The following is a 114,156-nucleotide window of genomic DNA, read 5'->3' as shown; positions in this document are numbered from 1 at the left end:
TAGCAGACACACATTTTGTCGCTTAACCCAAATTTCCTACCACCTTCAGGGGTCAAAACAGCAAAAGCCCCGACCCACACTCCGGGGAGTATGTGTCGGGACTTGGTTTGTGCCCGGGGGGGGACTTGAACCCCCACGTTCTTGCGAACACTGGCACCTGAAGCCAGCGCGTCTGCCAATTCCGCCACCCGGGCGGGCGACTTGATAAATATAGAACGAGCCGTATGGAAATTACAAACCGCCAGCCCACACTATGTTTTAGACACGCGCACTGCGTTTTCAGATAGGTCGTGTCGGGGTGGGCACCTATACTGTCCGAGTTACTTAAATTTGCATGTGAAGAAAGGAGGTGCGTGGGAAGTGGCGGTAATGGACAAGCTGGCAAAGCTCGATAGTTCTCTGCAGCGCGGCTTGGATAACTCTATGGCTGCGCTGTTTGGCGGCAAGGTTGTGCCGGAGGAGATTGAGGTGCTGGTCAAGCAGGAGGCACAGGACTCGCTGGTGGTCACGGATCGGGACGAGTATGTCGCCCCGAATGTGTACGCCGTGGGTGTGTCTTCGAAGGACTTGGAAAACTTGTCCAAGAATCGTGACCTTCCTGCGGACCTTGCCGATCAGCTCATGCGGTACGTACGCAACAAGCAGTGGTTCTTGGATGGGCCAGTTGTTGTGCGTATTGCCGAGGAGTCGGGTTTGAGGACGGGCCAGCTCCGTGTGTCGTCGTATATCGACACGATGCCGGATGTGGTGAGTGGATTCGACGCCATTGTGGCGGAACCGAAGAAGCGTGCCCGTGCCTTGGGCTCGGAGAGTAAGGAGGATGCAATGTCCGAACCGAATACTGGCGAGTCAACTGGGCAGAATGCCACGGTGAGCCTGCTGCTGCAGGATGGCTCTTCGCGTACGTACTTGGTGCACGAGGGGTCCAACATTTTGGGCCGTTCGAATGATTCTGATTTCCGTCTGCCGGATACGGGTGTGTCGCGTCAGCACGCGGAGATCACCTGGGATGGCCAGGTTGCGGTGTTGGTGGATTTGCAGTCCACGAACGGCACGACGGTCAATGATGAGCCGGTGGATAACTGGATGCTGGCGGATGGCGACGTGATTACGCTGGGCCATTCCAACATCGAGGTTCGTATTGTTGGCGGCCAGGATGAGGTGCCGATGAATGCGAATGAGCCGGACTTCACGGATTCGGTGTCGCACCCGAGTACTGAATATTTCCAGCCGTAAAGCACCGGAAGGTTTGAGATGGATTCCACAATTATCCTCAGCGCGCGTTTTGGTTTGTTGGCGCTGTTGTGGGTCTTCATCCTGCTGGTGATGTGGACGCAGCGTAAGGATGTTGTCTCGGCGGGTGGGGCGGTTCGTCGTCAAGCGGTGGCTTCTTCGCCTGCGCCGAGGGAAAAGGCGCGCACTCTTGCGGTTGTTGCGGGCCCGTTGCAAGGCTCCCACATGGAGATTGCCAGCTTGGAGGAGTTCACTGTTGGTAGGGCTGGTGACAATGACTTCCAGCTGGGTGACGATTATGCGTCGTCACGCCATGCGCGCCTGTTCCGGCGTGGCAGTGACTGGTTTGTGGAGGACTTGGATTCGCGCAACGGCACCTTTGTCAATGGGGTGCGAATTGATCAGCCTGAGCGGGTGACCGTGGGCATGGATATGAAGATGGGACGCACGATTGTGAGGCTAATGCCGTGAAGCTCGCGCTAGATTTCGTCGCCGCGTCCGATCGCGGCCTGGTCAGGACTAATAATGAGGACTCGGCGTATGCGGGTCCGCACTTGTTGGTGCTTGCGGATGGCATGGGCGGCCACGCTGCTGGTGAGGTTGCTTCCCAGTTGATGGTGGAGCACATGGAGCACCTCGACCGCGACCCGAAAGATGCCGACATGTTGGCGTTGTTGGGTGCGGCGGCAGAGGACGCGAATGCGTCCATCGCGGAGTCTGTGGGGACTCACCCGGAGCAGGCTGGCATGGGTACGACGCTGACGGCGTTGATGTTCAATGGCCAGCAGTTCGGTCTGATTCACGTGGGTGATTCGCGCGGCTATTTGCTGCGCGACGGAAAACTTACGCAGCTCACGGTGGATGACACATTCGTGCAGTCGCTTGTCGACGAAGGCAAGCTCGCCGCCGAGGACGTGTCCAGCCACCCGCAGAAATCCCTGATTCTCAAGGCGTACACGGGCCGCGAGGTCGAGCCCCACCTGGAGCTCGTCGAGGTCAAGCCGGGCGACCGCGTGTTGTTGTGCTCCGACGGGTTGTCGGATCCGGTGACGCGCGAGACGATCGAGATCGCGCTCGGCGACGGCACGCCTGAGATGGCAGCGCAGCGCCTGATTGAGTTGGCGTTGCGTTCCGGTGGTCCGGACAACGTCACCGTAGTGGTGGCCGAGGTCGTCGAGGTTGACGACGACGCGGACGTCCCCGAAACACCCGCCGCAGTGAAGGCCGGCGCGTTGGTGCCGGCTGTGGAACAGACACACCCAGATTCCTCCGCGAGCCGGGCCGCGGCGCTGCTGCGCAAGTCGGAGACGATCACCCCGGACCACAACCGGGCGAAGACGCAGGAGTCGGATTCCACCGACTCCGACGAGGAGTCCCACTCAGCAACCGCGAAGGCTAAGCAGCCGAGCTCGGTGTGGCCGTGGGTCGTCGCCACGCTTGTACTGCTGTTGGCGCTGGTTGTTGGCGGTGCGGTGTGGTCGAAGTCCCGCATTGTGGACGAGTACGCGCTGACAGTAAACGACGACAGGCAGTTCGTCGTGGAGCACACCTCGCGCAGCAACCCATTCGCCGCAGAGAAGGTCGAGCGCATACAGCACGCCTGCCTGGGCAAGGACGGCGATCTGCGTGTGATTTCGGCGAACTCTACGCCGGAGGACTGCCACCTGTTTAGCGTCGATGACCTGCCGCAGGAAGAGCGCGAAGCAATTGTCGACGAGGGCTTTACCGGCACGTACGACGAAGTGCTTGGCCGGTTGAAGGACTTGGCGGATGATGCCTTGCCGGGTTGTGTGGATAAGCAAAAGCCCGAGGACAACAAGTGCCGGGAGGTTCAATGAGCAGGCTGACTGCACGTAGCCGCGAACTGCTGCTGCTCCTGTTCGCCACCGGCCTGCTGCTGCTCATGCTGTTCGGGCTGGAGACCAGCCAGGGGCACACCCTGTCCACCGAAATGCTGTACCTCGTGGGCGGGTTCATCGGTGTGTACGCGATCGCGCACCTGTCGCTGGCGTTTCTTGCGCCACACGCGGATCAGGTATTGCTGCCGATGGTGGCGCTGCTCAATGCGATCGGACTAGTGGTGATTTACCGGCTTGACCTCGCCGAACGCCCTGGATACGGGCCTTTGGCAGAGCGGCAGATGATGTGGTCGCTTGTCGGCGTGGGGCTGATGGTGCTCACCCTGCTCGTCGTGCGCGAGCACCAAGCGCTGTCGCGGTACTCGTACCTGCTAGGCCTGGTTGGCCTAATTTTCCTGGCGCTGCCACTGGTGTGGCCGCAGCCGGAAGGCCACGCGGATGCCCGCATCTGGCTGTGGCTTGGTCCGTTTTCTATCCAGCCGGGTGAGTTTTCCAAGATCCTGCTGCTGATCTTCTTCGCTCAACTGTTGGCGCAGAAACGCGCCCTGTTTACGGTGGCGGGTCGCAGGTTCCTGGGGTTGACGTTCCCGCGTGTGCGCGACCTCGCGCCGATTCTGATGGTGTGGGCGATTGCCATTTTGATCATGGCGGCATCCAACGACTTCGGCCCGGCGCTGCTCCTGTTCGCCACCGTGCTGGGCATGGTGTACTTCGCCACCGACCGCATCTCCTGGCTGGCCATCGGCCTGGCCCTCGTGGCCGTCGGTGGCTACGCGGTGTACCAGGTGAGCGGGAAGATTCAGGAGCGCGTGGCCAACTTCATCGACCCGTTCGCAGACTTTGAAGGCATTGGCAACCAGCCCGCCAACGCCCTGATCGGCCTGAGCTGGGGCGGTATGACCGGCACCGGTTTGGGCTACGGCCACCCAGAACTCGTGCCGGTGGCGCACTCCGACTACATCCTCGCCGCGATCGGCGAAGAGCTCGGCCTGGTCGGTATCGCTGCCGTGCTGTGTCTGTTCGCCATCTTCATCACCCGCGGATTCCGCACGGCGATGCAGGTACGCGACTCCTACGGCAAACTGCTGGCTGCGGGCCTTGCGCTGACGATTGCGATCCAGATCTTCGTCGTCGCCGGTGGTGTGTCTTCCATGATGCCGATGACAGGCCTGACCACGCCGTTTATGTCTGCCGGTGGTTCGTCGGTGATGGCGAACTACATCCTGCTCGGCCTGCTGCTGCGCATCTCTAGCAGCGCGAACCGCCCGGCGGAGTACGACGAAAGCACGCAGCGACGCCAGGTGGTGGGTGCCCGATGAACAAGTCGATCCGTTACGGCGCCGTCGTCTCCCTGCTGCTGATTACCGCGCTGCTTGTGAACTTCACCATCATCCAAACCATGCGTGAAGACGAATATGCCCAGGACCCGCGCAATTCCCGCACGGTGATGGAGCTCAAGCAGATCAACCGCGGCAACATCAAGGCCGGGGATCTGACGCTTGCAGAGTCGTTCAAGAACGAACAGACCGGCTACTTCCAGCGCACCTACCCGAACATGCCGTGGTCCTTCGCCCCGGTGGTCGGCTACGTGTCCGACCAGTACGGCACCGCCCAGCTTGAGGCGGGCCTCAATGGGGAGCTCACGGGTGAAGGTGGGTCGTCGTCACGCTTCCTGCGCACCGGGCTCGAGGATTCGAAGAAGGGCGACGATGTCGAGCTCACCATCGACCCGAACCTGCAGGCGCTCGCGTTCGACCAGCTTGCACAGCCTGGTTACAACGGTGCTGTGGTGGCGCTGCGGCCGTCGACGGGCGAGGTGCTGGCCATGGCGTCGACGCCGAGCTACGACCCGAACGAGATCGCCAACCCAGCCACCGCCGGCGACACGTGGACGCGGGTGAACAACGACCCGGGCCGCCCGCTGCTCAACCACGCAACGCAGGAGCAGCTGCCTCCGGGATCGATCTTCAAGATCATCACGACTGCCGCTGGCCTGCGCAACGGTTACACGCCAGAGTCGCCGCTGACCGGCGACGCGCAAATCATCCTGCCGGGCACCGACAACCTGCCGCTGACCAACTACGGTGGCCAAGCCTGCGCGGGCGGCGGCCAGGTGCCGCTGCGCACCGCGTTCGGCTTGTCGTGCAACACCGCGTTCGTGCAGATGGCGCTCAACCTTGGGCCCGATGCGCTTCGCGACGCCGCCGCCCGTTTCGGCGTCGGCCAACAATACGACCTCGGCCTGCCCAACGCGGCAGGTTCCCTGGGTGACCTGCCCGGCGCGGCGGAGCTTGGCCAGTCCGCGATCGGCCAGCGCGACGTCACCATGACGGCGCTGCAGGCTGCGGTGATGACGGCGGCGGTGGCGAACAAGGGCCAGCGCATGAACCCGTACGTGGTCGCCCAGGTGCGCGACGCGAACGGCAAGGTTTTACGTGAAACAAAGCCGAAGTCGCTCGGCGAGGCCGTAACGGAAGAGGAAGCCGCAACGATCACGGACTTGATGTACGGGTCTGAGCGCTGGACGTTTGGCTACGACGGCAACGGCTTCGCCTCGAAGACCGGTACCGCCGAGCACGCCGAGGGCGCCGCCCCGCACGTGTGGTACGTGGCGTTTGATCCGCAGAAGGACGTGGCGGTGGCGGTCGTCGTCAAGAATGGCGGCAACTTGGGCGAAGCCGCGACCGGCGGCCAGGTCTCCGGACCGATTGGCCGCGCCGTACTGCGCGCTGCACCAGCACCTGCACCCGTGGAAGGAGACAAGTGATGAACACCGAAAGCCGCGAGGACCTGCAGAAACTTATCGGGTCGAACTACGAGCTGCAGTGGATCATCGGCCACGGCGGCATGTCCACCGTATGGCTCGCCGACGACATCCACCACGAGCGCGAAGTGGCCATCAAGGTGCTGCGCCCGGAGTTTTCCTCCAACGAGGAATTTCTCACCCGCTTCCGCAACGAGGCGCAGTCCGCCCAGGGCATCAACTCCGACAACGTGGTGGCCACCTACGACTACCGCGAGGTGGAGACCGAGGGCGGGTTCACCGTCTGCTTCATCATCATGGAGTACATCCGCGGCGAGTCGCTGGCGGACCTCATCGCCCGCGAGGGCCAGTTGGATGAGGCGGTCGCGCTGGATGTGCTTGAGCAGGCCGCGCACGGTTTGGCGGTGATTCACCGCATGGGTCTGGTGCACCGCGACATTAAGCCGGGCAACCTGATGATCACCCAGAACGGGCAGATCAAGATCACGGACTTCGGCATTGCCAAGGCGGCAGCCGCGGTGCCGCTGACGCGTACCGGCATGGTGGTGGGTACTGCCCAGTACGTCTCCCCGGAGCAGGCTCAGGGCATGAAGGTGACGTCTGCCTCCGACGTGTATTCGCTGGGTGTGGTGGGCTACGAGATGCTCTCCGGCAAGCGCCCGTTCACCGGCGATTCTTCGGTGTCGGTGGCGCTCGCCCACGTCTCCGCCGAGCCGCCTGCGCTGCCGATTTCGGTGTCTGCCCCGGCGCGTGAACTCATCGAGATCGCCCTGCGCAAGACCCCCGGTCAGCGCTTCCGTGACGGCAACGAGTTCCAGCTCGCCATCGCCCAGGTCCGCCAAGGCCTGCGTCCCGCCCAGCCTGGTGGGAACACGCAGGTGGTGGCCATGGAGCCGTCCGCCACCGCGTCGACTCAGATGTTGGCCAACGTTGCCAGCGAACGCACTGCCCGTCCCGCCGGCGCGTACCCGCCGTCCGCAGCGCGAGCCGTTGCTTCTCGACGACCCGCCGACCCGGCACCACAACCCACCCCGGCTGCGCCGGCGCCGCAGAAGAAATCGGCGGCTGGTCCGGTCGTCGCTACGCTGCTCGGGCTCGCGCTTGTCGGTGTGATCGCAGCTTGGGCGTACACCGCAGGCGTGTTCGACCGTTTCACCGGCGGCTCCACCCCGACCACGACTCCGACCGTGGCCACCCAAACCGCAGTGGAGGAAGAGGAGCCCGAGACGGAAACCGTGGCTACCACCACGCACCACGAGCGCACCACGGTCACCGAGACGCACGCGCCCGGCACCGTGAGCTTCGTCGAGCCACCTGAGCAGCACGAACCTGCACCGGACGACGAGGCACCCGAAACAACCGTGCCGACCTCGGCAGAGCAAGCCCCCACGTCGGCACCGGCAACCAGCGTGGCACCAGCCCCGACGCAGGAGACGAATGCGCCGGCGCCTGGGATAGAATTGCCAGACCTTGAAAACTTGTTCGGAGGTGGCAGGTAAATGCTGATCGCGGACCGATATGAACTCGGCAACATCATCGGCACCGGCGGCATGTCAGACGTATATGCCGCCACTGACGTCGCGCTTGGGCGTGACGTCGCCGTGAAGATGCTGAAGATCGACATGGCGCGCGACGAGAACTTCCGCGAGCGCTTCCGCCGCGAAGCCCAAAACTCGGCGCGGCTGAACCACGAGAACATCGTGGCGGTCTACGACACCGGGTCGGTGGAAACCTCCGGTGTGGACGTGCCCTACATCGTCATGGAGCGCGTCAACGGCATGAACCTGCGCGACATCGTGCGCAACGAAGGTCCGCTTACGCCCGAGCGTGCGGCGAAGCTGCTGCTGCCGGTCACCCGCGCGCTGCAGGCCAGCCACGACGCTGGCATCATCCACCGCGACATCAAACCCGCCAACATCATGGTCACCAACACCGGCTCGGTGAAGGTGATGGACTTCGGCATCGCGCGCGCGTTGGACGATTCCACCTCCGCCATGACGCAAACCTCCGCGGTGATCGGCACCGCTCAGTACCTCTCCCCCGAGCAGGCCCGCGGCAAACCGGCCGACGCACGCAGCGACATTTACGCACTCGGCTGCGTCATGTACGAAACCGTCACCGGTGTGCCGCCGTTTGAGGGCGAATCCCCCTTCGCCGTCGCCTACCAGCACGTGCAGGAGGACCCGGTGCCGCCGTCCGAGCGGATCCCGAACCCGCTGACGGACAACGAGGCCGTCAACGTGGATTCCGTCATCCTCACCGCGATGGCAAAACACCCGGCGGATCGCTACCAGACCGCCACCGAAATGGGCGAAGACCTGCAGCTCCTTGAGCACGGCAACGTCACCACCGCTGCGCGTAATCACCTGTCCGCCGCCGAGCACGACGCGGGCGCGCACGCTGTGGACAACACGGTTGTGGTTGAGGGTGCGGTCAGTGGGCCGGCTCCGCGTCGCAGAGAAGCAATGGCTCCAGAGGCCGCACAGCACACCCGCTACGCCGACCACCGCGCCGCCAACGAGAAGACCTCCTCGAACACGCTGAAGTGGATCGCGGCGCTGCTGAGCCTGGTGCTCGTCGGCGCAGTGTCCTGGTTTGCGTACGACTACTTCTCCGAGGGCAACAAACCCGCCATCACGCAGGAAAAGATGGTGCAGATCCCCGATCTGACCGGCAAGCCGCGCAACGAAGCCGTCCAGGAACTCGAACGCCTTGGCTTCCAGGTCTCCGTCATGGACGAGCCGAGCCCGGACATCAAACGCGGCGACGTCATCGCAACCAATCCAGCAGCAGGCTCCGAACTGAAGCAGGGTGCGGTGGTGAAACTGACCGTTTCCTCCGGCAAGGAGATGACAGACGTGCCAGACGTGACCAACCTGACCACGGACGAAGCGATCGAGGAGCTGGAGAAGGCGGGCCTCGAGCTCAACCCGAACGTGCGCCGCGAATCCAGCGACAACATCGAAGAAGGCATCATCCTGGGCCAGCAACCCGCTGGCGGTACCCAGATTGCCAAGGGCTCGCGCATCGCGATCACCGTCTCCTCCGGCCCCGACATGATCCAGGTGCCGTCGCTGGTGGGGCTGAACGTGGAGCAAGCCACCGCGACCCTGTCGTCGCTGCAACTGCGCGCCACTGTGACCAAGGTGGACTCCGAGCGTCCCGAGGGTGAAGTGCTCGCCGTCGCCGGTGAAAACACCGACGTGCCCACCGGCACCACCATTGAGCTGCGCATTTCCAACGGCATGCTGATGAAGATGCCGAAGATCACGCACCTCGAGCCGTCGGACGCTGAGCGCGTGCTGCGCGACGCCGGCTGGAGCGGCCGCATGGTCGCCGGGCCCACCGTGCCCACCGGCGCGCTTGTCGACGCCGGGCAGATCGGCCACCAAGAAATCCCCGCCGGCGACCTGATCCGCAAAGACCAGGCCATCAACTACAACCTGTGGAAGTTCGACGCCGGCGCCTTGCTGCCGCAAAATAACGCAGCTGCAGGTGAGGCTGATACAGTTTCACCCCAGAACGCGGCAAACGCGGTACGCAACATGGAACGCAGGCTCGGCCTGTAACCCCAGAAAGCAACGGAGACAACGATGCCTAAAGCGAAAGTAACCAAGGACCCGGTCCGCCCGGTCAGCAGCACCTCCACCGGCGTGTCCCGTACCCCTGTCAAGGTCAACACCGGTGGCACCCCAGTGTGGTACAAGGTCATCATGTTCGGCCTCATGATCCTCGGTCTGGCGTGGCTGATCCTGTACTACCTCGCCGGTGACCAAATTCAGTTCCTCGCCGAACTCGGCCCGTGGAACTACGCCATCGGCTTTACCGGCATGATCATCGGTCTGCTGATGACCATGGGTTGGCGCTAAACCGGTTTTCCCTGTTCAAACGGGGCGTCGCGGAGTGTTTCCGCGGCGCCCCGTTTGTTTCGTTTACCCCCGGATTCGGTGAATTCTACAACAGTTTTCTGCACAAACCTGTGCACTCGATTATCACTTTATCAGTGAGAGTTAAATCTCACCTCAACGTTTTCAAAGGAAAAGTCACCGAGAAAGGACCGCCCGTGCGCGCAATCCGTTCCGCCGTTGCAGCACTCGCAGCCGTCGCCATCGCCGGCTCCGCAGTCACCGCAACCGCTCAAACCCTTGAAGAGTCCTATCCGGAGACTCCGGCAACCAACGATGCTCTGCCGATCATCCACACCTACCGTGGTTCTGACCACCTGAAGGCCAACGTCCTCAACCCACGTCCGGTCTGCAACTCCACCGAGGACTACCGCACCGTCGTGTACAAGGTGAAGGACAACTTCCTGCCGGTGGGCACCATCTCCACCACCAACCTGTCCGACAAGGCCATCCCGCTGTCCCAGGACCTGTCCCGTACCCAGTCCATCTCCGCGTCCGTCAACGGTTCTAAGACCGAGACGATCACGCTCGGTGGCTCTGGCTCCAAGGACGGCCTGCAGGGCAACATCGGCTACTCCCTGGCCAAGTCCCTCGGCTGGGACGTCTCCGGCTCGCTGAGCTGGTCCGTCGGCCAGCAAATCGGCCCGTACGAGGTGCCGGCAGGCAACACCGGCGAGGCCACCTACGGCTTCCGCACCGTCACCATGACCGGTACCCAGCAGCGCTGCCGCCCGAACGGCACCTGGGCAACCCCGACCGCCTGGATCGCCAACATGCCGGTTAAGAACGAGGTGCGTGTGAAGAACTACGCCACCCCGGCCGGCTCCTGGGCACCGAATAAGGGCGCACAGGTGACCACCCCGGTGGATAACCCGAACCCGGCGTACAACGAGGATGTCAAGAAGATCGAGACCGGCGCGAACCTCGATGACATTGACAAGGTTGAGGACGACAAGGCAGCAGACGTCACCAACAACGACATCACCGACGAGGGCACCAACATCATCAACGAGGTCGAAGAGACCAACACCGGTGAGGTTGAAGAGGTCATCGAAGCAGAAGAGAACGCTGTGCGCGAGCTCGACCTGCAGCCGCACTTCACCACCTCCACCTGGAAGGCTTCCGGCTTCGCAGGCTCCGTCGCGCTGCGCGTGAAGAACGTTGGCGACAAGCGCTACTGGGGCGAGTTCCCGGCCGTCACCTTCCGCGTTGAGGTCGGCACCTTCGCCGGCCCGGAGGGCGTCGACCGTCTCATCACCACCACTCGCTACAACGGCTCCCACGTCCGTGACCTTGGCTACGACTTCGACCGCAACGTCCGCGTCTTCGAGGTCACCCTGTCCAACCCGGTCAACGCTGGCGACGACATGCTGCTCGCCAGCTTCTCCTTCGGCGACGGCAACACCAAGGAAGGCCGTCTCCACAACACCCTGACCGTCACCCAGACCGGCCGCCTCGCAGGCGACACCTCCCTGTACAACGACCAGAAGGTGTCCTCCCTCGACGCAACCACCTCTGACTTCGGTCGCCAGGTCCGCGGTACCTTCTAAACCCTTCTAAAACCGCGAAGCTGAAAAAGACCGTTGAGTCTGTTGACTCAACGGTCTTTACCTTGCGCTAGTTGTTCTGTGCCGCACGCTTCTTCGCCAGCGACTCACGAACCCTGGTCTCAAGGTCAGCATCGACCTTGCCCCAGTACTCGTAAACGCGCTCCTCGACGTCCTTGTTCTTAATCGCCATCATCTTGTTGGTGATGTTGTGAACGAAGCGCTCCTTCTCCCCGTCGTCGAACACGTCGCGGTAGAGCGTGCCAGCCTGGCCGAAGTCGTCGTCCTCCGCGTGCTTGACGTACGCAGCACGCACAAGGTCAGTACCCTCCGGATCCGGGTTGACGTAGAGGTTCTCCGCCTGGCCGTAATCGGTGAAGTTGGAGGAGGAATCCTCGCCGTTGTCCAAGTAGCCGGCGCCCTTGTCGGTGCGGTTCGGCGAGTAGTTCGGCTCATTCTCCTCGTTGAAGAAGTACGCCATGGAACCACGCTCCGCGTAGGTGTTCACCTCGTTGATCGGGCGGTTGACCGGCAGGTCCTTGTAGTTCGTACCGATGCGGTAACGCTGCTGATCCGAGTAGGCAAACACACGCGCCTGCAGCATACGGTCCGGCGACAGACCCACACCCGGCACCAGGTTCGCCGGATCAAGCGCGAGCTGCTCGATCTGTGCGTGGAAGTTCTTCGGGTTGCGGTTCAGCACAAAGTAGCCGACCGGGATCAGCGGGTAATCCTTCTGCGACCAGGTCTTGGTCAGGTCGAAGGGGTTAAAGCGGTAATCCTTCGCCTCCTCGAACGGCATGATCTGCACCTTGACGTCCCAGATCGGGTAGTCGCCCTCTGCAATCGCGTTGAACAGGTCCGCACGCTGGAAATCCGGATCGGTACCGGCCTTCTCCGTGGCCTCCTCGTCGGTGAAGCACTCCCAACCCTGACGAGTCTTGAAGTGGTACTTCACCCACACCGGCGTGCCTTTTTCGTTGATCCACTGGAAGGTGTGGGAGCCGAAACCATCCTGGTGGCGCGACGTCTTCGGGGTGCCGCGGTCGCCCAGGAGGTAGGTCACCTGGTGTGCGGACTCCGGGGTGCGGGTCCAGAAGTCCCACTGCATCTCGTCGTCACGCAAGCCCGAGTTCGGCTGGCGCTTCTGCGAGTGAATAAAATCCGGGAACTTCATGCCGTCGCGCAGGAAGAACGTCGGGGTGTTGTTACCCACAATGTCGTAGTTGCCGTCCTCCGTGTAAAAACGCAGCGCGAAACCGTGCACGTCACGCCAGGTATCCGGCGAGCCAGCCTCGCCCGCAACCGTGGAAAAACGCGCCGCCATCGGCGTGACGGTGCCGGGCTGGAACAGCTTCGCCTTCGTGTACTGCGACACGTCCTCCGTGATGTGCAGCTCGCCAAACGCGCCATGACCCTTCGCGTGCGGAATACGCTCCGGGACGTTTTCCCTGTTGAAGTGGGCTAACTTCTCGATCAGGTGGACGTCGTTAAGCACATTCGCCCCCTGACGACCCTGCGTCACCGAAATGTTCTCCGACGCAACCGGCTGACCACTCAACTCAGTGGTACGGCCCTTGCCCGCAGGACGCTCGCCCTTAGCGACGATCTCCTCCGCCTTGCTCTTGTCAGTCACGACTTGCTCCTTACTTCACTGTTGTTGACATGTACCCCTCCCAGGGTAGGTACTTCCGCATGAACCGGTTGCCGAAACATTCGTAAGCAGCCTCGACGGTGGCTACCAAGTACGTTTTCTACGCTTCTCTACGTCGCCACCAGAAGGTGGCTCCACGTTGTAACCAAGTTCTCGAAGCGCCTCCGCCGCTTCCGCAGGATGATCCCGGACCGCAGCGCGGAGCTGCTTATCCAGCCATTCTTCCCGAGACTGCAGCAGCCTACCCTCCCAGCCTGGCCTTCCCCGGAAGCCACATTCGCGGATAACGAAATACAGGAAGTCCTCCAAGGAAGGACGGAAACGTCTCCCCCCTACGGGAAAATGCAGGGCTTGCAGATCACCTCTGCGTTTGTCCTTCGCCTTTGTCCCCTCGAAGTTCGCCATAAGGGCAACACTTAACAACCCGGAGATCCCCGAAGAGTGAATGTGCGCCGTGGGGGCAGAGGTATATCCGCGTTCATACTCGAATCTGATACCAGGTGAAGTGCGGACGCGGATCTCGAACTTGCTTCGATCGACGGCCAGATACTGTTCGCCTGAACCGATCGCGAGCTCATATTCGATAAAAACCTGATAGATCGCACTGTAATCAGATCTCGAAATCCCCTGGTCAGACTGTCCAGATCCGTAAACAAGTGGCAGTTGAAAACTACCGACAACGCGATCTTCATCCGTATTGGATTCGGCGTTGCACCGAACGTCGCGAATGGACGCGACTGGCAATACATCAAGCGCCAAGTCGAGCGCCTGCTGCAGGAACTCTACAGCCTCTTTCTCCACGCTTAACGCTCCCCGAGAAGTGACTCCACCCTGCGCAACTCGTCGTAGATGTCTCGCTGCTCGTAGGTGAACCCGCCTGACCAGGCAAGCTCCTTCAGCACGTCATCAGATGGCACCGCCGTCCCCAACGATTCAGTTAACTTCGCGCGCAAATCGCGTTGGCGTGCTCGCAGCTCTGCATTGGTAAAGCGGCGCACTTTCAGCTTCATGAGAATCACCTTCTTCCTATTGGCTTTGATCCTAACCAACGGCAGCGACATTGCTCTCCCGTTATTCGAACACTAACTATCCACACCTGTGGATAACTCTGTGCACAACTCCACAGGCACCGTGGATGTGCTGGGGATTATTCGAAAACACCAGGTAATTTCGGCGTGTCATTTTCACTGTTCGACGTGTCGTTCGAGGAACAACACGCGTGTAGTTCTCCACATTGTGGATAACGTTTGTGGATAACTCCGGTTAGTACACAGGGATCGTCGACGGCAACGTCAACACCCACACCACCGGCACCGCAGCCACCAACGCCGAACACGCCGCCACCCACCGCGTGCGCACATTCGGCGAGGTCAGCCACCACCCCATCACCGCACCCGCGACCAGACCCCCGAGATGCCCCCACAACGACACCGTCGGCGACATCAGCGAATACACCACGTTCACCGCCACCAGGGTGAGTGGGGCGCGCAGGTCAGTTGATCGTCGATAAGCAACTGCGATGAGCACCGCCATCAGCATGTACAACGCCCCCGACGCACCCGCCGTCGGCGTTGTGAAATTAAACGCAAGCACGCTAATCGACGACCACAGCACCCCCGCGCAATACGCCACCACAAACGGACCCGACCCCACAAAGCGCTCCACCTCCGCGCCAATGAACACCAACATGAACATGTTCAACGCAAGATGCGTAATGTCCAGGTGCAGAAAACCCGCGCTCAACGTGCGCAAATAGCCCCAGTCGTACACCAACGGGCCAAACAGAATCATCTGCTCCCCCACCGGCGAATCCCAAATCACGTCCATCACACTTCTCGACTGCACCGCCGTCACCACAAACACCAACGTGCACAACGCAGCAATAACGGAGGTGGCCGGAGCATTCTTCAACGTGTTCTTCATGGCATTGGGGAACATGGCCCTCAGCGTACTTTGGGCACGAAAAAGCCCCCGCCAACTGGCAGGGGCTGATCGAGACGTGTTACTTGACCTCGACCGAGTTGATCACAACATCCTCAACCGGACGGTCCATGCGGCCGGTCTTGACGTTCGCGATCTCGTCGACAACCTTCTTCGACGCCTCATCCGTGACCTCACCGAAAATGGTGTGGCGGTTGTTCAACCACGGGGTAGCGTCCACGGTGATGAAGAACTGGGAACCGTTCGTGCCCGGGCCCGCATTCGCCATAGCCAGCAGATACGGACGATCAAACTGCAGCTCCGGATGGAACTCATCCGCGAACTGGAAACCCGGGCCGCCCGTGCCGGTGCCGGTCGGGTCGCCGCCCTGGATCATGAACCCCGGAATGATGCGGTGGAAAATCGCACCGTCGTAGAACGGGCCCTCGGTCGTGCCCTGGGCGTTCTTGGTGGCGTACTCCTGCTCGCCCGTCGCCAGGCCAGTGATTACCTCAACCGTCTTCGGCGCGTGGTTGCCAAACAGGTCAATCACGATATCGCCGTGGTTCGTGTGCAACGTCATCGTTTGTGTCTTCTGAGTCATGCCGACCAGACTACGCGGAATCGTCCGAGGGCGTTCGCCGGGTCGGCGGTTGAGCGTCCTGGGCTGTCTTGGTGTCCTGGGCTGTCCTGGGCGGTCCAGGGCGGTCCAGGACTTTGATCGCAAACCCAGCGAACCAGTCCCAGCGAATCGTCGAAAATTGCCGATTCGCTGGGACTGGTTCGCTGGAAACTCGATCGGAGGCCTCGGCTAGCACGTTGCTCTTGTGCATCGGCTCCCCAGCGGATACTTTTAATCCAGCATCATAAACCGGGGGGTCATATGGTTGGGGAAAAGTTGACGCAATTGCTCGTCGGCCAGGCGGTCGCCGAGGCGGAAGCATGCGTAAAAGTTGCATCGCGTCGATACGTGCGCCTCGAAGCGTGGAACGCGCTGCGGCCGTACGAGCGCGAGTACTTACGCTGCTACGCAGCAGGTTCATCGGCCCATCGCTCGGTGTTGGTGAGTCGCTCGGCCGCCCGCCTACTGAACATGTGGACCATCCCGGACGGCAAGGAAGTCATCGAGCTCGCCCAAACGCACGGTACGCCACCATCCACGAAAGACTGGCCCGACGGTCTGCGTTACCGTCACATGCGGATCCCTGAATCGGACGTCTACTGCATCCACCGGACCGACTGCATCGGTGCGGACCGAAAAATACAGGTGACAAGCCCAGAGCGCACCGCGATCGACATCGCGCGGTTTCACGGCGTGCGTCAGGGCGCGGTCGCGATGGACTGGCTTCTAAGCTTCGGCACCCTCCAAGAAAAGCGGAGACGATGGGAGACCATCCAAGCCAAAATTGCCCGTCTCAAGGGAAAACGAGGGATTGCGAACGCACGGCGGGCACTCGAACTTGCGTCTCCTTGGTCAGAGTCACCGTACGAGACCCTCCTGCGTGTGATTCTCCACGAAAACGGTATTGAGGTGGAGATGCAACTGTGGATCGGACCAGATTTCCGAGTCGACCTGATCTGGGGAAACCTCGTTATTGAGATCGATGGCCTCGATAAGTTCGAGAACAAGCCTCACGATGCCGTCCTCTCTCAACTCAAGCGCGAAACTTGGATTCGTGAGCAGGGATACGAGGTCATCCGATTTTTCACACGGGAGATACTCCGGAATCCGGAGGAATGCGTCCGCCGGATACGGGAGGCGAAAGCACGGGCAGACAAGCGTGGTGAGCCGCAAGTCGCCGCGACCCGGCAACGTCCAAGGCAACGCCAATCCCGATTCCCGTAAAGCGCGCCGCGCCGCACCCCTGAAACGAAAGAAACCAGCGAACTACACCCAGCGAATCGCGGTTTTCGGGCGGTTCGCTACAACTAGTTCGCTGGAAACTCGAAGCGGGGGCGGGGGCGGGGGCACCGGGGCACCGGCGCACCGGGGCACCGGCGCACCGGCGCGGCAGAGCACGCCCCGGCGCGACCGGAACCTACAGGCCGGCGACGACCTCGTCGCGGGCGGCGACCAGGTTACGCAGGGACGGGTCGACTTCGGCGTAGCCGCGGGTCTTCAGGCCGCAGTCCGGGTTGACCCAGAGGCGCTCGGTCGGCACATTCTCGAGCGCGGCACGCAGCAGGCCTGCGATTTCCTCGGTGGACGGCACGCGCGGGGAGTGGATGTCCCACACGCCGGGGCCGATTTCGGAGTGGAAGGTCTCGTCGATATCTTCCAGCAGTTCCATCTTGGAGCGGGCTGCCTCGATGGAGGTGACGTCGGCGTCGAGGCCGGCGACGGCGTCGATGATCTGGCCGAACTCCGAGTAGCAGAGGTGGGTGTGGATCTGGGTCGACGGCTTCGCGTTCAAGGACACGAGGCGGAAGGCGCGGACGGCCCAGTCGAGGTAGGAGGCGCGGTCGTCGGCACGAAGTGGCAGCAGTTCGCGCAGGGCCGGCTCGTCGATCTGGATGACGTTGATGCCGGCTTCCTCGAGGTCGGCGACTTCGTCGGCAAGGGCGACGCCGATCTGGTCAGCGGAGACGGACAGCGGCACGTCGTCGCGCTTGAAGGACCAGGCCAGGATGGTCACCGGGCCGGTGAGCATGCCCTTGACCGGCTTGTCGGAGAGGGACTGGGCGTATGCGGACCAGTCGACGGACAGGGCGTTGGGGCGGGAGACGTCGCCGACGACGATTGGCGGACGGGTGCAGCGGGAGCCGTAGGACTGGACCCAGCCGTTTTCCGTGACGACGAAGCCGTCGAGGAGTTCGGCGAAGTACTGGACCATGTCGTTGCGCTCGGCTTCGCCGTGGACGAGGACGTCGAGACCGATCTCTTCTTGCAGTTCGATGACCTGCTTGATTTCGGCCTTGAGGGCTTCCTTGTAGTCGGCGTCGGAAAGGGTGCCTTCGCGGTGGTCGGCGCGGGCCTTGCGGATTTCCTGGGTCTGCGGGAAGGAGCCGATCGTGGTGATTGGCAGGGTGGGCAGCTTCAGTTCTTCGCGCTGGACCTTGATGCGCTCTTCGAAGGCCGGCTCGCGCTTGACTTCGCCTTCCGGCAGCTTTGCGACGCGGTCCACAACCGCCTGGTTGTGAATCGTCGTCGATTCTGCACGGGTGCGCACAGCGCGGTCGGACTGGGCGAACGCCTCGGCTGCGGCCTCCGGGCCGGCGACGAGCGCCTGGATCTCGGCGAGCTTCTCGTCAGCAAACGACAGCCACGGTGCGACCTCGACCGGCAGGTTGCGCTCGGCCTTGAGGGTGTGCGGCACGTGCTGCAGCGAGGTGGAGGTGGAGACGGATACCGGGCGGCCGAGGGACTCGAGGACCTCGGTGCGTTCGCGCAGGTTGGCGGCCCAGACGTTGCGGCCGTCGATGATGCCGGCGACGAGGTGGGTGGTCTCCGGGATGGTGGTGCGGATGCGCTCCGGGTAGCCGGCGTCGGCGTCGAGGGTCCACGGGGCAAGGTCGACGTGCAGCGCTTCTACGCCGAGTTCGCCGAGGACCGGCAGTGCCTCGCGGGCGGAGCCGTACGGGGTGGTCAGGTAGACGTTCGGGCGGTCCTCGCGGCCGAGCAGATCAGACCATGCCTCACGCAGGTACTTGGCAATCTCGGCGTCCGGGGTGGACAGGTCTGCGACCACGGCCGGTTCGGCGATCTGGATCCACTCCACGCCGGCATCCTTGAGGGCCCTAAATACCTCAGCGTAGGCGTCGACAAGCGCTGGCAGCAGCGACCACTCGGCAGGCTTGGACAGCGCAATGAGGGTGACCGGACCGACGAGGAACGGGCGAACCTTGTGGCCGGCCTCGGCGGCTTCCTCGACGATGCGCAGGATGCGCTCCGGCACGGCCTTAATCTCCTGACCAGCCTCGATCTCCGGCACGAGGTAGTGGTAGTTGGTGTCGAACCACTTGGTCATCTCCAGCGGCACGCGGGTGGCGTTGCCGCGGGCGAGCGCGAACTCCTCGTCCAGATCCACCCCGCCAGCCACGAGGCCCACGGTCAGGGCGGTCTCGAGCACCTGGTCGTAGAGGGCGACGTCGGCGGGGATGGCGTAATCCTCGGTGAGGCCGAGGTCGCGCAGATGGTTGTAGTTGTTCACGCGGAGGGCGCGGGCGGTGGAGCGGAACGTGTCGGCGTCGATACGCCCTGCCCAGTAGCTCTCAAGCGCGTGCTTCAGCTCGCGGTTCGCGCCGATGCGCGGGTAACCCTCGATGGTTGCCTTGGGGAAGGTGGTCATGGTTTGTCCTTTATCTATTGGATGCCGATGCGGTCCAAGAAGCCCCGCGTGACGGCCAGGTTGTTGTGGGTGTACACGTGGAGTCCGCCGGTGCCGGCGTCCAAAATCTCCCGCGCAAGCTTGGCGGTGAGTTGCATGCCGGTTTCGTATTCGTCGTCAGCTTCGAGCAATTGCTTCTCGACGACCTCAGGCACCTCCAACCCCGACAACTCACCCATCCGGCGCACACGCTTCAGGGAAGTCATCGGCATAATCCCCGGAATCAACGGGATACGCACACCAGCCAGGCGTGCTACCTCGACAAAGTCCAGGTAATCCTGCGCCTCGAAGAAGAGCTGTGTAATCGCGAAATCGGCACCCAGGCGCTGCTTAGTCAGCAGCACATCCAGGTCATGGTCGAAATTTCGCGACTCCTCGTGCCCCTTCGGGTAGCACGCAACCGACAGCGCGAGCTTGCCGGCGGCGAGGCGAAACGCCTCCTCTTCCTGCACTTCCTCGATGAGGTTGAGCAGGTCGGTGGCGTACTGCAGGTAGTGCTCCGGCATGCCCGTTTCGGGCAGGTCGCCGCGGAGTGCGAGGAAGCCGCGCACGCCGGCGTCGATAAGCGTGCGGATCCACTCGGTGAGCTCCTCGCGCGTACCCGCCGTGCAGGCCAGGTGTGCGATCGGGCGCAGGTCGGTGGTTTCCGCAATCCGGGAGATCACCGCGGCAGTGCCTTCGAGCCACTCGCTGCGACGCGAGCTGGTCACGGAGACGTAATCCGGGTTGTAGGCGGCCAGGCCGGCAATGAGTTCGTCCATCTTGGCCACGCTGTCGGAGGGGCGCGGCGGAATGATCTCAAAACTCAACGCAGTGCGCTGGCGCTTCGGGCGGGGGCGGCGGATCACCGGAGCGCCCTCGCGGTCGATGGGTGCCGAGGCGGAAAGCCGGGTCGAAGGGGAGGCTTCGAACATGGCGGACCTTTCTCTCGGCTGGCTGTCATCGGGACTTGTTGCACCGTGGTTAAACGGTGACTTGAAACTTATGTTGCCCGTTTCCGCGTCACAATCAAGGTTGTCTATTTTGCTCGTTTACGCAGGTCATGCGGCTGGTTTTCGTGAATGTAAATACCGCAAACTGAACCGCTTGGTTCATTTTTGCGTAACGCTTGGTACGGAGCCGTTCTGCGGGGGCTTCGCTACGCTAGACACCGAACCAATCGAACAAAGGAGCACCCATGAACCTCAGGACCATCGGCATGGCCTACGCCCTCGCAAACCAAGGCCTGAAGTACTTCCGCGACCAAAACGACAAACGCGAGCGCGACATTTACCAGTCCCTCATCGACACGCTTAAAGACGGCGACCTCTCCGACCTCACCGACAAATTCGACCGCGACCAACTCCAGGAGCTCTACGGCGCCGCCCGCGCCGAAGCCGGTGAAATCACCCGCAAGGCCCACGAGCGCCTCGACCGCCGCCGCGCCGCCTTCGACGCCGACGCTCCCCTGCGCGCCGCCCAACTCGCCTTCCTTAAAGACCACGCCAAGGAGAAGAAGGACGAAGGCCGCAGCGTGCTCGGCACCATCGGCTCCGTGATCAAGTGGTCGACGCTCAGCGCCGTCGCCGCAGGTAGCGCATGGGCTGCGTGGGAGTTCTTCCTCAAGGACAAAATCGCCGAACTTCGCGACGACTCCCCCGCCGACCTCGACCTCGTCTCGGTCGCCGAGGGCGGCGCCGGTCGTGCTGGCGGTGCTGGCGCTGGCGGGACCTCCACGCTGGTCTACTCCACCACTACCGAAGACGACCGCGAAGCACGTTCGGCCGACGATTCCGACGATTCCGCAGGCCGCCACCGCCTGGAGGCCTAGCGCCACGTCCCTTCCGGGCCCAGCCCCGTTCCCGAACGCCTATACGTTCGCGCGCCAGCCGGCCATGAGGTGGCGGACGAGGCGATCGCGCACGTCGGGGAGCAGATCGGCCAGGGGTGAGGCAAGCGGTCGGGTGGCCACGATCAGTTCGGTGGCGAGCTGCAGCGCGGTTTGGCCGGGGGCGACGATGTTGTGGGGCACGGCTTCGTCGATAAGCAATTGCACGTTGTGCATGAAGGTCTCGCGGCGTTCGACGATGATGCGGGGGCCGTCAGCGGAGGGTTCGGCGGCAAGGGCGGTGGCGAGCATGCCGACGCCGGAGTCGACGATGGCCCAGACGAAGCGTTCGAAGCTGCCTTGGGGGTCGCGGTGGAAGTCGGCGAGGGTGTCGTCGAGGAGGGTTTGGAGGTCGTCGATGTAGACGATGGCGCAGGCGTCGTAAAGCGATGCGCGCGATGGGAAGTGGCGGTAGAGGGTGGCGATGCCTACTCCAGCGTCGGCGGCGATGCCTTCGAGTGTGATTTCGGAGTTGGGGCGGGTTTGGATCTGTTGGAGGGCGGCCGTGATGATTTGGTCGCGTTTTTTGCGGGCGTCTGCGCGCATGGGCCCCACTCTCGGTTTGACAGTGATTGAATTGGGAAGCACCATATCACGAGTTAAGTGATAGTCCACCCTACGGTTAGGGGACCGAATGTCTGCAATCCTGTCTGCACAGGACCTTGTTCTGCGCAGTGGCGACGACCCGGAGTCGTTCGACATCGGCCGCGGTTTGACCCTGCTCAACACGGCGCGCGAGTCCGATTCGACGCTGCTCAGCCTTGCGCTGGCGGGTCGCTTCCGTCCTGCAGAGGGCACCATTCTGCTTGATAGCGAACCCACCACCCACCACGACCGCTTCCGCGATGTCGCCTTGGCGGGCGTACCGGAGATCGACTCGATCGATCGCCTGGTGCGCGTGCGGGATGCGGTGCGGGAGCAGATTGCGTGGTCGCAGAGTTTCTTCAAGCGCACCCCGCGCAGCCCGGAGGCGATCAAGGCGCATCCGCATGTGGAGAAGTGGTTAGAGCCGTTGCAGTTGGAGGAGCTAGATCTGCTGGCCAAGGTCGGCGACATTTCTCCGTTGGAGCGTTTCCGTCTGCGTGTGTTGCTTGCGTTGATTTCGCGTCCTGAGGCGAAGTTGCTCATTGTCGACGACATCGATCAGGTCCGTGACATGAAGTTGCGCAAGTTGCTTCTTAGCGACCTCCGCGGCGTCGCGGTCCACCTTCCCGTGCTAGTGAATACGGTCAATGAGGAGGGGCTATGAGCGGCCTGCATATCGGAACCGATTTCCGGAAGTTTTTGAACGGCAAGCTCCCACCGCTTGCCCTTGTTGCCATCATGTTGCTGCCGTTGCTGTTCGGTGGCTTGTTTGTGTGGTCGTATTGGGATCCGCTGGGCAATTTGTACAAGTTGCCGGTTGCGTTGGTGAACTCGGATGAGGGTGAGAACGGCGACCAGGTGGTTGACGAGCTGTTGGAGCAGCGTCCGTTGGATTTCCAGTTGGTCAGTGCCGAGGAGGCCAAGGAGGGCATTGCTAACGGCACGTATTACCTGGGTATGGAGATTCCGACGAACTTCTCTGAGGCTGTGACCAGCGTGAAGTCAGAGGATCCACATTCGGCGAAGATCAACATCACCTTGAATGAGACGAACGGTTTCATCCCGACGGTGTTGGGCGATAAGGCCGGTGAGGCGGTCGCGGTTGCGGTGTCGAACTCGGTTGGTGAGAAGGTGGTGGACCAGCTGTTCGTCGGCATTAATACGTTGTCGCAGGGCGTGCAGGACGCCGCGGATGGCGCGGGCAAGCTCGACGACGGTGCGAATAAGGCCAAGGACGGCTCGCAGAAGCTCAACGACGGCGGCACGAAGCTCAACGACGGTATCCAGCAGCTCAATGACAAGGTGCAGCAGATGCCGGGTGCGGTGGGCAAGCTCGACGGCGGTGTGGCCAAGTTGCAGGACGGTGCGGCGCAGCTTAATGACGGCATCACCACCGCATCCGGCGGCGCCTCCAAGCTCTCTAACGGCCTGGATCAGTTGCAGGCGGGTACCCAGCAGTTGGGTGCCGGTGCGACGAAGATCGCCGGTGGCGTGGATAAGCTCACCGGCTTTGCTGGCACGTTGAACCAGGCGCAGGCGGCATTGGCTGACGTCAATGCGAACCTGGACCGCGTGATCGCGGATCTGGACCGCTCCCCTATCCCGGGCTCGAACGAGTTGGCCGCGCAAGCCCGTGGCGTGAAGGCACAGTTGAACGCTGGTCCGCTGCAGGCGGTGCCGGGCAACGACCTGGTTGGCCAGTTGATGCAGTTGCAGGCTGGCGCGCACGAGTTGGCCACGCAGTTGTCTGATCCGACCGCGCAGTACCGCGGCGGCGTGGATAGCGCCGTAGCGGGTGCCCGCACTCTTGCGGAGGGTCTGGCCCGCCTGCAGGACGGTTCGGGCACGCTGCTGGCCGGCATTACGACGCTGAAGGACGGTACGTCGAAGTTGGTCGTCGCTGCGAATACGGCGACGGATGCGACCTCGAAGTTGGCGGCCGGCTCGAACCAGTTGGTGGTGGGCCTGAGCGATTTGAACGACGGCCTGGTGAAACTTTCTGACGGCACCGGCGAACTCTCCATGAAACTTGCGGACGGCGCCAAGGAAGCCCCGAAGTGGGAAGGCGAACGCCTGGACAAGGCGATCCACGCCGCCGCGGATCCGGTGACCCCGCAGCACACGGGCGACAGCGTGACTTACTTTGGTAAGGGTTTGAGCCCGTTCTTCCTGGCCCTGTCGCAATGGTTCGGTGTGCTGATCACCTACATGATCATGAAGCCGTTTAGCCGCCGCGCCATCGACTCGGGTGTGAGCGCGTTCCGCGTGATGCTGTACACGATGATCCCTTCCGTGATCATTGGCTCTGCTCAGTCTGTGGCGCTGTGGGTGGTGCAGGTTGGTGTGCTGAAGGTGGAGCCGCAGCACCCGGTGGCGCTGTTCGGCGTGCTGGTGTTCGTGTCTTGGGTGTTTATCTCCGCGATTATGGCGTTGAACACCACGTTGGGCCCGGCGCCTGGCCGTTTGGCCACGATGGCATTGATGTCGCTGCAGTTGGTGGCGTCGAACGGCCTGTATCCGCCGGAGGTGCAGCCTGGGTTTATCCAGTGGGTGCACACGTGGGATCCGATGCGCTATTCGGTGGATTTGGTGCGCTACGCCCTGTTCGGTGCGCCGTCGTATGACCCGCGTCTGTGGACTGCGCTTACGGTCCTGTTGTTCGTGGCGGCCCTGTCCATCGCCATTACGTGTTTCGCGCTGCGGAAGCGTCGCACGATGGCGTTCAAGGACCTGCACCCCGAGTTGACGGTGTGAGACGCCCCCTAGCCATCCTGCTGTCCGCCGCGCTTGTGCCGCTCGCGGTGCCACAGGCGCAGGCGTTGCAGTTGCGGTGCCACCCCGTGCATGTGATTCAGGCGGCGGGGTCCGGGTTTTCGCATTCGTGGCATCCGTCCGCGCGCGAGTCGCTTTTCGACGACACCTCCTCCCCCGCCGACGACCTCCAAACCCGCTTCGGCGCCCGGACGGTGTCCACGTTTCAGGTGAAGTACCCGGCCTCGCTGGGCCGCTTCAGCGTGTTCGGTACCTCGGGCAACGTCCCGGAAGGCACCGAGGCGGCCACGTATGGGGAGTCGGTGCGCTACGGCCGGGACGTGGCCACCTTGGAGATGGAGACCGTGGCCCGGCATTGCCCCGGCACCCGGTTCATTTTGATCGGCTACTCCCAGGGCGCCCACCTGGTCGGTGATGCAGCGGCGGAGGTTGCCGCCGGCCGCGTGCGGGGTGTGGGTGCGGATGACATCGCCGCCGTCCTGCTCTTCGCCGACCCCGCCCGCGCGCCGCTGGGTGACCCGGCGCCGCAGCAACCTTCGCGCCTCTACGCCGAACCACCTGCGGGCGTGCGCGGCCGCAACGGGGAGACGGTCCAGACCGGTGGCACGACCCTCAACCCCGCGTTCGAGGGCCTCGCCGGCACCCGCACCACGCCGTTTACCGGCCTGGAGGGCAAGGTGCTCTCCCTGTGCAACGGCGCGGACATGGCGTGCGCGACCGATCCCACGAGCCCGCTGCGCACACTTGCGGATGTGGCCATGCGCGATGTCACACCCGGCCCTTTCAACGCCATCACCGGCATCCGCGTCGCCCGCTTCCGCGACTTACGCGCGCAGGGGCTGCCGGTGCGCGAGGCGTTTGAGCAGTCGGGCCTCTCACTTATCGACGCCACCCTCATCCCCCAAATCGTCATCGAAGCCACCACCGCCACCACCGCCCTTGGGCAGCACGCGGCGCGCACCAGCACCACTCCCCCAGCCGAACAAGCCGCCATCGCGCTGCTCGCCGCACTGCCGGAGTTGGCCAAGGAGGGCGTGACCTGGCCGTGGTTGTTCCAGGCGCTTGAGCCTCTGCGCGATCAGGCGGCGCAATTGCTTGACGACGACACCACCGCCTGGCTCGATCTCACCCTCGAAGTGTTTCGCACCGTCCATGCCGTGGAGCAGTTCAGTTGGCAGCTGCATCGCCTCGGCGTGATCCCCCGCACCCCAACCGGCACCGAGGGCCGCCAGGCCTGGGCGCATAGCACCGTGACGGCGTTGTGCGGGCAGGTGCTGGATGTGACCGGCCTACGCGCCGCTTACGAGGATCCCCAGAACGCAGTGCTGGTGTCGTCGGCGCAGCGTGCTGGCGATTTCGGGCCGCGGCACATGTCGTATTACAAGTTGGGCTTCACCGACATCCCCGGTGGGTTCAAGGTGGGCGGTCAGACGGGTTATGACTATGCGTTGGGGTGGCTGGACCGGGTGGTTCGTGGGGTCGTCGCAAAGTAAATGCGCAAGAGAAAACCCGCCGGGCTTTCGCCTAGCGGGTTAGCTCACTGCGGGTTTACTTGTCCTCAGCGGGCTTGTTCTCTTCGGTGCCCTTGTCCTTGGACTCCGGCATCTTGTCGGAGGAGCCCTTCATCAGGGTCTCGTTGCCGGTCGCCTTGCCCACCATGTAGGAGGAGGTGTACTCACCTGCACCACATGCGCGCATGACGCCGTCGACTGCCAGGAGGCCGAGGGTGATCGCACCCAGAGCGCCGGCTGCGAGGCCGATCATCTGCGGGTTCTCGATAGCGAACGCACCCTGGATGCCAGCCGCGCGACGTGCACGGTCATCGTCGTGGATGCCCAGACCGCGCTGGATCTGGTCGTTCGCTTGACGGATCGCGGCGTTGACCTGGGCGGAGATGCCCTCTAGGCCCGGAATCTGAACCTGCGACAGGATACCCAGCGGGATAGCCAGCAGCAGCGGCGCGGTCATGCCGACGATGCCGGCGATGCACTTGCCGTCGAGCTCAGAGGAGCCCTTGGTGGTCTGGTTGTTCGTCTCACCCGTCACCTTGACATTGAGCTTCAGGTTACGGACGTAGGACTGGTTGCCGTTCTTGTCAACCAGAACGTACTTCAGGCTGTCGCCAGGTGCGCCCAGATCGGTCTCGACAACGACCTTGCCGTCCTTTTCCTTGACGCTCTTGACCTTGCCGCCGTTCTCAACCGGAACGAAGCTCTTCACGCCATCCGGCAGGGTGATGGTGATCGTGCCGGTGGTCGGGTTGTTCGTGTATTTGATCTCCGGCAGATCCTTGTTCGTACCAGTGGACTTGCCGTTGGAGACCAGCACACCAGAGTCTGCAGTGTCCACCGGAACAATGTCCAGCAGGATCGTGCGCAGAACGGTGCCTTCGCCGTCACGCTCTTCAACGCGGATGACCTGGCCGACGGTATCCGGCTTCGCAGTGACGCGGAAGTTGCCGTCCACCGTGCTGGTGGTCACGTACTCGCTGCCCGAGGTGATGAAGAACTTACCGCCATTCTTCATCGGCGGGATGTCGGTGTAGCCGGTAACCGGGATCACCGAACGCTGCTGACGGTTGGTAGAGACGCGGCCCTGGACGACGTTCACCGTGTAGCGGTTCAGCACAGAACCGTTGGAGTCGCGCTCTTCAACGACGCCAGTCTTGCCTGCGGCGTCAGCCTTCGGCTTTAGGATCCACTCGCCATCGGTGGTCTTCGGCTCCTGGAAGAACTCGCCGCCCTCAACGAGCAGGAAGCTGTTCTTGCCGTTGACAAGGGTCGCACGGAACTCGGAGTTCGTGGAGACGGTGTAGGTGGACTCGCCCGACTTCGGAGCGACCATGTTCAGGTGGTACTCGGCCCAAACGCCACGGGCGTCCTTCACCTGGATCTTGGCCAGGCCAGTCTTGTCTGGCATACCCGTGATGATGAACTGGTCGTTCTTCTCATCGCGCTCGATCTTGACAAGGTCCTTGCCCTCGGTGATGACAGGCTCGTCATCCTTCGCGCCCGGAATGCGTGCGGTTGCGTTCCAAGCCATCTCACGCTCGAGCGGCTTGACCTTAGCGTCGCGGCCCGGGGTGACGTTGATGGTGTAGCGCTCGAAGACGAAGCCCTCGTCCGTGAGGTTCTCCAGAACGATCTTGCCGTCGGCGTTGCGGTTGAACTCGATCTTCACCGACTTGGTATCACCGGTCGGCAGCGAGTTCTCGTCAACAACGAGCTTCTTGGCCTCGTCCTTGTTGTCCTCGACAACACGAAGGTTCGTGCCTTCCAGCTCGAGCACGTTGTCGGAAGTGACATCGTATTCGAGGTTGCGGACCGGAGCCGGGGAGACGTTGTAGGTGAACTTGGTGATCTTCTCGTACTTGCCGTTGGCGTCGTCCTTGAAGTTGAGCGCGGTCTCGAGAACCTGGACCTGGCCCTTTGCGCCCGGCAGGAACACAAGCTTCCAGTGGCCGTCCTCGGTAATCTTCGACTTCTCGAAGTCGATGATGCCGTCGTATTCCTTCTTGTAGTGCTCGAGCATCTTGTCGAAGGAGTCGAACTTCTGGTCAACATCGAAGGTGAAGCGGTTCGAAACCCGTCCATCGCTATTTACTTCGTTGTAGCCCAGGGTGAGATCCACAACCGCGCGGTCGACGATGTTGCGAGGCTCAAGCTCCTTGAAGTCGAAGCCATCAGAGTCCTGAGCAGGGTTGACCTGGATCTTCCAAACACCGATCAGGGTGCCGGTCTTCTTGTCGACGATGTGGATGATCGCCTCACCCGTGAAGCCATCGCGCGGCTTAACAGTCCAGACGTCATGGTCGGCGCCGTCGTCGCCAAGCTTGCCACGGCCTTCGGTGACCTCGACATCGCCGGAGATGATCTTGTAGTCCCACTCGATGCTTCGCTCGATGTTGACCGAGCCGTTGCTCTGAATCTCGTAGTTACGGATGCGCGGGCCAGAGTTGACATCCTTCTTGATGTCAATCGTGTACTTGTATTCGACACCGTTCTTGTCGGTGAAGACAACGACGACCTTGCCCTCGCGGTCCTTATCCTTCGGCGTGATGACCCAGGTATCGTTGTCACCCACCTTGATGTCCACCAAATCGTTGCCTTCGACGATCTTGTAGGTGCCGCCACGACGCTCCACGATCGCCGTGGAGGTGCTCAGGATCTCGCGAACAACATCAAACTTCGAGGTGGTGTTCTCGATGGTGACGATGTTCTCGCGCTCGTTGCCGCTCTCGTCGACCGTGGTGACGACGACCTGGCCGCGCAGGTTGGTGTCGGTGACCTCAACCTTCACGCCCTGCTCGTCCTTAACAACATCGATGCTGCCCGGCATAACCTTGTGCTCCACACCGTTTTCATCGATGTAGACGCGCTTCTTAATCTTGTCGCCCGGGTTCAGCGGGATGACCTTGACGCGGTTCTCGCCGTTCGGGTTGAGGGTGTAGAAGAAGTTGTTGACCGTGACGTTGGTCTGGGTCTTCACCGTGATGGTGTCGGACACCTTCACGCGGTAGATGTACTGGTTGCCGCGCTCATCGGTGATGAGGATCTCGACGTCGCCCTCGCCCTCGAAGCCCGGCTTCGGGGTGATGATCAGCTTGCCATCCTCGGTGCGCTCCACGATGACGATGTCGCGGCCCTTGGTGACCTCGAAGGTCCAGGAGCCCTTGATGCCACCCGGCAGCTCGATCTCCTTGGACTTGTCCTTCTTGGTAAAGCCAGCGAAGTAGTAGTACTCGTGAATTTCCTTAACGGACTCGTAAATCTTCTCGGTGTAGTAGTTCTCCGTGAGGGTGACCGTGTTGGTGGTCGTGACCGGCTTCGGAGTCTCGGTCTTCGTGGTGGTAACCGTCGTACCCGGAACGTCCACAACGGTGGTACGCGTCGGGGTGGACCAGTGGGTTGCGGTAACCGTGGTAGCCGGCTTGGTCACGACGACCGGGGTGTCGCTGATCGTCTCGGTGACAGTGGTCGGCTCACCCTCAACGGTGGAGGTGACAGTCTTCGGAGCCGGGGTCTCGGTAACCGTCTTGGTGACGGTCTCGCCGCCAACGACCTCGGTCGTCGTCGTGACAACCGGGGTGGCCTTAACAGTTTCGGTAACCGTCTGACGCGGACGGGTCGTACGAACCGTCGTGTACGCGGTCGGGAGCTCCTTACGCTCCGTCACCGTCACCTCAGGGTGGGTGTAGGTAGCGGTTACCGTACGCGGGGTATCCGTGACCGTCGTGGTGGTCTTGTGCGCCGGAAGCGTCTCGGTGGTGGTGACGGTCGACGGATCCTGCGGGATCGTCGTCGTCTCCTCGATGATTTCCTTCTGCGGTGGCGGCTTCGGGCCCGGCAGGCCCGGCTGCACGATCGTGATGATGCGCTGGAAGGTCCAGTGCTTCTTCGGGTTCAGGTTGAGGTTGTAGTTCTTCGGAACCAGAACGGTGACGTACTCGCCCTCGGTGTAGTTCTCCTTCACCGTCTGGAAGTTCGCGTTCTTCACCAGAACGTAGTTCGGGGTGCCGTCGCCCTGAACGTCCTGACGCTTCCAGATGATGTCGAAGCCGGTCAGGGAGGAGAAGAGGTACTTGTTCAGGCGGTTCTGGTGGAAGTAGCCACGGATCTCGTTCAGCGAGCCGAGATTGTTGGAGAGCAGTGCCTGGAGGATGCGGTTCTTCGTCTGAATCTGGTAGACGAGGTTCGAAGACGGGTTCTTCTGGTACTGCTCGTAGTCCTTGATCAAGGACTTGGTGACGTTGATCGCTGCGAGACGTACGTCGTCGTTAATACCCAGGCCATCGCCGAAACGGCCGGAGGCACCGGTGAGCTTACGGACCTCGTAGCCACCGATCTCATTGTTCCAAGGGTTGTCGATACCCCAGTCGATGCACCAACCCGACGCAACCTCGTTCGGCAAGACAAACGTGTTGACGTCGAACGGCTGGTTACGGAGGTCTTTGTAACCATCAGAGTAGAACTGGCGCAGTTCCTGCTCGCTGAGCGACTGGTAAGCACCGACGATCTGTGCGCTGGAACCGGTGTAGGTAAGTGCCAACGCGTCAGGCGCAACACTCACTGCGGTACCGGCAATCAGGGTGCTCGAAATGAGCGCAGCCATAGCGCGCTTCTTCAGATGTGCGTTCTTCAACGGCTTCATTCCTTACAACTCGGAGGAGATATTCGAAGCAGCCTTGAGATCACCTGAACACGGATCTCCAAACTGATAACTACATATTTAAGCGCAATATCGGCTTGGAGAATAGTCAGAAACCCCCTACAGAAAGCCAAAACGCCAGATCAACACCAAAAACTTAGAAACCTGACCCTCTGAACTGGACGTTTAGACAGTACTCAGGAAGAAAACCACAAGGTGATTTTCACCACAATCCGAGCAATTGTTCAACAAATCCCATTTCAGGCGCTGAGAGGGCCTGGGCTTTTGTCGCCGCGCAGGCGCTTCAGCACATTTTCAGCGGAAATCAAGCACATCGGCACGCCCACCCCAGGAACGGTCGTGGCTCCGGCGTAGTACAGCGCTCCCAGCTTCTTCGAAGCATTCGCGCCGCGCAAAAACGCCGACTGCTTCAGCGTGTGCGCCGGCCCGATCGCCCCACCCGACCACGCGTGGTAGCGGTCGCGGAAGTCTGCAGGACCGAGCGTCTGCTTAACGACGACCCTCTCGCCCAGGCCCTCAACCCCACACCACTGCTCAATCTGCGCAATGGCGGCGTTGGCAATCAGGTCCACCTGCGGGGAGGCCTCATCGCGGTACATGTTGCCGTGGCCGATCGTCTCCTCGGCGGCGACGGGCACGAGTACGAACAGGTTCTCGTCGCCTTCGGGCGCCACGCCGGGGTCGGTCGCGCTCGGCTTGGACACGTAGATCGACCGCGACGCACCCAACGGCCGCGCAGCCGGTTTGCCCTCGAAGACGGTGGCAAAGTCATCGTCCCAGTCCTCGCTGAACAACAGGTTATGGTGGGCCAACTCGGGGATCTCACCCTTCACGCCCAGCATGACCAGCACGGTGCCCAGGCCCGGATCGCGGCGGGAGAACCACGACTCGTCATACGTGCGCAGCTTCGGCGGCAGCAGCCGGGTTTCGGTGTGGTGCAAGTCGGCACACGAGATGGTGAGGTCGGCGGGGATGAGGGTGTCGTCGATAAGCGAAATGCCCGTGGCACGCCCACCGCCGTACGTGATGGAGGCAACGTCCGCGCCGAATCGGAACTGCACGCCCTGCTCGAGCGCCAACTCGTACAGCGCGTCCATCACCGCCGCGAACCCACCCTGCGGATACAGCACGCCCTGGGTGAGGTCCGTGTGGCTCATCAGGTGGTACATCGACGGCGTGCGCGCGGGATGCGACGACAAAAACACCGCAGGGTACGTCAGCATCTGGCGCAGGCGCATGTCCTTGAACTGGCCTGCGACGAAGCGATCCAGCGGCTCGACCAGGTAACGCAGCAACTTGCCGTACTGGCCGCGGATCTTGGCAAAGGGCTTCAGCGTGGAAAAGGTGGTGTAGAGGAAGTAGCGCAGCGCCAAGTCGTAGGTCTCGGCGGCGCGGTCGAGGTAACTGGCCAGTTGGGCGCCGGCGCCGGGCTCGATGCTGTTGAAAAGCCGGATCGCGTTGTCGCGGCCCGACTCCACATCGATCGGGTCGTGGTTCTCGGGGAAGAGACGGTAGGCAGGCGTGAGCGGCTTGAGATCCAGCACGTCCTCGGTGCGCTTGCCAAACAGTGCGAAGAAGTGGTCGAAGGCATCCGGCATGAGGTACCAGCTCGGGCCGGTGTCGAAACGGAAACCTTGGACGGTTTCGTTGCCGGCGCGGCCGCCATGCGAGCCGAGGCGCTCGACCACCGTGACCTCGTAACCCTCCCGCGCCAGCAGCGCCGAGGTAGCCAAACCGGCCGCACCTGCGCCGATCACCACCGCAGTTGTCATAGCCCTGTCCTCGCAATCGCCTTCGCCGTCAGCGCAACCTTGCGGCGCTGCGGCACACTGATGCGCTGCTGGGTCAACTGCGCGGCCGGGGTGCGCTCCGCGATCTCCGTGAGTTCACGAAACAGCGCCTCCGCGGCCGCCACTCCCCCACGCACCCCGCGAGGCAGCAACGGGATCGTCTCTAAGGCCTGGTCAAGTTCGGTGTGGATGGTGGTGGTGATGGCGTGCTTGGTGTCGTCGTCAAGCATGCGCCCAAAGTACGCCCGCCCGAGACTGCCCTGATCCTCCCCGAAATCGCGCAGGAAGTTGATGCGCTGGAACGCCGCACCAAGCGCGCGGGCGCCACGCTGAAGTTTCTCCGGATGGGGTGTCTGGCGCTCTGGGAAGAAAATGTCCAAACACATCAAGCCAATCACCTCGGCCGACCCATATATATAGGTCTCCAACTCCGCCGGGGAAAAAGCGTGCGGGTTGAGGTCCGCGCGCATCGACGCGAAAAACGCCTCGAGGTGCTCCGCGTTGAGGCGACAACGCCGATACGTATTCGCCCACGCGTGCAACACCGGATCCGTGTGAAAGCGCTGGTTAGGGGCCTGGAGTACCTGCTCCTCGTAGGCGTTAAGCAGGGTCTCGGGGTCTGCGTAGGCCTGCTGCGCGGCACCGTCGACGATCTCATCTGCGATACGCACCACCGCGTAGAAATTACGAATATCGCGGCGCACCCCCGGCGCCAACACCTTCGTAGCCAACGAAAAACTCGTCGAATACTGCGCAATCACCTGAGCAGCCGCACGATCCGCCATCGTGTCGTAACGGGAAAGGTAAGAGTTCACGCAGGCGCTTTCTATTTGCAGACTTTTCCGGGAGCTTACCGCGCAGCAACCGCTGCCTGGGCCCCTGGTGACCACCAACGCCAAAGGCCAGGTCCCCGGGAGGACCTGGCCTTTGTGTTCCTGTGGAGCATAGGAGAATCGAACTCCTGACATCCTGCTTGCAAAGCAGGTGCTCTACCAACTGAGCTAATGCCCCGTGCCCTTTTCGGGCTGTGGGCCTAGCAAGAATCGAACTTGCGACCTCATCGTTATCAGCGATGCGCTCTAACCGACTGAGCTATAGGCCCTGGGAACGAATAGGAATATTACAGAGCACTGCTATAACCGCCAAATCGCCAGGTTGTTGCGGGTTTTTATGCTTATCGTCTAGCTCGTTGTGCATTGCTACTAGACGACCCGCCTGCACCCTCCACATATCCCCAGGTGATGTTGGCGGTGGTTTTCAGTATCAGCGTGATCGTCTGGTTCGTCGGAACGGGAGCTAGACGATCAGGGCACAACAACCGCACCTCAACGACACCTCAACGACACCCTCGCGGAACGGGGGTATTTTTCGGGGGTAGGAGGCCTGCGCAAATTGGTGAACAATCCGCCCAACCTGGCCTTTTCGCCATGCAGCAGCGCCCCAAGACGGCGCCAAAACCTGTTTTTATACGAGCGTGACAGGCAAAACTCCTGGTGAGGGCCAGATCCCAAGTTGTATACCCATCCGTATGCAAATCAACGCATAGTATGCTGCTGCTCCGGATTGTTGAACGAACCGAACCGGAGCGCAAAAGATCGTTCAACAACCCGGCGCGACAGCCCTAAAATTAGCTCGGATTGATGAACAATCCGCACGATAAACGGGGTGAAAACGTTGAACAATCCAAAATAAACGTTGAACAATCCGGCCTCGAAAGGGCCGAAAATTCGGCGGGTTTACCAGCGCATACTTGGTGCATAAACTCGAGGGCAGCAAAGGAAATGCGGTGTTTACCGCAAACACCGCAGATAAGTAAGGAGCAGGAAAATGCGCGCAGCACTTCGTACCGGTCTCGCAGCAGCCCTCGCCGCCACCGTCGCCTTCGGTGGAGTTGTTCCGGCTAAGGCTGCAGAGCCTGCTGACGTTGTCGTCGATAATCAAGCGATCTCCGCGGAGCTCATCGACTCCGACGGCGACGGCATCCCCGACATCTGGGAGCGCAACGGCGTTGTCCTCGAGGACGGCACCGTGCTTAACCTGCCTGCTTACGGTGCGGACCCGAGCCGCCCGGACCTGTTCCTCCAGCTCAACTGGATGGAGTCCGAGTACAAGACCCTCGGCTGCGACGTCGAGCCTTCCGAGGCTTGCGCCAACGCCAACACCAAGGAATACGGCGTGAAGGCCGAGTCCCTGCAGGAAATGGTTGATCTTTTCGACGACCACGGCATCAACCTCCACGTCGACGCCGGCGAAACCTTCAACAACATCCCCGGCTACGAGGCTCGCGGCGGTGAGACCCTGAAGTACGTCAAGAACTACTTCGAGAACGAAAGCCAGGGTTCGAAGCTGCTGAACAACATCGACGAGATGCTCGGTGAGCGCCAGAACATCTTCCGCATCGGTGTTATCGGCGACCAGATCGACGCCTACAACCTGTCGTCCGGCGCCTCGCTGGTCAACGACACCTCGTTCTTCGTGGCTAACCACCGCTTCATGAACTCGGAAGAGATGCTGCGCAACACCATCCTGCACGAGCTAGGCCACACCCTCGGCCTGCGCCACCAGGGTGCGCACGCGGTGGTCAAGGACATCCAGGGCATGCGTCTGGATACCTCGGCCTACAAGTCGGTGATGAACTACGACTACCAGTTCGACTACTTCAACTACTCGGAGAAGCCATACCTGCTCGACACCCCGTTCGGTGTGCGCGAGGTTCCGGCGGACTGGGAAGCACTGGCCATCAACGCTTGGCGCATCGGTGCCCGTGGTGTTGCCTCGGCTCCGTCGCAGGAAGGGGCAGTTAACGACCCGGCTCCGAAGGAGCAGCCTGAGGAGGAGAAGCCAGCAGAGCAGCCAGCACCTGAGGCCGAGAAGCCCGCTGAGAACCAGCCGGAGAAGCCCGCCGAAAAGCCAGCCGAGCACGAGCAGCAGGCTGAGCAGAAGGACAAGCCGGCTCCGGTTGTTGAGAAGGACGTCAACGTCGCGGCGATCGTCGCCCCGATCGTGGCAATCCTGGCCTTGATCGGCATCGGCTTCGCGGTGATGAACATGATGCCGGGCCTGGGGTTCTAACCCAGCGCAGGCCAGCACAGAAAAGACTTAACGCGCCCCGGGAGGTACGACCCGGGACGCGTTTTGGTGTCGTCGATAAGCGCTATTTTGCCCTGTTAGACATGGTGTAGCGCACACCACCGACGAGGTCCGCGACGGCGTTGTACATGATCGCGGTCAGTGGCGCCATGATGGACATGAACACCACGCCGGCCAGGCCGAATAGGGCCGCGGCCATCATGGCGAGTTTCATGTCCACGACCTGGTCGCCGCCCACGCCGCCGATGAGCGAGTTGATGGACTCGACCACCCCGGCGCGGTCCAGCGCGAGGTACACCAGCACTGCGGCGAGCATCCAGGCGATGAACCCGAACAAGGCAAGCAGCGTCGCAACCTTAAAGACGGATCCGGCGCTGACGTTCCGGATTGTCACTTTGCGAGCGGCCATGGGCTACTCCTTCGCATCGTCGAGGGTCTTCTGGCCGGTTGCCACGGCAGTGGCTTCCTCTTCGCCCTCGTCTTCGACGTTGCGGTCGATGGCGAGCAGGTCCACGCCGTCGTTGAGGTCCACCAGGCGCACGCCCATGGTTGCGCGTGACGACGGGCGGATCTGGTTGACCTCAGTACGGATCACGCCACCCGCGGAGGTGATGGCGAAGATCTGGTCCTCCTCGGTCACGGCCAGGGCGCCGATGAGCTTGCCGCGCTTCGGGGTGTACTTGAAGGTCATCACACCCATGCCGCCGCGGCCCTGGGTGTTGTACTCCTCGATGGCGGTGCGCTTGCCGTAGCCGCCGGAGGTGGCCACGAGCAGGAACTGGCCGTCTTGGACGACGGTCATGGCGAGCAGTTGGTCGTCGCCACGGAAGCGCATGCCCTTCACGCCGGCGGTTGCGCGGCCCATCGGGCGCAGCTGCTCGTCGTCGGCGGAGAAGCGGATCGCCTGGCCCTGTTCGGAGACGAGCAGGATGTCGTCGTCCTCACCAACGAGGGACGCGCCGATGAGGGCGTCGCCTTCGTTGAGGTTCAGGGCGATCAGGCCGGAGGAACGTGCGGATTCGTAGTCGGTCAGGCGCGACTTCTTCACACGACCATCGCGGGTGGCCAGGACCAGGTAGGGGGCGTCCTCGTAGGACTGGATCTGGATGACCTGGGCGATCTTCTCTTCCGGCTGGAACTCCAGCAGGTTAGCCACGTGCTGGCCGCGGGCCGTGCGGCCTGCTTCCGGCAGTTCGTAGGCCTTGAGGCGGTAGACGCGGCCGAAGTTGGTGAAGAACAGGATCCAGTCGTGGGTGGAGCAGATGAAGAAGTTCTTCACCACGTCGTCCTGCTTGAGCTCAGCGCCACGTACGCCCTTGCCGCCGCGCTTCTGGGACTTGTAGGCGTCGACCTTGGTGCGCTTGGCGTAGCCCGTGGAGGTGATTGTGACCACGACGTTCTCGCGGGCGATGAGGTCCTCTTCGGTCACATCGCCGGTTGCGGCGACGATCTGGGTGCGGCGCTCGTCGCCATACTTGTCGACGATCTCACCCAGCTCCTCGCCAACAATCTGACGCTGACGCTCCGGCTTGGCCAAGATGTCCTTGTAGTCGGCGATTTGTTCCTCGATGGCGGCAAGGTCGTCGACAATCTTCTGACGCTCCAGCGCTGCCAGGCGGCGCAGCTGCATGGCCAGGATTTCGTTGGCCTGGATCTCGTCGACATCGAGAAGTTTCATCAGGCCCTGGCGGGCGTCGTCGACAGTCGGCGAGTTGCGGATCAGGGCAATGACCTCATCCAACGCATCCAGCGCCTTGACCAAACCACGCAGGATGTGGGCGCGCTTCTCGGCCTCGTCCAGGCGGTACTGGGTACGGCGGACGATGACTTCGATCTGGTGCTTGACGTAGTAACGCAGCATCTGATCCAGGCGCAGGGTGCGCGGCACACCGTCGACGATGGACAGCATGTTGGCGGAGAAGTTCGTCTCCAGCTGGGAGTGCTTGTACAGGTTGTTCAGCACCACACGCGGCACAGCGTCGCGCTTGAGGGTGACCACGATGCGCATGCCCACACGGTCGGAGGACTCGTCCTCGATCTTGGAGATGCCCACCATCTTGCCGTTGGTGACCTGCTCCGCAATATTATGGATGAAGTTATCCGGGTTGACCTGGTACGGCAGCTCGGTGATCGTGATGACCTGGCGGTTGCCAATCTCCTCGATTTCCGTCACACCGCGCATGCGGATGGAGCCGCGGCCGGTGGTGTAGGCGTCCTTAATACCCTGATCGCCCACGATGAGGCCGGCAGTTGGGAAGTCCGGGCCCTTCACGCGCTCCATGACGGCGTCGAGCGTGGTCTGCTCGTCCGCGTCGTGGTTGTCCAGGATCCACTGGATCGCGGCCGCCAGCTCGTTGAGGTTGTGCGGCGGGATGTTGGTGGCCATACCCACGGCGATGCCGTTGGAGCCGTTCATCAGAAGGTTCGGCACACGGGACGGCAGCACGGCTGGCTCTTGGGTCTTGCCGTCGTAGTTCGGGTTGAAGTCGACGGCGTTTTCGCGGATGTCGCGCACCATCTCCATGGCCAGCGGAGTCATCTTGCACTCCGTGTAACGCATAGCAGCTGGGCCGTCGTTGCCCGGCGAGCCGAAGTTACCCTGGCCATCCACCAGCGGGTAGCGCATCGCCCACGGCTGCGCCATACGCACGAGGGTGTCGTAGATAGCGCTGTCACCGTGCGGGTGGAAGTTACCCATGGTGTCTGCCACCGGCTTTGCACTCTTCACGTAGGAGCGCTCGGGGCGGTAGCCGTTGTCATACATTGCGTAGATGATGCGGCGGTGGACCGGCTTCATGCCGTCGCGCACATCTGGGAGTGCACGACCGACGATCACGCTCATGGCGTAATCGATGTAGCTGGTCTGCATCTCCTCGTTGATGTCGATTGGTTGAATGCGGTCCAAGCCGCCAGTGGTGTCATCAGCCATGTGATTGAGTCTAGCGGGCTTCTGTGGCTTTTTCCGCCACGACCATGGAGCGCCGTGGTATCAAAGTGGTATGGCTATGACGCTCCGGTTGACCGCAGACGAAGACAAAGCGCTCGTTTTACTCGCATCCGCATGGGGGTGCTCCAAGCAGGAAGCCGCGCGTCGTGCGGTGGTCTCCTCCGCAACGCGTTTGCTTGACGACGCCACCGTCACCGACCTCGCACGCTCCCTCATCCCCGGCTACACCGCCATGGAATCACGCATCCGGCAGGCCCGCTCGTGATGGGCTTGAGTGCAGAGCAGTTGCTGGCCATCGCCGACGAGTACTGCGACTTCCACGGATGCCACATCACGTCCTTCGGGTTCCTGGCAGCATGTGCTGCCGTGCCAGGCTCCCGGTTCCACGGCGTGCCGGTCTTCGACTCGGTGGACGCCGCAGCCGAGGCCTTGTCCTCTTCTATTACTGCGCTCGCACCGCTGTCGTCTGGCAACGAGGGATTCGCCGTGGTTGCCGCAGAGGTGTATCGGCGCTGGGCGGGATAAACGGGATAAATCCGAAAACTCGCATTACAGGTGTCTAGGGGTATAGTCGAAAAGTTCTTATAACTTATTGGAGGCAGCCATGAAGTTCAGTCGCACCGCAATTGCGGTCGCCACCACCGCCGCGTTGTTGGGCGGCGGTGTTGCCCTGCCCCACTCCCCCGCAACCGCCGCCACCTCACAAGCCTTCCTGTCCGGGCTGACTTGGCCGGTCAAGCAGGTTACGCCCGGCGGTACCGTGGAGATCGCCCCGCAGGGCTCCATCCCCAGCAACGTGCGCTTCGAGGGTTCCGACGACTACCTGGGCTACCGGTTCAGCACCAACCCACGCACCGGCGTGGTCACCATGCACGTCGCCGAAGACGTGATCCCGAACCAGCGCACCCAGTTCATGATCACCGGCAGCGACGGCGTGCGCGCACGCAGTTTCCCCATCATGATCCACGTCGTCGACACCATCGGCGAGATGGCAAAGAAGTATCCCCTGTCGTACTACCCAGCGTTCACCGTCGAAGACAGCTCCGATGCGGTGCTCTCCGTAGCGCAACTGCAGGGTGACTTCCCCGAAGGCACCCGATTCGAAGTCACCGCTCCCGACCATTTCAAGGTCACCGCTGCCGCCAACGGCGATCTGTCTGTCACGCAGCTCGATCCGGTCAAGCCAGGCTCCAAGAGCGCAGCCAGCGTGAAGGTGATGTACCCCGACGGCTCGTTCCGCAACGTGCGTGCAGATATCTACGCCTACTCCAAGAAGTCCAGCGAGTCCCTTGGCAGCGGTGCGTCTATCGAGGACTTCTTCAACAACATCTACGACAACGCCTTCACCCCGAAGTGGCACGACAAGACAATGAGCGGCAGCGAGCAAGCCTCCACCGCGTTGGCGGACGCCCTGCCCGAAGGCACCACCTTCAAGGCACGACCCGATCTCAACCCGAGCATCTTCCGCTTTATTGATGTCGATGTTGACGAGGCCAGCGGGGTTGTCGTCGTCAAGCCAAAGCGCCCACTGACAGCACCTTGGACCTTCCAAATCCCAGTCGAGGTCACCACCCCGGACAACCTCGTCGGCATCGGATGGGCAACCTTCACCGTCACCGAGGACGGCAAGTGGAACTCCGAAACCTTCACCGTGAAATACCCCGCCGCGAGCGCCACCACCACGGAAATCGCCACAGCCAAACCGGTCGGCGACTTCCCCGAAGGCACCACGTTTGAGATCAACCAAACGCCCCCGGCCGGCTGGCAGGTGAAGATCGACCGCCACACCGGCGAAATCAACCTGACCCCGCCGCAGCGCACCAGGGCCGGCACCACCGTGACCATGCCGGTAACCGCTCGCTTCCCCGACGGGTCGCGCACGTACCTTGAGACCAACTTCACCTTCACCAAACCCGAGGTGGAACAGGCATCCGTGACCACCGTGCGCTACCCCACCGCAAGACTCCTTCCCGGGGAAAGCGTGACCGTGAAGCCAAACAACTGGCCGGACGGCGCCGTAGTGAGCATCACTAACTTGGTCGTCCGTGACCTCACGTTTACGGCCGACACCTCCACGGGTGCCATCACCATCACAGCAGGTAAGAACGCGGACGTTGCGCAAATTGCGGCGAATGTGGTGGTGACCTACAAGGACGGCTCGCAAAACACGGCCCGCCTGCCAATCGCCATCCGCAGCAACACCACGACCGCAACGCAGCCTTCTGATGCGCCTGGTCCTGGTTCGCCCGCACCTGCGCCTGCGCCGAAGCCGGGGAAGCCGTCCACCGCCAATCCGGCACCCGCTCCTGCGCCTGCACCGACTCCTGGCGGTACGGACAAGGAGGGGTCCAGCACCGGCGGCATCATCGCCATCGTGCTCGGCGTCCTGGCCCTGCTCGGCGCCGCAGGGTTCGCAGTGACACAGATGGGTTCATTGCCCTTCTAACGATCCCGAGCGCTTAACATGTCTGCCATGAAGAAAATCGCCACCGCCGCCACTGCGATTGCCGTGGCCGCTGCCGTCGTCACCACGGTCGCACGAGCTCACGCCGAACCCGCCGTCACACAGCTCTCCACTACGAGCTCCGGTGGTTCCTCCAAGCCGAACTACCGTCCGGACTACGACAAGGACCTCGACGTGCCAGAAAAGCGCCCGCTTGAGGGCTCCTACACCGGCTCGGCTCCGATCTCGTTGACCATCGCGTTGGTGACCACGCTGGTTGCCATCCAGGCCATCGTCGATTTCGTGCCGCCAGTGCGCCAAGCTGTCGACGACGTAGCCAAGCAGTTCAACCTCACCCACGTCGTGGGCTCCTCCGAGAGCAACCGAATCTTCCCGGCACAGTTCATTACGTCCCAGGTCACGCAGGCGATTGACCAATTCCAGAAAAATCCCCCGTCGTTTAAGTAACGCCCCGCAACCGCGTATGTTACGGTTGTGAACTGTTGTGGTTGCAGTGACTTATGGGGCTGCGGAGGAAGAACTGCAACCAAAAAGACCGCGTCCATTCCTGGACGCGGTCTTGTCGTTTACCTCCGGTTCTAGCCCCAGTAATAGAAGTTGTACTGACTCAGGTACTCAAGCACAGGGCCGATTGCGGCAGCACCGATTTGGGTAGCATTCACCTTCGGTCCGAAGGACAGGACACCTGCGGCGTAGCGGCCATTCGGCCCCTCAACCCACACTGGGCCGCCGGAATCGCCGTGGTCCGAAATGTTCCGGAACCGGAACACCAGCGGACTTGGAGTATCGATGTAGTAGCCACACGACAAGCCGCTGCGCCAACCTAGACGGCAAAGCTTCGGCTCAGTCCTATCGATTGCCGGCAAACCAGCAACACCCTGCACACGGCCAACACCTGGAACGGTCGGGTCAATCTGCACGTTGGGGTTATCAAGGAAAATGACTGCGAAATCAGCATCGACCCCAATCCGATTCGGCATGCCGGTCGAAGAGATAAACCGACCCGCATACATGAGCTGGTTATTGGGAAGCATCACAAACGCACGGTCCCCTGTCACACCGCAGTGACCGGCGGTCAGGTTGAACACACGGTTAGTGTTCTGCTGGCGCAGCATCCACCCAAAACTGCATTCGCCTTTAGGACGACCCGCCTGGTCAAACACCGTATATTTGGCGCCCGGCGCCACCTTGCCCAGATTGACAAGCCGTTCGAAGCCCTGGGACTGGCGGTACACCTCGGTGTTGCGCATACCAGCGGTTACACGCGGTGCAGGCTTCTGCGGCTGCTGCGAAGGCCGAGGCTGCGGCGCAGGGTTGGGCCTCTCCCTGTCCGGTTGCGTAATGTTCTGCTGCCCTGGGTTTTCTGAACTCAACTCCCCCGATGACAATCCGCCGATGAGTCCGAGAACCGTCAGAATCGCGATGACCATACCTGCGATCTCAGGAAGCCGAGAAGCGAGGTCTTTAAAATCAGGCATAACGTTTCCTGTCAATTAGTGCCGAAGATACTGAAGACTATATCCCTGCTCCCTGACAGCTGCTTGTTTTCCCGCAAACAAAAATCCTGTCGTACGGCAAGTACACTGCCCACTATGAGTGATCTATCCAAGCTTCTCGACGCCTCCACCCGGTCCAAGCTCGTCGAGGACCTGACCCAACTGACGGAAACCACCGTGGCCAACCAGTCCGGCCTGACCGGCATGGCCCTCAAGTCCGCCATCGCTGCAGGTAAGAAGGCTGATGTAGACGCCGTGAGCAAGGGGCTGAACAAGTTCCTGCCGGACCTCGTCGAGTCGCTGAACCCGCACTGGAACGCCTTCAAGGCAAGCGGCCAGCAGGACTTCGGTGGGTTCCTCGCCGCGAACGAGGACTCCGTGATTGATTCCGTTCTCAAGGCTGGCGATACCGCCATCGAGTCCATGCCCAGCGCGCTGAAGAAGGTCTACTCCACGCTGCGCGGCAAGGCGAAGAAGATTGTGAGTCCGGCGTTGCCGGACCTGGGGCGTGTCGTCGAAAAGTACGCGTAGCGCAAAGCACCCGCAGCACCTCACAACCACCAACGCCCCGGCACTTCCACCAAGGGAAGTGCCGGGGCGTTGCTGTACGCGCCTACAGCCTAGACGTCGAGGAAGCGGACGTCCTTCGCGCGGCGGGTGATGAAGCTGCGGCGTGCCGCGACGTCGTCGCCCATCAGGATGGAGAACAACTCGTCGGCGCGCTGCGCGTCCTCGAGCTCCACACGGCGCAGGATGCGGGTCTCCGGGTCCAGGGTGGTCTCCCACAGCTCCTTGGCGTTCATCTCGCCCAGACCCTTGTAACGCTGGATGCCGTCATCGGTGTTGATCTTGCGGCCGGCCTCCAGGCCCTCCGCCAGCAGCTCGTCGCGCTCGCGGTCGGAGAAGGCGTAGCCCGGCTCGCCCTTGCCCCACTTGAGCTTGTACAACGGCGGGTTAGCCAGGTACACGTGGCCGTTCTCCACCAGTTCCGGCATGAAGCGGAATAGCAAGGTCAGCAGCAGGGTGGCGATGTGCTGGCCGTCCACGTCAGCATCGGCCATGAGCACGATCTTGTGGTAGCGCAGTTTCGCAATGTCGAACTCTTCGTGGATACCCGTGCCCAGGGCGGTGATGATGGCCTGGACCTCGGCGTTCTTGAGCACGCGGTCCATGCGGGCCTTCTCCACGTTCAGGATCTTGCCTCGCAGCGGCAGGATCGCCTGGTACTTGGAGTCGCGGCCGCCCTTTGCGGAACCGCCTGCGGAGTCACCCTCCACGATGAACAGTTCGGACTTTGCAGGGTCCTTGGAACGGCAGTCCGCCAGCTTGCCCGGCAGGCCACCCAGGTCCGTCGCAGACTTACGACGAACCAGGTCACGCGCCTTACGCGCCGCCTGACGAGCCTGCGAGGACGCCACCGCCTTGTTCACGATGACCTTCGCCTCAGCCGGGTTCGCGTCGAACCAATCGGACAGGTTCTCGTTGATGGCGCGCTGGACAAAGCCCTTGACTTCAGTGTTGCCCAGCTTCGTCTTCGTCTGGCCCTCGAACTGCGGGTCAGCCACGCGTACGGAGACGACAGCGGCGAGGCCCTCACGGCAGTCGTCGCCAGTAAGATTCGGCTCCTTGTCCTTGAGCAGCTTGTGCTCGCGGGCGTAGCGGTTCATCAACGTGGTCAGCGCGGCGCGGAAACCTTCCTCGTGCGTACCGCCCTCATGCGTGTTGATGGTGTTGGCAAAGGTGTGGACAGACTCCTTAAACGAGCTGTTCCACTGCATCGCCACCTCAGCCTCGAGGCCGTCACCCTTCTGGTCGAAACCGACGATGGTCGGGTGGATGGCGGTCTTCGACTTGTTCAGGTAGTTGACGTAGTCAATCAGGCCGTCTGGGTAGTGGTAGACAACCTTCTTCTCGCGCTTCTTCTTGACGTCCGGCGCAACCTCATCGCCAGCCTCAACCGGGTTGCCGTCGCCGTCCTTATCCACCTCGGACGCGTCGACGGTTTCGGTGTTGTCGTCGAACGAGTCGCCGCCGATAAGCGCCGCAGTGTCGCCCTCTTCCGCAATCGCCTCGAGCTCGAGCTCCTCATCGGTGACGCGCTGGTCCGTCAGCGTAATCGTCAGACCCTTGTTCAGGAACGCCATCTCCTGCAGACGGCGCGCAATGGTGTCGTAATTGAACTCGACCGTCTCGAAGATCTCCGGGTCCGGCCAGAACCGAATCGTCGTACCGGTACCGCGGGCGTTGCCGCCCTCCTCCAGCTTGTCCGGCACAGCCATCTTGAAGTTCTGCAGCCAGTGCTTGCCGTCGCGCTTAATGTCCGCCTCAACACGAGTCGACAGCGCGTTCACCACGGAAATACCAACACCGTGCAAACCACCAGACACCGCGTAGGAATCCGAGTCGAACTTACCGCCGGCGTGCAGCTGCGTCATGACAACCTGCACCGTCGGTGCACCAGACGGGTGCATCTCCACCGGAATACCGCGACCATTATCGACGACCTCAACGCCGCCATCTGCCAACAACGTCACATCGACCTGGTCGGCGTAACCCGCCATCGCCTCGTCGACAGAGTTGTCCACGACCTCCCACACCAAGTGGTGCAGACCACGCACACCAGTGGAACCGATGTACATACCTGGGCGCTTACGCACCGCCTCAAGGCCCTCGAGAATAGTAATCGACGACGCGTCGTAATGGGGTTGCTGTTCAGCCACTGCGGGACGCTCCTCCATGCGTGAAATATGGGCCCTAAGCCCGTTGAACTCGTTTCATCTTACACGCCGAGGGGGACATAACGGGCACTCGTCCAACCCGCGAGCGGGCGTTTCACGCCCCAATTTCACGTTTTCGGGTTTTAAAGGACAGTCAATCCGTCAAGGAAATCTTGTTGCTGGGCGATCACAGAACGAAAGCGGTTGTTTTGTCGGATAACCTCCGCAACGTCCTCGTCGATATAGCTCGCGATACTAACGAGGTTATCCGCATCACTATTAAAGTTGTGCCGTCCGAGAAGATGTTCATGATGAGCGATCCGGTTCCGTAACTTGGCAAACTGGTTTAATTCGTTCCTCAGCTGGGAACGCTTGCCTTGATAGTTCGGAAAAGCCTCAACCAAACACGGCTCCCATAGCGTCTGTTCGTAGTTGAGATAGCCGCGCCCTGGACCCGAGTCTCCGTTATTCAACAAGCTAAGCCACATTCCTAGAGAAACTTTTCCTACAAAATAGTCCCCCGAAATAGCAGAACTGGGACGCTTCCGTTTAATCTCACTCAGTTTCTGTTCAAATGCACGGTAGTCTTTTCGCGTCAGAAGGATGTACTTGCTCTTGAGCTGATTCCCTTCTTCGGAAGACGATATGGAGTCTTCTCCATTCATCACTAACGTATGCCAACCGTCTTCGTGGTCTATATCGAAGTAGTCGCACAGTTCGTCGTTCATAGCGTTGCGGACGAGAACCTCCACCAGCGCCACTGCGGGCCAAAAAGACCCCGCGATTTGTGAGTCCCAGAAATACAGTCGACTTGCAGCCCGGTTAATTCTTTCAGAAAGTTCGAGGTGTTGTTCCGCCCTTGGTAAGCGATCAACTGGCGCTTCCTGTCCATTCTTTCCTGGCGTTAAAACATAATCCCGAAACGTTGACATTCTCGGCGAAGAAGCGATGAGATTCATATTCAGATCGCTGAAATTCATTTCCACCCCCAGAGATTTCAAATGCCCCGAGCGTCCTGAAAACTCAGAACCTTCGCCGTTACTGGCTCAATCTGCGGGGCTTACATGGAAAACAATAAGCGACACTTTTCCCCAACGCAAGCTCTAACTGCGTGAGGGTATTGACATTCAAATCAGTAATCCCTACCCGTAGGTGTCCCGCGGGCCGCGGCCTTTGACGTGCAGCGGCCCGTAGCGCCAACTTTTCGTCTTCGGTCCGTAGATGTGCAGTTTGGTCACCACGTCCGGCCCGACTTTCTCGGCGATGGCGCGCAGCACTTCGCGCTGCATGTACTTCATCTGGGTCGCCCACGCGGTGGAATCACAACTCACGTGCACTTCGTCGCCCTTGATCATCTCCACGTGCGTGTGCTGTGCGATCTTCTCCCCGACCAGGTCCTCCCAGTGCCCCATCACCCAGCCATGCGCCATCTTTTCGGTCCAGTCGCGTTTGCGCACTTCTTTGCCCAGCAGGTTGGCAAAAGAGGAGACTTTGTAACTCCTCGGCAGCGCGCGTCCGTCCAGGCCGGTGGGAATCCCCCGAACATCTGCTTGTCGACGACCCCCTTCCGGCAAGTCCAACCCCGGCACCGTGATGGTGCGGTGGTCGTCGATAAGCGTTGGCTTGTTGCGCCTTGGAATCACACTTCTGCCCTGCCGGGAGAGGTCCGGCAGGCGGCCGCCGCGTTTGCGGGCGGTGGCGCGCAGGTTGTCGAAGGGGGTTTTAATGAGATCGCTCAATCGAACTCACCCCATCCTCCATGGTCACGGCGTAGCGGGCGGTGACGGCGTCGTCGAGGTTGCCGGGCAGATCGTCGCCAACCGCGGCGGTGATCAGGACCTGCTCGGTCTCTTCCGCCACGTGAACGAGGCGCTCGCGGCGTTTGGCGTCGAGTTCGGCGAAGACGTCGTCGAGAATCAGCACCGGATCCTTGCCGTCGCTGGACAACAATTGGTATTCGGCCAGGTGCAGTGACAACGCATACGACCAGGTCTCCCCGTGCGAGGCGTAACCTTTCGCAGGGTTGTCGCCGAGCATGAGCGCCAGGTCGTCGCGGTGCGGGCCGACCAGCGTGATGCCCCGGTCGATCTCCTCCTTGCGGCGCCGCCCCAACTCCGTGAGCATCGCCGCCTCAAACACGGCAGGGTCCCGCGAGGGCCCGCCGGCGAGCTCCGTGACAGCTTTGTCCAGCGTAGAGCGGTATTCCACCGACGCCGGCCGCGACTCCGGCGCCACCGAGTGGTACGCCTCCGCGATCAGGGGCCCAAGCGTATCGACGAGCCCATGCCGCCCCGCCACCACCTGCGCCCCAAAATGTGCAAGCTGGCCGTCCCACACGTCGAGGGTGCTCAAGGCGCTGGCGCCGTCGTCGTCACCATAGCCCCTGCGAAGCGCCATGTTTGAGTGCTTGAGCAGTGCGTTTCGTTGGCGCAGCACCCGCTCATAATCCGCGCGGGCCCCGCCAAGACGCGGCGTGCGCAGCGCCGCCAGGTCGTCCAGGAAGCGACGCCGCTCCGCCGGCTCACCATTGATCAGCCGCAGGTCCTCCGGTGAAAACATCACCGTGCTCAACACGCCCAGGATCTCCCGGGCGGACTTCAGTTTCGTGCGGTTGATCTGCGCCTGGTTCGCCCCATGTGGCTTGATCAGCAGGTGTGTTGTGAGTTCCCGGCTGTCGTTGACCGTGGTGACCGAGACGCGCGCGTTCGGTTTGTTGCTGGCTACGAGGGGTGCGTCCGTCGATACGCGATGGCTCGACAACGTGGACGTGTAATGCACAGCCTCCACAATGTTGGTCTTGCCATGGCCGTTGCGCCCGGCGATCACCGTCACCCCCGGCTCGAGCTTGAGATTCAACTCGGGCCACGAGCGGAAATCACGCAGATCAAGCTCGCGGACGTGCATACAGACCGCCCGCGACTAGCCCGGCAGGCGAACCGGCATCAGCAGGTACGTGAAGTACGTATCCGGGGTGGGGAACGTGCCGTTCTCGTCCGCCTCCGGCAGCTCCTCCGGCTCCGGGATCATGATCGCCGGACGCGACGGCTCCGTGAAGCCGAACACCACGCGGTTCGTGCCAATCACCGACAGGCCCTCGCGCAGGTAGCCGGCGTTGAAGGCGATGAGCAGTTCGTCGGCACCGGTGAAAGCAGCGTCGATGGTCTCCTCAGCCGCACCCGAATCCGCGCCGGAGGAAAACAGCGTGACCTGGCCTTCCTTGAAGTGCAGACGCAGCTGCGCGTTGCGGTCCGCGACCAGGCTGACACGACGGATCGACTCCATCAGCGGCGCAACCTCAACCGACGCGATCGACGTGTGCTCCTTCGGCAACAGCGGCTCCACATTCGGGAACTCCGCATCCAACATGCGAGTTGTGGTTTCGCGGTTTCCGGTGTGCAGGCCAAACAGGCCCTCGCCGCCAATGTTGTCCTCGGAACCGACAGCGATCTCCACCGGCTCGTCGATACTCGTGTCCAGCGTACGAGCGTTATCCAACAGCGTCTTCGCCGGAACCAGCAGATCCGCCTTCACGTTCGCGCTCGCCGGCTCCCACGTCAGGTGACGCTGCGCCAGACGGAAACGGTCCGTGGCGGTAAGGGTGACACTCTCGCCGTCGATCTCCACGTGAATACCCGTGAGCATCGGCAGCGTGTCATCGCGGCCCGCCGCCGCAGCGACCTGCGTGACAGCACCCGTGAGCGACGCCGGCGAAATGCTACCCGTGACCTGCGGCAAGTGAGGCAACTGCGGGTAATCATCCAAGGACATAATCGGCAGCTCAAAGCGTGCCGCAGCACCCTGCAGCACCAGCTTCTGACCATCCGTGGTCACCTCAACCGGCTTGTTCGGCATGTTCGCCACAATGTCCGCCAGAAGCTTGCCTGCAACAGCGACGCGACCCGGGTTAGACACCTCGGCGCCGATACGCACACGCGTGGACACCTCGTAGTCAAAGCCCGCGAATTCCAAACCATTGTCATCCGCAGTGATCACCACCGCGCGAAGCACCGGCTGCGTGTTCTTCGTCGGCAAACTGCGTGCAACCCACGCCGCGGCGTCAGAAAGGTCGTCCCGTTCGACGCGGAACGACACGTTGTTGTCACCGTTGATGTCAACCATGGCGGCGCAGACTCCTTGCACGTGGGTAGGGGCCGGATGTAATTACGCAACCACTCTAGGCGGGCACCCCGACACACGCCATTTCCGGGTGCCAGTTTTGTCATTCGCTCTTTGCCTCTCGACGCCTATCGACGAAGCCCCGGCGAGTTCTGCACACCGTCTCTTTCTCTTAGAAGAATTACAAGTAAATAGATGGGAACAACAGTAAGTCCTGGGGAATCTGTGGATTACACCTTATCTGCGCCGGTCATCTCGGCGATCCGTCTTGTGATTCAGGGTGTGGATAACTTGTGGATAACTGCCCTTGCCTGTGGATAGATTTCTGCGCTTTTTGGAATTACACAATCTGTCCCGAGCTATCCACCGTTTGTACACATCTCGCTCCCCAGCCGGTCAAAGGCGTTTTGTGACCAAGATCGCCTAATTACAACGGTGTAATTACACAGGTGTGGATAGGTCTGTGGATAGATCTAGGTTGGGTGGGGTTTGGCGTGGTTTTGGTGTGTTGTTGAGGCTCCCTGGCTGACACATTCCGCCAGAATCTGTCAGCCGTCGGCATCGCTGCTGGTCAGAAATGAACCCTGACAAATTTTGTGAAGTTTGTCAGGAAACGCCGTGCGGGAGGCGCGACAACCACAAAAAAGGGAGCCCACCGAAGTGGACTCCCCTATGAACTCAACCGCCTACCGCGCGCGGGCCCGGTTCTTCACCAGTTGCGTGAGCTCCTGGATCTCGTCGTAGGTGCCACGGTTTTCTGTCATTTCCTTGCGGATCTTGCGGTCGGCATACATGACGGTGGTGTGGTCTTTGCCGCCGAACTCGTCGCCGATCTTGGGCAGTGACAGGTCGGTGAGTTCGCGGCAGAGGTACATGGCGATCTGGCGGGCGTGCGCTACCTGACGGGTTTTACCTGCGCCGACGAGCTGCTCCATGGTGACTTCAAAGTATTCCGCGGCGGCTTCTTTGATGGTGGCGGCGTTGATGTTCACGTCGCCTTCGTCGGGAAGAATGTCGCGCAGTGCTACCTGCGCAACTTCCATGGTGATTGGCTCGTTGATCAGCGAAGAGTAGGCGGAGACGCGGATTAACGCGCCTTCGAGTTCGCGGATCGACGACTCAAACTGCGACGCGATGAGTTCGAGCACGGCGTGGTCGACTTGGGTGCCGTCGGCGGCAGCCTTCTTCATCAGAATGGCGATGCGGGTTTCTAGGTCTGGTGGCTGAACGTCGGTGATCAGGCCGCCTTCGAAGCGGGTCCGCAGGCGATCTTCCAGCGTGGTCAGTTGCTTCGGCGGGCGGTCGGACGACAGGATGATCTGCTTGTTTGCCTGGTGGAGGGCGTTGAAGGTGTGGAAGAACTCTTCCTGGGTGCCTTCTTTGCCTTCGAGGAATTGGATGTCGTCGACCATCAGAATGTCGAGGTTGCGGTAGCGCCGTTTGAAGGATTCTTGGCGGTCGTCGCGCACGGAGTTGATGTAGTCGTTGGTGAATTCCTCGGACGACACATATTTAATACGCAGCCCTGGCTGTAGGACGCGCGCGTAGTTGCCGGCGGCGTGCAGCAGGTGGGTTTTGCCGAGGCCGGAGCCGCCCCAGATGAAGAGGGGGTTGTAGGCCTTGGCGGGGTTTTCGGCGACGGCGACGGCGGCGCCGTTGGCGAAGCGGTTTGAGGAGCCGATGACGAAGTTTTCAAAGGTGTATTTCGGGTTGAGGCTGGCTTCGCGGTCGGGGTCGTGAGCTGGCTTTTCGCGCGGGATGCGGCGGTCCACTGTTGGATGAGCAGCTGCTTCTCGACGACGCCCCTCAACCTGAGCGGCATGCATCCGCGCCAGCTCATCGAGGCCCATTGGGATTTGTTCGCCGGCGGCGGGTTGTTCTGCTTCGTACTCCCCCGCCACGGTTTGGGATTGGCCCCAGGAGTGCTGCTGGACCGGCGGCGTGGGCGGCTGCACCGGTTCGGGTTCCGGCTGTGGTTCAGGCTCGGGCTCGGGTGCGGCGACGGAAACGGCCAGGTTGTAGGGCAGTCCGGTGTGGGAGGTCAGCAGCGCGGTGATGTGCGGGGAAAGGGAGTCTTCGACCACGTTTTTGGCGGCTTGGTGTGGTGCGGAGAGGAGGGCGTAGCCGTCGACAAGCACGACTGGCTTCATGAGCCGCAGGTAGGCGCGCTGCTGCGGGGTGAGTGTGGGGACCGTGGACGAGGGTTGCTCGGAGAGTCTGAGGAGTTCGTCGACGATGCCACGCCAAAGATCCTCGAGGTGTTGATCCGCCAAGGTCCGCTCCAGTCTGTCAATTTCCTGTAATTCCAAATTCACCGCTTGATCCACAAGCGCTGAGGATGATCGGCTTGGCTCTCACCTGCCGATCCACAATGTTATCCACAGGTGTGGACAGCTTCGCATTCGGGAGTTGTCCACAGGTGCATTTTCCTCTGTGGATAACTGTGTGAATTACAGAAACCTGACCTGCCCTGCGGAAATGACCGCCGAACCGGGAAAGTCTCAACCATTACTTCACAGTTATCCACAGGGCTGTGCATGAACAGCCTGTGTGATTGTGGTGTTGAAACATTGTTACCCCGCCCGACCTCGCAGTGTCTAACGTTTTGTCATTCACCAAACTGTGGACAACTTCTGTTGTCGAACATGTGTCCCCCTATTCACAGTTACCCTGCAGGAAACTTCGGCGATTCGTTGCCCGACCTGCGAAAAAACACAAGCTTGTAATTACGGGGGCACCCGTTCGGGAGAGATAGGAAACCCGGAGTGTTGATTTGGCCGCGGGCGCAAATCTCGCGTAGTCTTAACCCCGTCTTCACGCCAGTTACCCCTGGCGTGCTTCACGAGAGCACCGCCCCCGCCGGGCACCGGGCCGCTTTACAAGGCGAGCCGGCGAAGGCGCTGCACGCGACTGCGCACCAATCCACTGGTGCCGAACCGCAATCTCGACGCACTCGTTTCAATTTTGGAACGGCCACTACCCCGGGAGGCTTTCACGAGCCGTCGGCCGTTCATGACCGCACAAGGAGTCCACCGTGTCTAAGCGGACTTTCCAGCCGAATAACCGTCGCCGCGCACGCAAGCACGGCTTCCGCGCTCGCATGCAGACCCGCGCCGGCCGCGCAATCGTTTCCGCGCGCCGCAAGAAGGGCCGCGCGAACCTTTCCGCGTAGTCTTACGCAACCATCGTGCTACCCCGCCCGCACAAACTCACTTCATCCGCCGACTTCAAAACGGCGATGAAGCAGGGAGTGCGCGCGGGGTCTCGCACATTAATGGTCCATGTCTACCCACGCCCGGACGAGGTCATCACAGGTGGCCCACGTTTCGGGCTTGTGGTGTCTAAGCAGGTCGGCAACGCCGTGACCCGCCATGCGGTGTCGCGGAGGTTGAGGCATGTGGTGGTGCAACGTGGGGTCGTCGATAAGCTGCCGCGCAATTACGACGTCGTCATTCGCGCCCTGCCGAAATCAGCCACCGCAACCAGTGATGACCTCGCGCGCGACATGGAACGCGCCATCACCAAAGCGCTGAACCGCTGATGGCGTACTACAACTTCGCCGGCGGCGAAATTCCCGCCGCCCGCGGACCGGCCGCCAAAGCGCTGGTCGGGCTGATTCGCGGCTACCAAAAATACCTCTCACCCCTTAAAATGGGCGGGACCTGTCGTTTTCTGCCGGTATGCAGCGCGTATGGGCTCGAAGCCGTGTCTCGGCACGGCGCTCTACGTGGTGGGATGCTGGCGGCGGCCCGGATCTGCAAATGCGGACCCTGGCACCCGGGGGGCTACGACCCTGTCCCGGGCAGCATCGAATTGAGTGAGGAGTAACACCGAAACGTGCTGAATTTCATTTATTGGCCGATTTCCTGGGTGCTGAAGTTCTGGCACGAGGTTCTCGGCTTCATCCTTCCGAAGGATTCAGGTATTTCCTGGATCCTCGCCATCGTGCTGCTGACATGCACGGTGCGTCTGCTGCTGCTGAAGCCGATGGTGAACCAGATGCGGTCCACCCGCAAGATGCAGGAGATGCAACCGCGGATGCAGGAAATCCGCGAGAAGTACAAGGGCGACCAGCAGAAGATCGCGGAGGAGACGCAGAAGCTCTACCGCGAGATGGGTACCAACCCGCTGGCATCCTGCATCGTGCCGCTGGTGCAGATGCCAATTTTTATTGGCCTGCTGCACGTGCTGCGTTCCTTCAACCGCACCGGTGACGGCGGCGTTGGTCTTGGTTTTACGGTTGAGCAGAACCGCAACACCGCCAACTACGCCTTCCCGCCGTCGGACGTGCAGTCCTTCCTGGACGCGGACTTCCTCGGTGTGCCGCTGTCGGCGTACATGTCGATGCCGGAGGAGATGTTCGCAGCCTTCGGTAACGCTGACCTGACGCGCGCGAACATCATTGCCGTCTGCGCCCCGCTGGTTGTGCTGTGTGCTGCGTTTACGCACTTCAACGCCCGCATCATGATCAACCGCCAGGCCGCCCGCAAGGCTGCCGGCAAGACCGCGAAGCCGCAGGGCGAGATGGCCGCGATGATGGAATCCCAGATGGGCATGATGAACAAGATGATGCTCTGGTTCTTCCCCATCATGATTCTGGCCACCGGTGTCATCTGGCACATCGGCCTGCTGTTCTACATGCTGACCAACAACGTGTGGACCTTCTTCCAGACCCGTTTCCTGAACAACAAGATGGACGCCGAGGAGGCTGCCGAGGAGGCCCGCAAGGTGGAGATGAAGCGCACCACCGCGCCTGCCCCGGGTGCCCGCAAGGTGGATCGCCGCACGAAGAAGCAGCGCAAGCAAGGCAAGTAAGCATTTGCTTATCGACGACGCCCCGGCTTCACCCGGGGCATTTTTCATGCCCATATATATGGTGTGGGGCCGTGTCGTGGAGCCGACTACAGTGTTGTGCATGTCGGATACGTCCCCTGCAGCCGCAGCCCAAGTTTTCGGAGATCGCCTCGCATTAGCCGAGGCCTACCACCAGTCGCTGGCCACCACAGCCGCCGAGCGTGGCTTTATTGGCCCCAAGGAAGTCGCGCGCCTGTGGGAGCGCCACATCCTGAACTGCGCGGTGATCTCGGAGGCCTTCCAAGAGGGGCTGAAGGTGGCGGACATCGGCTCCGGCGCCGGCCTGCCGGGAATCCCGCTGGCGATCGCTCGGCCGGACCTGAAGATCACGCTCATCGAGCCGCTGCTGAAGCGCTCCACCTACCTGCGCGAGATCACCGAGGAGCTCGGCCTGGACAACGTCACCGTCATCCGTGGCCGCGCCGAGGAGCAGCCGAAGGCATCCTTCGACGCCGTGACCTCCCGCGCCGTGGCACCCTTGGGCAAACTTGCCGGCTGGTCGCTTCCGCTGCTGCAGGGCGGTGGGGCCATGATCGCCATGAAGGGCGAATCCGTCGCCGAGGAGCTGGAGCGCGACGCCAAGCTCATCGCCAAGGCTGGCGGTAAGGATCCCGAGATTCTCACCGTGGGTGCGACTACGCTTGAACAGCCAACCACCCTAATCCGCATCACCCGCAAGAAGAAGGGGGAATAAGTGGATCACTACGATGACACGCCTTTGATGGAGGAGGCGATGCGGGCGGCGAGGGTGTCGTCGAGAAGCGAAACGCTCCCGCGACCCGACCAACCCCGCGTGATCACCGTTGCCAACCAAAAAGGCGGCGTCGGCAAAACCACAACCAGCGTCAACCTCGCAGCGTCACTGAGCCGCCAGGGCATGAAAGTGCTGGTGATCGACCTGGATCCGCAAGGCAACGCCTCAACCGCCCTCGGCGCCGAACACACCTCCGGCACCACCTCTAGCTACGAAGTGCTCATCGGTGAGGCCGACGCCGCCGATGCCGTGCAGGCGCACGCAGACAACGAGAACCTGTTCTGCATCCCCGCCACCATCGACCTCGCCGGCGCGGAAATCGAGCTGGTGTCCATGGTGCGCCGCGAATACCGCCTCCACGACGCCATCCGTCGCGGTTTCATGCAAGACCACGGCTTCGACTACGTGTTCATCGACTGCCCACCCTCGCTCGGGCTGCTGACCATCAACGCGATGACCGCCGTCGACGAAGTACTCATCCCCATCCAATGCGAGTACTACGCACTCGAAGGCGTGGGGCAGCTGCTGGGCAACATCGGCATGATCCGCGAACACCTCAACCACAACCTGCACATCTCCGCGATCCTGCTGACCATGTACGACGCCCGCACCCGCCTCGCGGCCGACGTCGCCGACGAGGTCCGCGGCCAATTCGGCCAAGTCGTGCTGAACAACGTCATCCCCCGCTCCGTGAAGGTCTCCGAAGCGCCGGGCTACGGCCAGACCGTCATCGACTACGACCCCGGCTCCCGCGGAGCACTCGCCTACTTCGACGCAGCCAAAGAACTCGCGCTGCGCGGCGACTACCAACCCCACCCCACCACCGGCCCAATTGGCGTGAGCCCGGAAGTCTCCGCCCAACTCGACAGCTCTTCCGAGGAGGACTAAACCATGGCAGAACGCAAAGGCGGCCTCGGCCGCGGACTGGCAGCACTGATCCCGTCGGCACCCGCAGACATTGACAAGAACGGCAAAACCCCCGGCATCGGCGGCAACGCCTCCGACGTGATCTTCGGCAAGCAGGACAAGGGTTCTGGTGCTGGTTCTGGTGCTGCGAAGAAGGGAGCGCCGAAGGGTGCGCCGCGGGCTGTGAAGGGCGCGCCGACCGTTACTGCGAAGCAGGACAACGTCATGCAGCCGGTGCCGGTGGGCGCCCGATACCAGGAAATCCCGATCGGCCAGATCATCCCGAACCCGAAGCAGCCACGCCAGGTCTTCGACGAGGATGAGCTCGCCGAACTGGTCCACTCCATCCGCGAGTTCGGCCTCCTCCAACCCATCGTCGTCCGCGACACCCCCGAGGGCTTCGAACTCATCATGGGCGAGCGCCGTTGGCGCGCCTCCTCCAAGGCAGGCCTCAAGCACATCCCGGCGATCGTGCGCGAAACCTCCGACGAGGACATGCTCCGCGACGCACTGCTGGAAAACATCCACCGCGTGCAGTTGAATCCACTCGAAGAAGCTGCCGCCTACCAGCAACTTCTCGACGAGTTCGGCGTCACCCAAGAACAACTCGCCGACCGGCTCGGCCGCTCCCGCCCCGTGATCACCAACGCGATCCGCCTGCTCAAGCTGCCGGTTCCGGTGCAGCGCCGCGTCGCCGCCGGTGTGCTGTCCGCCGGCCACGCCCGTGCGCTTTTGGGCATCAAACTTGGCGACGACACCACCGACGCCCAGGCCCAACTCGCCGACCGCATCGTCGCCGAAGGCCTGTCCGTACGCGCCACCGAAGAGGCCGTATCCATGATCAACGCAGGCGGCAAGGTGCCCGACAAGCCGAAGCGCCAACCTCTCCCCCAGCCGGAGTACCTCAGCCAGGCCGCCGACTCGCTTGCCGACATCTGGGACACCAAAGTCTCCGTCACCATGGGCAAGCGCAAGGGCAAGATCGTCGTCGAGTTCGGCGACAAGGACGACTTCGAGCGCATCATGGGGCTCATCCAAGGCACCGACTAGGGGTTTTAGGCGGCTGGTTTGGGCGGTTGGTTTGGGTCGCCTGTGCGCCCGCGGTGTCCGCATGCCCGCTGTCTGCCCGCCACGCTGCCTAGCGGTGTCCGCTCCTGACACATTTTGCCGAATTTGTCAGTGCTCCCTTCTGACCTGCGACGATGCCGGCGGCTGACAGATTCTGCCGCAATGTGTCAGTGACTGGGTGCCGGCCGACGGGCGACGGGCGACTGCTGCCGCGATAGAGGTCGCGATCGAGGCCGTTGCCGCTCCCCTCACCAAAAAAGTTCCACGGAAATCGGCAGATCGCGTTAGGTCCGGGAACTATTTTCGGCCCGCGACGGCGCGACCTGGGTGAATTGAACTATTTGGGCCCGGAATGCCGAAATAGTTCCCAGGCCGCGAACTATTTGGGTAAAAGAGGGCTGGGAGGGCGGTTAGGCCTGCTCTTCGCGCAGGAGCTCCTTGAAGGAGTAGGTGCCTGTCGGGCGGGTGTCGTGGTCCAGCAGGTAGAGGCGCTTCACGGCGACGACGACGGCTTCGGCGATGGCATCGCGCTGGGCGGGGTCGGTAAGTACGGCCAGGTCGCCCGGGTTGGTGAGGTAGCCGGCCACGAGCTCCACCGACGGCATGCGGGTCATCCGCAGCATCTCCCAGGTGCGGGCGTGGTTGCGGCAATTCTGCAGGTCAGTGCGGGCAGCGATCTCGCGCTGGATGTAACCGGACAGGGTTTCGCCGGTCATCGAGGAGCTGCCGTGCTCGGAGCCGAAGTAGAAGGTGGCAACGCCGTTGGCCTTCTCGTTTGGGTAGGAATCCAGACGCAGTGAGATCAGCAGGTCGGCGTTGAACCCGTTGGCCAGGTCGGCGCGGTGCTTGTTCGTAGGGTTGTCGCCACGTGGGCGGGACAGGATGGTTTCCATGCCGGTGGCGACCATGCGGCCCTCGATGCGCTGGGCGAGGTCCCAGAGGATCTCCTCCTCCGTGATGGGACCATACGGGCCCTCCACAACCAGGCCCTTGTCGGAACCACCGAGGTCAGGGTCGATGACTACGCGCTTACCGGCGAGGTTCGGTCCGGCCTGGCGGACGGTTTCGCGCTCACGGATCGCCTGGGCGGAACCTCCGGTGATGCGGCGGCCAAGCAGGGACAATGCATGCAACGTGTCGGGGCCGCAGACACCGTCGTCCTCCAAACCGGAGTTCAACTGGTAGTTCATCAACGCTTCGTAGGTCGCGGGGCCGAAGCGGCCGTCGATGCGGTTGGAGTAAAAGCCGAGCTCGTGAAGCTGTGTCTGCAGCTGGCCCACGTCGTCGCCGACCATTTCCTGGCCCGGCTGGTAGCTCAGCACGCGCGCGCCCAACGTGTAGGAGGCTTCGCGCAGCTCGCGGAGCGTCAGGTCGTCGATGGAGCCAGACGGCAAAATGCCGCGAGATTGTTGGAAGGCTTTGAGGGCTTCGGCGAGGGTGTCGTCGAAAAGCATCTCGCTTTCGGTGAAGCGACGCGTGCTATCGATTTCGCCTTCGTATCCGTCGAGGAGACCGAGGCGGGCCAGCGACAACCGAACCTCGGCAACCCGCGAGCTGGAGTCGCCAACGTGCAGCAAGTCTTGCACTAAGCACCTAACTTTCCCGGTCGAAAAAACAAAACCAACTACAACAGCTTACGCGTCGAGCTGCGCCTGGATCTTAGCGACGATCTCCGACTTCGGACGCAGACCCACAAACTCATCGACGCGCTTACCGTCCTTGAACAGCAGCACGGTCGGAATGGACATGACCTGGAACATTGCGCCCAGGGTGCGCTCGTTGTCCACGTTGACCTTGGCTACCTTAACCTGGCCTGCCATCTCCGACGCGATCTCATCGAGCAACGGGGAGAGTTTGCGGCACGGGCCGCACCACTCTGCCCAGAAGTCCACGAGAACCGGGGTGTCGGACTCGATGACCTCGTTCTTGAAGGTGGCCTGGGTGACATCTACTGGTGCGCTCATGGCCGTTAGTTTACAGCTCCGCGAGATAGTGCTGTGCGTCCAACGCGGCACGGCAGCCCGAACCAGCCGCCGTGATGGCCTGACGGTATGTCTTGTCCACCAGGTCACCGCAGGCGAACACGCCGGCGACGCTGGTGCGTGTCGACGGATCCTCTATCGAAACGTAACCGCCCTCGTCCACAGCAACCTGGCCCTCGAGGAACCCGGAGCGCGGATCGTGGCCAATAGCAACGAACAACGCGGTGGCATCCAGGACGGACTCTTCGCCGGTTTCCACGTTGCGTACGTTCAGTCCGCCAACCTTGCCGTCTGCCTCAACGACGGACTCGACGACGGTGTTGGTGACAAACTCGATCTTCTCGTTCTGTCGCGCGCGCTCCAGCATGATGGCGGAGGCACGGAAGTTCTCCGAACGGTGGATCAGCGAAACCTTGTAGCCAAACTTGGTCAGGAAGGTTGCTTCCTCCATTGCGGAGTCGCCACCACCGACGACGGCGATGTGCTGGTCTTTGAAGAAGAAACCGTCGCAGGTGGCGCAGGTGGACACGCCACGGCCGGTCAGTTCGGCCTCGCCCGGGATGCCCAGGTGGCGTGGGGCTGCACCGGTGGCAAGGATGACGGCGCGGGCGTGGAACTCCTCGTCGTCCACGAACACCTTCTTAATCTCGCCGGAGAAGTCCACGCGGTCTACCAGTTCAGGGCGCAGGTCTGCACCAAACTTTTCGGCCTGCTCGCGCATGTTGCCCATCAGGTCTGGGCCGAGCACGCCCTCGGGGAAGCCGGGGAAGTTCTCCACGTCGGTGGTGTTCATGAGTTCGCCGCCGAACTCGTAACCCTCGAATACGAGGGGCTTGAGCTCGGCGCGAGCGGCGTAGAGCGCGGCGGTGTAGCCGGCCGGTCCGGAGCCGATGATGATCACATCGTGGATGGTGTCTACATCGGTGCGGGCGGTGGCGGGTTCCGTTGCGGAATCGCCGCTTTCGTCGGTCTGCGGGGTAACGAAATTGAATCCGGAGAAGTTCATATCGGTGAGTCTAGCTGCTTGTTAACCTCTCCCCGATTGCTGCAGCTACTGCCTCCCGGGCACGGTATCTCCGGGACTTCACGGTGCCCGGTTTCACGCCTAGTTCGTGGGCGGCGTGCTCGACGGACATGCCTGCGACATCGATCAGCCATAGTGCCTTACGCTGCCCCGACGGCAACACGTTGAGCGCCTGGCGCATCGCGATGGTGCGTTCCATGGCCTCCATGGGGTTGTAGGCGAGGTATTTGTTCATGTCGCTGCTGACGGCCACGGCGTCGTCGTCAAGACTTGCCTGTGCGCCCGCGCGTGTGAACTTGCGTTGGTGGTCGATGGCGGCGTTGATGGTCATGCGGTGCAGCCACGTGGATAGCTTCGCTTCCCCGCGGTAGGTGTGCAGGCTGCGTGCCGCCTTGAAGAACGCGTCCTGGACGATGTCCTGCGCGTCTTGGTCGTTGCGCGTGTAGTTGCGGGCCACGTAGTACATGGCTTTGTGGTGGCGTTTGACGATCTGCCTGAACGCTCGTCGGTCCCCGTCGAGGTATTGGGCGACTAGAGCCCGGTCATTGCGGTAATCCATGATTCCCCCCAGAAAAGTGTTGACCCCCAGTGTGCACGACCCCTCCCCGGAAGGGAAGGGGTCAATTGCACAATCTATTGGACATCCACATGCCCTGCCAACGAAACTTCCGAAATTTCGAGCGGTTTCTGTTCCGCCGGGGTGAAGGAGATGATGACCTCGGTCAGCGCGCCGGTGTAGTCCACATCGGCACTGATCTGGCCGGTGCGCACCGTGCCCTCCGACAGCACCACAGGCGCTTGACCACCCGCGGGCACGCCGGAGATGGTGAAGGTTGCGCCGGTTGCGCCGGAGGCGTCGATAAGCACTTGCTCGAGGTCGAACGGCTGACCGTTGCTTTGCTTGACGACGAGATCCCCTCCGACCTCCCACTTCGTGGCCCGATCACCGTCAACGGCGGCGTGAGCATCAGAGCCGGAAGAGCCAGCAGAGTCAGCAACAGCCTCCAGCGGTGCGATGAGCACGGGTACGCGTGGGGCGGGCGCCACGGAGGATGTCGCGACGGCTTCCTCTTCTTCCTCCCCGGAGACGATGTCCACCAGGTAGGTCGTCAGCACACCGATCGCCACTGCGGCAGCCACGGCCACCAGGGTGACCAGCGCGATTGTCAACGGCTTGGTGCGGCCGCTGCCGAAGCCACCGTGGATCACGTCCGGGTCCTCCACGTGCTCGGGCACGGGCTCGACGGACTCGGGCACCTCGACGACGGGGATGGTGTCGGTCGGGGTGTCGTCTTCCTCGCTGTGGCGGCGCGAGCCCGGCAGGTTGGCTGCTTCCTTCAGGGCGGTGGCGATTTCGCGGAAGGCGGCTTGGTCGACGGCGTCGGCGTCGACAAGCGCTCGCGTGCGTGCGGTGATCTCGGCAAGGTCGTCGGAGGTGACGTTGGAGGTCAGCAACTCCAGGGCGGCGGCGAACGCCTCGGCGTCGGTCGGCTTTGTCGCATCCGGCAGGACGGCCGGGAATGCGAGGCGCACGATGCCGTCTGTATCAATGCGCAACTGCTGGCGGTTGTCCAGACCCAGCGGCACGCCGGCCTCGTGCGCGGTGGCCAGCGCAGCAGCCAGCGGCACGAGTGCATTGGCGACGGCCTCCGTGTGCAGCGTCTGGCCCGACTCCGCAACAGCCTTCACCGAGGAGCCCTCGATCCAGTCGGACACCACAACGGCGCCGGAGCGGAACGACAGGATCTCCACGTGGTCCGGCAGCGCCGGCAGGTGCATGTTGACCAGCTGGCGGGTACGGCGCGCGATACCGGCGGCCTGGAGGGCGGCCTCGCGCGGGGTGGCGGGCGCCATCGGGGCGGCACCGGTGGTGTCCACGAACGTCAGCGCGACGTCGCGGCCAGTGGCAATCTCGCGCGCCTGCCAGAAGCGGGCGCTGGAGGACGCGCCGTGGTCACGGATGAGGCGGAACCGGCCGTCGGACACGGACGCACCGGGCACGAGGCGCGGGCCGCGGACGACACCGGCGGACATCGGCGGCGGTACCGGGGAGGCGTTGAAGGTGTCGGCGGCGAGGAACTGGTTGGACATTTCGCGCGGGTCGACCTGGCCCACTTCGAGGCCGCGGTCGGCGTCGGCGGTGATGAACCGGCCCAGGCCCGGGATGCGGCCCACAGCGGAGCCCAGGTTCTGCACCTCCGGCAGGCCGGAGCGCGACAGCACGACGCCGGTGACGATGAGGAACAGCACGCCGAGCAGCGCGATCTCGATCAGCGAACCCAGCGATGGTGCGCCGATCATGCGGCCGAGGGCTTCGGGGAGGTGGAGGCCGGCGACGTCGCGAAGCAACCAGCGCACGCCGAACACCGCGGCAACACCGACGGCGGACGCACCGATGGCCCACAGGGACGTGCGTAGCACCTCACGGAACTGCAGGGTGCCAAGCTTGCGGCGCAGTAGCAGCGCACCGATGATCGCGCCGGCGACAAAGCCGAAGCCGTTTGCCGCACCGAGCAGGATGACCACGTGGCCCGGCTCGCTCGCGATGGTCGGCGCCAGCATGGACAGCGCAATTTTGGTGCCGGTGATGCCAGCGATGATGAAGGTTGGCGTCCAGGCTTCCTCGCGCGCGTAGAACACACGCAGGTGCAGCATGACCAGTGCGTACGGGATGAGTGTGAACGCGGCGGCGCTGATGGTCAGGCCGAGGGTGTAGGCGGCTTCGTCGCTAAATGAGCCGTAGGCGAACAGGGCGCTGGCGATGTCAGGGCCGAGCGCGGTCATGAACACGATGATCGGCAGCAGGGCGATAAACGTCAGTTTGGTGCCCATGGTCAGGTCGTGCACAACGGCCTTGTCGTCGCCGTCGGCGGCGTTGCGCGACAGGCGCGGCATGATCGCGGTCAGCAGGGTCACGCCGATGATGCCGTATGGCATCTGCAGCAGCATCCAGTGCTGTTGGTAGATGAACTGTGCCGCCGGGTCCGCCGCGAACGCGATGCGGGTGGTGATCACGTAGCCCAGCTGGCTGATCGCCACGTAAGTGATGATCGCCAGGGCCATGCCGCCGAACTGCTTGAGGCGTTCGTCGATACCCCACAGCGGCCGCAGGTCGATGCCCAGTTTGCGCAGCGCGGGCAGCATGATCAGGCACTGCACCACCACGCCCGCGGTGGTGCCCAGGCCAAGCAGCATGACGTGCGGATTGCTTATCGACGACGGCGCCGCCGGATTCAACGTCCCCGGCAACGCCATATACGCCACCAGCACGGCGATGGAGACGACGTTGTTCGCCACCGGCGCCCACGCGCCCGGCCGGAAGTGTTCCTTCGTGTTCAGGATTGCCATGAACAGGGAGAACATGCCGTAGAAGAAGATCTGCGGCAGCAGCAGGTAGGCAAAGGATGTGGTTTGGACGAGGTTGCCTGTGGAGTCCTCGTCCAGCATCATCTCGGTCAGCCACGGCGCGCCGACGACGGCGAGCAGCGTGACCACCGTCATCAGTGTCAGCGTGAGCGTGAACAGGCGACGGATGAACGCGGCACCGTGGTCGGCGTCCTCTTTCTCCGCGCGGACCAGCACCGGCACGACCAGTGCGGTGAGCACCGATCCGAGCACGATCTCGGTGATCAGGTTCGGCAGCGTGTTGGCGGTGTTGAACGCGGAGGCGACAACCTCGCCGAGCGCCGCGCCGATGAGCACGGTGCGGATGAAGCCGGTGATGCGCGAGATCAGCGTGGCAATTGCCATCGAGCCGGTGGCGCGGACGACTTTTTCGCCCTCGCTCGGTTTGGTGTCCTCGGCAGGCTCGGCGGGCTCGGCGACCGCAACGCTTGTCGCGACTGTGGCGACAGCGGCGGCGTCGTCAGCCGTCGGCGGCGGGGCGATGGTCTCGCCCTTGGGGCTGGTGGTCAGCAGGGACTTGTCCGGCAGGCCAGTCTCCGCCGGGGTGGGCGGCTTCGGCTCGCGCGGGGCCGGTACTGGCGCCGGGGGTGCCGGGGCGACGATGCGGCGGCGCAGGCCAGCCTCGGGCTGGCTGTTGTCCTGTGCTGTCACGGCTGTCTCCGTTCACGTGGGTTGCTGGGTGGTGGGCGTTTGGTCGGGCGCCTGTTCGGTGGCGCTTTCCTGCGGGTGATCAGCAGGAGCGCCAGCATCGCGGCGATCAGCGCGCCGGCGAGCGCCCACCCGCCGAGTTGGAGCCCGGCGGTGCGCACGGAGATGTCCACCGGGCGCGAGATCGGTTGGGCCGAGGCACCCGCGAGGTAAAGCTGCAGGTCGGTGCCGCGGTTGTTGTCGGGCAGGTCGGCGGTCATCTGGACGGTGACGGAGCCGCGTGCGGGGATTTTCAGCGTCCCCGGCACGTTCAGTTTCGCGCCGTCGGGCCCCCAGTAGCGGATCTGGGTTTGCACCGGCAGCGGCATTCCGTTTTGGGCGACGATGAGCAGTGGGCTTGACGACGACGCCCTGGTGTACACGTTCCCCGGCGGGATCAACGTCACGGAATCGCGCAGATCGTTCAGCGTTGCCCGGCTGGCGGCGAGGCGGTCGCCGGTGGCGCGCACGGCGTCGTCGTAAAGCGAAAGTGCCCTGCGTCTGTTGGTGCTGAGCGCGACGAGCATGTCGCGGCGCAGCGGCAGGGTGAAGCCGTAGCGGGTCAGCGCGATGGCGGGGTCGTTTGCCATGAGCGCGGTGATGTCGTTGATGAAGCTGTTTTGTTGCGTGACCTGCAGGATTTCCGCGTCGGTGAAGGCGGCGGGGTCCGAGAATGTCGCCGTGGTGTCGGCGGGTGGGACCTCCGGCGGGGCGGCGAGGTAGTCGCCGAACGAGATCGGGCGGGAGGTTCCGTCGGCGATCAGGCCCGCGACCGTGCCCAGGAGCACCGCGGCGGTTTTTGCGTCCCACGTTGCCGGCGGGTTGATCATCACGGGTTGGGTCGGTGCGTCGCCCTCACCCGTGGTGGCGCTCTGGGCGGCAAGCCGCATTGCTGCTGCGGCGTTCACATCGCGCGCGGTATTGGAATCCCGGGTGTAGTCGAAACGCAGGCCCGGGTTGGAATACCCCGGCGTGTCCGGGTGCTCCCCCGTCGCCGCTAGCACCGCGGCCAGCGAATCCTGGTACCCGACCTCCATCACGCCGGCAGTGTTCCACGTGAAACGTTGCGCATCCGCAGGCTTTGCGACGAGCACCTGCACCGGCACCTCCGGCACCGGCGCCGCCGCGCCCGAGAAGTCTGCGAGCTCCGCGCGTTCGAGCGCGCTCTGGTGGGAGTTGGCTTCGGCGTCGGGCGCGCTGTCAGCTTGGGCCGCCTCCCACGCGGCGTGCATCCCGCCGTCGAACACCGTGGAGCGGGTGTGGTCCGCCCAGCCAAGCGCCGGCCCGGCGCCCGCCTCGATGTAGCCGGTGCCGGCGACCACCGTATTGATCGTGCCTGCCGTGCCCAGCACCCGCTGCAGCACAAACGGGCCGCGCTCGACGGCCTCGCGCATCAGCCACGGATCACCCGTACGCGCCACCGCGTTGAGGTCCGCGTTCGCCCACGGCAGCGCCACGGTGCAGCCGGTCGCGGCGATCTCGCGCACTTTGTCCAGCCACGCCTTCGCGTCCTCGGCCCCGGAACCTGGGGTGCGGTGCGTGTCGTCGTTCGAACCCCAGCTGTCGCGCAGACGCTTCGGTTCCTCCACCACGGCGGGGCGCGAATCACTGACGGTGTAGCCGCCGGTCATGCGGTCCACTGTGTCCACCAGCGCCGGGTCGAGCGCCATGCAGGTGGCGTAGCCAACCTCAGGGGTTTCCACCGCCTTGCGGTACTGCTCCACCAGGGTGTCCAAGCGCCCGCCGGGCGCGAGTTGTTCCGCCAGTGCGTCGCTCTGCAGCACCAGCGGCGGGTCCTCGGGGGCCTCGCCGGTCTCTCCCGGCACGATATTCACCGGAGCGGAGACCGGGTACAGGGCGGTCAGCCCGCCCGGTTCGACGTCGTCGGCCGACCCGCGCACAGCCAGGTGGAAGCGGTCGGTGTCCAGGGTGGTGCTGGTGTCGTCGATAAGTTGCAGCATCATCGGGTACACGCCGATGCCGCCGGGCGCGGTCATCTGCAGCGACAGCTCGGCGCTTTCGCCGGGGCGCAGCCGGGTATCCACGACCACCTCGTCGCCCACAACGCTGTACTCCCCCACCCCGGCGACGGCGGCCACGCGCTGCTCGGAGACGGAGCCCACCGGCGCGGCGCGACGCGTGAGCACTTTGAGGCCCTCGAGGGTTGTGTCGGTCTGATTGGTCACGCGAAGTTTCACGTGAAACGGATCGTGCGCGGAGACGACCGCGGGGGCGTCGATAAGCGACACGCGCGCGAGCTGGCCCTCACCCGGGCGCACCGCCGGGTTGACCCACTGCTCCGCAACCTCAGGGTTCTTCGGGCTCACCGGCACCGCGGGCACCGCGCGAGCCGGGGTCGCTGACGGGACCGCCAGCGCCACCGCAACCGCGGCCGCAGCTAGACGGGAAATCGGCCGAATCATCGCGGGGTAGACCTTCCGGCGGCGACTTCCTTCCGAGCCAGCTCAGGCATCCGGTCAAACGCGATACGCGCCAGTTTGCGCTCGTCGGCGTACGCGAGGTGCTCCATCAACTCGCTCATGGGCACCCAGGCCACTTCGGTGACCTCCGGGTCTTCGTCGTTAAACACGCCGTCCACAAACCGCAGCAGGTTGTGGTGCACCGTCTTGTGGATCCGTACTCCGTCGGACACAAACCAGTAATCAATGGTGCCCAGGGTGTCGAAGGCCTCGCCGGTAATACCGGTCTCCTCCCAGACCTCACGCTCTGCGGTGCGCCACTGGTGCTCGCCATCCTCGACGTGGCCCTTCGGCATCGACCACAACAACCGCCCACGGCGATCCAGCCGGCCAATCAGCGCGACGTAGATGCGGCTCATGTCTACCTTGCCGTCCGGGCCGACAGCCTCCGCCATACCGGAGACCACCAGACCACCGGCCGAGGTCTCGTCGCGCACCTCCATCGAAGAGTCGTGCTGGCGGTTGTACTGCGAATGACGGCGATGCTGGTTGCGGTTTCGGTTCCGCTGATTCCCGCGCCCGCCCCTCCGGCGGTTGTTCGGGTTACGGCGACGGTGTTGCTTCTTCTTCGGCTTGTCGCCGCCTTCTGATTGGTTCTTGTCTTGGCCCTGCTGGTTTTTATTCTGGCCGCCGCGGCGCTTCCGCGGACGACGCCGCCCGCCGGATCCCCCCTTACCGCTGGGGGGACCCGGTACAGGCCGCGTGTTGTCACTCATTCGTGCCATGCTATCCGGCTTCAGGCCGGTTGTGGTACTCCACGCGCGGGGGTGGCGGGTATCGTGTCCAAGGTGACAAAGCTTTTCGACATGCCCGATCCGAACGACCCACTTGCCCCCGCCGCGTTGATGGCCCGAGCGCAGGGGGTCGTCGAGAAGCAATCTGCCCTGCTGGAGCCGCTTGCCCGACTCTTCGCCGAGCGCGGCGAGTCCTTATATATTGTTGGCGGTTCCGTCCGCGACGCCATGCTGGGCCGCGGGGTGCACGATTTGGACTTCACTACCTCCGCCCGACCTGCGGTTATCCAGGAAATTCTCGCGGAGTGGGGCGAGAAAGTGTGGGACACCGGCATCGAGTTCGGCACCGTCTCCGCGATCCGGCACGGCGAAACCGTGGAAATTACGACGTTCCGCTCCGATCTTTACGACGGCGTCACCCGCAACCCCGAAGTCACCTTCGGCGACACCCTCGAAGGCGACCTCGTGCGCCGCGACTTCGCCTGCAACGCGATGGCCATCGAGCTCTCGCTTGTCGACGACCACCTCGCCCCCACCTTCCACGACCCCGTCAACGGCCTGTCTGACCTGGTCGTGGGCGTGCTTGACACCCCGCAGGAGCCGGAGGTGTCGTTCCGCGACGACCCGCTGCGCATGCTGCGCGCCGCCCGCTTCGTCTCCCAACTGGGCTTTACGGTGGCCGACCGCGTCTTCGATGCGATGCGCGACATGGCCGGTGAGATCCAGCGCATCACCGTCGAGCGCGTCCAGGCCGAACTGGACAAACTCATGTGCGGCTCGCGCCCCTGGGAGGGCATCGACCTGCTCGTGGCCACCGGTGTTGCCGAGTACATCCTGCCCGAGATCCCTGCCCTGCAACTCGAGACCGACGAGCACATGCAGCACAAGGACGTCTACCGCCACTCCCTGACCGTGCTGCGCCAGGCCACCGAACTTGAAGACGCGGACGAAGGCCCTGACCTGAAGCTGCGCTGGGCGGCGCTCATGCATGACATCGGCAAACCCGCCACTCGCGCGCCGAAGGAAGGCGGCGGCGTGACCTTCTACCACCACGAAGTGGTCGGCGCGAAGATGACCCGCAAGCGCCTCAAGGCCCTGAAGTACCCGAAGCACGTCATTTCCGACGTGGGCCAGCTCGTGTTCTTGCACATGCGCTTCCACGGCTTCGGCGAGGGGCAGTGGACCGATTCGGCCGTGCGACGCTACGTCACCGACGCCGGCGAATTGCTGCCTAAGCTGCACAAACTCGTTCGTGCGGATTGCACCACCCGCAACCCCAGGAAGGCGGCGCGCCTCCAGCGCACCTACGACCACCTGGAGGAGCGCATCGCCGACATCGCCGCCAAGGAGGACCTCGCTCGCGTGCGCCCGGACCTCGACGGCAACGAGATCATGGAGATCCTCGGCCTCAAACCGGGCCCGGAGGTTGGCAAGGCGTGGAAGTATCTGAAGGAACTGCGCCTCGAGCGTGGCGAGCTCGACCACGACGAGGCCGTCGCCGAACTCAAAACCTGGTGGGAGAACGAGAATGCCTGAGTACTTCTACGCCGATCGCCTCTTCAACGCCCTCGAGCGCACTGACCCCGAGCCGGGCATGTTGCTCGTCGCCGCTCCCGGCATGTACTCCCCCGAGTTCGCCCGCACCGTGGTGCTCATCATCGAGCAGAGCGCGGATCGCACCCTCGGCGTCGTGTTGAACCGACGCAGCGAAACAGCGCTTGCCAACGTGATCCCCGCGTGGGCCGACCTCGCTGCCAAGCCCCAGGCCGTGCACATTGGCGGTCCCGTCCGCCCCGAGGCCGCAGTCTGCCTCGGCGTCACCTCCCCCGGCGTGGACATCGACGCCAACCCTTACTTCCAGCGCATGGCCAACCGCCTCGTGCTGCTCAACCTCAACGTTGAACCGGAGCTTGTCTCCGCCGACATCGACGGCGTCCGCATCTTCGCCGGCTACGCCGAGTGGGAGCCGGGCCAACTCGACGACGAGATCCTCCGCGGCGACTGGTTTGTCGCCCCCGCACTGCCCTCCGACGTGATCGCTCCGGCGGGTGCGGATTTGTGGGGGGACGTGATGCGTCGCCAAGCAATGCCCTTGCCTCTGTTCGCCACCTTCCCGGCGAATCTGGAGGACAACTAATTGGGTGTTTCACGTGAAACAAAGCGGCAGATCCGCCTCGGCCTGAAGGACTCGTGGCTCGTCGGCCTCGGTCTCGTGCCGCTCGGCCTGGCGTTCGGCCTGCTGGTGACGCAAGCTGGTTTCGCATGGTGGTGGGCCCCGATCTTCTCCAGCATCATCTACTCCGGCTCGATGGAATTCCTCGCCATCGGCATGGTGACCAGCGGGTTCGGCGTGTTTTCCTCCGCGCTGACCGCGTTCATGGTGAACTTCCGCCATATCTTCTACGGCCTCACCTTTCCCCGCGATGTCGCGCGCCCGGGCTTCCCGCGCCTGTACCTCACCTACGGCGTGACCGATGAGCTCTACGCTCTGACGTCCACGCTCGTCGCTAATGGCGCGCGCCTGACGCATGCCCGCTTGATGACCAGCGCGATGCTGATCAACGCGTCGTGGATTCTGCCGGGCATCATCGGCGCGCTCGTGGGCAACCTCATCCCGGAGAACATCGAAGGCTTCGAATTCGCCCTCACCGCCCTGTTCGCCGTCCTCGCCTACGAGGCATTCCAAAGCAGCAAGGACCTCTCCGCGCCCCTCATCGCCGGCGCGCTGGCCGTGGTCGCTGCGTTCATCTTCCCCGACCAGATGATCATCCTCGGCCTGCTCGCCTACTTCGGCGTGCTGTTGCTGCGGTTCTGGGCACCGCGTATCGACGACCTCCTCACCTGGCAGGTGAAATAAATGAGCCCCCTCGGACTCCCCGACGGCGTCACCCTCGGCATGGCCGCCGCCGTGATCATCCCGGCCGGCATCGTGACCTTCCTGCTTCGCGCCCTGCCCTTCACCTTGGCGCGCTACCTCAAGGGCAGCCCGTTCATCGACTTCCTCGCCGTCCTCATGCCCGTCGGGGTGATGACGGTCCTGGTCGTGTACACCATCGCGGGCGAAGCCGGAAACCCCGGCCGCTTCTGGTCCGCCCTCGCGGCTTTGGTGATTACGTTCGTGCTCCACGCCTGGCGACGCCGCGCCGACCTCTCCATCTTCGCCGGCACCGCCGTGTACATGCTGCTGGTGAATCTGGTGGTGTAGAGCGCTTATATCGCCAGGCAACCCGATAACGTTACGGTTAAATTACGTTTGGTCACAGGTTGTTGGCTGTGCTTTAATTGCGGTTGTCAAGTTACTTGGCTCACTTTTATCCGCTCTACTTCAGGAGTTTCCCATGAAGCGCACCGCCGCAGCCGTCCTGGCAGCAACCACCGCCCTGTCCCTCGCCACTGTCCCGGCTCACGCTGCTGATGATGTCGTCTACCTCCGCGGCCTGAATAAGCCTGGTGGATCCTCGGCAGTTTCGGACAAAGAGCTTGGCGAATACTTTTTTGGTGCTGGCTTTGTCGAGGGAGCAAACGAGAAGGGCTTGACGAACAACGAGGGTCTGACCTCCTCGGTTCGCAGCATGTACCAGCGCGATCAGGAAAACAAGACGCATAAGTTCACGGATGCTGCCAATGGACCGCTGAAGAGCTCGTTTAAGAACGACGCCAATAACGGTTACAAGGTCGGCACCACGTTCGAGATTCTTCTCGGCACTGGCATCGCTGCTCTGGTTCTCGCTGTCCTCGGTGGCGCTGCTTACGCAGGCGTCATCCCGGGTGTCCAGCTCCCGTTCTAAGTCTTCTCGGCTTTAACGCTTGACTCCTCTCCCGCGCGGAGGGGAGTTTTTCTCTGCTTTGGTTGCGCTTAGTCATCGAATCCGCCCCCGCTTTCTGCCCAGGTTTCGGCGTTGTCGCGGCGGCGTGGGAGTGAATAGTTCTCCGAGACGTAGCGGGTACCGTCTTGGTAGATGAAGTGCACGTCGCTGCCGTCCTTGACGGTTTCGAGGTAGCCATCGGTAACCAAGGAGTGGCAGGCGGAACAGAGTGGCAGCAGGTTTTCTAGATCGGTCATACCGCCCTCGGACCATTCCTTGATGTGGTGGATTTCGATGAAGCGGGAGTGCGTGCAACCGGGAGCGGCACATTGCCCGCCCCACATCGTGAGCAGGGCGTTGACCTGTCCCGGCGTCGCGAAGCGGGAAGAGCGGCCGGTGTTGATGATCAGGCCGTCGTCGTCGACAGTAGAAACGCGCAGGTCAGCGTTCGCGATCAACCCAACCAGTGCCTCGGAGCGTGCGCCGACGTTGTTGGGCATGTAGGCGCGGCCGTCCTTGGTCACCAGAACGTTGACGTGCGCGCCTGGCGTTGTCAGTGTGCTCTTGGGCTGGCTGCGGGTCATGTGCACCATGCCCATGAAGGCCTGCAGCAGCATTCGGCCGATCGGCATGCCATAGCCCGAGGCGGTCTTGCGTGCCTTCTTTGCGGGTTCGACGGCGTCGGCTTTCTGCAGCATGTCCCTGATGGAGAGCTCGGCGACCCGACCGTCTTCGTGGCGCAATGCATCCTCGAGCATTTCCTCCATCTCGTAGTAGGCGATCTCCCCGAGTTTCAGCGCGGCGATGAACGCGGCGCCATCCGAGGCGTTGAGCACCCCGTGGAGGGCAATCTCGCCGTTATCGCGGGTGTGTACGCGCAGGTAGTGGTCCGGCTTCTCGCTATCACCATTCCCTGGTTTGTCGTATCCACTGAGTGCGATTTCGAGTTCGTGGTAGCCGAGTTCCAGGGCCATGTCGACAAGTTGGCGCTCTACCGCCGGGGTTAGGTAGCGAAGCAGCAAGCGCACCACCGAGTAGCTGATCTTGCCCGCAGAGAACTGCTGCTGAAGGTACAGAAACTCGCCGAGGCGGCAGCCGACGTGGACATATTCGTGCGCTGTGGAGATCGAGATCCCCAGGCGACGCGTCAGAAACTGCGCCGTGGTCCGTGCCCCCATCTGCGGTGCGAAACCGCCCTCCTCAAACGCGCGTATCGACGTCAACAGCTCCGCCTTACAACGCGTCATGCTTCTGTGCGACTGCTCGATTGCATCCGTAAGCAACTCCGCAAACGCACTAGGTTCAGTGCACTTCTCCTCCACTGCCGTTGTCATTGTGGTCCCCCTTAAGGCCGTATGTATGTTCGATAAAGCAAAGCATACAACCCGCCACGACACGGCTGTGACCTGCACAAACAATGTTTTATATGAGTGCTATAAAACGCACTAAAACCGAACGGAACAACTCCGCATTGCGGACAATCCCGGCCGCGCCAATCGTTGGGGAGGCCCAACGAATTCGGGCGCGTGGGGTCGTCGTCAAGCATCCGCAACTCCGCATTGCGGACAAGTGGGGACGCACCAACTAATTCACCACGCGGTACCAGAGGCGCTTGCCTTCCTTCTTCGGCGGGACGAGTTTCACGCGGACCGGCTGCGGCAGGGTGAAGTCGTAGCCGCCACTCTGGATCTGGCGGCGGATCTCGCGGGCTTTGAGCGTGTCGCCGACGTCGATCCGATGCGAGCGCTGGCGTAGGGGGCGCTTGAAAATCTGCCGACGAACCGCGCTGGGGAGGGCACCGGGACTGGCGGGGATGTCCTTGTACTTCACTACCCCATTGGGCGTGGTGGCCTCGATCGTCGCAACGGACATGTATCTGACGGTCGAGTCCACACCCGGGATGTGCGGGGTGATGTGGATGGTGCGGATGACGCCGTCGATAAGGTCGCGGCGAAATCCGATGGGTGCGCGGCCTGGGAAGATCATCCGGGCGATGAAGAACAGCACCAGGATCGGGAGGAAAATCTTGCCGTAGAACCCGATGATTTCAAGCGGGCCAGGCAGGAAGGGGCCTATGGTGTCGAAAAAGCTACCCATAGGCGAAGAATAAAGCTGGTGCGGGAACTTCGCTCGGGCTTCGCTCCAGAAGCCTTCGAGTTCGTCGGCGGTGAGGTGGCGGGCGGTGATGCCTTCCATCGCGTCGTAGGTGCGCGGGTGTGGCACGGTGCCCATGGGTTGGTTGGCCTGTCCGATGACGCGGCCGTCGACGTAGATGCCGGTGATGGTCTCGGCGGGAGGAGTTGTAGGGCGATGCCGGTGAACACGGTGGCGTCGATGTGCACGCCGCCGCCCGCGCCCATCAGCCACATCACGAGCAAAGGCGTGACGCTGACACCCACTAACGACGACACTGCAAGCGGTTAAGAAGAGCCCCAACACTTAGGCGTTAGAACGTGGTGGACAAGATGGCTGGCAGCGTATCCCTTGACTCAATTTTGCTTGACCGCTCAGAGGTGTAAAAACTCGGTAACACCTTCCTGTAGGGGGTGGTTGTCGGTAGCGCACAGCTATTACGATTTGCTATGGCTGGTTGTTTACAGACGTCCAACTGTCAGAATTTGAAAAAGGAATACCCACTATGGGAAACACAGTCATTTCAAACTGATGGTCCTTGCAGGTGTGGCACCTCTATTCGTCTCGTGCCACGCGCGCATAACTGTTAAGGAGGAGGTGCCTGATCATGGAGAAGGCTCACCGCAGCGCATGGATCTACCCGCTTTTTGTCTCGGTTTGGATCGCAACACCGTTTATGGGTGACCGTGTTCCCATGTGGGGCCAATGGCTTTATTGGGCTGGCTTGATCGCGGTATCTGTTCTGGGGTTTGCTATCGCAGTGCGGGATAAGCGCCCCTTGCTAGGGATATTGTCTGTTCTTACCCTGTTTGCTTGGCCGATCACACTCGGGGTGGCGTTGGCGTTTGCCCCCTTTGCCTGATGAGTGTGCTGCGAGGTGGCGGGTTCCGCTTGCGGATCCATCCCGGTGATTCCCTGCCGTCGCGAGTCTTGGTGCACCCTCCGATGGGCAGGCCCTGTCCCCCACAGCTCCGCATTGCGGACAAGTGGGGGCGCACCAACTAATTCGCAACTGGGTGGATTAGTGCGGGAACTTCGCTCGGGCTTCGGACCAGAGGCCTTCGAATTCGTCGGCGGTGAGGTGTCGGGCGGTGATGCCTTCCATCGCGTCGTAGGTGCGCGGGTGTGGCACGGTGCCCATGGGTTGGTTGGCCTGTCCGATGACGCGGCCGTCGACGTAGATGCCGGTGATGGTCTCGGCGGGGTCGAGTTCGATCATGCGGAGCATGGTGCAGCTTTGCGACGACACCTCCTCCAGCTCAGCGATATTCAGCAGCTCTCCGCCGAGTTCGGGGACGTTGTAGTGGATGCGGACGTAATGTTTCACGTGAAACTCTTTCTGGAGACATATGCGGAACAGATCATCAACTGTGCCATGTGATAGATCATTAGCGGAATAATAAGCACGCCGAGTTGGGCGCCGCCGAAGATGACGGTAGCCATCGGCAGGCCGGTCGCAAGAGATTTCTGCGTGCCACACATCTGCACGGCGACGACGTCCTCGCGCGGGAACCGCAGCGCCTGCGGCACGATGCGGGTCAGCCACAGCATGGCGAAGACCAGCACCACGGAGAACACAATCAGCAGCACGATCTCAAGCGCGGTCACGTTCGACCACACGCCGGAGACGACACCCTTGGAAAAGGCGGAATAGACGACCATCCAGATGGAGCCGCGGTCGACGATCTTGGTGGCCTTGGATTTAGCCAACTCCCCCAGCCGTTTGTGTGCCAGCTGGCCGAGCATGAACGGCAGGAGGAGTTGGAGGGCGATGTCGGTGAACACGGTGGTGTCGATGTGCACGCCGTCGCCTGCGCCCATCAGCCACATCACGAGCAATGGCGTAGCGACGACACCCACCAACGACGACACCGACGCCGCCACAACAGCACCGGACACGTTGCCGCGTGCGATGCCGGTCAGCGCCACGGAGGACTGGACGGTGGACGGAACGAGGGTCATGAAGAGTAGGCCCTGGTAGAGGTCCTCGGAGATGAACCCGGTGGTGGGCCGCGCGAGCAGACCGATCAGCGGGTATGCCACGAAGGTAAACGCGAGGATGAGGGCATGGAGGCGCCAGTTGGTGAGGCCCCGGAGGGCTTCTTGCGTCGATAGGCGTGCGCCGTAGAGGAAAAAGAGCAGCGCGATCGCGAGTTTGACGGCCACCCCAAAGCCGTCCGCGAACGCGCCGCGCGCCGGCACGACGAAGGCGAGGATCGCAGCAACAACGATGCCGACGAGGAGAGGATCGAGCTTCTTCATGTGGCCGAGTCTACGGCCAGCAGGTTAGCTCGCCGGGTTTTGAGCTTCGACCTTGTCGCCGGCTTCGATGACCTCAACTTCGCGCAGGCCGGTCACGGCCGGGCCGGAGACACGCGCGCCGGTGGCGATGTTGAAAACGGAACCGTGGGCGACACACTTGACGGTTTCGCCCTCCACCTTGGTGATCTTCTTCTGCTGGTGCGGGCACACCGCCGAGTATGCGACGAACTGGCCGGCGGACGGCTGGGCGATGATGAACTTGTCCAGGATCACCGCGGAGCCGACCGGCACGTCGGTCTTCGCAATTTCTTCGGGGGCCTCTTCCCCGCAGGCGGCCAGGAAGGCACCGGCGAAGGTAGTGGCGGTGCCGAGCAGGAACATGCGACGTGAACAGGTCATGATGCGATCGTAGCTTGCTTCATGGCGCCCACGTAGTCGGAAAGTTCCCGCTTCAGCCCGTCCATGTTTTCCACGCGATTATCGACGACATACTTATCAATAATGTTCGTAATCGCCGACCCGGTGATCGCGCCAGCGGCCCCAGCGGCGATCGCGTCGCGCACGTGCTCGGGACGGGAGATGCCGAAGCCGAGCAGCACCGGTGCGCCGCCGAAGGACTGCACATTATCGACGACCTCACGCAGGCCCTCCACCGTCGCCTCATTCTCCGCGCCGGTGACGCCGTCGCGAGAAATGGCGTAAATGTAGCCACGGGAGTTAGCGGCCACGCCCTCGAGGACCTCGCGGGAGGCCTTTGCCGGGGCGATGAAGATCGGGTCGATGCCGGCGCGCTCGGCGGCGGCGGTGAAGGGGTCAGACTCGCGCACGGGGACGTCGGGAAGCAACACGCTATCGGCGCCGGCCTCCTTGAACTCGGTGTAGAAGCGGTCGAGGCCGCGCGTGTGGGCGACGTTGGCGTAGATCAGCATGCCGATCGGCAGGTCCGGGTAGCGCTCGCGGATGGTACGCACCTGGTCGAGGGACTGCTGCACGGTCGCTCCCCCACGCAGAGCGCGGACATGAGCGCCCTGGATGGCGGGGCCGTCGGCGACTGGGTCGGAGAACGGCACGCCGAGCTCGAGTGCGTCGGCGCCTGCTTCGACGATGGCGGAGATGATCTCCACCGCGTCGTCCGGGTTCGGGTCGGACAGCATGATGAAGGGGACGAACGCGCCCTCCCCCTTGGCAAAGAGTTGCTCGTAGCGCGACATTTACTTGTTCTCCTTCTGCTCGAGGGTTGCTCGCACGTGTGCGATGTCCTTGTCGCCGCGGCCAGACAGGGCGACGAGAATGTTCAGCGGCTCGGCGTCGGCCGGGTGCTCGGCGGCACGCTTCAGCGCGTAGGCAAGGGCGTGCGAGGACTCGAGCGCCGGGATGATGCCTTCGTGGCGGGATAGGGCCTGGAAGGCGTCGAGGGCCTCTTCGTCGGTGACGGGCACGTACTTCGCACGGCCGGACTGGGCGAGGTAGGCGTGCTCCGGGCCGACGGCCGGGTAGTCCAGGCCGGCGGAGATGGAGTAGGACTCTTCAACCTGGCCGTCGTCGTCACGCATGAGGTACGAGCGGGTGCCGTGCAGGATGCCGATGGTGCCCTGGGCGATGGCGGCGCCGTGCTTGCCTTGGCCGAAGCCTTCGCCGCCGGGTTCGGCGCCGACCAGTTCGACGGTGTCGTCGTCAATGAAGTCGGCGAACATGCCGATGGCGTTGGAGCCGCCGCCGACGCAGGCGACGACCACGTCCGGCAGGGCGCCGGTGCGCTCGAGGATCTGGGCGCGGGCCTCGGTGGAGATCACGCGGTGGAATTCCTTGACGATCTTCGGGAACGGGTGCGGGCCAGCAGCCGTGCCGAGGAGGTAGTGGGATTCGTGGAAGGTGGCGGTCCAGTCACGAAGCGCCTCGTTCACCGCGTCCTTGAGGGTGCCCGCGCCGGATTCCACGCCGACGACCTTCGCGCCCATCAGGCGCATGCGGTAGACGTTCGGTGCCTGGCGCTGCATGTCGGTCTTGCCCATGTAGATCACGCAGTCGAGCCCGAGGAGCGCACAGGCAAGCGCGGTTGCAGTGCCGTGTTGGCCGGCGCCGGTCTCCGCGATGATGCGGGTCTTGCCCATCTTCTTCGCCAGCAGCGCCTGACCGATCACCTGGTTCGTTTTGTGGGCGCCGCCGTGCACGAGGTCCTCACGCTTGAGGAAGATGCGCGCATTGCCGTCGATCGGCAGGTTGCGGCATTCGGTCAGCGGGGTTGGGCGGCCGAGGTAGTCGCGCAGGAGGGAACGGTATTCGGCCATGAAGGCCTCGTCGTTAAACGCGTCGACGAAGGCTTGCTCGAGTTGGTCGAGTGCTGGCAGGAGGGATTCGGGGACGAACTGTCCGCCGAATTCGCCGTAGTACGCAGGGAGGAGAGTCATGGGGTGTCCTTTAGTCGTGGTAATTGCCAATTGTGTCGAAGCCGCGTCGCAGCGCGCCCGCGTCTTTGTGGCCGTTGGGGTCTTCGAAGCCGGAGTTCAGGTCGAGGCCGGCGCAGCCGACGTGCAGCGCATCAGTGAGGTTGTTGGGGTTGAGGCCGCCCGCGAGGAACGCCTTCTGCTTCACGGCGTCCGGCACGCGCGTCCAGTCGAAGCGCTCCCCCGAGCCGCCGTCGTGGGCGTCGAGCACAAGCTTGTCGACGACCCCAGCAACCGCCTCGGCCACCTTTTCGCTATCCGGCTGCGTCATGGAGACCGCACGCCAGACCTCGACGTCGACCTCTTTGCGCACGGATTCGATGAGCGCCAGTTCCGCCTCCACGGAGCCCTGGTACGGCGCGTGGATCTGGACAGCGGCGATGCCGGGCTGGACGAGCTCGCCGTAACCCGAGGTGCGGCGGGACACCGCGACGTAGTCCAGGCCTGGCTCGGCGGCGATGATGTCGGTGGCTGTTTCACGTGAAACATTGCGCGGGGAGGCGTCGTCGAAAATGAGCCCGCCGTAGACCGCGCCGCACGCCTTGGCGGCCTGGGCGGCGGAGCCGGTGCGCAGTCCGCAGACCTTGTTCGGGCCGTAGACGAGCTCGCGGCAGGCGCGGTCGATGTCCGGCTGGGAGGTTAGTTGGCTGCCAACCAGGAACGCATCGGAGTGACCGCCGAGGCGACGCACGGTTGCGGAGTCGCGGATGCCGGACTCGGAGACCACCACTGCCCCATCGGGAGCGAGCTCGGCGAGGCGTGCGGAGCGGTCGAGGTCGATGGAGAGATCGTGAAGATTGCGGTGGTTCACGCCGAAGATCTTCGCGCCGAGCTTGATGGCGCGGTGAGCTTCGTCCTCGTTGATCACTTCGGTGAGCACGTCCATATTGAGCGATTCGGCGACGGAAGCCAGGTGCGCGTACTCCTCGTCGTTCAGCACGGAGAGCATGAGCAGGATCGCGTCGGCGCTGAAGTAGCGCGCGGCGTAGATCTGGACCTCGTCGATGATGAAGTCCTTGCACAGTACCGGCAGATGCGTCGTGGCGGCGACGGTGGCCAGGTGGTCGTAGTCGCCGTTGAAGTAGTCCGGCTCGCACAACACGGAGATGCCAGCGGCGTAGCGGGAATAGACCGACGCGATCTCCCCCGGCTTGTAGTCGTCGCGAATTGGCCCGAGCGAGGGTGATGCGGACTTGCATTCCATGATGAATGCGGTGCCGGGGCGCGCGAGGGAGTCGTAGAGAGAGCGCTCCGAATTGCGTAACGTGTCGAAATCAACGTGGGCGACGCGTGCGCGAATATCGTCAAGGTGACGTTTTCGGTTCTCAACGATATTGGTCAAAATCTTAGCCACTGTAATCGGCCTCCTCGTGGGTGGCGAGCCAATCGGCCACCGTGCCGTCTGCAATCAACTGCTTCGCGTGCTCGGTACCCGCGGCAAGCGAATCCGCAATGCCGTAGAGGTAGAACATCGCACCCGCAGTCACGGCGACGGCGTCGCGGTGCGCGGCCGGACCCTCCCCTGCGAACGTGGCGCGCATGAAGGCTGCGTTCTCGGCACCGTTGCCGCCACGCAGGTCCTCCAGACTGTGGCGCTCGACGCCGAGCTCCTCGGGCGTGACCGTGTAGTGGGTAATCTCGCCGTCCTTGAGCTCCCAGACCTCGGTATCGCCGTGGACCGCGATCTCGTCAGTGCCCGCGCCATGGACGACGAGCGCACGGTTCCGGTCCAGCTCACGCATCGTTTCCGCAATCACCTGGCCCAACTTCGGGTTAGCGATGCCCATGATCTGGAACTCCGGGCGTGCCGGGCTGAGCAGCGGACCCATCGTGTTAAACAGCGTGGACACGCCAAGTGCCTTGCGGACCTGCTGCACGAACGCGATCGCCGGGTTGTACGCCGGGGCGAACAGGAACGTGAAGTTGGAGGACTCGAACTGGCGCACAGCACGGTCCGGGTCGAGGTCCAGCGGGATGTTCAGCGCCTCGAGCACGTCCGCCGAACCGGACTTGGAGGACACGGAGCGGTTGCCGCACTTGATCATCTTCACGCCCCCGGCAGCTGCGGTAAGCGAAGCGGCTGTGGTGATGTTGATGGTGTTCGCGCCGTCGCCACCCGTACCGGCGGTGTCCATGATCCCCTCCCCCGTCACCGGGAACGGACGCCCGGCGGCAAGGAACGCGCGGGCCGCACCGGCGATGTCGGCAAAAGTTTCGCCGCGCGTGCGGATCATGGCCAACAGTGCGGCGATGTGTACGTCGTCGTAGTCGCCGACGGTCAGCGGGGTAAATGCCTCGATGGCTTCCTCGAGGGTGGGCTCGGGGTTGTCCATGAAGCGGCGGAAGATCTCGAGTTGGCTAGTCATTGTCGTGGCCTTTCTGTAGTAATTTCGTCACACAGTGGTCCAGGATTTGCGGGCCAGAGGGGGTAAGGATGGATTCGGGGTGGAACTGCAGTCCGATGGACATGCCGTCGTCGGTTTCGGCGGCCATGATCACGTCGCCGATCTCCGTGCCGGTCCACGCCAGCGGCGTAATACCGGGTGGCGCGGTGGTGGCGCCGAGGGAGTGGTAGCGGGCGACGGGGACGTGGCGGCCGTCTGTAAGCACCATGCTTTGCGACGACCCATGCACCGGCCCGCACGGCTCAACCCGCCCACCAAAGTGCTCCACCAGAGCCTGAAAGCCCAGGCAGATGCCCAGAATCGGGACCCGTCCCTGGGCGCGTTCGATGACCTCCATCATGCAGCCGGCGTCGGCCGGGTAGCCCGGGCCGGGCGAAAGCACGATGAGGTCCGGGTTGGCGTTCAGCACCGTGTCGGCGGTAACGGTATTGCGGTAAACCACGGTGTCGTAGTCCGCGAACGCGTCCACCAGGTTGTAAACGAAGGAGTCTTGGTTATCCAGCAGGACGATCATTTCTTCACCTCCAGGTCGCGGCCACCGGCGAGTGCATGCAGGACTGCGTAGGCCTTGTGCAGAGTTTCGTCAGCCTCGGACTGAGGCACGGAGTCGCGCACAACGCCCGCGCCGGCCTGCACGATGGCCTTGCCGTTGGCCACGAATGCGGAGCGGATGACGATGCAGGTGTCGAATTCGCCGTCGCCACGCAAGTAGCCCACCGCCCCGCCGTAGGAGCCGCGGCGCTTGCGCTCCACGGAGCGCAGCAGTTCGGTCGCACGCAGCTTCGGTGCGCCGGTGAGCGTGCCCATGTTCATGCACGCGCGGTAGGCGTCAAGCGCGTCGAGGTCCGCAGCCAGCGTGGCGGTGACCCGGCTGACCAGGTGCATCACACGCGAGTAGCGATCCACCTGCAGCAGGTCTTGCACCTTGCGGGTGCGCGGCTCGGCCACGCGCGCCATGTCGTTGCGGGCCAGGTCCACCAGCATGGTGTGCTCGGCAACCTCTTTGGCGTCGGTGCGCAACTGCAGTTCCATGCGCGTGTCCAGTTCGTGATTGACCGTGCCGTCCGGGTTCAGCCCGCGCGGGCGCGTGCCGGCAATGGGATACAGCTGCACCTGGCGGGTGGTCGGCGAGAACTTCAGGTTCGACTCCGGCGATGCGCCGAACAGTTCGTAGCCCTCGCCGCGGATGTAGAACATGTACGGCGAGGGGTTCGCGGCACGCAGGCGGCGGTACGCACCGAAGGCGTCGTCGCAGTCGGCGGTGAAGCTGCGCGCCGGCACGACTTGGTAGATGTCGCCGTTGTAAATGTTGCCCTGCAGCTGCTCCACTACCCCGCGGAACTCCTCGTCCGGCATGTCCGCCTCGGCGACTAGGGTGCCGGTGAGGGTGGTTGGGTCGGTGGGTGCGGGGGCGTCGTCGATAAGTGCTGCGATCTCGGTGAGATCAATGCCGTCACCTGCAGCATCAACCCCGGCGAGGTACGCCGTGCCGGTCTCGTGGTTGACGCGCAGCACGACCTCCGCGAGCACGAACTCGTAATCCGGGTAGGTGTTGTCGCCGTCCGCGACCTCGGGCAGGCGCTCGAACGTCTCCAGGTAATCGAACGCAAAACCGCCCGCGAGCAGTGGAAAGTCCTCATTGCCCTCGGTAGCGGTCAGTTTGCGCAGTACATCCATCGTGGACGCGGCGGTGAGGCGCTCGCGCTCGTCCTCCACATCAACGCGCGGAAACTCGTGCTCCAGCCCGATCTCGTTCGCAATGACCTCGCCCGACGGCGTCAGCGGTGTGAGCGTCACGTGGTTGCCGGAGCAAGTAATGCGTATCGACGACCTCAGCACCGCCAACGACTGCAACCCCGAACGTGTCGTGATGTCAGCGGACTCGAGCAGCACCGTATCGGTTGCGTCGAGGCCGCCGATGTGGGCGAAGAGGCTTGCCACATCCTCGTGGTAGCGCACCTCTTGACGGGTGAATTTCATGTGATCCTCGGTTCTGTTCTTGCTTGCACCGAGGGATAAAAAAGGGCCCGCGGCGCTTGGGGGACAAGCTGGCGGGCCGTGACTTCGCTAGGTGGCGCGCCAGTTAGGCGAGCCACCACCATGTTTGGGAAGTCATGTACGTCACAAAAAGGAAGTGTAGCCGAGGATCCGGCTTCGCGGGCTCATTTTATTCGTTGTTGTCGGCGTGGTCGGCGGCTCGTCGCAAAGCATCAAGGTTCACCGCGGGCTTCTCCTCTTCTTGCGCAGGCGCCTGCTCACGCGCGTGCTCCACCAACGTTGCGGCGCGCGCACCGAAGTTGCCGCCCACGGACGCCGAAATCACCGCCGCCACCGCCGCGATCGCCGGCATGACCCACATCCAGCCGGAAGCGATGAACGAAAATGCCGCGCCGAACGCGAGCGCCAACGCGGCCAGCACCCAGAACGGACCCGCTACCTTATGCGCCTGGTTCCAAATGCCTTCGTCCTTGCGTACGGCCGGCACGTGGAGGCCGATCCACTTGTTGCCGGGCAACTTGCCCGCGGAGGCGAGCGCACCGGGGATGAACAGCGCAAGCGTTAGCAACGAGAAGATAATGCCGAGGACAACGTTAAGGGAGCTCATGTTCGCGAACGGACTCATAGCCACTAAGCATACGACCGGACGCTCACCTGCAAAAAAATATGATCAAAATACAGTAGATTGCATAAATACGGGCTACGCTAGGCCCATGCAAAAGAAAATCCTCCACTCATTGCTGTTCTGGGTGGTTGTAGCGATTGCCTTGGGCTTCGCCTGCAGCTTCTTCTTCCCGGACTGGCTTGCCCGCGTCTTTGTCACGTTCAACGGGCTGTTCTCTAACTTCCTCGGCTTCTTCGTCCCGGTCCTTATCTTCGCCCTCATCGCACCCGCCATCGCGGGTCTGGGCCAGGGCGCCGGCAAGTGGCTCGGCGTCACCGCCGGTGTCGCATACGGCTCCACGTTCATCTCCGGCCTGATCGCGTGGTTCACCGCGTCCACGCTGTACCCGAGGCTTCTGGACGGCAAGACCCTCATCACCGATGTCGCCGACCCCGATGCCGGCGGCCTCTCCCCTTACTTCAGCGTTGAAATGCCGCCACCACTGGAAGTCATGTCCGCGCTGCTCCTCGCCTTCGTCGTCGGCCTGTCCATGACGGCAGTGAAGTCCGACAACCTGTTCAAGGTGCTCGGCGAGCTCAACGACATCGTGCTCAAGGTCGTGGTCACCTTCGTCATCCCGCTGCTGCCGCTGTTCATCTTCGGCACCTTCCTCAACCTGGGCATGAACGAGAACTTCGGCGACACCATGGCGGCCATGGGCGTGGTCCTCCTGCTCTCCGTCGTGATGACTGTTGTGATCGTCCTGCTGCAGTACCTGGTCGCAGGCACCGTCGCTGGCGTGAACCCGTTCAAGGCGCTGAAGAACATGCTGCCGGCATACTTCACCGCACTGGGCACCTCGTCCTCCGCCGCGACCATCCCGGTCACCTACAAGTCCACCCTGAAGAACAAGGTTGACGAGGACGTCGCCGGCTTCGTGGTCCCGCTCTGCGCGACGATTCACCTGTCCGGCTCGATGATGAAGATCACCCTCTACGCGCTCTCCATCGTGTTCATGGCCAACCTGGATATTTCCGCCGGCCAGGTCATCGGATTCATCCTCCTGCTGGGCATCATGATGATCGCCGCGCCGGGCGTGCCGGGTGGCGCCATCATGGCCGCTGTCGGTCTGCTGCAGTCCAACCTCGGTTTCGACGAGTCCATGGTCTCGCTCATGATCGCGTCCTACATCGTCGTCGACTCCTTCGGCACCGCCGCCAACGTCACCGGCGACGGCGCGATCGCCCTGATCGTGAACAAGTTCGCTGCGGGCAAGATCAAGAACGATTCGCTTGACGACGACACCGTCACCACCCCGGAGGAAGCCACCCGCTAGTCCCCTTCTGTTGAGACGACCGCCCTTCGGGGCGGTTTTCTTTTGCCTTGTTGCTCTTCGAGGTGTTTCACGTGAAACATCAGGTGCTCACTGTATCGAGATGGCTCCTCACTGTATGAAGTGACGCCCTCACTGTAAAAAGAGAGGTGAAAATGGGTCCTCACTGTATTGAGTGATGCCCTCACTGTAAAAAGTGAGTACAGTGAGAGCATGAGTGAGCGGATGGATGACATCATGGCCAGGCTGCGGCGCCAGCGGAATGATGATCACTGGATTGAGGCGAAATCCGGTACGGGGAAGTTGGATACAGCCTTTTGGAAAGCAGTGAGCGCCTTTGCAAATACGAAGGGTGGCCTGATCGTCCTTGGCATTGAGGAAGATCAGTCGACCGGTACGTTCCAGCCAGCCACTGATTTTGACTCTCGTGCGATGAATGATCGACTCATCAGTGCTTTGAGGGTCGACCAACAGAAGCCTCCGGTGACGCCGATACCCGAGACTGTCGTCGAACTCGATGAATACCAGGGTTCGCCGGTGATCTTGGTTGAGGTGCGGCCGATGCGTACCGATGAGCGCCTCGGAAAGCAGATGCCGTGTTACGTGACCTCGCAAGGACTCCGGGATGGCGCGTACAAGCGAGTACTGGATGGCGATCAGAGGCTTTCCAGCTACGAGATCTTCCAGCTCATGAATCTCTACACGCCAGATTCCTCGGAGTTGCTGCCTGTTCCTGGGGCGAACCTCGATGACCTGGATGGCCAGACGTGGAACGGGCTGATCCAATCTTTGGAGAAGAGGGGATCCCGGATCCGGGTGGGAACAAGAACCGATGCAGAGGTTCTGGAGCGACTGCATGTGCTTGATGCAGAGGGCGTGCCAACCCTTGCGGGCGCGTTGGCATTGGGCAGCTATCCGCAGCAGTTCTTCCCGCAGCTCTTCATCGATGTCGCAGTGCACCCGACGACGGAGAAGTCGACGTCTGAGACACGCTTCCTTGATCGGGCTCACTGCGACGGTCCGCTTCCACTGGCGGTCGAGGATGCGATTAAAGCTGTCGTGCGCAATCTCCGGGTTCGTACTGTGGAAGTTGGGTCGAATATGGTCGACGAACCTGAGATTCCAGAGATTGCTCTGCGTGAAGCGATTGTGAATGCCGCGATGCACCGTGACTACAGTCCGCAGGTTCAGGGGCGGCAAGTGCAGGTTGATGTGTACCCGGACCGGGTCGAGGTAAACAGTCCCGGCGGACTGTGGGGAGATCGCACCGAAGACAATATCGACGAGAACAGGTCGGTAAGCAGGAACCCTTCGCTCGCGAACTTGCTGAGCAACCTTCCAACGCCTTCAGGCTCGATGCGCGTGGCTGAAAACCAGGGAAGCGGCATTCAACGAATGAAGCAAGGGATGGAAGGCTATGGCCTGCCCCAGCCGGTATTCGATGCCCGGATTGGGGAGTTCACCGTCATCCTCTACAGGTTCGGGATCCTCGATCCTGAAATGTCGGCATGGCTGAAGTCGGTCGCGCCCGACAGCACTCGAGAGGAACAGATCGCGCTGGCGATTGCCAAGGGTTTGGGTGCTGTGTCCGTGAAGGAGCTCCGTAAGCACATTGGGCTTGATAGTGACGATGCACGCAGTCTGTTGAGTGATCTCGTCACACGCGGGCTGCTCGGTCCGGGCCACACGCGGGATTCGTTTGTTCTTTCAAGCAGCGGCATCGAACTCGATGAAACGGACAACAAACTTATCGCCTACCTGTCCCAAGTTGGAGAGGCAGCAGCACGCGACATCGCGGAGCACCTTGACGTGAGTGTCAATACCCTGCGCCCAAGACTCCGCAACATGGTGGATGTGGGTGAAATTGTTCCCACTGCCCCACCCACAAGCCGCAAGCGAAAGTATCGCCTCCCCAACTAAGCACACCGTTTCACGTGAAACATCGCCCGACACCCCCAATGGCGTAGTGTCATTCGCATGTCCTTCGAGATCGTCACCACTCATTTCGTGGCGCACGAGCCGGACCTCGACGGCGCGTATCAGCTCTATCTGAACCGCATCCGGGCCAGCGGCGTCGAGATTGCGGCGGTGTCGCCGCACCCCCACCCCATCGAGGACGAGTACGTGCTTTGGGATCTCCGCTGCCAAGCCGCGTACGACAACCTCGCCGCGCCGGAGGACCTCCAGCTCTACGAGCTCAACGCGCTCGTGGACTTCTCCACCACGAACCGCGACGAGGCGCTTGACTACTTCTTTTTCGAGGATATGGGCGGCCCCACGCGGTTCGCGGCGGCACTCGGCGGCCTGTCGGACCTCACGCTTCGCGACGAGCCCACCGGCCCCCTCTCCCTCACCACCATCGTCTATCTCGGTGCCTCGCAACACATGGCGGTGGCGCAGCAGCTTTTCGACGACACCCTTGCCGCCCTCAACGCCGTCGCCTACCAACCCTTCGTCGCCCCACTCGAGGGAACCGAACATGCTGATCTTGTCGGCCCGCTCTGGCTTCGCGACGCCACCCTGAACATCATCGGCAAAGGCGACGGCATCTTCTCCCCCGGCAAGGACGCCTGGGCGGGGTGGGTGCTCACCTCAGACAGCAACAACACCGCCGAGCTCCAACTGCGTGAGCGGATCGAGCCTGACGCAGTAGTGATTAGCCGGGCGGTGTCTGAACCGTTCTAGCGGGACTTACCCGCTGCCGGTATTGGCTTAGTTGGTCGGTGCGGTGGCTGCGCTGCCAGCTGCATCGTCGGCAGCGCCACCTGCTGCACCGTCAGCTGGGATGGAGTTGGTCACTACCTCGTCGGAAATGACCGCGTCGCTCGGCGCCAGCGGGTCCTTGGAGACAACAGCCGTATCGGAGACGACCGCATCGCCGGTGGCGTCCGTGCCACCCGTGCTGCCCGTGTCACCTGCGGTGGCGCCACCGGTGGTGACGGCGTCGCTGACGTCGGAGACCACACCGTCGGTTGGGGTGGTCACGGAGTCAGTGGTGTCCTCGGAGTCGTTGCAGGCGGCCAGTCCGGTTGCGCCGAGAACAAGAGCGGTAGCGGCGGCTGCAATACGAGTGTTGGTCATGATTACTCCTTCGCTAATTGATTCGCACGAGTTGATTCGCTCGGGCGTCGTGCCCGTCGCCATTCACTTGTACGGGCCGAATCTGTGTTGCGAGTTGGAGAAATCACACAGGTTTCGTGTTCTTCACTGACGTTTGCGTCCCCACTCCGTCACGCGACGGTGAAAACGGCTGTTCTCGGGAACTTTCTTCCCCCACCGCACCCAAATAATTCACTTTCCCCAGGAGACCACGACGGCACACCGAAGAAAGTTCCACATGGCAACACAAAACCCGGCCCCCCATCTAGGGACCGGGTTGAATTTGTAGCGCCTAAGCGCGCCGACTTAGAACGGCAGTGCTGGGAGCTGAACGCCCGGGATGGCACCGGAGAAGGCAGCGGCTGCGCCGAGCAGTGCGACGAGAGCGACTGGAACGCCGATCAGGACACCAAGGAAACCAGCCTTGTAGTCGTCATCCTGAACTCCTGCCTTGATGCAGACGCCAGACGGGGTGGAGCTGTTGATCTTTTCCTTCTTGAGGCTGTCCTCAACCGCTTTCTTGCGCTCTGCCTTCTCAGCTGCGGTTGGAGCATCTTCAACCCACTTCCAGGCCTGCTCAATACCTTCGACGCACTTCTGGTATGCCTTGGAAGAGCCAAGCTTCTCTTCAGCGGCGATGGCTGGGGTTGCGACTGCGGTCAGGGACAGGGTTGCCGCGACAGCGGCGGTAGCGATGCGCTTCATGTTTTTCTCCTTGAGATTTGGTGTGTAGAAGGTATTAAACGTGTGTCAAGGGCATTCCGCAGGCAAATCGACAAAAAACTTTCACGACGTTAAAAAGACCCAGCCCCAACTGGGGGAACTGGGTCTTAAACTCTGCGTCTAAGCGCGCCGACTTAGAACGGCAGTGCCGGGAGCTGGACACCCGGGATGGCGCCGGAGAAGGCCGCGGCTGCGCCGAGCAGTGCGACGAGGGCGACCGGGACGCCGATCAGGAGGGCGAGAGCTCCGGACTTGTACTCGTCGTTATTAACGAGCTTCTTTACGCAGACACCGGTAGCGGTGGAGCTGTTGTTCTCGCCGAACTTAGCCTTTTGGATCTCATCCATTCCACCCTTGACGATTCCGTTGTCCGTCTTGTCCTCGATCTTGCCCTTGTTGTTGAAGAACCGGTCGGCATCCACCTTGCAGTCCTTGTAGTACTGAGAGGAACCCGTTTCAGCGGCGATGGCTGGGGTTGCGATTGCGGTCAGGGACACAGTTGCTGCGACAGCGGCAGTTGCGATGCGCTTCATAGCCTTCTCCTTCGATCGTTGGTTCTGCGTTGCGGAAGCTAACGCTTGGTTGGGAGATCGCGCAACGCGGTCTGGTCGTTACATTCAGTGCATCGCCAAAACAACAAAAGACCCGGTCTCCCACCAGGGGAGCCGGGTCAAAGTACCGCGTCTAAGTGTGACTTAGAACGGGAGAGCCGGGAGCTGCAGGCCCGGGATAGCGCCGGAGAAGGCAGCAGCTGCGCCGAGCAGTGCGACGAGGGCAACCGGGACGCCGATCAGGAGGCCGAGGATGTCGGCCTTGTAGTTGTCGTCCTTGATGAGCTCCTGGATGCAGTCGCCGGTGGACTTGGTTTCCTTAGCCTTGGTGTCCTCAGCCTTAGCGTTGCTGTCCTTGACCTCGACGGGCTTCTCGTCCTTCTTGCACTGCTTGAAGCGCTCGGAGGAGCCGACCTTGGTCTCGCCGGCCTTGTCGCCGTCCTGCTGGGTGATGGAGGAACCGTCCTTGCCCGGGTTCTGAGCCGGAGCGTCGGCAGCGAAAGCCGGGCCGGCAACGAGGGACAGGGACAGGGTTGCAGCGGCTGCTGCGGTAGCGATGCGCTTCATGGGGTTCTCCTCAATGTGATCGGTTAAACATGCCAGGGCTCTGACACGTGTAAACCTAACATCGCTCGCCAAGCGATGTGTGTTACTTCGTCGCTAAAATTTTTTCCATGGCGAATTTGAGTGAGACTGCAGCGGTTCTTGGCGTCACGGCGTTGGTGGGTTTCGGTGGCGCCGCCGTCGGCTACAACATGGTGGATGTGCCGGAGATTTCGCAGGTCATGATGCAAACGCATGGCGCGCCGAATGCGATTATCGACGACCCGCAGCAGGTCCTCTCCCCCGACGACCGCGCCCGTCTCGAGCGTGACACTGCGCGCATTGATGCGCCTGAGGTGGTCACGGATTTCCACTACATGGTGTTCAAAACGAACCACGACAACGTCCTCGACGACGTTGAGGAAATCCTGCGCACCCAGTACCCGGACCTTGTCGATCAGTCGAAGCGCGAGAACGGCCACCTTGCGGACGGCGCGCTCATCGTCGGCGTAGGCCTCGACCCGCGGCGGGCATTTGTGTACGGCGGCGAGGATGTGACTCGCGAGCTCATGCTTGACGACAAATCCCACCTCGCCGATCTCCTCGACGCCATGAAACCCGGCGTGAAGGACGGCAACATCCCGGCCGGGCTGTTCCGTACCGCGAACCAGGCCATGAACGCCGAGGCACTCGCCCAGAAGCAGGTGGACGACGCGACTGATGACCAGATCGGCGCGACCATCGGGCTTGGCGTTCTTGGTACCGGTGTGGCAGGCGCTAGTGGGGGTGGGTTGTTGGCGGTGCGGGGGCGTCGTCGAAAAGCAGTCGCCCAGGCGCGCAAGGACTACGACACCGTGACCAGCGAATACACCCGCCTGGCAGGACGGTTGGACGAGGTGGACGTGCGGGCGAACTCGCTGACGTCTGCGTTTGCCGACGAAACCCTGCGCCGCCAGTGGGCGGAAGTCCGCGACCGCTTCCTGAGCATGAACGAGTTGGTGCACGGCGCGGCGGGGCTGAACGCGATCAACATGGCCGACGACAAGGACGTGTACGAGCACCGCAGGCAGTTGGCGGACGCGGCCGAATCCGTCAAGCACGTGTCTAAGGCGGAGGAAAACATCGACAGGCTTTTCGCCGTCGAGCATGGCGACGCCGCAGCGCGCCGGGCTGACCTGACCAAGATCCGCGAGGACGTGCTGCGGGCGCGCAGTGAGGTGAAGGGCAAGGAGCTGAAGCGGGAACTCGACCTGCTGATGGGGCGGATCGAGGCGCTTGACGCAAACCCGAACTCCCCCACCTTCCTCGATGACTTCGTGCGCGTGCTCGGCGATTACCGCGTGATCTTGGACCAGGTGAAGAAGAAGCAGTTCAGCGACGTGAAGGAGAAGCAAAAGCTGCGGGCACCGGCGGTGTACGAGACTGGGTTCTGGTACGGCGGGTACGTCCCATACGTGCACATGCACTCGTGGCACGCGGCGAACGTACAGGCGGCGGAGGCGGCGTCGTCGTCCTCCTCGAGTGGCTTTAGTGGCGGCGTGTCCTCGTCGGGCTTTTCCGCTGGTGGCGGTAGTTCGTCATTCTAAGAAATTTTGAGGTGACAGTCGTCACAAAACACAGTTAGGGCTTTTCCTTTATTAGGTCCGTGTTTATGCTTAGGCGCGGAGAAATTCGAAGCGCAAACCCGCCACTGAGAACACGCAGTGGCGGGTTTCCTTATGCCACGACCTAGTAGGTAGGTAGGCGTACCGTGAAGGTATGTCTGTCGAAATTGGCAAGGTCAAGAAGATTTTGGGTGACCTCATGTCAACCGGAACCGAACGCGAAGCGCTGTACAAGCACTTCCACCAACACCCCGAGCTGTCCATGCAGGAGCATGCGACCGCGGAGCGGATCGTAAAGGAACTGGAATCCTCAGGTATCCGGGTAACCCGGGTGGGGGAAACAGGGGTGGTGGCGGTCGTCGATAATGGCGAGGGCCCAGTCGTGGCCATGCGCGCAGACATTGATGCGCTGCCGGTCAAGGAAGCCTCTGGCAAGGACTATGCCTCCACGGCCACGCAGGTTGACGTTAAGACCGGCGCGGAGGTCCCCGTCGCCCACTCATGTGGTCACGATTTCCACCTGATGTCGCTGCTCACCGCGCTGCAGGCGTTCAACGCTCACAAGGACCAGTGGTCCGGCACCTTTATCGGCGTCTTCCAGCCCGCTGAGGAGACCGCTGAAGGTGCCCGTGCGATGCTCGAGGCCGGAGTGGAACAGGCAATGCCACGGCCCGACGTGTACCTCGGCCAGCACGTGCTAGCCAGCCTGCCCGGTGGACACGTGGGCACGCGACGCGGACCGGTGCTGTCGTCTGCGTTCTCGGTGAAGGTCACGGTGCACGGCAAAGGCTCCCACGGGTCGATGCCGGAATTGGGCGTGGACCCGGTCGTGCTTGCCTCCAGCATCGTGATGCGACTGCAAACCATCGTCTCGCGCGAAGTGGCGGCCAAGGAAACCGCGGTGGTGACCGTCGGTGCGATCCACGCGGGCACGAAGTCCAACATCATAACGGACTCCGCCGAACTGCTCATCAACACCCGCGCATACAGCAGCGAGGTCAGCGAGCACCTCAAGGAAGCCATCGAGCGCATTGTGCGCGCCGAATGCGTCGCCGCCCGCAGCCCAAAGGAACCCGAGTTCACCTACTACGACCGCTACCCACTCACCGACAACGACGGGGACGCCACCGACACCGTCCGCGAAGCCTTCGACGCATACTTTGGCGACGAATCCTGCGACCTCGACCCCGTCCCCGCCTCCGAGGACTTCTCCATCATCCCCGACGCGCTCGGTGTCCCCTACACCTACTGGGGCCTGGGCGGCTTCGCGGACATGAGCAAGGCTGTGGGCAACCACAACCCGGCGTTCGCACCTGATCTCCAGCCCACACTCGACCGCGGCACCGAAGCAGTCGTCGTTGCTGCTTCCGCCTGGTTGACCGTGCCGGTCTCGGCGGATTAGTGGAGTTTAAAAATTTATGCAGCGGCCAATGGGGGGCATGGGCCGCTGCAAAGGACCCGAAGGCCCTGGGTGGGGACTATGTCCCCCAAAGGGAGCCCGCGCCTCTCGCACTCTAAATGGGGGGGGTGGGTGAGTGCTCAGCCGGTTCTCGGGGGGGTGTAACCGTGGGCGGGGCTCCGGCTCAAATATAGATCATGTGTAAATGGCTTGTCTAGTCTTAGTGCAAAATACTGCTAAACATGCAGGTAGATAGCGTGGTTTTGCGGTTGTGAGGTGCGGTTACGGCAGTTCCACGCCACACTGCTTGAGGATCGTTTTGGGCAGGCGGAAGCGAGCGGCCATGCGAACAGGTGTGCTAATTTTGTGCTGAAGATTCTCGGCACCTATTAAACTGTCGGTTAATAAAACTGCTGGTTACGAAAGAAGCAGACGGAGGCGAGAAAGTTGCCATTGGAAATCACTGTCACCAATAGTGAAGAGCTTCTTGAAAGGAAGCGAGAGTGTTTGGCATCTCTAAGGGCCACCACTCGCCTTCCCCATGCTGAATTTCAAGACCTCAAGGTGCTGGCGAATGCCGGCATGTTGAGCGAGGATGAGCGGACCGTGTACGACGAGCTGCAGACAGTTCTCTTACTGCTCGGTGAGGGTCGTTTTGGGAGTGCATGATGCGGCAGGGCGGTTTCTCGGCGACGTAAGAGACACGTTACTTGAGGCGTTGCCGCTGGCATGCAGAGCGGATTTACAGGCGAAAGCCAAGCTAAACATCGACAAGAATATCGTGGTGGGTGATTTCAAGGCTCCTCTCGTTCACGGTGCTGGACAACCTGAGGGCTCAGTGCGCAGGGAAGACTACAGTCAACTCTTTCACGTGATTATCAATTACGAACTGTCAACCGATTCGTCGGAGAAGTTCCTAGCCGTAAAGAGCAGCAAATTCGAACTGCGGGTTGCTACGTCGCCGGGCATACGTTTCGAGTTTGAGCGTGACTACACCAGCGCGCCCTGTGCGCATATCCACTACTCAGGGGTCGCAGGGTTGCTCAGTCCAGCGTTAATGCAGAACTTTCAGGACAAATCAGGCAACCCGAGGAAGAAGGGCCGCCTAGATGAATTGCACTTACCTGTGGGAGGAAAGCGTTTTCGTCCGTCGCTTGAGGACTTCCTCTATTTTGTGATCAGCGAATGTGGATTCCGCGGGAGGCCAGGATGGGAACCTGCACTACAGGAACGACGCCGAGTATGGCTTTCTAAACAGGCTTCTGCGGCAACCCGAGATCATCCCGAAGCTGCTGCAGAGGCGCTCAGGAACCTCGGGTTTACCGTCACTCCCCCGAAGGGGTTCACTACGCCTAAAGCAGATGCGCAATGGTGAATTGCCCGTTAGCTACGGCAGTTCCACACCGCACTGCTTGAGGATCGTTTTGGGCAGGCGGAAGCGAGCGGTCATGCGGGGGTCGACGATCTGGCTGATCTGGGTGTCGCCAACCAGGGACAGCAACATGAGGGCGTCGGTGGCGTCGAGGCTGGATGCGTTCACGAGCCAATCGCGCATCATGCGGGTGGACTCCTTGACGGCGTCCATCAGTTCGATCTCGGAGGAGATGGCGTAGACCGCGTCGCCGGAATCCAAGAACGGCAGCGGCAGCGGGCGGCCTTCGAGCACCGTGACGCGGATCTTCACCTCGGCCTCGATCTCGGCGCCACAGACTGCGACTTCGCCATCGCCCATGACGGCGTGGACGTCGCCAAGGCTAAGGTTCGCGCCGTCGACCTCCACTGGCAGGTACAGGGTGGAGCCGGCGACGATCTCCTTCGTGTCCATGTTGCCGCCGTGCTGGCGCGGCTCACCGGTGGGTACCGACTCGGATGCCGGTGCGGTGCCGATGACGCCGATCATTGGGCGGATGGGGATGGTGATGTCGTCAGAAAACTGCGCCTTGCCATCGCGGATCGGGACGATGCGGGTGCGCTCCTCCACCGTGCCGGGCAATGCACCGAAATCAGGGTGGGTAGTCATGGTGGCCTGCTCGCCGACCTCGATGCTGAGGATCTCCACCTTCAGTGTGTCGCCAGGGCGTGCTCCCTTGACCGCGATTGGGCCGGTGGCTGGGTTGACCTTGTCCCAGCCGACGGTGCTGAACAACTGGGACTCGTCGGTAATCGTGTTGGAGAAGCAGTCAAGGGTACGAACCGTAACCTCGTCGCCGCTTTCCACATGAAGGCGCGGCTCTTGGTCCGGAGACAGGGCCAATACACACGCGTTGGAATCGATGGAGTGCATCCTTTTACCTCTCTTCGAAGGAACAACCAGCGGATACCTCTGACCATAGTTGGAAACAGAAATTCGCAGGTGAAGTATGGGAAAAGGGCGAGTATGTTCAGGCTGCCAGAGGCCTTTAGGGGCCTTCAGCGACATTCAGGGGCCTGGAGCATTCAGTGTCGACGAGGCCCGCGAACGTTTGGCGCGTGAACCCCTCGACCGGTGCTGCCGAATGTTTCACGTGAAACCCGGCTGTTGTAGGGCGCTGGCGGCTGTGGCGGTGGCGATAACGAAGTCGCGACTTGCCCCCCGAGTTTCCCGGTACCAAATACGCGGAACACGGGAGCACCGGCTCTGCGAAACACTGAGACCAAAAACCTGCACTGGTACTTCGGGCATTTGGTGTCGATTCAATGGTTGCTCAGTAGATCATGTATGTTTGGGTTTACGCACACCACGTCCTCTCCGGTTCGCCGTGACGGCGTGGTTTTCTCAATTCTTAGGGGGTAATGGATGGGTTAAGGGTGGGTTAAGGGTCAAAAGGGGACGCGGACATTTTGACCCTTAACCCTAGGCGCCTAAAAACGCTTGAGAATAGCGGAATCCCCTCCGCCTACTCGCACTCTAAATGGGGGTCGGTGAGTGCTCAACCGGTCTCGGGGGGGATGGACCGTGGACGGAGGGGCCCAAAAGCGGATATAGACGATCGCCCTGAGTGTGTCTACACCTAGAGCAAAAAAGTTTTTCGGTTCAGGTGGGAGGGTGCTATGGGATAATAGCCGGCATGACCATTCAGGCCCGGGCGCTGACATATAAGCGTGAAAAGGAGCAGTCGGCCGCGATCCGTTTGTTGCACGCGGACAACGCCCCGGTGCTACTCGCGGTCGTGGCGGAGCACTTCCCGCGAGGCGCAGAGGTCCGACCTGCGGAGCAGCTCTATCAGCTCATGGCTGAGGACTTCGCGGTGTTGCGCGGTATCTTCGAGCTCCCGAAAACACCCCAGGCGTACTGCAACGACTGGGTGAAAGCCGGGTGGCTGGTGCGCAAGTCCGGCACCAAGGAAACGGGTGAGACGCTTGAACCAAGCGAGCAAACGCTCACCGCGCTGCAGGTGATGGACCGTGTCAGTGCACCGCGATCGGCGGTGACGGCGAGCCGGGTGGCGTCGATAAGCAATGCCCTGCAGGCGCTCGCGCGGGACACGGACCCGAACATCGACTCCCGCCTGAGGCACCTCGAGGCCGAACGCGCCCGCATCGAGGCAGAGATCGAGCAGGTCGAGCGCGGGGAATTCGAGCTGCCCTCCCCCGCCACCGTGCACGAACGGGTGGGCGACATTCTGGAGCAGGCGAATGCGATCCCTGGCGATTTCGCGCGCGTGCGGCACGAGCTGGAAACGCTCAATACGCAGCTGCGCCGCCAACTGCTGGATCCGGAGGGCTCGCGCGGCGACGTGCTGGACGAGATCTTCGCCGGCGTGGACTTGATCGGGGAATCCGATGCTGGCAGAAGCTTCAACGCGTTCTACTCGCTGGTGGTCGACCCGGAACGCGGCGCGTGGTTGGACACGTGGATTGGGCAGGTGCTCGAGCGCGCCGACAACACCGCGATGACACACGAAGAGCGGGCGAAATTCCGCAGGCTGTTCCGTGACATGGAAGACGCCGGCTACGAGGTTAACCGCATGATGACGCGTCTGGCCCGCAACCTACGCAACTACGTGGCCAGCGAACAGTTCGCCGAGGACCGCCGAATGATCGAGCTTTTACGCGACACTCGCAAGCTCGCCGCCGACGCCGCGGAGCGCGAGGAGCTTGCAGCCACCCACAAGATGGACACGCCCTTGCAGCGCATCGGGATGCAGATCACCTCGGTGGCGCAGATCAAGCTGGCGGACCCGGGCGCGGAGGTCATCACCACTGCGGTGGAGGCGTTTGAACCCGGCGAGGGCGACGCGGAGGCGCTCTACCAGGCGGTACGTGAAAGCGAGGTCGACTTGGAAGAGCTTATCGCGGCAGTTGGGGAGACGGTTGGGATGGCCGGAGGGGCGTCGATAGGCAAGGTGCTCGAGCGCCATCCCGCCTCCCAGGGGCTGGGGTCGGTGGTGGGCCTTGTGTACCTGGCCCTGAAGCATGGGGTGCGGCAGGACGGCAGCGAAGAGGTGCGCTTCGAGGAAGACGATGGGAGCATTCGCTTGGCGACGGTCCCGCGGTGGCATTTCGACGCCGCAGCAGTAAAGGAGATGCAATGACGGAACCGCTGTGGACGGGCGACACGGGCACCCTGTCCGAGGAAACCCGGCGCGCACTGGTGGACCTGCTCAAAGGTCCGCTCATCACCGCCGACCGGAAGAAGGAAACCTGGCACGCCATCACCACCGACACGGAGACGCTGCGCTCTCGGCTGCACGATGTGTTTTTGGAGCTGGTTGTGGACGAGGACGCCGGCATCGCGTTCACTCGCCACGTCCGCCCGGACAACGAGGACGTGAAAGTGCCGCCGGTGTTGCGCACGGAGGCGCTGACGCACTTGCAAACCGCGATCCTGCTGCAGCTGCGCCACGAGCTGGGCATGTCTACCCCAGGCGAGCGCGTCGTGGTGGGCGAAGATGAGTTGTATAGCGCCATCAGCTACGTCCGTGCGGTGGACAACCGTGACGAGTCCGGGTTTAAGAAGCGCTTCACCGCGGCGGTGAACACCATCCGCAAGTACAGCCTGCTCACCGACACGGAGACCGAGGGGCGCTGGGAGGTCTCCCCTGTGCTGCGCCACATCTTCGACGCTGACACGGTCCACGCGCTGCGCGAGGAGTATCTGCGCCTGGCACAGGAAGGGGAAGAACAGTGACAGAGCAGTTCCGTCTTGCGCGCGTGCAGCTGGTCAACTGGGGCACGTTCGACGGCTACTACGACATCCCCGTCGGCGAGCGTGGGTTTTTGATCACCGGCGCGTCCGGCTCGGGCAAGTCCACGCTTATCGACGCCTTCTCCGCCGTACTAGTCCCGCCTGGCAAACTGCGGTTCAACGCCGCCGCCCAGCAGGAAACCGGCCGTGACAAGGGGCGCAGCCGCGTGTCCTATATCCGCGGTGCGTGGCGCCGCAGCGAGGACCCGGCCACCGGCGAGATCCGCAGCCAGTACCTGCGCTCCGGAGCGACAGCCAGCATTGTCGCGCTGACCTACCGCGCCGGGAAGGAGGCGTTCACGCTCGCCGCAATCTACCGCCTCAATGCGGGACAGCAGCAGGAAGCGCAGGTGAAAACGCTCTACGGCATTTTTCCCAGCGAGGTGGACGTGGACGGGTTCGTGCCGTTGCTGCAGAACTCCCTGGATAAGCGCAAGTTGGAGGCGAAATACAAAACTGTCGGCGTGACGTTCACGGACCAGTACTCCGTGTTTGCCAACCGCTTCCGCTCCAAGCTGGGTATCGGCAGCGAGGAAGCGCAGATGCTGCTGCACCGCACGCAGTCCGCGAAGTCCCTGTCCAGCATGGACGAGCTGTTCCGCAACTACATGCTGGACGTACCGGACACGTTCCAGGTCGCGGAGGACGCCGTGGCCACGCACGAGGACCTGCGCCAGGCGTACGAGCGGCTCGAAGACGTGCACCAGCAGATTGAGACGCTCGCTCCCCTGCCGGGGCTGAACACCAAGCTCAAGGATGCGCAGGCGACGCAGGAGAACAATGCCGCGTTGTCTGCCGCCCTGCCCAACGTGCGACGTGCGATTGAGGCGAAGCAGCTGCGCGAGCGTATGGACGTCAGCTCCGCCCAACTCGCCGCCCTCGAAGTGCAGGCGCAATCCCTCGAGGCCCGCAAGGAAGCGCAGCAGGAGGCGGTGCAGCGCGCCGTGGTGCAGAGAGAGCAGGTTGCCGGGCAGAGCCTGGGCGAGATTGAGCGCAACATCGCCCGCGAGGAGCACGAGCTTGTTGCGCGCAAGGCGAAAGTGCGCGACCTGGCGGCTCTGGTGCAGTTAGACGGGGCGTTGGACACCGAGCGCTTCGCGGAGCTGAAAGCACAGGCGTCGGCGGAGCTGGCGGCCGCGCCGGAGCAGGAAGAACGCCTGCGTGAAGCGTGGTTCAAGGCCCGAAGCGAGCACGAGAGGCTTGCCGGCGCGGAGGCGTCGGTGGAGACGGAGTTGGCGTCGTTAGGCAACCGCACCTCCAACCTTGACCGGCGGTACGTGGAGAAGCGCGCGCAGCTGTGTGCGGATACCGGGCTGACGGTGCGCGAGCTGCCGTACGTGGGCGAGCTCATCGACGTGCTACCGGAGCAAGCCGAGTGGGAACCGGTGATCCAGCGCCTGCTCGGCGGTTTTGCCGCGACTCTTTTGGTGCCAGCGGAGCGGGAGCGCGAGGTGAGCAGCTGGGTCAATGGCCGCCACTTGGGGATGCGGCTTGAGTACCGCACCGTGCCCGAGGGCGTGGACATGCCGCGCGGACCGAAGAACCCGCTCAGCCTGTTTCATAAGGTGCGCGTGGTGGAGCACCCGATGCGCCCCTGGCTGATGCGCATGCTGGCCACCACCTTCGACTACGCCTTAGTGCGCACCGTGGACGAGCTGGAACGGCAAGACAAGCGCGCGGCCACCATCGACGGCTTGGAGCGCAACCCGGCCGATAGGACTGGCTCCGCCCGGTACGTGAAAAACGACAGGCAGCGCCTGGGCGAACGGCGCAACTACCGCCTCGGCTCCTCCAACCATGCCAAGGTGGAGGCGCTGCGCGCGGAGCTGGCGGAGGCGAAACGCGCGACAACGGCGGCGGGCAACCGCCTAACAGAGGTTGAGCGTAAGCAAAAGGCGCTGGCCAGCGACGTGGAGAAGGCTCGAGCTATCGACGCTATGGAGTGGGTCAGCGTGGACGTCATCAGCGTCGAGGAGCAGTTGGCGAGCCTGCGCGCTGAGCTTGATCGGCTCACCTCCTCCCCCGAAGCCAAGGAGCTGGAGCGGGCGTGGCGCGAGGCCGTCGATACGTTGAAGGCCACCGAGCAGGAGTTGCGCAGCGTGCACGACGAGCTCGCCGTGGCCACGCGGGCACTGCAGGACGATCAGGCGCGGCTGAAGCGGATCGAGTCGGAGCACGTGGAGGTGGACCCGGCGCTGGCGGAGCAGCTGGATGCGATGCTCGCGGCCACCACGCGCCGTCTGACCCCGGAGAACTTAAGCGACAGCGCCTTCAAGGTCACCGCGCAGCTGGACGCGCAGGCGAAGCAGGCGGCGAAGACGATCACGGAATCCAGCAACGCCATCGTGAACATTCTGTCCAACTACAAGTCCCGGTGGTCCGCAGAGTCTGCGGAGCTGCAGGCCGCGGCCGAGTTTGCGGGCGAGGCTATTGCGAGGTTGGAGATGCTGCGCTCGGACCGCCTGCCGGAGTTCCGCGGCCGCTTCCTGGACCTGCTCAACGGCCAGTCCGTGATGCACCTGAACACGATTTACAAGGAGCTGCAGCGCGCGAAGGGCGACATTGAGACCAACCTGGGCCCCATCAACGCGTCGCTGCGCCGCTCCCCGTACACCGAGGGGCGCTACCTGCAGATTGAAGTCCGTGACAACCGAGACCGCGTCGTGCGTGACTTCCTGCAGGACCTGCGCGAAGCGACCGCCGGAAGCCTGAGCGAGGCGGACGAGAAGACCGCCATCGAGCGCTACCACCGCCTGGCCAAGATCATGGACCGCCTCGGCTCCTCCGAGCGTGCCGACCGCAGTTGGCGCAACGTCGTGCTAGACACCCGTAGGCATGTGAAGTTCGTGGGCAACGAGGTGGACGCCGAGGGCACGGTGCACAACACCCACGTGGATTCCGCGTCGTTGTCCGGCGGTCAGGCGCAGAAGCTCGTGTTCTTCTGCCTCGCCGCGGCACTGCGTTACCGCCTTGCGGGCGTGGACGCGGACGTGCCCCGCTACGCCACCGTGGTGTTGGACGAGGCCTTCGACCGCGCCGACCCCGTGTTCACCCGCACCGCCATGGACGTGTTTGAAAGCTTCGGCTTCCACATGGTGCTGGCCACGCCGATGAAGCTGATCAAGACCCTCTCCCCTTACGTCGACGGCACCATCGTGGTCCACTACACCGAGGACCCCGTTGCGCGTTCCACCTTCGAGCTCATTGATACCCATGCGCCTGCCTGACCAGTTGCCCGTCAAGTTCAACATGGAGCATTTGCTTCTCGACGAACCTTCGGCCGTCTCCGTTCCTTTGCATCCCCCAACACGCGCGCAGGTGCTTGCCGACGAGGCCGGTGCCCGCGAGTTCGTCCGCGCCTGGCAAGTCTGGCAACCCGCCGAGGAAGTGGAGTGGGCCACCCGCTCCTGGGCGGGTCTGGGCAAACAGGACGTGCCTGTGCGCGTGACCTTGTCCGGGTGGGACCGCGTGGCCGAGGTGGCGGGGCGCGCCGGGGAGGTGGCGCTGGCCCGCGAGCGGTTCGCGGTGTTGGTTGGGTTGTTCCCGGATTGGCCGGAGTTTCGGGAGCGGGCGGCGCACTTGTGGTCGTCGTGGCTTGGGCTGTCGGACGATGACTTCACCCGCCTATGCCTGGCTCTGCGATGGTTTCACGTGAAACCTTCGTCGGGTTTACGCGCCCGGGCCGTGCCGATCGAAGGTCTGGACACCAAGTGGATCGCCGCCCACCGCGGCCTGCTGCAGCGCCTGCTCGGGGTGTCTGACCTGGGATTGGCCGAGGGTGACCGGCTGATGCGGGTGCGGTTTCTGGATGGTGGGCTGGCGCCCGCGCCCGGGTTGCTCGATGTGGCCGTGCCGTTCGGGTCGTTGGACTTGCCGGACGGTTTGCTTGTGATCGTCGTGGAGAACAAGGAGACGTTCCTTGCGTTGCCCCAGGCCCCCGTTGGTTCGGGCGCGGTCCTGGTGTGGGGCTCCGGCTACACCGCTGGCGCGCTGCCGGAGCTGCCGTGGGTGCGCGCGGCGCGCCGGGTGCTGTACTGGGGCGATGCGGACGCGGACGGCTACGCCATCCTGAACACTGTGCGTACCCGTTTGTCTGCCGACGGGTGCTCCGTTTCGGTAGTCAGCGCAGCGATGGACATTGACACCGTGCAGAGGTTCCTCCACCTCGCAGTCGCTGACCCAGGGGATACTGCACGCGTGCTCCCCCGCCTCACCGAGGAGGAGGAACGTGCACGGCGGTTCTTGATCGCATCAGGGAACAAACGGCTCGAACAGGAGCGTGTATCCCTGGACTGGGCGCTCTCACTGCCACAGTTAGCTCCGTTGTGGGATCGGCCATCCCGAGATGGAGCCGTGTAACTCCCCTACACTGGCCGCCATGCGCTACGTGGACTACGACGAAGCAATGGCCACCCTCTCCCCCGCCGCCGCGGTCCAGGCCGTGCGCGACGCGCTGCTCAGCGGCTTCGACCCCGCGACTGACTCGCAGCGCCAAAAGGTCGGCCTCCCCCACGGCGAGATGCACCTGCTTCCGTCGGCGCTCGACGGTGCGGTCGGCGTGAAGGTGCTCGGCATCCAGCCGCCGGGCTCGACCGTGGATGTCCCGTTGATCCAGGGCTCGTACCTGCTCATGGGCGGCGAAACGCTCACGCCGGAGTGGCTTATCGACGCCGCCGCGCTCACCACCCTCCGCACCCCCGCCGTCGCCGTCGCTGGGGTGCTTTCGTTTCTCGACGACCCCGTAAACGCCGTCATCTTCGGCACCGGCGCCCAGGGCCTTGGCCACGCCGCCACGCTCGAGGACGTCCTCGACGTCTCCTGCACGTTCGTCTCCCGGACTCGCCCGGACGGTTTTGCCTATCCCTGGGCTGAGGCGGGCACGTCCGCTGCCGACGAGGCGGTGGCCGGCGCTGAACTCGTGGTCACCGCAACCTCCTCCCCTTCTCCGATCCTGAGCGCCGAGCATCTTCGCGACGGCGCCATCGTCCTCGCCGTCGGCGCCCACACCACCGACACGCGCGAGCTTGATACTGACGTCCTTGCAGGCGCGCAGGTGATCGTCGAAGACGTCGGCGCCGCCAAGGGCGAGGCCGGCGACGTTGCCATCGCGGTCGAGGAAGGCGCACTCTCGTGGGACGACGTCGTGTCCATGGCCGACGTGGTCCGTGGCGATGTTGCGCTGGACACCAGCCGACGCATCGTGTTTAAGACGGTCGGCATGCCGTGGGAGGACTTGGCGGTGGCGCGGGCGCTGGCCGCAGCGGCATCGTGATGTTCCACGTGAAACATTCGGGGGCTGAAAAAGCCTCTTAGATTCTTAGCGTCCAAGAGTTGGGAACGTTTAGGCGAGAGGTGGCCCGGGGGTAATGGGTTGTGGAAGAGGGGGACGAACACTATTCTCTATCCCATCACGACTAGCCGACCTCTCCGTACGGGGAGGCGGCTAGTTTTATTTATATGGATGATGAAGTGCTGAACGCCTACCGGCAAAGCAAGTACGCGAAGCCATATTTTTCATTGATGATCAGCTTGCAAAGCTCCGGACCCATGGCTTGGTAATTCAAAACAGCGAAGCAGCCAGATCGATGCTGAGGGAATGTGGCTACTTTCGATTTACGGGGTACGCCTACTATTTCAAACAGGATGACGATTTCCCGCCCGGAACAACGTTCGGTCAGATCGTTGACCTTTACAAGTTTGACGAGTCGGTGAGGAAAAAATTCGTAGAGGGCCTCGAAATGATTGAGGTGTGGCTGAGGAGTCAGCTGAGCAATCGCCTCGGGTTCTACCATCCATTTGCGCACCGAATTCCCGCCTATCTTCGTAAAGATTCATCCATTTGGACAGCGGGCTCGCTATCGATCAAACAGTCGAAACATATTGGGTGGATCGCTGACTACTCCCGCGAAGAACGGCGCAGCCAAAGTGACTTTGTTCAGCACTTCCGTCGCAAATATGGTCCTCACCTTCCTGTTTGGGCAGCAACGTATGTGCACACTATGGGCGAGTCTGGAATAAGGTCTTCGATACCTCACTGGCCGAACCGAGAGATCATATCCAGGAGCTTTCCCATTTGAAAGGTCTTCCTCATAAGCCCTATAAGACTATTGCTGCTATGAGGTTCCTCTTCGCGCGAATCTACCCGGGTTCTTCCTGGTCGGAAGAAATGGTTAACCTGTTGCAGAGCTTTGTGCGGAGATCCGGCATCCCCCTAGTTGCGATGGGGTTTCCCGAGGGTTGGGATGAGGAGCTGATCTGGCGCAGAAATTATGAGCCCGACCTGCACGATTATAAGGTGATTGACCACATTAACCAGATTGAGTGCATAACCCAACCAAAGCTCTTGGAAACTTTTCACCCTGAACGCGACGAGCGAGGAAGAAAAGCTCTTCTTAGGTATCTAGTTAAAAACGAGGGGATATTTCTCCACGAGACTGGAGAAACGAAATACTATCCGACCTTTCAGTTCAATACGGATCTCAGCGATGTTGACCCCAATATGGGGAATGTAAATGAGGTGCTCATCGATAAGTTCGCGGGACGGGAACCTGTCGCCCAAGCGGTTCAGCAATGGTGGGTAACCGGAGATCTCGGACCGAGCACAGAATGCGCTCCGATAACGGAGGTGAAGAGACGCCCGGATCTTGTACTTCAAAGAGCGAAGCGCCTAACCCCCTTCGAATCCGGTTCATAGGCAATTGCGTTGTAAGGGGGAGCAGGCCACGCGCCTTCATCGAACACCCGCACGCCCAACCTCCCCCTGTCTCGCGCGGGCCGGATACGCTGCTACGTATGTCTTCGCCCGCACAGGACACCACCGAATCCCAGCGCAACGACCAGACCTTCGCGCCCGGCCTCATGGTCAAGGTTCGCGATGAGTTGTGGCTGATTACCAACGTCGCTCAGTCCGTGGACGGTTATCTACTCAAGGTCCGTGGCCTGTCGGATTACGTTCGCGACACCACGGCGAGTTTCTACACCGCGCTCGACGACGTGGAGGTGTTCGACCCCGCCAAGGTAGAGGTCGTCGCCGATCACTCCCCCGGTTACCGCACGACGCGCCTGTGGCTCGAGACCACGCTGCGTCAGACGCCGGTACCGCTCTACCAAGATCGCCTCTCGGTGGCGGAGGGCATGCTGATGGATCCACTCGACTATCAGCTTTCTGCAGTGCGCAAGGCGCTTAGCGACGACAACCTGCGCCCCCGTATCCTCATCGCCGATGCTGTCGGCCTGGGTAAGACTCTGGAGATCGGCATGATCCTCGCGGAGCTGATCCGCCGCGGGCGTGGTGAGCGCATCCTCGTGGTCACGCCGAAACACATCATGGAGCAGTTCCAGCAGGAGATGTGGTCGCGCTTCGCGATTCCCCTGGTCAGGCTCGACAGCGCAGGCATCCAGCGGGTGCAGCGCATCCTGCCAGCGAGTAGGAACCCGTTCACGTATTTCCCGCGCGTGATCGTCTCGATGGACACGCTGAAGAGCGGTAAGTATCGCGCGATGTTGGAGAAGGTGCGTTGGGATGCGGTGGTGATCGACGAGATCCATAACGCCACCAACGTGGGCACGCAGAACAACGAGCTCGCTCGCACGCTCGCGCCGACGACGGAGGCGCTCCTGCTGGCCTCGGCAACACCGCACAATGGTGACCCGGAGAGTTTCAAGGAGATTCTGCGTCTGCTGGATCCGACCTCCGTTATGCCCGACGGCACGATCGATGCCGAGGCTGTCTCCCGTCTCCTCATCCGCCGCCACCGCCACAGCGAGGAGGTTGCAAGCGTCGTTGGCGAGAAATGGGCGGAGCGCAAAGACCCGGTCAATGTGCCAGTAGAGGCGTCCGCCGAAGAAAATGCCGTGGCAGCCGAGCTCGACGCGACCTGGATCCAGGCGAAGCAGAATCCAGCGCAGGATCGTCTTTTCCCGTGGACGTTGGTCAAGGCGTTCCTCTCCTCCCCTGCCGCGCTGGGCGAGACGATTGAGAACCGTCTCAAGCGCGTTCCCGAGTCGGACACGAACCAGCGCCAGGCCCTCGAGCGCCTCCAAGCACTTAACGCGAAGATCACGCGTCAGAACTCCAACAAGTACGCCGCGCTGGTGAACTACCTGCAGGACATTGGCGTGGGCAAAGGCAAGAAGACCCGCGCGGTGGTGTTCTCCGAGCGTGTGGCCACGCTGCATTGGCTCAAAGAGAATCTGACCAAGGACCTAAAGATGCCGGCTGGCGCCGTGGAGGTCATGCACGGCGGTCTGTCGGATGAGGAGCAGATGCGGCTTGTCGACGAATTCAAGCGCACCGATTCCAAACTCCGCATCCTGGTCACGGGTGATGTGGCGTCGGAGGGCGTGAACCTGCACACGCTGTGTCATGACTTGATCCATTACGACATTCCGTGGTCGCTGATCCGTATTCAGCAGCGCAACGGCCGCATCGATCGCTACGGCCAGACGGACCCGCCACAGATTGCAGCTCTCCTGCTGGATACGAAGCAGGGCGGCTACGTCGGCGAATTGCACGTGCTGTCCAAGTTGATCAATCGTGAGAACGAGGCGCATGCGTTGCTTGGCGACGTCGGATCGCTCATCGGCAAGCACACTATCTCCGGCGAGGAGGACGAGATCCGCCGGGTGATCCAGAACCAGGTGCAGTTCGATGACGTGGTGAAGACCCCGGAGGAGATTGCCAGCGCGCAGGCGCAGACCGAGGCCGACCTCATCGACTTCTGGATGTCGGGCTTCGAGCCGGAGATTGACGACGAACCCGCTGCTACCGCCCCGGCAACCACCGCTACTCCGACCGATAACAAAGGCCTCTACCCCTCCGAGATCGCGTACCTGGAGGACGCGTTGAACGAGGCGTTCCACGCCGCCCCGGAGAAGTCGCTTGCAGCAGGCGGCGTGCAGTTCCAGCTCCACCCCAACGGCGTAGCCGAGCTCGAGCCGCCAGAGGACCTGCGCCGACGCTTGGAAGTGCTGCCACAGGATTATCTTGCGGATCGCAAGGTGCGTGAGCACTTCCAGCTGGCCACTAACCACGCGGTGGGTGACGAGATCCTCCGCAAGGCCCGCACCGGCGACGACGGATCCACCTGGCCCAAGGCCCACTTCTTGGGTCCCCTGCACCCGGTGACGGACTGGGCGGCGGACCGCGCGCTGGCGTCGCTTTCCGCAGGGCAGATCACCGCTATCGAGGGCAGCGTGTCCATGCCGACTGTCCTGCTTATGGCCACACTGACCAATAAACGCGGCCAGGTGGTCTCCCGAGCCTTCGTCACCGTTGCCGGCGGCATGATTCCGCAGACCATTGAGGACCCTATCGAGTGGCTCCGCAGCATTGGGCTGACCGAAAACGCCATTAACCCGGGCACGCTTAGCCTGCCGGAGGACACACAAGACCTCGTCGCCCAGTCGGTCCGGGCCGCGAGCGACCAGCTTCAGCCGATGATGGCCGCCGCCCGCAGACATGCGCACGAGCGCATCGACTATTGGATTGACCGCGCCGACCGCTGGCAGCACGCCAAGGACGACAGCCAACTCGTCTTGCGCGCCGGGCGTCCAGAGAAGCTGATCCAGGAAGAGAAGTCGCTCATCACCTCTCTCGAACCGGACCGCGAACTCGTCCGCCCCCTCGTCCTTGTCTTACCCCAGAACCAGGAGCGCTAACCATGGCTACCTACGACTCAATCATCAATGTCGACGAGTGGATCAGCGACCACTACTTCACCACCGATGAAACCAAAGGCGAGTCCTTTACTAAACGTGTGAAGGCCCGCACGAAGGAGTGGGCGGCGCTGGAGAAGGAGACCGGCACCCTCTCCCCCATCAAGCGCCTCCAGCAGCACCGCGGAGAGCTGCAGACCGCGTTCGCCACCGACGCCGACCGAGATACGACCGTCCGCCTCATCCGCCAGGCCTTCGGCTATGGAAACCCAACCGAGCAGCACTACACCCGCGCCGGGGACACCTTCCACTACACCGGCTGGCTGGGCAACGCCGGCACCTTCGCCGTCATCGCAGCGGACGAGCCGGCGGAGACCGAGGACGACCTCACCTCGCTGTCTGTCACCGTCGCTCAACAGGGCAAGGACCCGCAGACCACTAAGGTGTCCAAACTCGTTGGTGATCTGTTCTTGGCGGCTGAGCCACCGGAGTTCATCGTCACGCTTGCTGGCCCCTGGGTCATGCTCGCAGAGCGCGAGTCTTGGCCGCTGGGCCGTTACCTGGCCATCAATCTGCAGCTCGTTGCCGAGCGCAACGACACGAAGAAGGCCGGCGAGCTCGAGCGCGTCGCCGTCATCCTGGCGCGGGAAAACCTGGAGCGCGCCGCCGACGGCACCACGTGGTGGGCAAAGACCCGCGAGGAATCCCAGCAGCACGCGGTGAAGGTCTCCGGCGACCTGCGAGATGCAGTACGCGAATCCATCGAGATCATCGGCAACGACGTGCTGGATCGCCGCCGCGAGCAACACCTGCCCATCGATGGCGTGGACGGCAACGAGTTGGCGCATCAGTCCCTGCGCTACCTCTACCGCATCCTGTTCCTGTTGTTCGCGGAGGCTTCATCGGAGTTGGCCATCCTGCCTACTGGCGCGCCCGAGTACGTGGAGGGCTACGGCCTGGATCGCCTGCGCGACCAGATCCTCAACCCGCCTGTCACCGACAAGGCTCGCCACGGCACGCATCTTTACGACTCCCTGCAGTTGCTGTTCACCCAGGTCAACGAGGGTCACGACCCGCTGGACTCCCCCGCCGCCGACCGGGACGCGCAAAACGAGGGCCTCACCTTCCGCAACCTCGAGGCCGACCTGTTCAAGCGCGAGAGCACGCAGCTTATCGACGAAGTCAAGCTCTCCAACGAAGCCCTCACCCAAATTCTTCAGAACCTGCTCCTGTCCAAAGTCTCTGCTGGCAGGGACCGCGGGTTCATCTCCTACGCCACCCTCGGCGTGACCGAACTCGGCCAGGTTTACGAGGGCCTGATGTCTTACCACGGCTTCATCGCCCAAGAGAACCTGTACGAGGTCGCACCGAAGGGTGACGCCTCCAAGGGCTCCTGGGTCCTACCCACCCACGCCGCAGACACGGTCCCGCAAGACAGCTTCGTTATGGAGACGAAGCAGATGGAGGAAGGCGGTACCGCGAAAACTCGCCGCCTGCACGCGGCCGGCTCCTTCGTGTTCCGCCAGTCCAGCCGCGACCGAGAGCGTTCCGCGTCGTTCTACACCCCGCAAGTGCTGACTGAGTTCACCGTCGGCCAGGCCATCGAGGTACTGCAGGAGGAAGGCCGTATCCAGACCGCTGCCGACGTACTCAGCCTCACGATTTGCGAGCCCGCCATGGGCTCCGGTGCCTTCGCTGTGGAGGCCGTGCGCCAGCTGGCGGAGCTCTACCTCAAGCTGCGTGAAGACGAACTCGACCAGCAGGTTGAGCCCGAGCAACGCACCGTCGAACTACAGAAAATCAAGGCGCACATCGCATTGCACCAGGTCTACGGCGTGGACTTAAACCCCACCGCGGTGGAGCTCGCCGAGATTTCTCTGTGGCTGGACACCATGACCAGCCAACTCAAGGCACCGTGGTTCGGCCTGCACCTGCGCCGCGGTAACTCGCTTATCGGGGCGTTGCGCTCCACATACTCCACGGCGCAGTTGAAGAAGCGCGAGTGGCTCAAGGCAGTGCCGCGCCGGGAACCGGTGCAGAATTTGGCCCAGGCTATCGACGTCGGCGAGACACGGGACGTAAACGCCGCCGGCCGCATCCACCAGTTCCTCCTGCCCTCTGCTACCTGGGGTGCTGCTGCAGACGCCAAGGACTTGAAGAAACTCGCCGCCGACGAGGTCAAGGCCATGAAAGCATGGAAGAGGTCCGTCACCGGTAAGGCGCCCACCAAGGAACAGGCGAAGAAACTGACCAACCTCGCGGCACGCGTGGAATCCCTGTGGGCGATCACGCTGTCCAAGATGCGTATCGCGGAGGAGCAGGTCCGCCGCGACATCGACATCTGGGGCCGTGACACCGAACACACCGCCAAGAACGTGCGCCGTGAGCAGATCGAGCGGGAGCTGCTTCACGACACCGAAGGTGCCTACCTTCGCCTCCGCCTCATCATGGACGCGTGGAACGCGCTGACGTTCTGGCCGCTCACCGAGGTGGACGCACTCCCCGACCTTGACGAGTGGCTTGCCACGCTTACCGACATCATCGGCACCGAAATCACCTCCCGCGACGCGTCCCAAACCCAACTTGGCCGCGCCACGGACTGGGACGAGTTGGTGCAACTTGAGCGCACCGAACTTGGTCTCTCCGGCGCCCGCGCCATGGAGACCGTGCTTGGGCACCACCCGTGGCTGAAAGTTGCCCAGCAGGTTGCCGCCGAACAGGGCTTCTTCCACTGGGACCTTGACTTCGCCGCCGTCTTCGCACGCGGCGGCTTCGACCTCCAGGTGGGCAACCCGCCGTGGGTACGGCCTGATGTGAAGATGGACGATCTGTACGCGGAGTTGGATCCTTGGTTCACGCTCGCGCACAAACCGACGCAACCTGAAAAGAATGCGCGCCGAGAAGGATTGAATACCGATTCGCGTATCCGGCAGCAGGTGTTCTCGGGTGCCAGCGAAACAGTTGCAACCGCAGCCGTGTTAGGAAATGTCCCCGATTTCCCTCATCTGAAGAACCAGCGCCCCGATCTGTATCGCGGATTCATGGAACGCACGTGGGGTAACACGTCGGCGGATGGCGTCACCTCACTCATCCACCCCGAGTCCCACTTCACCGAGAAGAAGGCTGCGCCTCTGCGTCGCGGTGCGTACTTGCGATTGCGGCGCCACTGGCAGTTCATCAACGAACTGGCTCTGTTCGACGTTCACCATCTAGTTGCGTACGGCGTACACGTTTACGGGTCACAGCAAGGTATGGTGAGCTTTGACCACGCCGCCTCGTTGTACCACCCCTCCACCGTCCAAGAGTCTCTCCTCCACGATGGGTCTGGAAATCTACCTGGTCTGAAAGACGACAACGGTAACTGGGATTTACGACCACACCGCGACCGCATCCAAACGGTAGATCTCAAGGCGCTCGAGGTGTGGCACTCCATTCTTGAGGACGAATCGGTCCCCGCCATCGAATCCCGCATGGTCTACACGGTCAACAGTGAAGCCGCGGCAGTGCTCGAGAAGCTTGCAGCCGCTCCTCGCATTCGTGACCTCGGTCTACAATTCTCCGGTGGTTGGAACGAAACCACCGATAAGAAAGCAGGCTACTTCGACACAGGGTGGGCGCACCCAGATTCATGGGACGATGTCATTCTCCAGGGACCGCACCTCGGCGTAGCGACACCGATGATTAAACAACCTAACCCCACTCTGAAACACAATCAAGACTGGTCCGAGGTCGACCTCGAGGCGATGCCTGCCGACTTTATCCCGGCGACGGCGTATCAGCCGGATCGCGAAATTAGGCCAACGTATGACAGCGACTATGGAACTTGGAATGAGGTGTCCGCGAAGCAGCCATTTCGAATTGCATGGCGGGTAATGGCAGCGATAACCGGTTACAGAACAACATATCCGTCTCTAATCCCTCCCGGGGCCACACACGTTGACGCTGTTGGTTCCGCAGCTAGCATCCAGGACGATGCGGATACCGTTTTGTTGGGCGCGACGCTTTCCAGCTTCGTCGTGGATTTCCTCGTTCGTGCCTCAGGTGTGAGCCACCTCCGGCCAGCCGCAGTGGAAGGGTTGGTATTCGGAAAAGGATCCTTAGACTGCGCGCACTTGCTACGCAACTACCTCCGTCTTAACTGCCTCACTGAGGCGTACGCACCTCTGTGGGAGGAGATTATGGGTGAGGAGTGGGACGTCGATACGCCTTTGCGTAAGGATGAGGAGCGTCGGGCGGCGCAGGTGGAGATTGATGCGATTGTGGCGTTGTCGTTGGGTGTGACGGTGGATGAGTTGTGCATGATTTATCGGACGCAGTTTCCGGTGATGCGGCGTTATGACCAGGAGGATCGGTTTGATGCGAATGGTCGGAAGGTGCCGAAGGATGTGATGAAGTTGCAGGCGAAGTTGCGCGAGAGTGAGGAGTTGCCGGTGGCGGATCGGACGTGGGTGCATCCGCAGTCGGGTGTGGCGTACGTCTTTGAGTACCCGCTTAGACAGTTGGACCGGGAGGCGGATATGCGGGAGGCGTACTCGCGGTTTGAGGGGATGCAGCAAGAGTGAGCACGTTCGAGGTGAGTAATCGGCGGTTGACTGGAAAGCGACCATATTCGAAGACCGCAGTAGACACGGCGGGGAGCCGGTGGCGTGACGGAGGACCGTACGATCCTGTACCGATTGAAGACTTTCTCGAATTCAACGCGACTTTCCTGTCGGACCTTTTGGAGATTGCAGAGGAGACAGCTCGTAGCCTTATTCTTCCTCTACAGCTAGGAAGAGAGCCCAAGGTTTTACCGGGTTCAAACACATACATTATTTCGGGCCGAGTGAAGACCGAATCAACTTTGCTGCAAAAGCTGCGGAGAATGGGAACCACACCCATCTCGAATATTCATGATGTCGCAGGCTTGCGCTTCGACAGCTCACTCACTCTGTCCGAGCAAATCAAGGTCGCTGAAGTCTTCAAAAATGCATTCCTAGTTGAAGGCGCAAAACGGGTAGACATCCGTGACCTTCGGGAGGAGTCCCATTCGGGCTATCGCGCGATTCACCTTCACATTCGTTCTGGACTAGGTAGAGCAGAAATGCAGATTCGCACAGCGTTGCAGTCCAAGTGGGCGAACCTTTACGAGGAAGCGGCCGACATCTACGGTCGTGACATTCGGTATCTACACGAAAAGGGGGTCTCTATGCCCCCAGGAGCCGAAGATGTCGTCGGACAGCTTCACGAACTTTCGTCGCTGGTCAAGAGAGTCGAGGAACTCTCCGACACAAGAAACCCGAATCTCCAACCCAGGATTGATGCATTACAGCGCGAGGTGTATGGCATGCTAGATGACATTCACGCGAGCACAAGAGTTGCGCGCCCGAAGAGGAGGCCCTGATGACTGCTTATCTGATTAAATATCAGCGTCGAACGGGCGTTATGGACCTCGAACAGTTCGATTCTCTAAGAGACGCGACCCGGGAGCGGTTGAAGCTTGATCGCTTCAACACCGATCCGGATCTTGAAATTGTTGCGGTGGCCAGCGCAAGCGAAGAGCATCTTCGAGTGTCGCATTCCCGGTACTTCTCAGCGGTGTAGTTAGCCGCATTCTTTCAACCTGATGCCGTTGTGGGAGGAGGTTGTGGGGGAGCCTTTGGGCGTCGATAAGCCTTTGCGAAAGGACGAGGAGCGCCGTGCTGCGCAGGTGGAGATTGATGCGATTGTGGCGTTGTCGTTGGGTGTGACGGTGGATGAGTTGTGCATGATTTATCGGACGCAGTTTCCGGTGATGCGGCGTTATGACCAGGAGGATCGGTTTGATGCGAATGGTCGGAAGGTGCCGAAGGATGTGATGAAGTTGCAGGCGAAGTTGCGCGAGAGTGAGGAGTTGCCGGTGGCGGATCGGACGTGGGTGCATCCGCAGTCGGGTGTGGAGTACGTCTTTGAGTATCCGTTTAGGCAGCTGGACCGGGAAGCGGATATGCGGGAGGCGTATAAGAGGTTTGAGGAGATGGTCTAAACGCCCACCAGGGAGAAAAGCAGGAGCGTATCTGTCTCGTCAAGATCAGTGCTCTGTGCGAGCGGTTAAGATCTAATGGAACAAACGTTCTATATCGAAAGATGTTAGTGGCGGGCTCTTGGCTATTATTCGGGCTAGAACCAATACCAGCGAGCTGAGGTGATTGACATGGCAGTTGAAATTAAGACCACCAACAACAAGGAACTCTGGGAGAAGAAGCGGGACTATCTCGCTACTCTCCGCAAGTCCACACGCCAGCCTTCTGCGAGCATTGAAGAACTACGTACGCTCGCCCACTCGGGCATGCTAGATAAGTCCGAGCGGGCCTTGTACGACGATTTAAGCGTCGTACTGATGCTGTTGGGCGAGGGACAACTTGAATCTGCTTGACGAGGCTGAGCTGTTTCTCGACGAGGTGAGAAGCACACTTATTGATGCTCTCCCACTCGCATCTGAAGGGGATATCGAAACGGAGGCGTGGCTCAACTCCGATACGAACATCGTTGTAGGTGAATTTGATGCCCCGGTTATCCACGGTGCCGGTCAGCTCCAAAGCGAAGTGGATAGCCATGACTACAGCCAGCTATTCCGGGTCATCGTCCGCTACGAATTAACTTCCGATTCCGCCGGCAGGTTCCTCGCCGTGGAACGAAGCAAATTCGAGCTGCGGGTAGCTACGTCCCCGGGTATTCGGTTTGAATATGAACGGGGATACACCAGCGCTCCATGCGCCCACATTCATTATTCGGGAGTCACTGGTTTGCTGAGCCCGGCTCTGATGCAAAACTTCCAAGGGAAGTCAGGAAACCCGAGGAAGAAAGGACGGCTGGAAGAATTGCACTTGCCGGTGGGTGGCAAGCGGTTTCGCCCATCGCTCGAAGAATTCCTCTACTTTGTTATCGCTGAGTGCGGGTTTCGGGGCAAACCGGGCTGGGAGCCCATTCTGCTGCGACGGCGGCAAGAATGGTTGTTCAAGCAAACGGCTGCCACAGTACGGGACTACCCGGAAGCAGCGGCAAAATCTCTAAGGGAGCTCGGGTTCTCAGTCACCCCTCCCGCAGGGTTCTCTCCACGGGTGACTGACACAAAATGGTAGCGAAGAACTTGGTCTGTAAAGAGCAAATGGTGACGGAGGAGGTTGTGGGGGGAACCTTGGGACATCGATGCGCCTCAACGTAGGAATGAGGAGCGGCGTGCTGCGCAGGTGGAGATTGATGCGATTGTGGCGTTGTCGTTGGGTGTGACGGCGGATGAGTTGCGCATGATTTATCGGACGCAGTTGTGTCTGATCTGATGTAGGTGGTCCAG

General features: G+C 62.3%; 98 protein-coding genes and 3 tRNA genes. 54 read left to right on the top strand and 47 right to left on the bottom strand.

Features of this window, described 5'->3' with window-relative positions:
- Positions 1-110: 110 nt before the first annotated feature.
- Positions 111-194: transfer RNA gene (locus HMPREF3171_RS04975), tRNA-Leu, on the bottom strand.
- A gap of 166 nt (positions 195-360) precedes the next feature.
- On the opposite strand from HMPREF3171_RS04975, the gene HMPREF3171_RS04970 reads away from it, so the two are divergent.
- The 9 genes from HMPREF3171_RS04970 (at position 361) to HMPREF3171_RS04930 (ending at position 11,311) form a co-directional block, all read left to right on the top strand.
- Positions 361-1,236: a DUF3662 and FHA domain-containing protein gene (locus tag HMPREF3171_RS04970; protein WP_070483376.1), complete on the top strand. Its 876-nt coding sequence runs from the start codon at positions 361-363 to the stop codon at positions 1,234-1,236.
- A gap of 18 nt (positions 1,237-1,254) precedes the next feature.
- Complete coding sequence (locus HMPREF3171_RS04965) at positions 1,255-1,704, top strand: FHA domain-containing protein FhaB/FipA (RefSeq protein ID WP_070421956.1); 450 nt, start codon at positions 1,255-1,257, stop codon at positions 1,702-1,704.
- The gene (locus HMPREF3171_RS04960) at positions 1,701-3,071 is read left to right on the top strand and encodes a PP2C family protein-serine/threonine phosphatase (protein ID WP_070483373.1); all 1,371 of its coding nucleotides are present in this window, start codon (positions 1,701-1,703) and stop codon (positions 3,069-3,071) included. The genes HMPREF3171_RS04965 and HMPREF3171_RS04960 overlap by 4 nt, the downstream gene beginning before the upstream one ends.
- Positions 3,068-4,411 (top strand): FtsW/RodA/SpoVE family cell cycle protein, encoded by a 1,344-nt coding sequence (locus HMPREF3171_RS04955; protein ID WP_070449915.1) that lies wholly within the window; start codon positions 3,068-3,070, stop codon positions 4,409-4,411. Before HMPREF3171_RS04960 ends, HMPREF3171_RS04955 begins: the two co-directional genes overlap by 4 nt.
- Entirely contained in the window at positions 4,408-5,859 is a 1,452-nt protein-coding gene (locus HMPREF3171_RS04950; RefSeq protein ID WP_070483371.1) for a penicillin-binding transpeptidase domain-containing protein, read from the top strand. Before HMPREF3171_RS04955 ends, HMPREF3171_RS04950 begins: the two co-directional genes overlap by 4 nt.
- On the top strand, positions 5,859-7,355 hold the full coding sequence (locus HMPREF3171_RS04945) for a serine/threonine-protein kinase (RefSeq protein ID WP_070483369.1): 1,497 nt from the start codon (positions 5,859-5,861) through the stop codon (positions 7,353-7,355). The genes HMPREF3171_RS04950 and HMPREF3171_RS04945 overlap by 1 nt, the downstream gene beginning before the upstream one ends.
- Complete coding sequence (gene pknB, locus HMPREF3171_RS04940; RefSeq protein ID WP_070483367.1) at positions 7,356-9,425, top strand: Stk1 family PASTA domain-containing Ser/Thr kinase; 2,070 nt, start codon at positions 7,356-7,358, stop codon at positions 9,423-9,425.
- A 24-nt stretch (positions 9,426-9,449) separates the two neighbouring features.
- Positions 9,450-9,725 (top strand): cell division protein CrgA, encoded by a 276-nt coding sequence (gene crgA / locus HMPREF3171_RS04935; RefSeq protein ID WP_070483365.1) that lies wholly within the window; start codon positions 9,450-9,452, stop codon positions 9,723-9,725.
- A 194-nt stretch (positions 9,726-9,919) separates the two neighbouring features.
- Complete coding sequence (locus HMPREF3171_RS04930) at positions 9,920-11,311, top strand: hypothetical protein (protein WP_070483363.1); 1,392 nt, start codon at positions 9,920-9,922, stop codon at positions 11,309-11,311.
- Between the two features lie 67 nt (positions 11,312-11,378).
- Here the strand turns inward: HMPREF3171_RS04930 and HMPREF3171_RS04925 are convergent, their stop codons facing one another.
- The 5 genes from HMPREF3171_RS04925 to HMPREF3171_RS04905 all read right to left on the bottom strand — a co-directional run bounded on the left by HMPREF3171_RS04925 (position 11,379) and on the right by HMPREF3171_RS04905 (position 15,486).
- Complete coding sequence (locus tag HMPREF3171_RS04925; protein WP_070483361.1) at positions 11,379-12,944, bottom strand: catalase; 1,566 nt, start codon at positions 12,942-12,944, stop codon at positions 11,379-11,381.
- Positions 12,945-13,046: 102 nt separating this feature from the next.
- Entirely contained in the window at positions 13,047-13,763 is a 717-nt protein-coding gene (locus HMPREF3171_RS04920; RefSeq protein WP_070483359.1) for a hypothetical protein, read from the bottom strand.
- 2 nt (positions 13,764-13,765) lie between these two features.
- Positions 13,766-13,972 carry a hypothetical protein gene (locus HMPREF3171_RS04915; RefSeq protein ID WP_141743356.1) on the bottom strand — a complete coding sequence of 69 codons (207 nt, stop codon included), beginning with the start codon at positions 13,970-13,972 and terminating at the stop codon, positions 13,766-13,768.
- A gap of 253 nt (positions 13,973-14,225) precedes the next feature.
- Positions 14,226-14,900: a rhomboid family intramembrane serine protease gene (locus HMPREF3171_RS04910; protein ID WP_141743355.1), complete on the bottom strand. Its 675-nt coding sequence runs from the start codon at positions 14,898-14,900 to the stop codon at positions 14,226-14,228.
- Between the two features lie 64 nt (positions 14,901-14,964).
- Positions 14,965-15,486: a peptidylprolyl isomerase gene (locus HMPREF3171_RS04905; RefSeq protein WP_070483356.1), complete on the bottom strand. Its 522-nt coding sequence runs from the start codon at positions 15,484-15,486 to the stop codon at positions 14,965-14,967.
- Between the two features lie 279 nt (positions 15,487-15,765).
- Between HMPREF3171_RS04905 and HMPREF3171_RS04900 the strand changes: the two genes are divergently transcribed.
- On the top strand, positions 15,766-16,728 hold the full coding sequence (locus HMPREF3171_RS04900) for an endonuclease domain-containing protein (RefSeq protein WP_070421944.1): 963 nt from the start codon (positions 15,766-15,768) through the stop codon (positions 16,726-16,728).
- A 193-nt stretch (positions 16,729-16,921) separates the two neighbouring features.
- Here HMPREF3171_RS04900 and metE read toward each other — a convergent pair whose 3' ends face one another.
- The gene (gene metE / locus HMPREF3171_RS04895) at positions 16,922-19,171 is read right to left on the bottom strand and encodes a 5-methyltetrahydropteroyltriglutamate--homocysteine S-methyltransferase (protein ID WP_070483354.1); all 2,250 of its coding nucleotides are present in this window, start codon (positions 19,169-19,171) and stop codon (positions 16,922-16,924) included.
- A gap of 14 nt (positions 19,172-19,185) precedes the next feature.
- Complete coding sequence (locus tag HMPREF3171_RS04890; protein ID WP_070483352.1) at positions 19,186-20,124, bottom strand: methylenetetrahydrofolate reductase; 939 nt, start codon at positions 20,122-20,124, stop codon at positions 19,186-19,188.
- A gap of 263 nt (positions 20,125-20,387) precedes the next feature.
- Between HMPREF3171_RS04890 and HMPREF3171_RS04885 the strand changes: the two genes are divergently transcribed.
- On the top strand, positions 20,388-21,020 hold the full coding sequence (locus HMPREF3171_RS04885; protein WP_070483350.1) for a hypothetical protein: 633 nt from the start codon (positions 20,388-20,390) through the stop codon (positions 21,018-21,020).
- Between the two features lie 39 nt (positions 21,021-21,059).
- Here the strand turns inward: HMPREF3171_RS04885 and HMPREF3171_RS04880 are convergent, their stop codons facing one another.
- Positions 21,060-21,623 carry a TetR/AcrR family transcriptional regulator gene (locus HMPREF3171_RS04880; RefSeq protein ID WP_070483348.1) on the bottom strand — a complete coding sequence of 188 codons (564 nt, stop codon included), beginning with the start codon at positions 21,621-21,623 and terminating at the stop codon, positions 21,060-21,062.
- Positions 21,624-21,711: 88 nt separating this feature from the next.
- Between HMPREF3171_RS04880 and HMPREF3171_RS04875 the strand changes: the two genes are divergently transcribed.
- The 3 genes from HMPREF3171_RS04875 to HMPREF3171_RS04865 are packed head-to-tail and all read left to right on the top strand — an operon-like array spanning position 21,712 to position 25,927.
- Positions 21,712-22,326 carry an ATP-binding cassette domain-containing protein gene (locus HMPREF3171_RS04875; protein WP_070483346.1) on the top strand — a complete coding sequence of 205 codons (615 nt, stop codon included), beginning with the start codon at positions 21,712-21,714 and terminating at the stop codon, positions 22,324-22,326.
- A complete protein-coding gene (locus HMPREF3171_RS04870) occupies positions 22,323-24,416 on the top strand; it encodes a YhgE/Pip domain-containing protein (RefSeq protein ID WP_070483344.1) in 2,094 nt (697 codons plus the stop codon). The genes HMPREF3171_RS04875 and HMPREF3171_RS04870 overlap by 4 nt, the downstream gene beginning before the upstream one ends.
- Positions 24,413-25,927 carry a cutinase family protein gene (locus HMPREF3171_RS04865; RefSeq protein WP_070483342.1) on the top strand — a complete coding sequence of 505 codons (1,515 nt, stop codon included), beginning with the start codon at positions 24,413-24,415 and terminating at the stop codon, positions 25,925-25,927. The genes HMPREF3171_RS04870 and HMPREF3171_RS04865 overlap by 4 nt, the downstream gene beginning before the upstream one ends.
- A gap of 55 nt (positions 25,928-25,982) precedes the next feature.
- Here HMPREF3171_RS04865 and HMPREF3171_RS04860 read toward each other — a convergent pair whose 3' ends face one another.
- The 5 genes from HMPREF3171_RS04860 to HMPREF3171_RS04840 all read right to left on the bottom strand — a co-directional run bounded on the left by HMPREF3171_RS04860 (position 25,983) and on the right by HMPREF3171_RS04840 (position 33,494).
- Positions 25,983-30,575 carry a hypothetical protein gene (locus HMPREF3171_RS04860; protein ID WP_070483340.1) on the bottom strand — a complete coding sequence of 1,531 codons (4,593 nt, stop codon included), beginning with the start codon at positions 30,573-30,575 and terminating at the stop codon, positions 25,983-25,985.
- Positions 30,576-30,841: 266 nt separating this feature from the next.
- Positions 30,842-32,374 carry a phytoene desaturase family protein gene (gene crtI, locus HMPREF3171_RS04855; RefSeq protein WP_070483338.1) on the bottom strand — a complete coding sequence of 511 codons (1,533 nt, stop codon included), beginning with the start codon at positions 32,372-32,374 and terminating at the stop codon, positions 30,842-30,844.
- The gene (locus tag HMPREF3171_RS04850; protein WP_070483387.1) at positions 32,371-33,177 is read right to left on the bottom strand and encodes a phytoene/squalene synthase family protein; all 807 of its coding nucleotides are present in this window, start codon (positions 33,175-33,177) and stop codon (positions 32,371-32,373) included. The genes crtI and HMPREF3171_RS04850 overlap by 4 nt, the downstream gene beginning before the upstream one ends.
- Before the next feature lie 153 nt (positions 33,178-33,330).
- Positions 33,331-33,403 (bottom strand) — tRNA-Ala (locus HMPREF3171_RS04845).
- A gap of 17 nt (positions 33,404-33,420) precedes the next feature.
- Positions 33,421-33,494 (bottom strand) — tRNA-Ile (locus HMPREF3171_RS04840).
- A 725-nt stretch (positions 33,495-34,219) separates the two neighbouring features.
- Between HMPREF3171_RS04840 and HMPREF3171_RS12190 the strand changes: the two genes are divergently transcribed.
- Positions 34,220-35,464 (top strand): hypothetical protein, encoded by a 1,245-nt coding sequence (locus tag HMPREF3171_RS12190; protein ID WP_070483336.1) that lies wholly within the window; start codon positions 34,220-34,222, stop codon positions 35,462-35,464.
- 82 nt (positions 35,465-35,546) lie between these two features.
- Here the strand turns inward: HMPREF3171_RS12190 and HMPREF3171_RS04830 are convergent, their stop codons facing one another.
- Together HMPREF3171_RS04830 and gyrA are read right to left on the bottom strand one after the other, a co-directional pair.
- A complete protein-coding gene (locus tag HMPREF3171_RS04830) occupies positions 35,547-35,891 on the bottom strand; it encodes a DUF3566 domain-containing protein (RefSeq protein ID WP_070421925.1) in 345 nt (114 codons plus the stop codon).
- 3 nt (positions 35,892-35,894) lie between these two features.
- The gene (gene gyrA / locus HMPREF3171_RS04825) at positions 35,895-38,411 is read right to left on the bottom strand and encodes a DNA gyrase subunit A (RefSeq protein WP_070483333.1); all 2,517 of its coding nucleotides are present in this window, start codon (positions 38,409-38,411) and stop codon (positions 35,895-35,897) included.
- Positions 38,412-38,481: 70 nt separating this feature from the next.
- Between gyrA and HMPREF3171_RS04820 the strand changes: the two genes are divergently transcribed.
- The 4 genes from HMPREF3171_RS04820 (at position 38,482) to HMPREF3171_RS04805 (ending at position 41,340) form a co-directional block, all read left to right on the top strand.
- On the top strand, positions 38,482-38,694 hold the full coding sequence (locus HMPREF3171_RS04820) for a CopG family transcriptional regulator (protein ID WP_070421923.1): 213 nt from the start codon (positions 38,482-38,484) through the stop codon (positions 38,692-38,694).
- Entirely contained in the window at positions 38,694-38,954 is a 261-nt protein-coding gene (locus tag HMPREF3171_RS04815; RefSeq protein WP_209273004.1) for a TetR family transcriptional regulator, read from the top strand. Before HMPREF3171_RS04820 ends, HMPREF3171_RS04815 begins: the two co-directional genes overlap by 1 nt.
- 79 nt (positions 38,955-39,033) lie before the next feature.
- Positions 39,034-40,875: a Rib/alpha-like domain-containing protein gene (locus tag HMPREF3171_RS04810; protein ID WP_070483331.1), complete on the top strand. Its 1,842-nt coding sequence runs from the start codon at positions 39,034-39,036 to the stop codon at positions 40,873-40,875.
- 27 nt (positions 40,876-40,902) lie between these two features.
- A complete protein-coding gene (locus HMPREF3171_RS04805) occupies positions 40,903-41,340 on the top strand; it encodes a hypothetical protein (protein ID WP_141743353.1) in 438 nt (145 codons plus the stop codon).
- A 131-nt stretch (positions 41,341-41,471) separates the two neighbouring features.
- Here HMPREF3171_RS04805 and HMPREF3171_RS04800 read toward each other — a convergent pair whose 3' ends face one another.
- Entirely contained in the window at positions 41,472-42,371 is a 900-nt protein-coding gene (locus HMPREF3171_RS04800) for a chymotrypsin family serine protease (protein WP_141743352.1), read from the bottom strand.
- A gap of 114 nt (positions 42,372-42,485) precedes the next feature.
- On the opposite strand from HMPREF3171_RS04800, the gene HMPREF3171_RS04795 reads away from it, so the two are divergent.
- Positions 42,486-42,920 carry a DUF6918 family protein gene (locus HMPREF3171_RS04795; protein WP_070483327.1) on the top strand — a complete coding sequence of 145 codons (435 nt, stop codon included), beginning with the start codon at positions 42,486-42,488 and terminating at the stop codon, positions 42,918-42,920.
- A gap of 89 nt (positions 42,921-43,009) precedes the next feature.
- On the opposite strand, the gene gyrB is transcribed toward HMPREF3171_RS04795, so the two are convergent.
- The 6 genes from gyrB to dnaA all read right to left on the bottom strand — a co-directional run bounded on the left by gyrB (position 43,010) and on the right by dnaA (position 51,495).
- Complete coding sequence (gene gyrB, locus HMPREF3171_RS04790) at positions 43,010-45,127, bottom strand: DNA topoisomerase (ATP-hydrolyzing) subunit B (RefSeq protein WP_141743351.1); 2,118 nt, start codon at positions 45,125-45,127, stop codon at positions 43,010-43,012.
- A gap of 122 nt (positions 45,128-45,249) precedes the next feature.
- A complete protein-coding gene (locus HMPREF3171_RS04785) occupies positions 45,250-46,086 on the bottom strand; it encodes an Abi family protein (RefSeq protein ID WP_141739320.1) in 837 nt (278 codons plus the stop codon).
- 162 nt (positions 46,087-46,248) lie between these two features.
- Complete coding sequence (locus HMPREF3171_RS04780) at positions 46,249-46,845, bottom strand: DciA family protein (RefSeq protein WP_070483325.1); 597 nt, start codon at positions 46,843-46,845, stop codon at positions 46,249-46,251.
- Complete coding sequence (gene recF / locus HMPREF3171_RS04775) at positions 46,829-48,010, bottom strand: DNA replication/repair protein RecF (protein ID WP_070483324.1); 1,182 nt, start codon at positions 48,008-48,010, stop codon at positions 46,829-46,831. Before recF ends, HMPREF3171_RS04780 begins: the two co-directional genes overlap by 17 nt.
- A 15-nt stretch (positions 48,011-48,025) precedes the next feature.
- A complete protein-coding gene (gene dnaN, locus HMPREF3171_RS04770) occupies positions 48,026-49,225 on the bottom strand; it encodes a DNA polymerase III subunit beta (RefSeq protein ID WP_070483322.1) in 1,200 nt (399 codons plus the stop codon).
- 683 nt (positions 49,226-49,908) lie between these two features.
- Positions 49,909-51,495 carry a chromosomal replication initiator protein DnaA gene (dnaA, locus tag HMPREF3171_RS04765; protein WP_070421913.1) on the bottom strand — a complete coding sequence of 529 codons (1,587 nt, stop codon included), beginning with the start codon at positions 51,493-51,495 and terminating at the stop codon, positions 49,909-49,911.
- 761 nt (positions 51,496-52,256) lie between these two features.
- Here dnaA and rpmH point away from each other — a divergent pair.
- The 7 genes from rpmH (at position 52,257) to HMPREF3171_RS04730 (ending at position 56,786) form a co-directional block, all read left to right on the top strand.
- The gene (gene rpmH / locus HMPREF3171_RS04760; RefSeq protein WP_070421912.1) at positions 52,257-52,394 is read left to right on the top strand and encodes a 50S ribosomal protein L34; all 138 of its coding nucleotides are present in this window, start codon (positions 52,257-52,259) and stop codon (positions 52,392-52,394) included.
- A gap of 15 nt (positions 52,395-52,409) precedes the next feature.
- Positions 52,410-52,763 (top strand): ribonuclease P protein component, encoded by a 354-nt coding sequence (rnpA, locus tag HMPREF3171_RS04755; RefSeq protein ID WP_070421911.1) that lies wholly within the window; start codon positions 52,410-52,412, stop codon positions 52,761-52,763.
- Positions 52,763-53,050 (top strand): membrane protein insertion efficiency factor YidD, encoded by a 288-nt coding sequence (gene yidD / locus HMPREF3171_RS04750; protein WP_070421910.1) that lies wholly within the window; start codon positions 52,763-52,765, stop codon positions 53,048-53,050. Before rnpA ends, yidD begins: the two co-directional genes overlap by 1 nt.
- Before the next feature lie 9 nt (positions 53,051-53,059).
- Positions 53,060-54,037 (top strand): membrane protein insertase YidC, encoded by a 978-nt coding sequence (gene yidC, locus HMPREF3171_RS04745; protein WP_070483320.1) that lies wholly within the window; start codon positions 53,060-53,062, stop codon positions 54,035-54,037.
- Between the two features lie 100 nt (positions 54,038-54,137).
- The gene (gene rsmG / locus HMPREF3171_RS04740) at positions 54,138-54,770 is read left to right on the top strand and encodes a 16S rRNA (guanine(527)-N(7))-methyltransferase RsmG (protein WP_101732845.1); all 633 of its coding nucleotides are present in this window, start codon (positions 54,138-54,140) and stop codon (positions 54,768-54,770) included.
- Positions 54,771-54,797: 27 nt separating this feature from the next.
- Positions 54,798-55,718, top strand: coding sequence for a ParA family protein (locus HMPREF3171_RS04735; protein ID WP_101740847.1), 921 nt, complete (start codon positions 54,798-54,800; stop codon positions 55,716-55,718).
- 3 nt (positions 55,719-55,721) lie between these two features.
- Positions 55,722-56,786 (top strand): ParB/RepB/Spo0J family partition protein, encoded by a 1,065-nt coding sequence (locus HMPREF3171_RS04730; protein ID WP_070483318.1) that lies wholly within the window; start codon positions 55,722-55,724, stop codon positions 56,784-56,786.
- 428 nt (positions 56,787-57,214) lie between these two features.
- Here HMPREF3171_RS04730 and HMPREF3171_RS04725 read toward each other — a convergent pair whose 3' ends face one another.
- The 7 genes from HMPREF3171_RS04725 to HMPREF3171_RS12330 form a co-directional block, all read right to left on the bottom strand.
- Entirely contained in the window at positions 57,215-58,390 is a 1,176-nt protein-coding gene (locus tag HMPREF3171_RS04725) for an N-acetylmuramoyl-L-alanine amidase (protein WP_070483316.1), read from the bottom strand.
- Between the two features lie 48 nt (positions 58,391-58,438).
- Entirely contained in the window at positions 58,439-58,768 is a 330-nt protein-coding gene (gene trxA, locus HMPREF3171_RS04720; protein ID WP_070483314.1) for a thioredoxin, read from the bottom strand.
- Between the two features lie 10 nt (positions 58,769-58,778).
- Positions 58,779-59,792, bottom strand: a complete 1,014-nt coding sequence (gene trxB, locus HMPREF3171_RS04715; protein WP_083291965.1) for a thioredoxin-disulfide reductase — start codon at positions 59,790-59,792, stop codon at positions 58,779-58,781.
- Between the two features lie 10 nt (positions 59,793-59,802).
- A complete protein-coding gene (locus HMPREF3171_RS04710) occupies positions 59,803-60,369 on the bottom strand; it encodes an RNA polymerase sigma factor (protein ID WP_070421903.1) in 567 nt (188 codons plus the stop codon).
- A 74-nt stretch (positions 60,370-60,443) separates the two neighbouring features.
- The gene (gene murJ, locus HMPREF3171_RS04705) at positions 60,444-63,866 is read right to left on the bottom strand and encodes a murein biosynthesis integral membrane protein MurJ (protein WP_070483312.1); all 3,423 of its coding nucleotides are present in this window, start codon (positions 63,864-63,866) and stop codon (positions 60,444-60,446) included.
- Positions 63,863-66,325 carry a DUF6049 family protein gene (locus tag HMPREF3171_RS04700; protein WP_070483310.1) on the bottom strand — a complete coding sequence of 821 codons (2,463 nt, stop codon included), beginning with the start codon at positions 66,323-66,325 and terminating at the stop codon, positions 63,863-63,865. Before HMPREF3171_RS04700 ends, murJ begins: the two co-directional genes overlap by 4 nt.
- On the bottom strand, positions 66,322-67,098 hold the full coding sequence (locus HMPREF3171_RS12330; RefSeq protein WP_083284711.1) for an NUDIX hydrolase: 777 nt from the start codon (positions 67,096-67,098) through the stop codon (positions 66,322-66,324). The genes HMPREF3171_RS04700 and HMPREF3171_RS12330 overlap by 4 nt, the downstream gene beginning before the upstream one ends.
- 129 nt (positions 67,099-67,227) lie before the next feature.
- Between HMPREF3171_RS12330 and HMPREF3171_RS04690 the strand changes: the two genes are divergently transcribed.
- From HMPREF3171_RS04690 to HMPREF3171_RS04670, 5 genes are all read left to right on the top strand, one after another.
- Positions 67,228-68,652, top strand: a complete 1,425-nt coding sequence (locus tag HMPREF3171_RS04690) for a CCA tRNA nucleotidyltransferase (protein ID WP_246815326.1) — start codon at positions 67,228-67,230, stop codon at positions 68,650-68,652.
- Positions 68,645-69,253 (top strand): YqgE/AlgH family protein, encoded by a 609-nt coding sequence (locus HMPREF3171_RS04685; RefSeq protein ID WP_070421899.1) that lies wholly within the window; start codon positions 68,645-68,647, stop codon positions 69,251-69,253. The genes HMPREF3171_RS04690 and HMPREF3171_RS04685 overlap by 8 nt, the downstream gene beginning before the upstream one ends.
- Positions 69,254-69,973: an AzlC family ABC transporter permease gene (locus HMPREF3171_RS04680; RefSeq protein WP_070483308.1), complete on the top strand. Its 720-nt coding sequence runs from the start codon at positions 69,254-69,256 to the stop codon at positions 69,971-69,973.
- Positions 69,974-70,321 carry a branched-chain amino acid transporter permease gene (locus HMPREF3171_RS04675; protein ID WP_070483307.1) on the top strand — a complete coding sequence of 116 codons (348 nt, stop codon included), beginning with the start codon at positions 69,974-69,976 and terminating at the stop codon, positions 70,319-70,321.
- A 133-nt stretch (positions 70,322-70,454) separates the two neighbouring features.
- The gene (locus tag HMPREF3171_RS04670) at positions 70,455-70,904 is read left to right on the top strand and encodes a hypothetical protein (protein WP_070421896.1); all 450 of its coding nucleotides are present in this window, start codon (positions 70,455-70,457) and stop codon (positions 70,902-70,904) included.
- A gap of 68 nt (positions 70,905-70,972) precedes the next feature.
- Here HMPREF3171_RS04670 and HMPREF3171_RS04665 read toward each other — a convergent pair whose 3' ends face one another.
- Positions 70,973-72,256, bottom strand: a complete 1,284-nt coding sequence (locus HMPREF3171_RS04665) for an HNH endonuclease signature motif containing protein (protein ID WP_070483305.1) — start codon at positions 72,254-72,256, stop codon at positions 70,973-70,975.
- A 250-nt stretch (positions 72,257-72,506) separates the two neighbouring features.
- Complete coding sequence (locus HMPREF3171_RS12475) at positions 72,507-73,289, bottom strand: hypothetical protein (RefSeq protein ID WP_168161875.1); 783 nt, start codon at positions 73,287-73,289, stop codon at positions 72,507-72,509.
- Positions 73,290-73,662: 373 nt separating this feature from the next.
- On the opposite strand from HMPREF3171_RS12475, the gene HMPREF3171_RS04655 reads away from it, so the two are divergent.
- A complete protein-coding gene (locus HMPREF3171_RS04655; protein WP_070483301.1) occupies positions 73,663-73,917 on the top strand; it encodes a hypothetical protein in 255 nt (84 codons plus the stop codon).
- Positions 73,918-74,076: 159 nt separating this feature from the next.
- Here HMPREF3171_RS04655 and HMPREF3171_RS04650 read toward each other — a convergent pair whose 3' ends face one another.
- From HMPREF3171_RS04650 to HMPREF3171_RS04605, 10 genes are all read right to left on the bottom strand, one after another.
- Positions 74,077-74,382, bottom strand: coding sequence for a hypothetical protein (locus HMPREF3171_RS04650; RefSeq protein WP_070421893.1), 306 nt, complete (start codon positions 74,380-74,382; stop codon positions 74,077-74,079).
- Positions 74,379-75,317: a bile acid:sodium symporter family protein gene (locus HMPREF3171_RS04645; protein ID WP_070483299.1), complete on the bottom strand. Its 939-nt coding sequence runs from the start codon at positions 75,315-75,317 to the stop codon at positions 74,379-74,381. The genes HMPREF3171_RS04650 and HMPREF3171_RS04645 overlap by 4 nt, the downstream gene beginning before the upstream one ends.
- 24 nt (positions 75,318-75,341) lie before the next feature.
- The gene (locus HMPREF3171_RS04640) at positions 75,342-75,716 is read right to left on the bottom strand and encodes a Rieske (2Fe-2S) protein (protein WP_070815896.1); all 375 of its coding nucleotides are present in this window, start codon (positions 75,714-75,716) and stop codon (positions 75,342-75,344) included.
- Entirely contained in the window at positions 75,713-76,528 is an 816-nt protein-coding gene (gene trpA, locus HMPREF3171_RS04635; RefSeq protein ID WP_070483295.1) for a tryptophan synthase subunit alpha, read from the bottom strand. The genes HMPREF3171_RS04640 and trpA overlap by 4 nt, the downstream gene beginning before the upstream one ends.
- The gene (trpB, locus tag HMPREF3171_RS04630; RefSeq protein WP_070483293.1) at positions 76,529-77,725 is read right to left on the bottom strand and encodes a tryptophan synthase subunit beta; all 1,197 of its coding nucleotides are present in this window, start codon (positions 77,723-77,725) and stop codon (positions 76,529-76,531) included.
- Positions 77,726-77,735: 10 nt separating this feature from the next.
- On the bottom strand, positions 77,736-79,121 hold the full coding sequence (gene trpCF / locus HMPREF3171_RS04625; RefSeq protein WP_371327137.1) for a bifunctional indole-3-glycerol-phosphate synthase TrpC/phosphoribosylanthranilate isomerase TrpF: 1,386 nt from the start codon (positions 79,119-79,121) through the stop codon (positions 77,736-77,738).
- Positions 79,108-80,127: an anthranilate phosphoribosyltransferase gene (gene trpD, locus HMPREF3171_RS04620; protein ID WP_070483289.1), complete on the bottom strand. Its 1,020-nt coding sequence runs from the start codon at positions 80,125-80,127 to the stop codon at positions 79,108-79,110. The genes trpCF and trpD overlap by 14 nt, the downstream gene beginning before the upstream one ends.
- Positions 80,120-80,680, bottom strand: a complete 561-nt coding sequence (locus HMPREF3171_RS04615; RefSeq protein ID WP_070449782.1) for a glutamine amidotransferase-related protein — start codon at positions 80,678-80,680, stop codon at positions 80,120-80,122. Before HMPREF3171_RS04615 ends, trpD begins: the two co-directional genes overlap by 8 nt.
- Positions 80,677-82,146, bottom strand: a complete 1,470-nt coding sequence (locus tag HMPREF3171_RS04610; RefSeq protein WP_070483288.1) for an anthranilate synthase component 1 — start codon at positions 82,144-82,146, stop codon at positions 80,677-80,679. Before HMPREF3171_RS04610 ends, HMPREF3171_RS04615 begins: the two co-directional genes overlap by 4 nt.
- A gap of 187 nt (positions 82,147-82,333) precedes the next feature.
- Positions 82,334-82,789 (bottom strand): SdpI family protein, encoded by a 456-nt coding sequence (locus tag HMPREF3171_RS04605; protein ID WP_224213302.1) that lies wholly within the window; start codon positions 82,787-82,789, stop codon positions 82,334-82,336.
- Between the two features lie 88 nt (positions 82,790-82,877).
- Here HMPREF3171_RS04605 and HMPREF3171_RS04600 point away from each other — a divergent pair, with 88 nt between their 5' ends.
- The 3 genes from HMPREF3171_RS04600 to HMPREF3171_RS04590 all read left to right on the top strand — a co-directional run bounded on the left by HMPREF3171_RS04600 (position 82,878) and on the right by HMPREF3171_RS04590 (position 86,786).
- Entirely contained in the window at positions 82,878-84,104 is a 1,227-nt protein-coding gene (locus HMPREF3171_RS04600) for a dicarboxylate/amino acid:cation symporter (protein ID WP_070421885.1), read from the top strand.
- A gap of 210 nt (positions 84,105-84,314) precedes the next feature.
- The gene (locus HMPREF3171_RS04595; RefSeq protein WP_070483378.1) at positions 84,315-86,021 is read left to right on the top strand and encodes an ATP-binding protein; all 1,707 of its coding nucleotides are present in this window, start codon (positions 84,315-84,317) and stop codon (positions 86,019-86,021) included.
- 57 nt (positions 86,022-86,078) lie between these two features.
- Positions 86,079-86,786: a hypothetical protein gene (locus HMPREF3171_RS04590; protein ID WP_070483287.1), complete on the top strand. Its 708-nt coding sequence runs from the start codon at positions 86,079-86,081 to the stop codon at positions 86,784-86,786.
- 27 nt (positions 86,787-86,813) lie between these two features.
- Here HMPREF3171_RS04590 and HMPREF3171_RS04585 read toward each other — a convergent pair whose 3' ends face one another.
- The 4 genes from HMPREF3171_RS04585 to HMPREF3171_RS04570 all read right to left on the bottom strand — a co-directional run bounded on the left by HMPREF3171_RS04585 (position 86,814) and on the right by HMPREF3171_RS04570 (position 89,041).
- Positions 86,814-87,182 carry a hypothetical protein gene (locus tag HMPREF3171_RS04585; RefSeq protein WP_070483285.1) on the bottom strand — a complete coding sequence of 123 codons (369 nt, stop codon included), beginning with the start codon at positions 87,180-87,182 and terminating at the stop codon, positions 86,814-86,816.
- A gap of 324 nt (positions 87,183-87,506) precedes the next feature.
- Positions 87,507-87,905, bottom strand: coding sequence for a hypothetical protein (locus tag HMPREF3171_RS04580; RefSeq protein ID WP_070483283.1), 399 nt, complete (start codon positions 87,903-87,905; stop codon positions 87,507-87,509).
- Between the two features lie 152 nt (positions 87,906-88,057).
- On the bottom strand, positions 88,058-88,456 hold the full coding sequence (locus tag HMPREF3171_RS04575; RefSeq protein WP_070483282.1) for a hypothetical protein: 399 nt from the start codon (positions 88,454-88,456) through the stop codon (positions 88,058-88,060).
- Between the two features lie 162 nt (positions 88,457-88,618).
- A complete protein-coding gene (locus HMPREF3171_RS04570; RefSeq protein WP_070483278.1) occupies positions 88,619-89,041 on the bottom strand; it encodes a hypothetical protein in 423 nt (140 codons plus the stop codon).
- 107 nt (positions 89,042-89,148) lie between these two features.
- On the opposite strand from HMPREF3171_RS04570, the gene HMPREF3171_RS04565 reads away from it, so the two are divergent.
- From HMPREF3171_RS04565 to HMPREF3171_RS04550, 3 genes are all read left to right on the top strand, one after another.
- Positions 89,149-90,603 carry a hypothetical protein gene (locus HMPREF3171_RS04565; protein WP_070483276.1) on the top strand — a complete coding sequence of 485 codons (1,455 nt, stop codon included), beginning with the start codon at positions 89,149-89,151 and terminating at the stop codon, positions 90,601-90,603.
- 172 nt (positions 90,604-90,775) lie between these two features.
- The gene (locus tag HMPREF3171_RS04560) at positions 90,776-92,023 is read left to right on the top strand and encodes an amidohydrolase (protein ID WP_070483274.1); all 1,248 of its coding nucleotides are present in this window, start codon (positions 90,776-90,778) and stop codon (positions 92,021-92,023) included.
- Between the two features lie 658 nt (positions 92,024-92,681).
- The gene (locus HMPREF3171_RS04550) at positions 92,682-93,395 is read left to right on the top strand and encodes a hypothetical protein (protein ID WP_070483272.1); all 714 of its coding nucleotides are present in this window, start codon (positions 92,682-92,684) and stop codon (positions 93,393-93,395) included.
- Positions 93,396-93,407: 12 nt separating this feature from the next.
- Here the strand turns inward: HMPREF3171_RS04550 and HMPREF3171_RS04545 are convergent, their stop codons facing one another.
- Positions 93,408-94,304 carry an acetamidase/formamidase family protein gene (locus tag HMPREF3171_RS04545; protein WP_070483270.1) on the bottom strand — a complete coding sequence of 299 codons (897 nt, stop codon included), beginning with the start codon at positions 94,302-94,304 and terminating at the stop codon, positions 93,408-93,410.
- A gap of 763 nt (positions 94,305-95,067) precedes the next feature.
- Between HMPREF3171_RS04545 and HMPREF3171_RS04540 the strand changes: the two genes are divergently transcribed.
- From HMPREF3171_RS04540 to HMPREF3171_RS12070, 15 genes are all read left to right on the top strand, one after another.
- The gene (locus HMPREF3171_RS04540) at positions 95,068-96,534 is read left to right on the top strand and encodes a DUF3375 domain-containing protein (RefSeq protein ID WP_070483268.1); all 1,467 of its coding nucleotides are present in this window, start codon (positions 95,068-95,070) and stop codon (positions 96,532-96,534) included.
- Entirely contained in the window at positions 96,531-97,130 is a 600-nt protein-coding gene (locus HMPREF3171_RS04535) for a DUF4194 domain-containing protein (RefSeq protein WP_070483266.1), read from the top strand. The genes HMPREF3171_RS04540 and HMPREF3171_RS04535 overlap by 4 nt, the downstream gene beginning before the upstream one ends.
- Positions 97,127-100,414: an ATP-binding protein gene (locus HMPREF3171_RS04530; protein WP_070483264.1), complete on the top strand. Its 3,288-nt coding sequence runs from the start codon at positions 97,127-97,129 to the stop codon at positions 100,412-100,414. Before HMPREF3171_RS04535 ends, HMPREF3171_RS04530 begins: the two co-directional genes overlap by 4 nt.
- Positions 100,401-101,546 carry a DUF3322 domain-containing protein gene (locus HMPREF3171_RS04525; RefSeq protein ID WP_070483261.1) on the top strand — a complete coding sequence of 382 codons (1,146 nt, stop codon included), beginning with the start codon at positions 100,401-100,403 and terminating at the stop codon, positions 101,544-101,546. Before HMPREF3171_RS04530 ends, HMPREF3171_RS04525 begins: the two co-directional genes overlap by 14 nt.
- A 19-nt stretch (positions 101,547-101,565) precedes the next feature.
- Positions 101,566-102,459, top strand: coding sequence for an ornithine cyclodeaminase family protein (locus tag HMPREF3171_RS04520; RefSeq protein ID WP_070483259.1), 894 nt, complete (start codon positions 101,566-101,568; stop codon positions 102,457-102,459).
- A 313-nt stretch (positions 102,460-102,772) separates the two neighbouring features.
- A complete protein-coding gene (locus HMPREF3171_RS12470) occupies positions 102,773-103,264 on the top strand; it encodes an Abi family protein (protein WP_070483257.1) in 492 nt (163 codons plus the stop codon).
- 38 nt (positions 103,265-103,302) lie between these two features.
- Positions 103,303-103,881 carry a hypothetical protein gene (locus HMPREF3171_RS04510; RefSeq protein WP_141743348.1) on the top strand — a complete coding sequence of 193 codons (579 nt, stop codon included), beginning with the start codon at positions 103,303-103,305 and terminating at the stop codon, positions 103,879-103,881.
- A gap of 98 nt (positions 103,882-103,979) precedes the next feature.
- Positions 103,980-106,847 (top strand): DEAD/DEAH box helicase, encoded by a 2,868-nt coding sequence (locus HMPREF3171_RS04505; protein WP_070483253.1) that lies wholly within the window; start codon positions 103,980-103,982, stop codon positions 106,845-106,847.
- A 2-nt stretch (positions 106,848-106,849) separates the two neighbouring features.
- Complete coding sequence (locus HMPREF3171_RS04500; RefSeq protein ID WP_070483251.1) at positions 106,850-111,406, top strand: DNA methyltransferase; 4,557 nt, start codon at positions 106,850-106,852, stop codon at positions 111,404-111,406.
- Entirely contained in the window at positions 111,403-112,227 is an 825-nt protein-coding gene (locus HMPREF3171_RS04495; RefSeq protein WP_070483249.1) for a GTP pyrophosphokinase, read from the top strand. Before HMPREF3171_RS04500 ends, HMPREF3171_RS04495 begins: the two co-directional genes overlap by 4 nt.
- A complete protein-coding gene (locus HMPREF3171_RS04490; protein ID WP_070483247.1) occupies positions 112,227-112,427 on the top strand; it encodes a hypothetical protein in 201 nt (66 codons plus the stop codon). Before HMPREF3171_RS04495 ends, HMPREF3171_RS04490 begins: the two co-directional genes overlap by 1 nt.
- Positions 112,428-112,470: 43 nt before the next feature.
- Positions 112,471-112,848 (top strand): hypothetical protein, encoded by a 378-nt coding sequence (locus HMPREF3171_RS04485; protein WP_141743347.1) that lies wholly within the window; start codon positions 112,471-112,473, stop codon positions 112,846-112,848.
- Positions 112,849-113,016: 168 nt separating this feature from the next.
- Positions 113,017-113,238 (top strand): hypothetical protein, encoded by a 222-nt coding sequence (locus tag HMPREF3171_RS04480; RefSeq protein ID WP_070483243.1) that lies wholly within the window; start codon positions 113,017-113,019, stop codon positions 113,236-113,238.
- On the top strand, positions 113,225-113,944 hold the full coding sequence (locus HMPREF3171_RS04475) for a hypothetical protein (RefSeq protein WP_070483241.1): 720 nt from the start codon (positions 113,225-113,227) through the stop codon (positions 113,942-113,944). The genes HMPREF3171_RS04480 and HMPREF3171_RS04475 overlap by 14 nt, the downstream gene beginning before the upstream one ends.
- Positions 113,945-113,986: 42 nt before the next feature.
- Positions 113,987-114,142 (top strand): hypothetical protein, encoded by a 156-nt coding sequence (locus HMPREF3171_RS12070; RefSeq protein ID WP_168161874.1) that lies wholly within the window; start codon positions 113,987-113,989, stop codon positions 114,140-114,142.
- Positions 114,143-114,156 lie beyond the last annotated feature (14 nt).

Source organism: Corynebacterium sp. HMSC08F01 (assembly GCF_001807545.1).
Lineage (GTDB): Bacteria > Actinomycetota > Actinomycetes > Mycobacteriales > Mycobacteriaceae > Corynebacterium > Corynebacterium coyleae.
Note: the sequence above shows the minus strand (reverse complement) of the source record. Positions and strands in the feature narration are given on the sequence as shown.

What these genes read in the sequence shown, in the direction of transcription:
- HMPREF3171_RS04965 (WP_070421956.1), top strand. Translation starts at nt 1,255, where the DNA reads ATGGATTCCACAATTATCCTCAGCGCGCGTTTTGGTTTGTTGGCGCTG.
- HMPREF3171_RS04955 (WP_070449915.1), top strand. Translation starts at nt 3,068, where the DNA reads ATGAGCAGGCTGACTGCACGTAGCCGCGAACTGCTGCTGCTCCTGTTC.
- HMPREF3171_RS04950 (WP_070483371.1), top strand. Translation starts at nt 4,408, where the DNA reads ATGAACAAGTCGATCCGTTACGGCGCCGTCGTCTCCCTGCTGCTGATT.
- HMPREF3171_RS04945 (WP_070483369.1), top strand. Translation starts at nt 5,859, where the DNA reads ATGAACACCGAAAGCCGCGAGGACCTGCAGAAACTTATCGGGTCGAAC.
- pknB (WP_070483367.1), top strand. Translation starts at nt 7,356, where the DNA reads ATGCTGATCGCGGACCGATATGAACTCGGCAACATCATCGGCACCGGC.
- crgA (WP_070483365.1), top strand. Translation starts at nt 9,450, where the DNA reads ATGCCTAAAGCGAAAGTAACCAAGGACCCGGTCCGCCCGGTCAGCAGC.
- HMPREF3171_RS04915 (WP_141743356.1), bottom strand. Translation starts at nt 13,972, where the DNA reads ATGAAGCTGAAAGTGCGCCGCTTTACCAATGCAGAGCTGCGAGCACGC.
- HMPREF3171_RS04910 (WP_141743355.1), bottom strand. Translation starts at nt 14,900, where the DNA reads ATGTTCCCCAATGCCATGAAGAACACGTTGAAGAATGCTCCGGCCACC.
- HMPREF3171_RS04905 (WP_070483356.1), bottom strand. Translation starts at nt 15,486, where the DNA reads ATGACTCAGAAGACACAAACGATGACGTTGCACACGAACCACGGCGAT.
- HMPREF3171_RS04900 (WP_070421944.1), top strand. Translation starts at nt 15,766, where the DNA reads ATGGTTGGGGAAAAGTTGACGCAATTGCTCGTCGGCCAGGCGGTCGCC.
- metE (WP_070483354.1), bottom strand. Translation starts at nt 19,171, where the DNA reads ATGACCACCTTCCCCAAGGCAACCATCGAGGGTTACCCGCGCATCGGC.
- HMPREF3171_RS04890 (WP_070483352.1), bottom strand. Translation starts at nt 20,124, where the DNA reads ATGTTCGAAGCCTCCCCTTCGACCCGGCTTTCCGCCTCGGCACCCATC.
- HMPREF3171_RS04885 (WP_070483350.1), top strand. Translation starts at nt 20,388, where the DNA reads ATGAACCTCAGGACCATCGGCATGGCCTACGCCCTCGCAAACCAAGGC.
- HMPREF3171_RS04880 (WP_070483348.1), bottom strand. Translation starts at nt 21,623, where the DNA reads ATGCGCGCAGACGCCCGCAAAAAACGCGACCAAATCATCACGGCCGCC.
- HMPREF3171_RS04875 (WP_070483346.1), top strand. Translation starts at nt 21,712, where the DNA reads ATGTCTGCAATCCTGTCTGCACAGGACCTTGTTCTGCGCAGTGGCGAC.
- HMPREF3171_RS04870 (WP_070483344.1), top strand. Translation starts at nt 22,323, where the DNA reads ATGAGCGGCCTGCATATCGGAACCGATTTCCGGAAGTTTTTGAACGGC.
- crtI (WP_070483338.1), bottom strand. Translation starts at nt 32,374, where the DNA reads ATGACAACTGCGGTGGTGATCGGCGCAGGTGCGGCCGGTTTGGCTACC.
- HMPREF3171_RS04850 (WP_070483387.1), bottom strand. Translation starts at nt 33,177, where the DNA reads ATGGCGGATCGTGCGGCTGCTCAGGTGATTGCGCAGTATTCGACGAGT.
- HMPREF3171_RS12190 (WP_070483336.1), top strand. Translation starts at nt 34,220, where the DNA reads ATGCGCGCAGCACTTCGTACCGGTCTCGCAGCAGCCCTCGCCGCCACC.
- HMPREF3171_RS04830 (WP_070421925.1), bottom strand. Translation starts at nt 35,891, where the DNA reads ATGGCCGCTCGCAAAGTGACAATCCGGAACGTCAGCGCCGGATCCGTC.
- gyrA (WP_070483333.1), bottom strand. Translation starts at nt 38,411, where the DNA reads ATGGCTGATGACACCACTGGCGGCTTGGACCGCATTCAACCAATCGAC.
- HMPREF3171_RS04820 (WP_070421923.1), top strand. Translation starts at nt 38,482, where the DNA reads ATGGCTATGACGCTCCGGTTGACCGCAGACGAAGACAAAGCGCTCGTT.
- HMPREF3171_RS04815 (WP_209273004.1), top strand. Translation starts at nt 38,694, where the DNA reads ATGGGCTTGAGTGCAGAGCAGTTGCTGGCCATCGCCGACGAGTACTGC.
- HMPREF3171_RS04810 (WP_070483331.1), top strand. Translation starts at nt 39,034, where the DNA reads ATGAAGTTCAGTCGCACCGCAATTGCGGTCGCCACCACCGCCGCGTTG.
- HMPREF3171_RS04805 (WP_141743353.1), top strand. Translation starts at nt 40,903, where the DNA reads ATGAAGAAAATCGCCACCGCCGCCACTGCGATTGCCGTGGCCGCTGCC.
- HMPREF3171_RS04800 (WP_141743352.1), bottom strand. Translation starts at nt 42,371, where the DNA reads ATGCCTGATTTTAAAGACCTCGCTTCTCGGCTTCCTGAGATCGCAGGT.
- HMPREF3171_RS04795 (WP_070483327.1), top strand. Translation starts at nt 42,486, where the DNA reads ATGAGTGATCTATCCAAGCTTCTCGACGCCTCCACCCGGTCCAAGCTC.
- gyrB (WP_141743351.1), bottom strand. Translation starts at nt 45,127, where the DNA reads ATGGAGGAGCGTCCCGCAGTGGCTGAACAGCAACCCCATTACGACGCG.
- HMPREF3171_RS04785 (WP_141739320.1), bottom strand. Translation starts at nt 46,086, where the DNA reads ATGAATTTCAGCGATCTGAATATGAATCTCATCGCTTCTTCGCCGAGA.
- recF (WP_070483324.1), bottom strand. Translation starts at nt 48,010, where the DNA reads ATGCACGTCCGCGAGCTTGATCTGCGTGATTTCCGCTCGTGGCCCGAG.
- dnaN (WP_070483322.1), bottom strand. Translation starts at nt 49,225, where the DNA reads ATGGTTGACATCAACGGTGACAACAACGTGTCGTTCCGCGTCGAACGG.
- yidD (WP_070421910.1), top strand. Translation starts at nt 52,763, where the DNA reads ATGGCGTACTACAACTTCGCCGGCGGCGAAATTCCCGCCGCCCGCGGA.
- rsmG (WP_101732845.1), top strand. Translation starts at nt 54,138, where the DNA reads ATGTCGGATACGTCCCCTGCAGCCGCAGCCCAAGTTTTCGGAGATCGC.
- HMPREF3171_RS04735 (WP_101740847.1), top strand. Translation starts at nt 54,798, where the DNA reads ATGGAGGAGGCGATGCGGGCGGCGAGGGTGTCGTCGAGAAGCGAAACG.
- HMPREF3171_RS04730 (WP_070483318.1), top strand. Translation starts at nt 55,722, where the DNA reads ATGGCAGAACGCAAAGGCGGCCTCGGCCGCGGACTGGCAGCACTGATC.
- trxA (WP_070483314.1), bottom strand. Translation starts at nt 58,768, where the DNA reads ATGAGCGCACCAGTAGATGTCACCCAGGCCACCTTCAAGAACGAGGTC.
- trxB (WP_083291965.1), bottom strand. Translation starts at nt 59,792, where the DNA reads ATGAACTTCTCCGGATTCAATTTCGTTACCCCGCAGACCGACGAAAGC.
- HMPREF3171_RS04710 (WP_070421903.1), bottom strand. Translation starts at nt 60,369, where the DNA reads ATGGATTACCGCAATGACCGGGCTCTAGTCGCCCAATACCTCGACGGG.
- HMPREF3171_RS04700 (WP_070483310.1), bottom strand. Translation starts at nt 66,325, where the DNA reads ATGATTCGGCCGATTTCCCGTCTAGCTGCGGCCGCGGTTGCGGTGGCG.
- HMPREF3171_RS12330 (WP_083284711.1), bottom strand. Translation starts at nt 67,098, where the DNA reads ATGAGTGACAACACGCGGCCTGTACCGGGTCCCCCCAGCGGTAAGGGG.
- HMPREF3171_RS04690 (WP_246815326.1), top strand. Translation starts at nt 67,228, where the DNA reads ATGGCCCGAGCGCAGGGGGTCGTCGAGAAGCAATCTGCCCTGCTGGAG.
- HMPREF3171_RS04685 (WP_070421899.1), top strand. Translation starts at nt 68,645, where the DNA reads ATGCCTGAGTACTTCTACGCCGATCGCCTCTTCAACGCCCTCGAGCGC.
- HMPREF3171_RS04675 (WP_070483307.1), top strand. Translation starts at nt 69,974, where the DNA reads ATGAGCCCCCTCGGACTCCCCGACGGCGTCACCCTCGGCATGGCCGCC.
- HMPREF3171_RS04670 (WP_070421896.1), top strand. Translation starts at nt 70,455, where the DNA reads ATGAAGCGCACCGCCGCAGCCGTCCTGGCAGCAACCACCGCCCTGTCC.
- HMPREF3171_RS04665 (WP_070483305.1), bottom strand. Translation starts at nt 72,256, where the DNA reads ATGACAACGGCAGTGGAGGAGAAGTGCACTGAACCTAGTGCGTTTGCG.
- HMPREF3171_RS04655 (WP_070483301.1), top strand. Translation starts at nt 73,663, where the DNA reads ATGGAGAAGGCTCACCGCAGCGCATGGATCTACCCGCTTTTTGTCTCG.
- HMPREF3171_RS04645 (WP_070483299.1), bottom strand. Translation starts at nt 75,317, where the DNA reads ATGAAGAAGCTCGATCCTCTCCTCGTCGGCATCGTTGTTGCTGCGATC.
- HMPREF3171_RS04640 (WP_070815896.1), bottom strand. Translation starts at nt 75,716, where the DNA reads ATGACCTGTTCACGTCGCATGTTCCTGCTCGGCACCGCCACTACCTTC.
- trpA (WP_070483295.1), bottom strand. Translation starts at nt 76,528, where the DNA reads ATGTCGCGCTACGAGCAACTCTTTGCCAAGGGGGAGGGCGCGTTCGTC.
- trpB (WP_070483293.1), bottom strand. Translation starts at nt 77,725, where the DNA reads ATGACTCTCCTCCCTGCGTACTACGGCGAATTCGGCGGACAGTTCGTC.
- trpD (WP_070483289.1), bottom strand. Translation starts at nt 80,127, where the DNA reads ATGACTAGCCAACTCGAGATCTTCCGCCGCTTCATGGACAACCCCGAG.
- HMPREF3171_RS04615 (WP_070449782.1), bottom strand. Translation starts at nt 80,680, where the DNA reads ATGATCGTCCTGCTGGATAACCAAGACTCCTTCGTTTACAACCTGGTG.
- HMPREF3171_RS04610 (WP_070483288.1), bottom strand. Translation starts at nt 82,146, where the DNA reads ATGAAATTCACCCGTCAAGAGGTGCGCTACCACGAGGATGTGGCAAGC.
- HMPREF3171_RS04605 (WP_224213302.1), bottom strand. Translation starts at nt 82,789, where the DNA reads ATGAGTCCGTTCGCGAACATGAGCTCCCTTAACGTTGTCCTCGGCATT.
- HMPREF3171_RS04600 (WP_070421885.1), top strand. Translation starts at nt 82,878, where the DNA reads ATGCAAAAGAAAATCCTCCACTCATTGCTGTTCTGGGTGGTTGTAGCG.
- HMPREF3171_RS04595 (WP_070483378.1), top strand. Translation starts at nt 84,315, where the DNA reads ATGAGTGAGCGGATGGATGACATCATGGCCAGGCTGCGGCGCCAGCGG.
- HMPREF3171_RS04590 (WP_070483287.1), top strand. Translation starts at nt 86,079, where the DNA reads ATGTCCTTCGAGATCGTCACCACTCATTTCGTGGCGCACGAGCCGGAC.
- HMPREF3171_RS04585 (WP_070483285.1), bottom strand. Translation starts at nt 87,182, where the DNA reads ATGACCAACACTCGTATTGCAGCCGCCGCTACCGCTCTTGTTCTCGGC.
- HMPREF3171_RS04580 (WP_070483283.1), bottom strand. Translation starts at nt 87,905, where the DNA reads ATGAAGCGCATCGCTACCGCCGCTGTCGCGGCAACCCTGTCCCTGACC.
- HMPREF3171_RS04575 (WP_070483282.1), bottom strand. Translation starts at nt 88,456, where the DNA reads ATGAAGCGCATCGCAACTGCCGCTGTCGCAGCAACTGTGTCCCTGACC.
- HMPREF3171_RS04570 (WP_070483278.1), bottom strand. Translation starts at nt 89,041, where the DNA reads ATGAAGCGCATCGCTACCGCAGCAGCCGCTGCAACCCTGTCCCTGTCC.
- HMPREF3171_RS04565 (WP_070483276.1), top strand. Translation starts at nt 89,149, where the DNA reads ATGGCGAATTTGAGTGAGACTGCAGCGGTTCTTGGCGTCACGGCGTTG.
- HMPREF3171_RS04560 (WP_070483274.1), top strand. Translation starts at nt 90,776, where the DNA reads ATGTCTGTCGAAATTGGCAAGGTCAAGAAGATTTTGGGTGACCTCATG.
- HMPREF3171_RS04545 (WP_070483270.1), bottom strand. Translation starts at nt 94,304, where the DNA reads ATGCACTCCATCGATTCCAACGCGTGTGTATTGGCCCTGTCTCCGGAC.
- HMPREF3171_RS04540 (WP_070483268.1), top strand. Translation starts at nt 95,068, where the DNA reads ATGACCATTCAGGCCCGGGCGCTGACATATAAGCGTGAAAAGGAGCAG.
- HMPREF3171_RS04535 (WP_070483266.1), top strand. Translation starts at nt 96,531, where the DNA reads ATGACGGAACCGCTGTGGACGGGCGACACGGGCACCCTGTCCGAGGAA.
- HMPREF3171_RS04525 (WP_070483261.1), top strand. Translation starts at nt 100,401, where the DNA reads ATGCGCCTGCCTGACCAGTTGCCCGTCAAGTTCAACATGGAGCATTTG.
- HMPREF3171_RS04520 (WP_070483259.1), top strand. Translation starts at nt 101,566, where the DNA reads ATGCGCTACGTGGACTACGACGAAGCAATGGCCACCCTCTCCCCCGCC.
- HMPREF3171_RS12470 (WP_070483257.1), top strand. Translation starts at nt 102,773, where the DNA reads ATGCTGAGGGAATGTGGCTACTTTCGATTTACGGGGTACGCCTACTAT.
- HMPREF3171_RS04510 (WP_141743348.1), top strand. Translation starts at nt 103,303, where the DNA reads ATGAGGTTCCTCTTCGCGCGAATCTACCCGGGTTCTTCCTGGTCGGAA.
- HMPREF3171_RS04505 (WP_070483253.1), top strand. Translation starts at nt 103,980, where the DNA reads ATGTCTTCGCCCGCACAGGACACCACCGAATCCCAGCGCAACGACCAG.
- HMPREF3171_RS04500 (WP_070483251.1), top strand. Translation starts at nt 106,850, where the DNA reads ATGGCTACCTACGACTCAATCATCAATGTCGACGAGTGGATCAGCGAC.
- HMPREF3171_RS04490 (WP_070483247.1), top strand. Translation starts at nt 112,227, where the DNA reads ATGACTGCTTATCTGATTAAATATCAGCGTCGAACGGGCGTTATGGAC.
- HMPREF3171_RS04480 (WP_070483243.1), top strand. Translation starts at nt 113,017, where the DNA reads ATGGCAGTTGAAATTAAGACCACCAACAACAAGGAACTCTGGGAGAAG.